Annotated in this window: 63 protein-coding genes; 36 read left to right on the top strand and 27 right to left on the bottom strand. The window is 72.6% G+C overall.

Features of this window, described 5'->3' with window-relative positions:
• From ACFVX6_RS11460 to ACFVX6_RS11505, 10 genes are all read right to left on the bottom strand, one after another.
• A partial coding sequence (locus ACFVX6_RS11460) for an MFS transporter (protein ID WP_389690171.1) occupies window positions 1-857 on the bottom strand: 857 nt, incomplete at its 3' end.
• 90 nt (window positions 858-947) lie between these two features.
• Window positions 948-3,992 carry a type I polyketide synthase gene (locus ACFVX6_RS11465; protein WP_389690173.1) on the bottom strand — a complete coding sequence of 1,015 codons (3,045 nt, stop codon included), beginning with the start codon at window positions 3,990-3,992 and terminating at the stop codon, window positions 948-950.
• A complete protein-coding gene (locus ACFVX6_RS11470) occupies window positions 3,989-8,203 on the bottom strand; it encodes an SDR family NAD(P)-dependent oxidoreductase (protein ID WP_389690175.1) in 4,215 nt (1,404 codons plus the stop codon). Before ACFVX6_RS11470 ends, ACFVX6_RS11465 begins: the two co-directional genes overlap by 4 nt.
• Window positions 8,204-8,217: 14 nt before the next feature.
• On the bottom strand, window positions 8,218-9,837 hold the full coding sequence (locus ACFVX6_RS11475) for a beta-ketoacyl synthase N-terminal-like domain-containing protein (RefSeq protein WP_389690177.1): 1,620 nt from the start codon (window positions 9,835-9,837) through the stop codon (window positions 8,218-8,220).
• A complete protein-coding gene (locus ACFVX6_RS11480; RefSeq protein ID WP_389690179.1) occupies window positions 9,834-11,609 on the bottom strand; it encodes a fatty acyl-AMP ligase in 1,776 nt (591 codons plus the stop codon). The genes ACFVX6_RS11475 and ACFVX6_RS11480 overlap by 4 nt, the downstream gene beginning before the upstream one ends.
• Window positions 11,610-11,620: 11 nt before the next feature.
• Window positions 11,621-12,337: a methyltransferase domain-containing protein gene (locus ACFVX6_RS11485; RefSeq protein ID WP_389690181.1), complete on the bottom strand. Its 717-nt coding sequence runs from the start codon at window positions 12,335-12,337 to the stop codon at window positions 11,621-11,623.
• Window positions 12,334-13,797 carry an amidophosphoribosyltransferase gene (gene purF, locus ACFVX6_RS11490; protein WP_389690183.1) on the bottom strand — a complete coding sequence of 488 codons (1,464 nt, stop codon included), beginning with the start codon at window positions 13,795-13,797 and terminating at the stop codon, window positions 12,334-12,336. Before purF ends, ACFVX6_RS11485 begins: the two co-directional genes overlap by 4 nt.
• Window positions 13,794-14,297 carry a hypothetical protein gene (locus ACFVX6_RS11495; RefSeq protein ID WP_389690185.1) on the bottom strand — a complete coding sequence of 168 codons (504 nt, stop codon included), beginning with the start codon at window positions 14,295-14,297 and terminating at the stop codon, window positions 13,794-13,796. The genes purF and ACFVX6_RS11495 overlap by 4 nt, the downstream gene beginning before the upstream one ends.
• Window positions 14,294-15,178 (bottom strand): hypothetical protein, encoded by an 885-nt coding sequence (locus tag ACFVX6_RS11500; RefSeq protein ID WP_389690187.1) that lies wholly within the window; start codon window positions 15,176-15,178, stop codon window positions 14,294-14,296. Before ACFVX6_RS11500 ends, ACFVX6_RS11495 begins: the two co-directional genes overlap by 4 nt.
• Window positions 15,179-15,276: 98 nt before the next feature.
• Entirely contained in the window at window positions 15,277-16,062 is a 786-nt protein-coding gene (locus tag ACFVX6_RS11505; RefSeq protein ID WP_389690189.1) for a thioesterase II family protein, read from the bottom strand.
• Window positions 16,063-16,432: 370 nt separating this feature from the next.
• Between ACFVX6_RS11505 and ACFVX6_RS11510 the strand changes: the two genes are divergently transcribed.
• The 7 genes from ACFVX6_RS11510 (at window position 16,433) to ACFVX6_RS11540 (ending at window position 25,123) form a co-directional block, all read left to right on the top strand.
• Window positions 16,433-18,142 carry a (2,3-dihydroxybenzoyl)adenylate synthase gene (locus ACFVX6_RS11510; protein WP_389690274.1) on the top strand — a complete coding sequence of 570 codons (1,710 nt, stop codon included), beginning with the start codon at window positions 16,433-16,435 and terminating at the stop codon, window positions 18,140-18,142.
• Between the two features lie 137 nt (window positions 18,143-18,279).
• Window positions 18,280-19,692: a salicylate synthase gene (locus tag ACFVX6_RS11515; protein WP_389690191.1), complete on the top strand. Its 1,413-nt coding sequence runs from the start codon at window positions 18,280-18,282 to the stop codon at window positions 19,690-19,692.
• A gap of 83 nt (window positions 19,693-19,775) precedes the next feature.
• Window positions 19,776-21,407, top strand: a complete 1,632-nt coding sequence (locus tag ACFVX6_RS11520; RefSeq protein WP_389690193.1) for a DHA2 family efflux MFS transporter permease subunit — start codon at window positions 19,776-19,778, stop codon at window positions 21,405-21,407.
• Between the two features lie 114 nt (window positions 21,408-21,521).
• On the top strand, window positions 21,522-22,148 hold the full coding sequence (locus tag ACFVX6_RS11525) for a TetR/AcrR family transcriptional regulator (protein WP_389690195.1): 627 nt from the start codon (window positions 21,522-21,524) through the stop codon (window positions 22,146-22,148).
• Between the two features lie 40 nt (window positions 22,149-22,188).
• Entirely contained in the window at window positions 22,189-22,623 is a 435-nt protein-coding gene (locus tag ACFVX6_RS11530) for an ester cyclase (protein ID WP_389690197.1), read from the top strand.
• Window positions 22,624-22,718: 95 nt separating this feature from the next.
• The gene (locus ACFVX6_RS11535) at window positions 22,719-23,159 is read left to right on the top strand and encodes a hypothetical protein (protein WP_389690199.1); all 441 of its coding nucleotides are present in this window, start codon (window positions 22,719-22,721) and stop codon (window positions 23,157-23,159) included.
• 2 nt (window positions 23,160-23,161) lie between these two features.
• A complete protein-coding gene (locus tag ACFVX6_RS11540) occupies window positions 23,162-25,123 on the top strand; it encodes an FAD-dependent oxidoreductase (RefSeq protein WP_389690276.1) in 1,962 nt (653 codons plus the stop codon).
• Window positions 25,124-25,161: 38 nt separating this feature from the next.
• Here ACFVX6_RS11540 and ACFVX6_RS11545 read toward each other — a convergent pair whose 3' ends face one another.
• The 6 genes from ACFVX6_RS11545 to ACFVX6_RS11570 all read right to left on the bottom strand — a co-directional run bounded on the left by ACFVX6_RS11545 (window position 25,162) and on the right by ACFVX6_RS11570 (window position 35,547).
• The gene (locus ACFVX6_RS11545; protein ID WP_389690201.1) at window positions 25,162-27,156 is read right to left on the bottom strand and encodes an NAD-binding lipoprotein; all 1,995 of its coding nucleotides are present in this window, start codon (window positions 27,154-27,156) and stop codon (window positions 25,162-25,164) included.
• Between the two features lie 216 nt (window positions 27,157-27,372).
• Window positions 27,373-27,819 carry a hypothetical protein gene (locus tag ACFVX6_RS11550; protein ID WP_389690203.1) on the bottom strand — a complete coding sequence of 149 codons (447 nt, stop codon included), beginning with the start codon at window positions 27,817-27,819 and terminating at the stop codon, window positions 27,373-27,375.
• A gap of 424 nt (window positions 27,820-28,243) precedes the next feature.
• A complete protein-coding gene (locus ACFVX6_RS11555) occupies window positions 28,244-30,334 on the bottom strand; it encodes a DUF11 domain-containing protein (protein ID WP_389690205.1) in 2,091 nt (696 codons plus the stop codon).
• A gap of 89 nt (window positions 30,335-30,423) precedes the next feature.
• On the bottom strand, window positions 30,424-32,547 hold the full coding sequence (locus tag ACFVX6_RS11560; protein ID WP_389690207.1) for a hypothetical protein: 2,124 nt from the start codon (window positions 32,545-32,547) through the stop codon (window positions 30,424-30,426).
• Between the two features lie 80 nt (window positions 32,548-32,627).
• The gene (locus tag ACFVX6_RS11565) at window positions 32,628-33,704 is read right to left on the bottom strand and encodes a DUF11 domain-containing protein (protein WP_389690209.1); all 1,077 of its coding nucleotides are present in this window, start codon (window positions 33,702-33,704) and stop codon (window positions 32,628-32,630) included.
• A 481-nt stretch (window positions 33,705-34,185) separates the two neighbouring features.
• Complete coding sequence (locus ACFVX6_RS11570; RefSeq protein WP_389690211.1) at window positions 34,186-35,547, bottom strand: MFS transporter; 1,362 nt, start codon at window positions 35,545-35,547, stop codon at window positions 34,186-34,188.
• Between the two features lie 133 nt (window positions 35,548-35,680).
• On the opposite strand from ACFVX6_RS11570, the gene ACFVX6_RS11575 reads away from it, so the two are divergent.
• The 3 genes from ACFVX6_RS11575 (at window position 35,681) to ACFVX6_RS11585 (ending at window position 39,242) form a co-directional block, all read left to right on the top strand.
• Entirely contained in the window at window positions 35,681-36,040 is a 360-nt protein-coding gene (locus tag ACFVX6_RS11575) for an ArsR/SmtB family transcription factor (RefSeq protein ID WP_389690213.1), read from the top strand.
• Window positions 36,041-36,141: 101 nt separating this feature from the next.
• A complete protein-coding gene (locus tag ACFVX6_RS11580; RefSeq protein ID WP_389690215.1) occupies window positions 36,142-36,648 on the top strand; it encodes an MgtC/SapB family protein in 507 nt (168 codons plus the stop codon).
• A 92-nt stretch (window positions 36,649-36,740) separates the two neighbouring features.
• A complete protein-coding gene (locus ACFVX6_RS11585) occupies window positions 36,741-39,242 on the top strand; it encodes an MFS transporter (RefSeq protein WP_389690217.1) in 2,502 nt (833 codons plus the stop codon).
• A 16-nt stretch (window positions 39,243-39,258) separates the two neighbouring features.
• Here the strand turns inward: ACFVX6_RS11585 and ACFVX6_RS11590 are convergent, their stop codons facing one another.
• Window positions 39,259-40,053 (bottom strand): VOC family protein, encoded by a 795-nt coding sequence (locus tag ACFVX6_RS11590; RefSeq protein WP_389690219.1) that lies wholly within the window; start codon window positions 40,051-40,053, stop codon window positions 39,259-39,261.
• Window positions 40,054-40,247: 194 nt separating this feature from the next.
• Here ACFVX6_RS11590 and ACFVX6_RS11595 point away from each other — a divergent pair, with 194 nt between their 5' ends.
• Window positions 40,248-41,108: a sulfurtransferase gene (locus ACFVX6_RS11595; protein WP_389690221.1), complete on the top strand. Its 861-nt coding sequence runs from the start codon at window positions 40,248-40,250 to the stop codon at window positions 41,106-41,108.
• A gap of 93 nt (window positions 41,109-41,201) precedes the next feature.
• Here the strand turns inward: ACFVX6_RS11595 and sepH are convergent, their stop codons facing one another.
• Complete coding sequence (gene sepH / locus ACFVX6_RS11600; protein ID WP_250742942.1) at window positions 41,202-42,218, bottom strand: septation protein SepH; 1,017 nt, start codon at window positions 42,216-42,218, stop codon at window positions 41,202-41,204.
• A 538-nt stretch (window positions 42,219-42,756) separates the two neighbouring features.
• Between sepH and ACFVX6_RS11605 the strand changes: the two genes are divergently transcribed.
• On the top strand, window positions 42,757-43,608 hold the full coding sequence (locus ACFVX6_RS11605) for a hypothetical protein (RefSeq protein WP_389690223.1): 852 nt from the start codon (window positions 42,757-42,759) through the stop codon (window positions 43,606-43,608).
• 45 nt (window positions 43,609-43,653) lie between these two features.
• On the opposite strand, the gene ACFVX6_RS11610 is transcribed toward ACFVX6_RS11605, so the two are convergent.
• A complete protein-coding gene (locus ACFVX6_RS11610; RefSeq protein WP_389690224.1) occupies window positions 43,654-44,988 on the bottom strand; it encodes a D-arabinono-1,4-lactone oxidase in 1,335 nt (444 codons plus the stop codon).
• Window positions 44,933-46,195: an MFS transporter gene (locus tag ACFVX6_RS11615; RefSeq protein ID WP_389690225.1), complete on the bottom strand. Its 1,263-nt coding sequence runs from the start codon at window positions 46,193-46,195 to the stop codon at window positions 44,933-44,935. The genes ACFVX6_RS11610 and ACFVX6_RS11615 overlap by 56 nt, the downstream gene beginning before the upstream one ends.
• Before the next feature lie 170 nt (window positions 46,196-46,365).
• On the opposite strand from ACFVX6_RS11615, the gene ACFVX6_RS11620 reads away from it, so the two are divergent.
• Both ACFVX6_RS11620 and ACFVX6_RS11625 read left to right on the top strand, forming a co-directional pair.
• Complete coding sequence (locus tag ACFVX6_RS11620; RefSeq protein WP_389690227.1) at window positions 46,366-47,541, top strand: ferrochelatase; 1,176 nt, start codon at window positions 46,366-46,368, stop codon at window positions 47,539-47,541.
• Window positions 47,542-47,592: 51 nt separating this feature from the next.
• Window positions 47,593-48,396 (top strand): inositol monophosphatase family protein, encoded by an 804-nt coding sequence (locus ACFVX6_RS11625; RefSeq protein ID WP_389690229.1) that lies wholly within the window; start codon window positions 47,593-47,595, stop codon window positions 48,394-48,396.
• A 123-nt stretch (window positions 48,397-48,519) separates the two neighbouring features.
• Here ACFVX6_RS11625 and ACFVX6_RS11630 read toward each other — a convergent pair whose 3' ends face one another.
• Window positions 48,520-48,693, bottom strand: coding sequence for a hypothetical protein (locus tag ACFVX6_RS11630; RefSeq protein WP_204357838.1), 174 nt, complete (start codon window positions 48,691-48,693; stop codon window positions 48,520-48,522).
• A 270-nt stretch (window positions 48,694-48,963) separates the two neighbouring features.
• On the opposite strand from ACFVX6_RS11630, the gene ACFVX6_RS11635 reads away from it, so the two are divergent.
• The 4 genes from ACFVX6_RS11635 (at window position 48,964) to ACFVX6_RS11650 (ending at window position 52,523) form a co-directional block, all read left to right on the top strand.
• Window positions 48,964-49,617 (top strand): response regulator transcription factor, encoded by a 654-nt coding sequence (locus ACFVX6_RS11635; protein ID WP_112451148.1) that lies wholly within the window; start codon window positions 48,964-48,966, stop codon window positions 49,615-49,617.
• 5 nt (window positions 49,618-49,622) lie between these two features.
• Window positions 49,623-50,867, top strand: coding sequence for a sensor histidine kinase (locus ACFVX6_RS11640; RefSeq protein ID WP_389690232.1), 1,245 nt, complete (start codon window positions 49,623-49,625; stop codon window positions 50,865-50,867).
• A 384-nt stretch (window positions 50,868-51,251) separates the two neighbouring features.
• Window positions 51,252-51,548: a DUF4193 domain-containing protein gene (locus ACFVX6_RS11645; RefSeq protein WP_112451146.1), complete on the top strand. Its 297-nt coding sequence runs from the start codon at window positions 51,252-51,254 to the stop codon at window positions 51,546-51,548.
• 12 nt (window positions 51,549-51,560) lie between these two features.
• Window positions 51,561-52,523: a hypothetical protein gene (locus ACFVX6_RS11650; RefSeq protein ID WP_389690234.1), complete on the top strand. Its 963-nt coding sequence runs from the start codon at window positions 51,561-51,563 to the stop codon at window positions 52,521-52,523.
• Between the two features lie 39 nt (window positions 52,524-52,562).
• Here the strand turns inward: ACFVX6_RS11650 and ACFVX6_RS11655 are convergent, their stop codons facing one another.
• The gene (locus ACFVX6_RS11655; protein ID WP_389690236.1) at window positions 52,563-53,024 is read right to left on the bottom strand and encodes a DUF3093 domain-containing protein; all 462 of its coding nucleotides are present in this window, start codon (window positions 53,022-53,024) and stop codon (window positions 52,563-52,565) included.
• A gap of 58 nt (window positions 53,025-53,082) precedes the next feature.
• Here ACFVX6_RS11655 and ACFVX6_RS11660 point away from each other — a divergent pair, with 58 nt between their 5' ends.
• The 7 genes from ACFVX6_RS11660 to ACFVX6_RS11690 all read left to right on the top strand — a co-directional run bounded on the left by ACFVX6_RS11660 (window position 53,083) and on the right by ACFVX6_RS11690 (window position 59,679).
• Window positions 53,083-53,667: a PaaI family thioesterase gene (locus ACFVX6_RS11660; protein ID WP_274549941.1), complete on the top strand. Its 585-nt coding sequence runs from the start codon at window positions 53,083-53,085 to the stop codon at window positions 53,665-53,667.
• Window positions 53,667-54,200 carry a dUTP diphosphatase gene (gene dut / locus ACFVX6_RS11665; protein WP_389690238.1) on the top strand — a complete coding sequence of 178 codons (534 nt, stop codon included), beginning with the start codon at window positions 53,667-53,669 and terminating at the stop codon, window positions 54,198-54,200. The genes ACFVX6_RS11660 and dut overlap by 1 nt, the downstream gene beginning before the upstream one ends.
• 1 nt (window position 54,201) lies before the next feature.
• Window positions 54,202-54,993: a DUF3710 domain-containing protein gene (locus ACFVX6_RS11670; protein WP_389690240.1), complete on the top strand. Its 792-nt coding sequence runs from the start codon at window positions 54,202-54,204 to the stop codon at window positions 54,991-54,993.
• Window positions 54,994-55,142: 149 nt separating this feature from the next.
• Window positions 55,143-57,791, top strand: coding sequence for a DUF4118 domain-containing protein (locus tag ACFVX6_RS11675; RefSeq protein WP_389690242.1), 2,649 nt, complete (start codon window positions 55,143-55,145; stop codon window positions 57,789-57,791).
• Window positions 57,788-58,474 carry a response regulator gene (locus tag ACFVX6_RS11680; RefSeq protein WP_389690244.1) on the top strand — a complete coding sequence of 229 codons (687 nt, stop codon included), beginning with the start codon at window positions 57,788-57,790 and terminating at the stop codon, window positions 58,472-58,474. The genes ACFVX6_RS11675 and ACFVX6_RS11680 overlap by 4 nt, the downstream gene beginning before the upstream one ends.
• A 24-nt stretch (window positions 58,475-58,498) precedes the next feature.
• Window positions 58,499-58,927, top strand: a complete 429-nt coding sequence (locus ACFVX6_RS11685) for an OB-fold nucleic acid binding domain-containing protein (protein WP_112451269.1) — start codon at window positions 58,499-58,501, stop codon at window positions 58,925-58,927.
• 2 nt (window positions 58,928-58,929) lie between these two features.
• Window positions 58,930-59,679, top strand: coding sequence for a DUF3159 domain-containing protein (locus ACFVX6_RS11690; protein ID WP_389690246.1), 750 nt, complete (start codon window positions 58,930-58,932; stop codon window positions 59,677-59,679).
• A gap of 220 nt (window positions 59,680-59,899) precedes the next feature.
• Here the strand turns inward: ACFVX6_RS11690 and ACFVX6_RS11695 are convergent, their stop codons facing one another.
• Entirely contained in the window at window positions 59,900-60,562 is a 663-nt protein-coding gene (locus ACFVX6_RS11695) for a TrkA family potassium uptake protein (RefSeq protein WP_214953432.1), read from the bottom strand.
• Window positions 60,559-61,227, bottom strand: coding sequence for a potassium channel family protein (locus tag ACFVX6_RS11700; protein WP_385382573.1), 669 nt, complete (start codon window positions 61,225-61,227; stop codon window positions 60,559-60,561). Before ACFVX6_RS11700 ends, ACFVX6_RS11695 begins: the two co-directional genes overlap by 4 nt.
• Before the next feature lie 241 nt (window positions 61,228-61,468).
• On the opposite strand from ACFVX6_RS11700, the gene ACFVX6_RS11705 reads away from it, so the two are divergent.
• Window positions 61,469-63,523 carry an APC family permease gene (locus ACFVX6_RS11705; RefSeq protein ID WP_389690249.1) on the top strand — a complete coding sequence of 685 codons (2,055 nt, stop codon included), beginning with the start codon at window positions 61,469-61,471 and terminating at the stop codon, window positions 63,521-63,523.
• Between the two features lie 136 nt (window positions 63,524-63,659).
• The gene (locus tag ACFVX6_RS11710; protein ID WP_389690251.1) at window positions 63,660-64,994 is read left to right on the top strand and encodes a class I SAM-dependent RNA methyltransferase; all 1,335 of its coding nucleotides are present in this window, start codon (window positions 63,660-63,662) and stop codon (window positions 64,992-64,994) included.
• A 429-nt stretch (window positions 64,995-65,423) separates the two neighbouring features.
• Here the strand turns inward: ACFVX6_RS11710 and ACFVX6_RS11715 are convergent, their stop codons facing one another.
• Window positions 65,424-67,241, bottom strand: coding sequence for an SWIM zinc finger domain-containing protein (locus ACFVX6_RS11715; RefSeq protein ID WP_389690253.1), 1,818 nt, complete (start codon window positions 67,239-67,241; stop codon window positions 65,424-65,426).
• 290 nt (window positions 67,242-67,531) lie between these two features.
• Window positions 67,532-67,741: a hypothetical protein gene (locus ACFVX6_RS11720; RefSeq protein ID WP_389690255.1), complete on the bottom strand. Its 210-nt coding sequence runs from the start codon at window positions 67,739-67,741 to the stop codon at window positions 67,532-67,534.
• A 213-nt stretch (window positions 67,742-67,954) separates the two neighbouring features.
• Between ACFVX6_RS11720 and ACFVX6_RS11725 the strand changes: the two genes are divergently transcribed.
• A complete protein-coding gene (locus tag ACFVX6_RS11725) occupies window positions 67,955-69,580 on the top strand; it encodes a hypothetical protein (protein WP_389690257.1) in 1,626 nt (541 codons plus the stop codon).
• Between the two features lie 137 nt (window positions 69,581-69,717).
• On the opposite strand, the gene ACFVX6_RS11730 is transcribed toward ACFVX6_RS11725, so the two are convergent.
• The gene (locus ACFVX6_RS11730) at window positions 69,718-70,665 is read right to left on the bottom strand and encodes a methionyl-tRNA formyltransferase (RefSeq protein WP_389690258.1); all 948 of its coding nucleotides are present in this window, start codon (window positions 70,663-70,665) and stop codon (window positions 69,718-69,720) included.
• Window positions 70,666-70,927: 262 nt separating this feature from the next.
• On the opposite strand from ACFVX6_RS11730, the gene ACFVX6_RS11735 reads away from it, so the two are divergent.
• From ACFVX6_RS11735 to ACFVX6_RS11770, 8 genes are all read left to right on the top strand, one after another.
• Window positions 70,928-72,295 carry a lysine N(6)-hydroxylase/L-ornithine N(5)-oxygenase family protein gene (locus ACFVX6_RS11735; RefSeq protein ID WP_389690260.1) on the top strand — a complete coding sequence of 456 codons (1,368 nt, stop codon included), beginning with the start codon at window positions 70,928-70,930 and terminating at the stop codon, window positions 72,293-72,295.
• Window positions 72,296-72,557: 262 nt separating this feature from the next.
• On the top strand, window positions 72,558-73,553 hold the full coding sequence (locus ACFVX6_RS11740; RefSeq protein ID WP_389690278.1) for a FecCD family ABC transporter permease: 996 nt from the start codon (window positions 72,558-72,560) through the stop codon (window positions 73,551-73,553).
• Window positions 73,550-74,623 carry a FecCD family ABC transporter permease gene (locus ACFVX6_RS11745; RefSeq protein ID WP_389690262.1) on the top strand — a complete coding sequence of 358 codons (1,074 nt, stop codon included), beginning with the start codon at window positions 73,550-73,552 and terminating at the stop codon, window positions 74,621-74,623. The genes ACFVX6_RS11740 and ACFVX6_RS11745 overlap by 4 nt, the downstream gene beginning before the upstream one ends.
• A gap of 40 nt (window positions 74,624-74,663) precedes the next feature.
• Window positions 74,664-75,524 (top strand): ABC transporter ATP-binding protein, encoded by an 861-nt coding sequence (locus ACFVX6_RS11750; RefSeq protein ID WP_389690264.1) that lies wholly within the window; start codon window positions 74,664-74,666, stop codon window positions 75,522-75,524.
• Between the two features lie 106 nt (window positions 75,525-75,630).
• A complete protein-coding gene (locus ACFVX6_RS11755; protein ID WP_389690266.1) occupies window positions 75,631-76,689 on the top strand; it encodes an iron-siderophore ABC transporter substrate-binding protein in 1,059 nt (352 codons plus the stop codon).
• Between the two features lie 2 nt (window positions 76,690-76,691).
• Window positions 76,692-78,479 carry an ABC transporter ATP-binding protein gene (locus tag ACFVX6_RS11760; protein WP_389690268.1) on the top strand — a complete coding sequence of 596 codons (1,788 nt, stop codon included), beginning with the start codon at window positions 76,692-76,694 and terminating at the stop codon, window positions 78,477-78,479.
• 57 nt (window positions 78,480-78,536) lie between these two features.
• A complete protein-coding gene (locus ACFVX6_RS11765; protein ID WP_389690270.1) occupies window positions 78,537-89,483 on the top strand; it encodes an amino acid adenylation domain-containing protein in 10,947 nt (3,648 codons plus the stop codon).
• Window positions 89,470-91,173, top strand: a complete 1,704-nt coding sequence (locus ACFVX6_RS11770) for an ABC transporter ATP-binding protein (protein ID WP_389690272.1) — start codon at window positions 89,470-89,472, stop codon at window positions 91,171-91,173. The genes ACFVX6_RS11765 and ACFVX6_RS11770 overlap by 14 nt, the downstream gene beginning before the upstream one ends.
• Window positions 91,174-91,295 lie beyond the last annotated feature (122 nt).

The raw sequence follows: 91,295 nt of genomic DNA on the forward strand, positions 1-91,295 counted from the left end.
TGCGCCGGGGCGTGGTGGCCGTGAGTCGCAGCCTCGTGCGCCGGGGCGTGGTGGCCGTGAGTCGCAGCCTCGTGCGCCGGGGCGTGGTGGCCGTGAGTCGCAGCCTCGTGCGCCGGGGCGTGGTGGCCGTGTCCGGTTCCGTGTCCGGCGCCGTGCTCGGGTCCGTGGGCCGCCGCGTGGCCGGTTCCGTGCCCGGCGGTCGTCGCCTCCTTGACGAGGGCGGGAACCGCCACCAGGACGGCGAGGCCGATCGGCACGTTGACGAAGAAGATCGACTCCCAGCCCGGTCCGGACACCAGCACCCCGCCCAGCAGGACGCCGAAGGCGGCGCCGGTGGCGCCGATCGCGGCCCAGACCCCGAGCGCCCGGTTGCGTTCGGGCCCTTCGAACACCGTCATGATCAGCGCCATGGCCGCGGGCGACATCACGGCCGCGCCGATGCCCTGCACGGCCCTCGCGGTGATCAGCACGCCGCCGCTCTCGGCCAGTCCGGAGGCCAATGAGGCCGCGGTGAAGAGCGCGAGGCCCACCAGGAACATCCGGCGCCGGCCGAGCAGGTCGCCGAGTCGGCCGCCGAGCAGCAGCAGGCTGCCGAAGAACAGCGTGTACGCGGTGACGACCCAGGTCAACGAACCAGCGTTCAGCCCCAGTTCACCGCCGATGGTGGGCAGTGCGACGTTCACCACGGTGACGTCGACGATGAGCATGAACTGTGCCGTGCACAGCAGCGCGAGGATCAGCCACCGGCGCGGGTCCGGCGGTGCTCCGGCCTCCGCGTGCCCGTGGTGCGCGGTCGCGGCGTGGTGGGGATGCCCTGCCCCGGCCGGATCGGCGTGGGTATGACTCTCCAGGTTCACCGCATACTCCTTAACTTGAACAGCACTGTCAGAGTTACTGTAGAGCACCTCGCCCGTATTTTGTACAGTGCTGTTCAAGTTGAGAGCCGGTCAGGAGACCTTGACCGCAAGCCGCGACACGGTGGGATGCTCGAAGACGTCCTTGGGTGTGAAGTCCAGGCCGAAGGCCTGCGCCCGCCCGCAGACCCGCGCGGCCAGCACCGAATCACCCCCCAGGTCGAAGAAGTCCTCGTCCGGCTTGACCGACGCCACGCCCAGTACCTCCGCCCAGATCCCGGCCAGCACCTCGGCGGCGCCGCGGCCCGCCCGACCGGCGGTCGCTTCGGCCCGCTCCGCCGTCCGCGGCCGCTCCCGCTCCCGCACCTCGGCCGCGGCCGGCCGTGCGGGGTCCGCCGGGTCGGTCCAGTGCCGCACCCGCCGGAAGGGGTAGCCCGGCAGCGGCACCCGGCGTTCCCGCCCGTGCCGGGTCCCGGACCAGTCCACCTCCACCCCGGTCTCCCAGAGGGCCCCCAGCGCCCGCGAGAGCGCCTCGCCGTCGTCGATCCGCTCCTCGGGGTGGCGCATGGCACTCACCGCCAGGTGTGCGTCCGACCAGCCCGGGACCCGCCGGGCGGCCGAGGCGAGCGCCCGCCCGGGGCCCGTCTCGACCAGCGCCCGGCCGGGACCGTCCGGGCCGGTCCCGGCCAGCAGGGTTCGTACGCAGTCCGACCAGCGCACCGTGGAGCGCATCTGGCGGGCCCACCGCACCGGGTCGGTGGCCTCGGCGTCCGTCATCCAGCCGCCGGTCACGTTCGACAGCAGCGGAACGGCGGGGGCGGACAGCGGGACCCGGCCGACCAGTTCGGCGAAGCGCTCCGCCGCCTCGTCCATGGCCGCCGTGTGGAACGCGTGCGGGGTGCGCAGCGCCGTGACCGTGACGCCCTCCGCGGTCATCAGTGCCGAGAACGCGGCGGCCTGCGCGGGCGGCCCGGCGACCACGCAGGCTCCGGGCTCGTTCACCGCGGCCAGCTCCAGTCCGCTCCCGTCGAGCCGCGCGAGCAGCAGCTCTCGGGCCGCGCGCACCGAGAGCATCGTGCCCGCGGGGGCCGCGTGCATGAGCCGGCCCCGGGCCGCCACCAGCCGTACCGCGTCGGGGAGTTCCATTACCCCGGCGAGACAGGCCGCGGCGAACTCGCCCACGCTGTGCCCGGCGAGGGCCGCCGGGCGGACCCCGTGGCTCTCCAGGGTCCGCGCCAGTGCGTACTCGACGGCGAACAGTGCGGGCTGGGCCACGTCGGTGCGCAGCAGGTCCGCCGCGTCGCCGCGGAACACCGCGTCCCGCGGGTCCCGGCCGGTCTCGGCGGCGAACAGCTCCGCGCAACGGTCCAGTTCGAGGCGGAAGACCCCGCCGGCCCGGTACAGCCCCTCGCCCATGCGCGGGTACGGAGACCCCTGCCCGGGCAGCAGCAGCACCGGCGCGGGCGGGGCGGCGGCCACCCGGGCCGCGGGGCGGTCGGCGCGCAGCAGTGCGGCGGCCCGCTCGGGAGACCGGGCGGCGACCGCGGCCCGGAAACCGAAGGCCCGGCGCCCGGCCAGGGTGTGGGCCACGTCCATGAGGTCGGTGTCCGGGCCGATGGCCCCGGCCAGCTCCCGTCCCGCGTCCCGCAGCGCCTCGGGCGTACGGGCGCTGACGAGCAGCACCGGAGCGGCGGCCGGGGCCGGGGTCGGGGTCCGGCGGGGCGGGACGGGCGGGGCCTCGGTCAGCACCACGTGGGCGTTGGTGCCGCCGACGCCCAGGGAGCTGACCCCGGCCACCAGTGGCCCCGGTGCGGTCCACTGCCGGGTGTCGGCCACCACCTGGAACGGGCCGTCCCCCAGGCCGAGTTCCGGATTGGGTGCGGTGAAGTGTGCGGTCGCCGGGAGGGTCCGGTGCTCCAGCGCCAGGACCGTCTTGATCAGTCCGACGACACCGGAGGCGGCCTCCAGGTGGCCGATGTTGCCCTTGGCCGACCCGATCAGGCAAGGCGCCGTACGGTCACCCACCGGGTCGAGGGCCTGGCGCAGCGCAGCCGTCTCGACCGGGTCCCCCAGGACGGTGCCGGTGCCGTGCGCCTCGACGTAGCCGACCTGGTGCGGTTCCAGCCCGGCCACCGCCAGCGCCTCGGCGATCACCGCGGCCTGCATTTCGACGCTGGGCGCGGTGAAGCCCATCTTGAGGGAACCGTCGTTGTTGACGGCGGTTCCGCGCACGACCGCGCGGATCCGGTCCCCGTCGGCGAGCGCGTCGGAGAGCCGCTTGAGGGCGACCACCCCGCCGCCGCTGCCGAAGACGGTGCCGTTCGCGGCCGCGTCGAAGGGCCGGCAGAAGCCGTCCGCGGACATCATCGAACCGGGCTCGTGCAGATAGCCCGCGCGGTGCGGGACCTTCACGGTCATCCCGCCCGCGAGGGCGAGGTCCGTCTCCCCGGACAGCAGGCTCTGGCAGGCCAGGTGCACCGCCACCAACGAGCTGGAGCAGGCGGTCTGCACGGTGAGGGCGGGGCCCCTCAGGTCCAGTGCGTGCGCGACCCGGGTGGCGAAGAAGTTCGGGTCGGTCAGGGTCAGGGCGTGGATCAGGGCGGGGGAGGTGCCGGAGCCGAGCAGGACCCGGGGATCGTGGTGCGAGAGCAGGTTGTAGCCGAAGTAGCCGCTGAAGGAAGGGGCCGCGAACACCCCGACCGCGTCGTCCCGCGCGGCCGGGTCGTGCCCCGCGTCCTCCAGGGCGTGCCAGCAGGATTCCAGGAACAGCCGCTGCTGGGGGTCCATGGCGGCGGCCACGGCGGGCGGCAGCCCGAAGAACTCCGCGTCGAATTCCGCGAACCCCTCGAGGGTCGCCGCCCGCCGGACGTAGCCGGGCCCGGCAAGCGCCGAGTCGGGCACCCCGGCGGCCAGCAGCTCCGCGTCGTCGAGTTCCTCCAGGCAGTCCCGCCCGGCGACCAGGTGGTCCCAGAACTCCTCCGTGGTGCGGGCCCCGGGGAACCGGCCCGCGATCCCCACGACCGCCACGGCCTCGGGCCCGGCCTCGATCCCGGACCCGACCCCGGTCTCGTCATCGGTACCAGTACCGGTACCCGTACCGGTCTGTGCCCCGCCGGCATCCGGCCGTGCGTCGCTCATGAACCGCTCCTCCGTGCATCCCGTATGTCCCGTACCTCGCGCACGTCCCGTGCGTCGCGCCGTCTCGCCCGGCCGGCTCCGGCCAGGGCGGTCCGGGCGGCCGCCCGGCGCGTGGCGTCGCGCACGGCGCCGGGCGCCGCCGCCGGGCGTGCGCCACCGGCCTCGCCGACGCTGCCGCCGGCGGTGCCCTCGGCGTCGTCGGCCCCTTCGGAGCCCCCGGCGAGGGCGTCCGTCACCAGCGCCGCCAGATCTGCGGCGCTGGCCCCCTGGAGCAGCCGCGCCACCGGCACGTCCACCGCGAAGTCCTCGAACAGCGCGTTCTTGATCCGTACGGCGGCCAGCGAGTCCAGCCCCAGGTGCACCAGCGGACGGTCCGCGATCCGGCCGGGGTCCGCGAAGCCGAGCACCCGTCCGACGCTCAGGAGCGTCCGGGCCCGTACGGCCACCCGCCGCGCCCCGTCCGGCAGCGCGGCCAGGGCCGCCCGGTCGACACCGGACTGCGTGGCGGACCCCGGACCGTCCGCCCCCGCCAGGGCGGAGAGGAAGGAGGAGGTACGCGTCTGCGGATAGGCCTCGACGAAGGCGGAGCCGGTCAGCCGGGCCACCCCGGCGTGGGCCGCGTCACCGGCCAGCAGGGCCTCCAGCGCTGCGAAGCCCTCGCGCGGGGTCAGCTTGCCCAGCCCGGGGACGGTGCGGTCGCGCACGGCGCCGATTCCCTCCCACGGGCCCCAGTTGACCGCGAGGGCGGTCATGCCCCGGGCCCGCCGGAGCGCCACCACGGAGTCGAGGAAGGCGTTGGCCGCCGCGTATTCGGCCTGGCCGGCCGAGCCGACCAGGGAGGCCAGTGAGGAGAAGCCGATCCACCAGTCGAGCCCGGCCCGCGCGGTGGCCTCGTGCAGGCGCCAGGCACCGGTGGCCTTCGGCGACCACACCCGGTGCAGCCGGCCTCCGTCGGGCTCGGTGACCAGCGCGTCCTCCAGTACGGCCGCGGTGTGCACCACCCCGCGCAGCCGTACGCCCGCCGCCGCCAGTACGTCCGCCATGCGTTCGGCGGTCCCCGGGGCGGCCACGTCCCCCGTGACCAGCTCGACGCGGGTGCCCAGGGCCCGGATCCGCTCCAGTTCGAGGGCGGCTTCCGGTCCGAACACGCCGCGGCCGCCCAGGACCACGGTCCCCGCGCCGCCTTCGGCGAGCCAGCGGGCGGTGGCGAGGCCCAGGCCGCGCGTGCCGCCGGTGACGAGGTAGCCGCCCCCCGGCCGCACGACGACACGGCCCCGGCCGCCGCCGTCGGCGGCCTGCCCGGCTTGCTCCGCCCGCCCGGCCGGCGGCGGTCCGGCGACCAGGCGCGCCACATGGCGCTGCCCGCCCCGCCAGGCGACCTCGTCCGGGCCGTCCCGGTCGAGGATCTCGGCCACGGGCAGGGCCCCCGTCCGGTCCAGGTCGACGATGCGCGCCCGTAGTTCGGGCCGCTCCTGGCGCAGCGTACGGACGACCGCGCGCAGCGCCGCCTGGCCCGGATCGGGCTCCTCGCCCTCCCGCACCGGCTGGGCGCGTACGGTCAGCACGGTCAGCGGGGGCGGCGGCGTGCCGGTGTCCTCGTACCGGCGCAGCAGTCCCGAGACGAGCCTGAGCGCCGAGTCCACCCGCTCCTCGGCGGAGCCGGGCACGTCCGGGGACGCGTCCGGTCCGGCCCAGGCGGTCAACACCACGCCGTCCACCCGGCCGGCGGCGTCCCCGGCGGCAGCCCAGGGCCCGTCCGGGCCGACGCGTGCGCTGGCGACTCCGGCGGCCGACAGGGCGGCGGTCACCGTGCCGTCCGGGTCGCCGCTCACGAGCAGCCGTCGCGGCTCGTCGCCCGGCCCGGAGCCCGGTGTGGAGCCCGGCGCGGCCACGGTCTCCCAGCGCACGTGGCGCAGCAGGGGCGCCACGTCGACGGGCAGCGCGTCCTCGCCGACCGGGCTGAGCCGGACGCCTGTCAGCCGGGCGACCGGCGCACCCCCGGGGTCCGTGATCTCCACGTCGGCGGACAGGGTGCCCGCGGCGCCGGGACGCAGCCGGGCCCGGCAGACGAGCTCGTCCCCCGGGGTCCCGGTGACCCGGAGCCGCTCCACTCCCGTCGGCAGGTACGTGCCCTGCGTGCCCTCCGGCATCAGCGAACCCAGCCCGTGCAGGCAGGCGTCGAGGAGCGCCGGGTGGAAGCGCCACCGGCCGTCCGCGGCCAGCACGGCCGGCCGGGCCACCCGGCTCACGGCGAAGCCCCCGCCCACCCGTACCCCGGTGACCCCGGCGAAGGCGGGCCCGTGCTCCTGGCCCAGCGCGCGCAGGGCCGCGTAGAGCGCCTGCGGGTCGTGCGGTGCGCCGTCCCCGCCGTCCCCGCCGTCCTCCCGGTGGTGGTCCCGGTGGTGGTCCCGGTCCTCCCGGTCCTCCGCGTCGGCCCAGAGCTCCCGGTCCTCCCGTACGAGGCCGGGCGCGCGGGCGGCCACGAGGGCCACCCGCGCACTGGCCAGCACCGCCCCGGTGCTCCCGGCGCCGGTCCCGGCGACCACGGAGACGGTGCCGCCGTGGCCTTCGGGGTCTTCCTCCAAGGTGGTGGTGAGGGTCGCGGGCCGGTCCAGGGGCAGGACCCGGGCCAGGTCGAGCCCGGTGACCTCCACCCGGTCCGGCCCGGCACCGAACGCCTCGCAGGCGCAGGCCAGGGCGAGCTCCGCGTACGCGGTGCCCGGCAGCACCGGCGTGCCCTGGACCCGGTGGTCGTCGAGCCACGGCAGCCGATCGGTGCCGACCCGGCTCTGCCACACATGGCGGACGGGCGTGCCCGGCAGGGTGATCCGGTGGCCGAGCAGCGGATGCGCCGGGGATTCCACGGGGGCGCGGCGGGGCCGCGGGAAGGCCCGGTGCTGCCAGGCGTAGGCGGGAAGTTCGGCCGGCCGACCCGCCGGGACGGCCTGCCGGGGAAGCGTCACCCCCGCGCAGTGCAGGGTCGCGAGGGCGCCCGCGAGCGAGGCACCGGCCGGGGCGCCGCGGCCGAGGGTGCCCAACACCGTGCTCCGGCCGCGGTGCGCGCCGTCGGTCTTCAGTACGGTCTCCAGGACCGACTGGGCGACCACGGGGTGCGGCGACACCTCCATGAAGACGCGCAACCCGTCCTCGGCGGCGGCCCGTACGGCCTCGGTCAGCCGCACGGGCCTGCGCAGGTTCGCCGCCCAGTACCCGGCGTCGAGGGCGGGCCGCTCCCTCGGGTCCTCCGAGGTGCAGCTGTAGTGGGCGAGCCGGGGCGTGGCCGGCTCGATGTCGCCCAGTGCGGCGGTGAGTTCGCCGAGCAGGGGGTCGACGAGCGGGCTGTGCGCGCCGATCCGCACGCCCGGCACCAGGCGGGCCAGCAGCCCCTCCGCGCGGCATTCGGCCACGAAGGCCTCGACGGCGTCCGGAAGCCCCGCCACCACACAGGCGCGCGGCGAGGAGTGCACGGCGACGGACACGCCCGGCCGGCCGGTGAGCCGGCGCCGCGCCTCGGCGGCGTCCAGCTCCACCAGGGCCGTGGCTCCGGTGCCGGCCAGCCGCCGCTCCATCAGCAGGGACCGGCGGCACACGATCCGCGCCCCGTCCTCGGGGGTGAGGGCGCCGGAGACCACGGCGGCGGCGATCTCGCCCATCGAGTGGCCGATCACGGCGGCGGGCAGGATGCCCCGTTCGCGGAACACCGCCGCGAGGCCCACCTGGAGGGCGTACACGGCGGGCTGCACCTGGTCCATCCCGGACCCCGCCAGGCCGTCCCGCGTGATCAGCGTGCGCAGGTCGTGGCCGCTCTCCTCCCGCACGACCCCTTCGAGGGCGTCGATGACGGCGGTGAACGAGGATTCCCGGGACAGGAGTTCGGCGCCCATGCCGTCCCACTGCGAACCGTGGCCCGAGAAGACGAACACCGGAGAGGCGGGCCGGGTGTCCGACAGGCTGCCGCGCACGGCGAGGGGCCCGGGCTCCCCGCCGTCGGCGACGGTCTCCAGCAGCCCGGCGAGCGCCGCGCGGTCGGTGGTCCGGACCACGAGGCGTTCGGCGAGGTGGGCGCGGCGTACCGCGAGGGTGTGGGCCACGTCGGCGAGGGGGACGCGGGCGCCGTCGGCGGTCAGCCAGCGGGCCAGCCGGCCGGCGTTCTCGCGCAGGGCCCCGGGCGAGCGGGCGGAGAGCGCGAAGAGCATCTCGGTCTTTTCCATGGGGGAGTTCACTCTCACTCGGTGATCGACACCGTCTGGGGAACCGGGGCTTCGAGGAGCACCGCGTGGGCGTTGGTGCCGCCGAACCCGAAGGAGCTGACTCCGGCGGTGCGCGGCCGCTCGCCGCGCGCCCACGGGGTCGGCCGGTCCACGACGGACAGGCCCCACTCGTCCAGCGGGATCCGGGGGTTGGGGGCGTCGTGGTGCAGGGTTGCCGGGATCACTCCGTGGTGCAGGGCCAGTACGCACTTGGCCAGTCCGGCGAGTCCGGCCGCGCCCTCGAGGTGGCCGAGGTTGGACTTGACCGAGCCGATCCGCAACGCGGAGCCCGCGGTCCTGGTGCCGCCGAGCGCGGCGCCGAGCGCGGCCGCCTCGATCGGATCGCCCAGCGGGGTTCCGGTGCCGTGGGCCTCCACGTACCCGGCTTCGGCGGGATCGAGTCCGGAGCCGGCCCAGACCTCGCGGATCAGGGCCTCCTGGGCTGCCGGGTTGGGTGCCATCAGCCCGTTCGAGCGGCCGTCCTGGTTGGTGCCGGTGGCGCGGACCACGGCGAGCACCCGGTCGCCGTCGCGCAGGGCGTCGGCGAGCCTGCGCACCACGACGACCAGGCAGCCCTCGCCGCGCACGTAGCCGTCCGCCGCGGCGGAGAACGGGCGACAGCGCCCGCCCGGCGAAAGGACGCCCCCCGCCCCGAAGTTGAGCGTCACGCCGGGGGAGAGCAGCAGGTTCACGCCGCCGACCAGGGCGGTGTCGCACTCGCCCGCGAGCAGCCCGCGCCGGGCCAGGTGCAGGGCCACGAGCGAGGAGGAACAGGCGGTGTCGACCGTCATGCTGGGGCCCCGCAGGTCCAGCGCGTACGAGAGCCGGTTGGCGATGATGCTCATGGCGGACCCGGTGCCGGTGCGTGCGGTGATCGACGGCAGGTCCTCCAGGGCAGTCCGCCCGTGATCGTCGCTGCACGCACCCACGTACACGCCGGTACGGGAGCCCGCCAGCCCGTCGGCCGGCAGCCCCGCGTGCTCCAGGGCCTCCCACGCGACCTCCAGCAGGATCCGCTGCTGCGGATCCATCTCGGCGGCCTCGGCCGGCGCGATGCCGAAGAACTCCGCGTCGAAGCCGTCCACGTCGTCGAGGAAGGAGCCGTGCGGCACGGCCCGGTCGACGGCGGCCGCGTGCGCGGGCGACACCTGGCGGTACGGCTCCCAGCGGCCCTCCGGGACGGTGGTGACGGCGTCGCCGCCGCGGCTCAGCAGCTCCCAGAACCCGGCCGCGGAGGCGATGCCCCCGGGGAGCCGGCAGCCGAGGCCGACCACCGCGAGGTCCGTGTCGCCGTACGGGGAGCCCTCATCGCCCGCTTCCGCGGCGGGCCCGGCATCCGGCTGCTCGGGCCGCTCCCGCTGCTCGGGGCCGCCGGTCAGGAAGGCGGTCAGCCGGTGGATGGTGGGGTGCTGCCACAGCACGGTCGGCGGCAGGTCCCGGTCGAGCAGCTCCTCCAGCTCGCCCGAGAGCGCCACCGCGTCGATGGAGGCGAACCCGTACGTGTCGAACGGCAGATCGGGGTCGATGCGGTGCTCGGGCAGACCGCTGCGCCGGGCCACGCGCGCGACGAGCAGTCGGTACAGTTCCTCGCTCACAGGGCCGGCGCCCCGTCCCGTACCGCGGCGCCCGTTCCCGTGGCGACGGCGAGGTCCCCCGCCAGGTACAGGTCGCGGCACGCGGCACGGCGGACCTTCCCGCTCGTGGTCTTGGGCAGCGCCCCGCGCCGGATCAGCACGACCTCGTGCACGTCCAGGGCGTGCCGGGCCACCACGGAGGCGCGGACCGCCGCGCGGATCGCCTCCAGTTCCCCCGGGTCGCGGCCGCGGTCGAGCTCGGCGACGATCACGGCCCGTTCCCCGGTCTCGTCGAACAACCCGGCGGAGAACGCGGCGACATGACCGCGCCGGATCGCCGTCTGCGCCTCCTGGACGGTCAGTTCGACGTCGGCGGGGTGGTGGTTGCGCCCGCCCGCGACGATCAGGTCCTTGATGCGGCCCGTCAGGAACAGTTCGCCGTCCCGGAGGAAGCCCAGGTCGCCGGTGCGCAGCCAGGCTCCGTCCGGAGCCGACGGGGTCACCGCGCGGAAGACTTCGGCGGAACGCTCCGGCCGCCCCCAGTACCCGGCGCACACGTTGGCCCCGCGCACCCACACCTCGCCCGCGGAGTCCCCGGACACGGCCTCCCCGGTCCGGGGGTCGACGATGCGCACCTCCTGGCCGGCGGGCGTGCCGCAGGACACCACGCGGTATCCGTCCTCTTCGGCATCCGGCAGGACGCGTACCCGGTCCGCCGCCAGCTCGGCACGGTCCAGCCGCAGCACGCGGGGTGCTCCGGGACCGCCGAGGGTGACGGCGAGGGTGGCCTCCGCCAGGCCGTAGCTGGGGCAGTGGGCCTGCGGACGGAACCCGTGGGGCCCGAACTCCGCGGTGAACCGGTCCAGGGTCGAGGCCCGCACCGGCTCGGAGCCGTTGACGAGGGTGCGGAGCGACGAGAGGTCGAGGCCCGTCCGGGCGTTCGCCGGTACCCGGTCGACGCACAGGTCGAGGCCGAAGTTCGGGGACACCGTGTGCGTGACCCGGTGGTCGCTGATCGCGCGCAGCCAGCGGACGGGCCGCTGGATGAAGGAGAACGGCGACATCAGCACGGCGGGCGTGCCGTTGATCAGCGGCACGGCGAGCATCAGCAGGAGGCCCATGTCGTGGAAGAACGGCAGCCAGCCGGCGATGCGCGCGTCGTCGCCGATCGCGAGCCCCGCGCGCAACTGCTCGGCCCCGACGGCCAGATTGCGGTGCGTGACCTCGACACCGGTCGGCTGCCGGGTCGACCCCGAGGTGTACTGGAGGTACGCGACGCCGTTCGGGTGCTGCGTCTCGGGCAGGACCAGGTCCCGGCCCAGCGCCGGATCCAGGGTGTCCACGTACAGCACGGAAGGCTGCCCGAGGCCCGGTGCGTCGGCCAGCAGCTCGCGTACGGGCTGTTCGTGCGCGCTGGTGGTCAGGACCACGCCCGCCGTGCAGTCGGCCATGGCGAGGTGCAGCCGCTCGTCCGTACGGAACGCCTCGGGGGCGTACAGGGGTACGGCGATCACCCCGCTGTAGAGGCAGCCGAGCAGGGCGGCGACGTAGTCCGCCGTGTGCGGGCAGAGGATGGCGGCCCGGTCGCCCGGCACGGCGATGCGGCTCAGGGCGCCCGCCACGGAGCGCGCCCGCGCTTCGAGCATGCCGTAGGTCAGCTCGCGGACGACGCCGGCCCGGTCGGCGGAGTAGTCGACGAAGGTGAGCGCCGTGGCGTCCGGGCGGCGCCGGGCGGCTTCGTGGACGGCCGAGGCCAGGCCGCGCGGCTCGGACGGGGTGTTCACAGACAGCACGATTCTTCCGATCAGTCGCGGTCGGCCGGCTGGGCCGACGGCACGGCGGTGCCGCGCAGGTAGGGCGTGTTGGTGGGGTAGCGGGGCCACGGGCGGACGATCTCGTGGACGCGCACCTGGTACCCGGCCTCGTGCAGCGCGCTCAGGAGGCGCCGGTTGGCGTTGCAGCCGCCGGCCGCGCGGCGCCACAGCGGGGCCAGGACGTCCTGGAGCAGGCCCACCGCTCCGGGGGACCGGACGTGCTCGAAGAAGACGAGCTGTCCGCCGGGCTTGAGCACGCGCCGGATCTCCGAGAGCGCGGCGGGCAGGTCGACGACCGTGCAGAGGACGAGGGTGCACACGACGGTGTCGAAGGTGTCGTCGGGCAGCGGCAGGCTCTCGGCCCAGGCGTCCACGACCTCCACCTCGATGGGCGCCTCGGCGGCCCGCACCCGGAGCTGCCGCAGCATCTCGCTGGCCGGTTCTACGGCGACCAGCGAGTCGGCCTTGGCGAAGTAGGGCACGTTGGCCCCGGAGCCGGCGCCCACCTCGAGGACGGCGCCCGTCAGCTCGCCGAACATGAGGGTGCGCAGCGGGCGGCCCCACTTCTCCTCGGCGCGCGCGGTCATGGCGTCGTAGTAGCGGGCGAAGAACTTGCCGCTGCGGCTCTCCAGCCGGGGGTTCGTGTCGGCGGTGGACGCGCTGTGTGTGCTGTGCGTGCTGTCCGTGGTGCTCGTGCTGCTCGTCATGCGAGGGCTCTCCTGTGGGTGGGTACGGCGGTTCGGCCTGCGGATGCGGGCACGGCGGTGGGGTACCGGCCGTCGAGGCAGGCGGTGCAGAGGTCTGCGGGGTCCTTGCCGACGGCCCGGACGAGCAGGTCGAGCGGGAGGAACTCCGCGCTCTCGCAGCCCAGCCGGTCCGCGAGGGCGGAGTCGGGCAGCCCGGTCGCGAGCAGCGCGTCACCGCGGGCGGTGTCGATGCCGTAGAAGCAGGGCAGGCGGTGAGGCGGGGAGGCGACCCGCAGGTGGATGTCGCGGGCGCCCGCGGCCCGCAGCAGCGCGGTGACCGTCGCCATCGTGGTGCCGCGCACCAGCGAGTCGTCCACCAGGACCACGGACCGGCCGGACACCGCGGCGGGTACGGCCGACAGCTTGGCGCGCACGGCGGCCTCGCGGTCGGCGGCGGTGCCGCCGATGAAGGACCGGCCGACCCCCTCGTTCCGCAACAGGCCCTGAACGGTGGGCAGTCCGGAGCGCCACGCGTACGCGTCCGCGGCGACGCGTGCGGTCTCGGGCACCGCCACCACCACCGGGTCCACGGCTCCGGGCGGCGGCGGGGCGTGCTCGGCGAGGGCGAGGCCGGCCGCGTACCGGGTGCGGTGGACGCTCTGCGCGTCCACGACGGAATCGGCCCGCGCGAAGTACACGTACTCGAACACGCAGGAGGCGCGCCGGGCCCCGGGGGCCGGGAGCCTGCCGGTGCGGATGCCGTCGGGGCCCGCCTCCAGGACCTCGCCGGGCTCGAGGTCCCGTACGAGTTCGGCGCCGACGGCGGTGAGGGCCGCAGACTCCGAGGCGAGCAGCCAGGCGTCGCCCAGCCGCCCGAGGCACAGCGGCCGGAAGGCGTGCGGGTCGCGCACCCCGTAGAGGCGCAGCCCGTCGGTGAGGACGAGGGCGTACGCGCCGTCGACCGAGGGCAGCACCTCGTGCAGGGCCGCCGCGAGCGTCAGCCCGCGCCGGGCCCTCACCTCGTGCAGCACTCGGGTGAGCAGGGCGGTGTCCGCCTCGCCCGGGCGTACGGGCACCCCGTGGGCGGCGGCTGCGGTCTCGGCGCCGATGAGGGTGCCGTTGTGCGCGACGGCGAGGGCGGGGCGGCCCGCAGGGCCGGCGACGGCGGGCTGGGCGAGTGCGGCGTCGGAGCCGAGGCCGGCGCCGCCCGAGGTTCCGTAGCGGACGTGGCCGATCGCGCCCGGCCCGGCGGGCAGGCCGTCCGGACCGGGGAACACCTCGGTGACCCGGCCCGCGCCCGCCCGGCGGGTCAGTACGCCGTCGCGGCAGGCGACGATCCCCGCGCTCTGCCGGCCGCGGTGCTGCAGGGCCGTCAGCATGGTGCGGACCAGGGGTGCGGCGTCCCCTGCCGCGCCCCATACACCGGCGACTCCGCAGGCCTCGCGCGGCTTCCCGGACGGATCGCCGCCGGCGTCGCTCATGCCTGCGCCGCCAGCCAGCGCTCGAAGGAGGCGAGGTCGGGGACGATCACGTCGGAGCAGGACAGCACCGCGAGGTTCTGGCGCATCCGCGTCACGGCCACGACCGTGGCGCCGCCCCGGTGGGCGCTGAGCATCTCCGCCGCGGTGCCCATGCTGGGCTCGTGGCCGGGCAGCCAGGCCACGCACACGTCGCTCTCGGCGGCCAGCTCGGTCAGCCGGTGGAAGGTCGAGGTGAGCAGCTGGACGGCCGGGTCGAGGGTGGCCCGGTACACCTCGGGAGTGTCCGCGAGCGCGGCGTGGCCGGCCCTGATCGGCTGCTCCTGGGCGCCGATCCACTCCCGCATCAGGATGTCGGGATCGTGCACCACGGCATCGGGGCGGTGCTCCAGGATGCTGCGGCGCAGCCGCTCGCGGTAGCCCTGGTCGGCCAGTTCGGCGCCGCCGCGGGCGCCCTGCATGACGCCGGCGAGGAAGTAGGAACGGGGGTGCGGGGTGCTCACGCGTCCTCCAGGGAGTAGTCGTTGACGAGGAGACCGGCCGGGGCGGCCGCGTCGTAGAGCGCGGCGGCGCCGAGGAGGTGGTCCACCACCTCGTCGGGGTCGCAGCGCAACGCCTCGGCCACCCGCTCCAGTTCGCGCCCGAAGGCGGCGCTGCCCCAACGGCTGACCGCGCCCTGGTTGTCGCGTGCGATCAGCGCCGCCGCGTCGGCGAGGGCCCCGCGCGGGCGGCCGGCGAAGGGCAGGACGACCTCGGCGAGGCCGTCGTCGCCGGGGTGCACGACCCGTACGGACAGGTTGTCCTGTTCGGGGTGCAGCAGGAGTTCCCGTACCAGCGGGGCCGGCACCGGAAGTTCGCGGACCGTGTCCCCGGGCCGCATCGTGTAGGCGCGGTGCATGACCCGGTCGCCGAGCCGGGGGCTGTAGCGCAGGTACTGCAGCCGCAGGACCCCGTCAGCCGGCTGCCACAGCGCCCGCAGCAGCGAGGGGGCGGTGGAGCCGTCCGGGCGGTGGCGCAGCGGGTAGGCCTGCGCCTCGGCCCGTACGACGCCGTCGACGGCGTCGGCCCGCGCCAGCCGCAGCGGGGTGCGGTGCATCAGGTAGGGGTCGATGACGGTGAGGGTCTCGCCGTCGTCGTAGAGCGCGCAGACGTGCCGGCCGCCGACGCGGTACTCGGCCTCGGTGCCGGTGTGCAGGGCGATCCGCTCGCCGGCCCGGAAGGTCTGCCAGGCGCAGGCGGTGCCGAAGCGCTCGGGAGAGGAACCGGTCCCGTAGTGGACGTGGTACTGCGCGGCGCTGTTGTACGGGACCTGCGTGAGCACCTCGGTGAGGGTGTCCTGGAGCACCCGGAAGTCGGGGCGGATGGCTGGGGCGGGAGCCGCCATGGGTCTGTCTCCTAGCGGGGGTCGGACGGTCTGCGTGCGGGGCCGGGGACCGGGCGGGACGGGGGATGGAGCCGGGGAGCGCGGGGGCCGTGGCCCGTTCAGGCCCGGGCCCGGCCGCCGCCGGAACTGGTGAGGAGGAAGGCCACCAGGGCCGCCCGGTGCCGCACGAGGTAGAAGGGGCCGCCCCGCATGGCGCGCAGGGTGAACCGGCCGGTCGTGCAGGAGCGCCAGCCCTCGGCCCGGCGGGCCGTGACCCCCGTGTCGTGGATGCCCACGAGCGCCGTGACGGGGCACTCCAGCGGCGGGCCCGGCCGGTAGCGGTAGCGCGCGGCGGTCCGCAGGTCGGCGTACACGGTGGCGGTCGGGACCGGCGGCGGCCCGGGGTTCGGGCCGGCCCCGGGCCCCTCGCTCGTGAGGTGGCGCAGGCGGGCGACGGGGTCGTCGTGGTGGTGGCCCTCGTGGATCCGGATGTCCGTCGGTGCGGGGTGGGAGGAGACGAACAGCGCCTCGGGGCACGGATCGTGGTGCTCCGTCAGGAGCCGGGCGGTCTCGAAGGCGACCGCCGCACCCATCCCGTGCCCGAAGAGCACCAGCCGGGCTCCTCCCCGCCCCGCCAGCGCCTCCGCCACCGGCCGTGCGAGGTCGTCGACCTGGCCGGGCACCGGCTCGTGGGCGCGGTCGCCGCGCCCCGGGTACTGGACGGCGGTCAGCTCGGCGGTGTCCGGCAGGTGGTCCAGCCAGGGGTCGAAGAACTCCGCCGAGCCGCCCTCGTGGGGGAAGCAGAGCAGCCGCAGTCCGGGGCGCTGCCGGGGTGCCGGCGTGCGCAGCCAGGACGGGGCGCGGCCCGTCCCGCGCGGCTGTGGCGTCGGCCCGTACCTGAGCAAGGGAGGTGGCCTTTCGGAGGAAACGAGGAGCAGGGGCCGTGAGCGGGAATCGAGGAACATTCGAGAATTGCTCCGTCGCGATCGTCCCCAGTTTTCCCTGTCAAGGTACGTCAAGAAATAGCCGTTCGAAAGGGAGCTACCCGAAGGGGTAATACCCGCCCCTTGTATGCCCGATCTATCCATGAATATCCAGCTATAGCGGGTGTGTTGCGTTGTCAAAACGCGCCTGATTTTGCCAAAAAGTTATCCGTCTGCGATTGCCCATTGGATTTACTTCAGGGGAGTCTTTACGGCAGCGTTAGTGCTTGAATTATTCCTGCAATGCTTCCGGGTATTCGACCCGGCGTGAGGAGCTGGATTCTTCGTGGACATGGTTCGATGGCCCGATGCCGAGGCGGAGCGGTACCGGGAGGCCGGTTACTGGCAGGGCCGCACGCTGGGCGACTTCCTCGCCGGGCACGCCCGGACGATCGGGACGGCCACGGCCCTGGTGGCGGACGGCGAGCGGGTTTCGTACGCCGAACTGGACCGCCGTGCCGGCCATCTCGCCGCCGGGCTCGCCGCACTGGGCATCGCCCCCGGTGACCGGATCGTCGTCCAACTCCCCAACGGGCCCGAGTTCTTCGTCCTGCTCTTCGCCGCGCTCCGGATCGGCGCGGTCCCGGTCCTCGGACTGCCCGCCTACCGTCGCAGCGAGGCCGTCCACCTCTGCGACCACAGCGGTGCCGTCGCCTACGTGGTCCCCGCCGTCGACCCCGACCCCGCCTCGGACTTCGACTACCCGGCCCTCGCCGAAGAGGTCCGGGAGCAGGTGCCCGGACTGCGCCACGTCCTCGTCGCGGGCGGCGACCCGGGGCCGCACACCGCACTCGCCGACGTCGAGGGGGCCGGCCGCCGCAGCCCGCTCCCGCCCGGCGCCTTCGCGGTCCCCGACCCGCTGGACCCGGCGGTGCTCCTGGTGTCCGGCGGCACCACGGGCCTGCCCAAGCTCATCCCGCGGACCCACGAGGACTACGCCTACAACGTCCGCGCCAGCGCCGAACTGTGCGGTCTGGGCCCCGGTACGGTCTACCTCGCGGCGCTGCCCGTCGCCCACAACTTCGCCCTCGCCTGCCCGGGGGCGCTCGGCACCCTGCTGGCCGGCGGGACCGTGGTGCTCAGCGCGTCACCCGACCCCGAGACGGTCTTCCCGCTGATCGAACGGCACCGGGTCACCGTGACCGCCGTGGTGCCCCCGCTCGCCGCCCTGTGGTCCCAGGCGGCCGAGTGGAGCCCGGAGGACCTCGGCAGCCTGGCCCTGTTGCAGGTGGGTGGTGCGCGGCTCGGTCCGGAAACGGCCCGGCGGGTACGGGCCACCCTCGGGTGCGAGCTCCAGCAGGTCTTCGGCATGGCCGAGGGGCTGCTGTGCATGACCAGGCCCGGCGACGACGCGGAACGCGTCGCCACCACCCAGGGCCGGCCGCTGAGCCCGGACGACGAGATCCGCGTGGTCGACGCCGACGACCGGGACGCCCCGGCCGGCGAGATCGGCGAACTCCTCACCCGCGGCCCGTACACCCTGCGCGGCTACTACCGGGCCGAGGAGTACAACCGGACCGCCTTCACCGCGGACGGCTTCTACCGCACCGGCGACCTCGTACGCGTGCTGCCCGGCGGGGACGTCGTCGTCGAGGGGCGGCGCAAGGACCTCGTCAACCGGGGCGGCGACAAGGTCTCCTCGGACGAGCTCGAAGGCCACCTGCGCGCCCATCCCGCCGTACTCGACGCCGCGGTGGTGCCCGTTCCGGACGACTACCTCGGCGAACGCACCTGCGCCTGGATCGTGTTGCGCGAGCGGAGCACCGGTCCGGGCGGACCGGCCGCGGCTGCCGGCGCCTCCCGTGCGGGCGAACTCCCGTCGGCTGCCGATGCCTTCGGCCCGGGAGGCCTCGACGCCTTCCTCGACGGGCGCGGGCTCGCCCCGTACAAGAAGCCCGACCTGATCCACGTCGTCGACTCCCTGCCCCTCACCGCCGTCGGAAAGCTCGACAAGCGCGTGCTCACCCGGCGCGCGGCCGAAGCCGCCTCCCGCCGGAGCTGACCTCCCGCCGGAGCCGCCTTCTGCTGAAGCCCCCTCCCGCCGGAGCCGACTTCCCGCCCGGCGCCCGCTCATCCCGGCGGCCCGTCCCGCCCCCGTCGCACCACCGAACTCCGCACTCCATGAAGGAGACCCCACGCATGTCCACCACCACCGTGTCGCCCCGGACCGGTCGCATCCCCTTCTCCGGCACCCCGGCCCAGGCCGCGGTGCGCCTGGCCCGCGCCGGCCTGCACGGCGCGGGCGGTGAGTACGTGGTGTACGAGCGGGAGGGCGCCTGGTGGTACGCCGGCGGGGTCCGGGCCCGGCTGGTGGCCGACCGGAGCCACGTGACGCTCGACCACGAGGGCACCCGGATCCGCACCCCCTGGCAGGGCGATCCGCTCGAAACCGTGCACCGCATGCTGTCCTCGCTGCCGTACGCGCAGTGGCGCGCCTACGGCTGGGCCACCTTCGAGCTGTCGTACGCCCTCGCGGGAGAGGCCGCCGAGCTCGGCGAAGAGCCGCTGGTGCACCTGGTCGTCCCCCGGACCGAGATCCGGCTGTCGGCGGACGGCGCCGAGGTCCGATGTTCCGACGAGGCCGAAGAGGTCCTCGTGCACGCCGTGCTGGGAGACGCCGGACCCGAGCCGCTCCAGGGGGAGTTCATCCCCCTCCCGGTCGATCTGGGGGGCGCGGCCGAGGCCTCGTACCGCGAGGGCGTCGCGAGCGCGGTCGCCTCGATCCGGGCCGGCGACCTGCAGAAGGTGATCCTGTCCCGCGCCGTTCGGGTGGAGGGCGAACTGGACCTGCCGGCCACCTACCTGACGGGCCGCGCGGTCAACTCGCCCGCACGTTCCTTCCTCCTGGACCTCGGCGGCATCGAGGCGGCGGGGTTCAGCCCCGAGACGGTCGTGGAGGTCTCGGCCGACGGCCACGTGTCCACCCAGCCGCTGGCGGGCACCCGGGCGCTCAGCGGGGACCGGGCCGAGGACGCGGCCCGCCGCGCGGACCTGCTCACCGACGCCAAGGAGATCTACGAGCACGCGATATCCGTCCAGGTGGCCTGGGACGAGATGCTGGGGGTCTGCCGCGCGGGCTCGGTGCGGGCCGAGGAGTTCATGTCCGTCAAGGAGCGCGGCAGCGTCCAGCACATCGCCTCCCGGGTCAGCGGCCGGCTCGCCCCCGCGGACCGCGGACCCTGGCCCGCGCTGGCCGCCGTGTTCCCCGCGGTCACCGCCTCGGGTGTGCCCAAGCGGGCCGCGTACCGGACCATCCGGCAGCTGGAGCCGGGCCCGCGCGGCCTCTACAGCGGCGCCGTGCTCAGCGTGGGCAGCGACGGGTCCCTCGATGCCGCGCTCGTGCTCCGCACGGTCTTCCGGCAGGGCGGCCGCACCTGGCTGAGGGCGGGCGCGGGGATCGTCGAACAGTCCACACCCGGGCGGGAGTTCGAGGAGACCTGCGAGAAGCTGCGCAGCGTCTCGCGCACCCTCGTCCCGGCGGCCGAGGCGGTCGAGGCGGCTGCGGCCGCGGCTGCCGGCGGGGCCGGCGGCGGGGCTCGCGCCCGTCAGTGAAACTTTACAACGTTGTTCGACATGAGTCCGGCTCGGCGCTACTCTGAACCCGAACGGTAGTGTTCAACTTAAGGAGTTCCGCCGTGCCTTCCGTGCCGTCCCCGTCACCCGTCGCGGCCCCACCCGGCGCGGCAGGCCATCCGCTGCGCTGGCCGATCCTGGCGGTGCTGTGCCTCAGCCTGCTGATCGTGGGGCTCGACGTCACCGTGCTCAACGTCGCCCTGCCCACGCTCGTCGACGAACTCGGCGCGTCCACCAGCGAACTGCAGTGGCTGGTGGACATCTACAGCCTGATGGCGGCCGGCCTGATGCTCTTCGCGGGCAGCCTCGCCGACCGCTTCGGCCGCAAGCCCGTCTTCCTGTCGGGCCTGGTCCTCTTCTCCGGCGCCTCCGCCGTCGCCGCCTTCTCGGACAGCACGGCCCAGCTCATGACCGCCCGCGGGGTGATGGGGGTCGGCGAGGCCCTGATCATGCCCGCGACCCTCTCGATCATCGGCACGGTCTTCACCGACCCCGTCGAGCGGATGAAGGCCATCGGGCTCTGGTCCGCCATGATCGGCGTGGGCCTGGCCATGGGCCCGCTGGTCGGCGGCTGGCTGCTCGGACAGTTCTGGTGGGGCTCGGTCTTCCTGATCAACGTACCCATCGGCGTCATCGCGCTGGCCGCGGCCGTCAAGATGGTGCCGAACTCGCGGGCCGCCGTCGCCCGGAGCCTGGACCTGCCGGGCGCGCTGCTCTCCGTACTCGGGGTCGGCACCCTGCTCTGGGCCATCATCGAGGGCCCGGCCGAGGGCTGGACCAGCACGAAGGTGCTGGCGGGCTTCGCCGTCGCCGTGCTGCTGCTGGCCGGATTCATCGTCCGTGAGCGCACCGCGCGGGAGCCCATGCTCCCGCTCGGGATCTTCGCCCACCGGCGGCTGGCCATCGGCAACATCCTGGTCTTCCTGGGCCTGCTGTCGCTGCTCGGAGCGCTGTTCGTGCTGGTCCAGTACCTCCAGTTCGTACTCGGCTACGACGCCGGGGCCACCGGACTGCGGATCGCACCCACCGCGCTGATCATCCTGCTCGCCGCCCCGCTCGCCTCGTTCCTCGGCCAGTACGTGGGCACCCGCTGGCTGGCCGCCGCGGGCCTGGCCTTCGCGGCGGTCTCCCTGCTGATCCTCGCCACCACCGGGGACGGCGACGGCTACGGCCGGGCCCTGGCGGCCATGCTCTTCCTCGGCTTCGGCGCGGGCTTCATCATCGGCCCGACCAGCGACGCCATCGTGGGCTCCCTGCCCGAGGACGACCTGGGCGTCGGCTCCGCCACCAACAGCGCCGCCGTGCAACTGGGTTCCGCGCTCGGGGTCGCCGTACTCGGCAGCCTGCTCGCCGGGACCTACCGGGACGAACTGGCCGCCAGCCAGGCCGCCGTCGGACTGCCGGAATCCGCGCTGCACGCCGCGGGCGACTCCGTGGGCGCCGCCTTCGCGGTCGCCGGCCAGCTGCCGGCCCAGGCGGGGCAGGCTCTGGCCGAGGCGGCGCGGTCCGCGTACGTCTCGGGCATGGCGCCCGCGATGTTCACCGGTGCGGGCGTCGCCATCGCCGGCATCGCCGTCGCCCTGTTCCTGTTCCCCCGGGGCAAGGCGGGCGACACCGGGGCCCCGGCGAAGGCCGAGCGGCAGCCCGGGCGGACGCCCGCGCAGACACCGGCCCCCCGCCGCGTCGGAGCCTGACCGAGACCCGTCGGGACGCTCCCTGCATGCCGGGCCGCCCACCGCGCCGGCCCGGTACGCAGGGGGAGAAAGCGACCTGGCGCGCCGCGAAGGAGGTGACATACGCTCCCACCCATGTCCACGCCGTCTCAAAAAGCACGCCGCACCCCTGCAGCAGACCGGGAGGAACCCCGCCGCCGCGCGGATGCGGAGCGGAGCATCGCGGCCATCGTGGCCGCCGCGATCGACTGCTTCCGACAGGACCCCAACGTGAGCCTGACCGCCGTTGCCAGTGCGGCCGGGGTCAGCCGGGTCACGCTGTACGCGCACTTCCCGTCCCGCGAGGCCCTGGTCGACGCGGTACTGGACCACTCCGTCGGACTGGCGGACGCCGCCCTCCGGGCCCAGGGGCTCGACGAGGGCCCGGCGGACGAGGCGTTCTCCCGCCTCGTCCGGTCCGGCTGGCGGATCCTGGAGCGCCACGCGTTCCTGCTCGCCGCCTCCGAAGGGGTCATCACGCCGGCCCGCCGCCGTGCGCACCACGAGAAGGTCCTCGCGCGCGTGGAACGGGTCCTGGTCCGCGGTCAGGCGGAGGGGGTGTTCCGTACCGACCTTCCGCTCCCCTGGCTGGTCACCACCTTCTACAGCCTGCTGCACGCGGCGGGCGCCGAGACCGACGCACGTCACCTGAAGGTCAAGGACGTCCCCGACATCCTGGACCGCACCCTCTCGTCCATCCTGCGGACGCCCTCACCCTCCTGACGCTCCGTACGGGGCGTCCCGTACCGAATCAGGAGTACCCATGCACCGCAACGAAGCACTCGTCCGCACCTGTCTGGCCGCGATCACCGAGGCCGACGCGGACGGCTGGCTCGCCTGCTACACCGACGACGCCGTCTCCTGGGACGTCCCCCTCGACTCCTTCTGGCGCGGGCGCGCCGGACTGGAGGCGGGCGTGCACTCCTGGGTGGCCGCGATACCGGACACCCGGATGGAGATCCGGAGCGTCTTCGCGGACGACCGGTCCGGAGCCTGCGAGTGGACCATGTCCGGCACCCTGGAGGGCGCCCTCGACGGGTTGCCCCCGCAGCTCGCCGCGCTCGCGAAGGGCAAGTCCTTCTCCATGCCGGGGTCGACCGTCTACCGGTTCTCCGAGGACGGCCGGATCCGGCAGGAGTCCCTCTACTGGGACCTCGCCGGGGTGCTCGGCCAGTTCGGACTGCTGCCTCCCCTGTAGCCGGACGGCAGGAGGGGTGATACGCGGGTCATCGGATCGTTTTATCCCGGCATGGGTCCACTCGGTGACAAAGCGACCGGAGGCTGGCGCTGGTCATGCGCGTCACGTTCTTCGTGCTGGTCGGCACGTCGATGTTCAGGTTCGTCCAGCGGCACACCCAGGAAGCCCGCGCCCCCTGGGTGATCGCCCTCGCCGTGGTGCTCGCCGTCCTCTACGCGTTCGGCCCCTCCGTGGCGGTCAAGGCGACGCACCCGGCCCACGGCCGCGCACCGTGGCCTGCGGCCCGAGCGCGTGCAGTCCGCGCTGCTCCGCATCGGCGCGGACGAGCACCCGGTGTCGGTGCGGGCCGGACCGGCTCCTGCGCCCTCGCGCCGGGCGTCGTCCCGGCCCACCACGCCGGACGGCCTCAAGGGTGCTCGTACGAAACCCAGTTCGTCAGCACGGGACGACGCGCGACCCACGTCCGGGTGGTCCTTGCCCGCGCGGGCGCGATCTGGCAGATCGGGCCCGGGCGGACGGCGAAGGTTGGTTCATGATCATGGACCCCGATGCCCACTCCGAAACCCCCGAACCGTCCGGCACCCCGGGCGACGGCGCACCGGCGCCCTCCCGCCGGCCCTCCCGCCGGACCGTCATCGCCGGCGCGGCCGCCGTCGCCGCGGCCGGCGGGCTGACGGTCGCCGTCACCTCCGCCGAGACCTCGCAGGCCGTCCCCGGCGCCGCGGTCGCCGACTGGGGCACCTGCCTGACGATCGCGCGGGCCATCCTCGTACGGGACGAGGAGGACCAGCCGCTCGTACCGCGCTACGCCGACATCCTCCTGAAGAACGGCCTGCCCCGCTCGCGCCGACCCGGGAAGAAGGTGCTGATCGTCGGCGCCGGGCCGGCCGGCCTCACCGCCGCACACCTCCTGCACGAAGCCGGCCATCAGGTCACCGTCATCGAGGCGAACGGCAACCGGGTGGGCGGCCGGATCAAGACCTTCCGCACCGGCGGCCACGAGAAGGCCGCCCAGCCCTTCGCCGACCCGAAGCAGTACGCCGAGGCCGGCGCGATGCGCATCCCCGACAGCCACCCGCTGGTCACCGGCCTGATGGACGGCCTCGGCCTCAAGCGCCGGCGCTTCCACCTGGTCGACGTGGACGCGACCGGCCGCCCCGCGTACCGGACGTGGATCTACGTCAACGGCATCCGCGTCCGCCGCGCCGACTACGCGCGCGCCCCGCAGGCGCTCAATCGTTCCTTCGGAGTGCCGCAGGCCTTCGAGTCCGTGCCCGCCTCGCAGATCGTCCGCGAGGCCTTCGCCCCCGTGCGCAAAGAGATCGAGGGCAAGAAGGACAGGGAACTCGTCGAAGGCTGGGCCCGCGTCATCCAGCGCTACGGCCACATGTCGATGTATCGCTTCCTGACGGAGGAGGCCAAGCTCGACGAACGGACCATCGACCTGATCGGAACCGTCGAGAACCTCACCTCCCGCCTGCACCTCGCCTTCGTGCACAGCTTCATCGGCGCGTCGCTGATCAGCCCCGACACCGCCTTCTACGAACTGCCCGACGGCACCGCCACCTTGGCCGACGCCATGTACGCCCGCGTCAAGGACCTCGTACGGCTCGACCGCCGCGCCACCCGCATCACCCATGGCGAGGGCAAGGTCTCCGTCGAGACCGTCTCCGAGGGCCGCGGCGGCAGCCCCGTACGCCGCGAGACCTTCACCGCGGACACCGCCATCATCACGGTCCCCTTCTCCGGGCTGCGCCACATCCCCATCACCCCCGCGCTCTCCTACGGCAAGCGGCGGGCGGTCACCGAGCTGCACTACGACGCCGCCACCAAGGTGCTGCTCGAATTCAGCCGCCGCTGGTGGGAGTTCGACGAGGCCGACTGGAAGCGCGAGCTCGAAGCCGTGCAGCCCGGCCTGTACCGGAAGTACCAGACCGGTCAGACACCGGCGAACGGAACCCTGATGGGCGCCCACTCCTCGGTGCCCGAGGGCCACATCTCCACGAGCCAGCGCTCCCACTACGCCGCCAGCCGCGTGGTCAGCCGCGACCAGCCCGAAGCGGCCGGCGTCATCGGCGGCGGCTCGGCCACCGACAACCCCAACCGCTTCATGTTCCAGCCCTCCTACCCCGTAGAAGGCAGCGCGGGCGGAGTCGTCCTCGCCTCCTACAGCTGGTCGGACGACGCCCTGAAGTGGGACTCCCTGGACGACGAGGAGCGCTACCCGCGCGCCCTCGCCGGCGTCCAAGAGGTGTTCGGACAGCGCATCGAGGTGTTCTACACCGGAGTCGGCCGCACCCAGTCCTGGATGCGCGACCCGTACGCCTACGGAGAGGCCTCGGTCCTCCTGCCCGGCCAGCACACCGAGCTCTTCCCCCACGTCCGAAAGGCCGAGGGCAACCTGCACTTCGCGGGCTGCCACACGTCCATCAAGCCCGCATGGATCGAGGGAGCCCTCGAATCGGCGGTCCGCACCGCCCTGGAGGTCCACACCGCGTAGCGGCCGCCCCGGCTGCACCGGCGCCTCCGGTGCAGCCCTCAGCTTTCGGCGAGCACGATCACCCAGTCCTCCGCGGAGAACCGGATGCGCTGCCGCTTGTCGGGGTTGATCCGCACCCCGTGGTCGGGGGCCGTGGCGCTCCGTGCGCGCAGCCGATAGCCGACCGCGCAGGCGTGGCGGCGGCGCGCCGACTCGACGACCGTCGCGAACGAGACCTCGGAGCCGGTCCGGACGTAGTCCGCGGCCGGCTTGAGGTGGAACTCGTGCCCTTCCGCCTTGAACAGCTCCTCGAAGACCTCGGCGAGATAGGGGCTTTCCGAGATCTGGGTCATCAGCAGGCTGATCAGCCTGCCGCTCACGATGAAGTCCGCGCCGCCCCGGGCGGGCGCGAGGAGCCGGTTGCCGTCGTCGGACATCTCGGTGGTGAGCGCGAGTTCCCGTTGCGCGGCGTCCCCGATGGCCCGCAGGTGCAGCAGGGTCACCAGCGTCCTGTCGTCCGCCCGCGCCTCCGGATCGGGATCCGTCGCCGGAGTGGGGAGGGCGACGGGAGCGTCCGGGGCCGTTCCCCGGGCCGGGCCGGCGTCCGGGGCGGCGTGCTCCGTCTCACCGATCACGATCACGCCGTCGTACGAGGGCACGTCCAGCTTGGCCAGGGTGAGCGGGTCGGTGATGTCGCCGGTGTGGAGGGAGACTTCGAGGCGGGACCGCGCGGCGGTGACGGACCGGGCGGCGTGCGTGGCCGCGTACCCGCCGAGCGCCACGACGTCCAGGGTCGTCCCCGGGCTCACGTACTGGTCGAGCTGCTCGATGACGAGCGGGGCGCGGCGGTTCCAGCCGAGCAGCAGGAGGCGTTCGGCCGGGGCGGGCCTCGGCCCGGCCGACACGATCGCCTCCTCGTCGACCAGGGAGGCGAGGGAGACGAGCGAGGCCGCGTCCGCCCCCACGGCCGTGTCGTCGTCCCGGGAGATGACGATGATCCGGTCCGCCGGGCCGATCACCGCCCCCTGGCCGGGATTGAGGGTGACGCTCCCGTCGGCGTGCAGCAGGCCGACCGCGCAGGACGTGGCGAACGACAGCAGCGCCTCGCCGAAGGTCCGCCCCACGAGGTCCCCGGCGGCGACCGGGTAGAACTCGTCTCCCGCGAAGTCCAGCAACTCCGAGTAGACGAGGGAGAGTCCGGGCTGCCGGGCCGTCTGGACGAGCAGCCGCGCGACGATGTCGTCGACGCACAGGACGTGCCCCGCGGGCCCGGCGGCAAGCCTGGCCGTGACGTGGTTGCGGGAGTCACGGACGGCGGCGACCACCACCGCTTCCCCCTCGCCGGAACCGGGGACGGCCGCGTCGAGGGCGAGGAGCGTCTTCACCACGTGGGCGTCACCGCTGTCCCCGGTGGGAGGCAGCACCAGCACCGCCTTCGCCGTGCGCGGACTCACCCGGCACAGCTCGGTGGGGTCGGTGGTGCTCCCGTTGCGGCAGATGATCCGTGTCCGGCCACCGTCGCCGACGCGGGTGGAGATCTCGGTCTCCATCCACACCTTGTCCTGCGGGGCGAGCACGGCGATGGCGGACCTGCGCTGGTTCGCGTTCGCGGCCACCAGCTCCCCGATCACGGGAAAGACCTGGTCCGACCAGCCCAGTACGACGGTGTGCCGCGTCTCCAGCACGGTGGAGTGACCGAGGCGCAGCGACATGATGCGCCGGTTGATCCCCGTGGTGATCAGACTGACCAGCGTCGACACGAAGAGCAGCGCCACGAGGGCGAGGGACACGGAGGCCAGTACGTAGAGCGGGGAGCCGACGGCGCCCCCGATCTTCAGGGTCTGGCCGACGCTGACCCACACGGCGGTGAGCCGGCCGGAGAGCGTGGTCGGAGCGGACCGGTCGGACCAGACGAGGACCATGCTCGCCGGAACGACGACGGCCAGGCAGGCCAGGGCGAGCCAGCCGATGAGCGCGGTCGTTCCGCCCGAGACCAGATGGTCGAAGCGGTACCGGAGCCGGAGCCGGAGTGACGCCGTGCGCTGTTGCGCCACACAAGCTCCCGTACATGAGTCGACACGCCGATCGGAGCGGCCGCCCGCCCACCAGGAGTCACCCTAGGCAGATGTCCGCTCCAAGCCCCCGTGAACCTCGCCGACCTCACTCAGAGGTATGAACCTGCCGGTGAACGCGCCGACGGGCGTCCTTCCCGTCCGCCGCCCCCGGCCGTCGGCCGGTGCGCGGATCGGGATGGACGCCCGGTACGCCGTTCAGGAGGTGGTGGAGCGGGATGTGCCCCTGTCCGTGCACAGGGCCCAGATGATGAAGACGCCGATGGCGATCGAGATGAGGCCCCAGAGCGGCGTGTAGGGCAGCCACAGGAAGTTGAGGATGATGTCCAGCGCGACGATCACCACGCCCGTGATCCTGGCCCATTCCGCGCCCTTGAGGATGCCCGCGCCGACGACCACGAGCACGATGCCCAGGACGAGGTGGATCCAGCCCCACGCGGTGACGTCGAACTTGAAGGTGTAGTCGCCCACCCTCGCGTAGACGTCGTCGTTCGCGATGCCGACGATTCCCTTCAGGATGCCGAGGACGCCTTCCACGAGCATCAGCACTCCGGCGAACACGGTGCCGCTCGCAGCCCACGGGTTCGGCCCGTCGGTGGCGTACCTGCTGTTGGGGGCCCTGCTGGGGGGCGTTGCCTGTGCCACGAGAGGCTCCTTCGTCGGGCGGGACGCCGAGGGTCCTGCGTTGCGCCCAGCGTCCGTGTCGGGGGAGCGATGGGACATTCGAGCGCCGCCATTCGGGTGAATTTCCCCAGGGCGGCGGCCCCGGGAGCGGCCCCGGAGGGCGTACGGAGAGGGGGCGTACGGGACCGCAGTACGGAGCGGGCAGTACGGGGGAGCGCATGCGCCGGAAGGGGGGGCCGGGGGGGGGGCCCCGGCCGGGGGCGGGTGGGGGGGGGGGGCGGGGGGGTGGGTGGGGGGACCGCGGCGGGCGGGCGGGGCGTGAGCGGTCCGCGCGGGGGGGGCCGGGCGGCGGCCCCCTCGGGCGGGCGTTGGGTCGTGGGGGGCGCCCCGCCCGCGGCAGCCGGGGGGGGGGGGGCCGCCCCCCCCCCTTCCGTAGGGGACGGGGTCAGGGGGTCGTCTTGCCGACCTCCAGGTCGGCCGTCGGGTCCTTGACCGTGCCGCCGGGCGGGCCGGCGGCCGCGCTCGTGTTGTTCGCGGGCTTGGGGTCGCCGGTCAGGGAGTCGACGGTGGCGGTGTTGCGGATGTCGGAGCCGTTCCCCGTGTACTCCGGGTCCAGCTTCACCTTGATCACCCAGGTCATCGACGCTCCGGACGCCAGCCGCGGCAGCGCGCCGCAGGTGACGGTCCGTCCCGAGGTGCAGGTGGCATCGCCGGATACGAAGCTCAGCGCGGTGGGCAGCGTGTCGGAGACCGTGATCTGCTCGGCCTGGGAGGGGCCGTTGTTGGTGACGGTCAGGGCGTAGTCGAAGGTCTCGCCCGGGGCCACGGGGCTGGTCTGGACGGGCTTCTTGGTGATGGCGAGGTCCGCGGCGGGATCCGCGACGTGCCCGCCGGGCACGGTCGCGGTGCTCTTGTCGTTCCCGCTCGCCGGGTCGATGTTGTCGGCCGTCACCTGGGCGGTGTTCTTCAGGTCGCTGCCGTCTCCGGCGTAGGCGGGATCCACCTTCACGGTGAGCAGGTACTCGACCGTGTCACCGACCCTGAGCGGGTTGGTGCGCTTGCACGACACCAGACGTCCGGCGACGGTGCATCCGGCCGGGGAGGACGCCACGTACGAGAGGCCCTCGGGAAGGGCGTCGGTGAGCTTGACGTTGAAGGCGTCGGCCGACGGGCCGTGGTTGGAGATCCGGATCCGGTAGTCGAAGCTCTCGCCCGGCACCGGCGGCTTGGTGCCGACGGCTTCCTTGACCACTTCCAGGTCCGCGGTCGGCTTGTTGACGGTGCTGCCGGGCAGGCCCGCCGGGCTGCTCGTGTTGTTCTCCGGCTTGGGGTCCTTGGTCCGCGAGGTGGCGGTCGCCGTGTTGCGGATGTCGGATCCGTTGCCGGTGTACCCGCTGTCCAGCCGGACGGTGAACCGCCAGGTCCGGGACCCCGAGGGCTCCAGTACGGCCACCGGGCCGCAGCTGACCGTACCGTCGGTGACCGAGCAGCCGTCGGGGGAGGAGACGAAGGCGAGCTGCGCGGGCAACTTGTCGGTGATGGTGGTGCCGAGGGCGCGGGACGGGCCGTCGTTGGTCGCGCTCACCACGTACGCGAAGGTCTGCCCGGGCGCGACCGGGGTGTCGTCGGCCGGCCGCTTGGTCGTCCACACGTCGGCCTGCGGGGCGGTGATCCCGCCCGGCGGCAGCACGGCGCGGGAGGTGTTGTCGGCGGGCTCGGGATCCTTGGACGCGGACGCGGAGGTCGCCGTGTTGCGCAGGTCGCTGCCGTCACCGGAGTAGGCGGCGTCCAGCTTCACCTTGAAGGTCCACACCACCTCGCCGCCGGGGACGAGCCGGGCCAGCGGACCGCAGGTGACGGTCCGTCCGGACACCGTGCACGGGTCGGCGGAGGACACGAAGTCCAGCCCGACGGGCAGGGCGTCGGTCACCACGACGTTGCGCGCGTCGGAGGGGCCCTTGTTGGTCGTACGGACCTCGTACTCGTACTCCTGGCCCGGCACCGTCGGCCCCGCGCCCAGCGGCGTCTTGACGGTGGCCAGGTCCGACACGGGATCGAACGGCCCCGGAGGCAGCACCGGATCCGGCTTGTTGTTGGCCGGGTCGGGATCGGTGGCCTCGGAGCTGCCCGTGGCGCTGTTGCCGAGGTCGGAACCGTCGCCCTGGTACGAGGGACTCAGCCGGGCCTGGAAGCTCCAGCTCTTGGTCTCCCCGGCGGAAAGCTGCGGCTCGGGCCCGCACGTGACGGTCTGGCCGACGGCGGTGCAGCCGTCGGAGGAGCCGACGAAGGAGATCCCGGTGGGGAGCCTGTCCGTCGCGGTGACCTTGCGGGCCACCGACGGGCCCTTGTTCCTCGCGGTCAGCGTGTAGGTGATCAGGTCACCGGGAGCCTTGGCCCGCTGTGCCGTCACCTCGATCCTGGGCCCTCCGCCGGGCAGGGCGGCGGCCCCGGGGACCGGTCCGGCCCACAGGGCCGCGGCGCAGAGCAGCGGAGCCAGGGCCCACACCGCCGGCCGCCGGCCTGGTGTCGTCGTCATCGCGCATCGTTCCGTTTCGTGCGGGAGAGGACCGTACAGAGAGAGCTGTACGGGAGTTCGGGGGAGGGCGGGCAGCGGGAGGTGGCCCGTCAGCCCGCCGTCGCGCGCTTGGCGAGCTCGATGTCGGCGGTCGGCGGGCGGACGCGCCCACCCGGCACACCGGCGGAGCCGCTGTTGTCGAGCGGGTTCGGATCGGCCGTGTCCGCCCGGGCGGTCGCGGTGTTCCGCAGGCCCGTCCCGTCACCGGTGTACGCCGGGTCGAGGCGCACGGTGAAGGTCCACGACCGTTCCCCGCCCGGGTCCAGCGTCGCCGCCGTACCGCAGGTGACGTCCCGGCCGACGGCGGTGCAGCCCCCGGCCGACGCGACGAACGCGAGCGCCGCCGGCAGCGGGTCGACGACCGTGACCTTCCGGGCCACCGACGGGCCGCCGTTGCGTACGGTCACCGTGTACGTGAAGGTCTCCCCGGGGGCCACGGGGGAGCGGGCCTCGACGGCCTTCACCAGCGAGAGATCGGCCCGGGCGGCCGCCACCCCGCCCGGCGGCGCGGCGGCCGCACTGGTGTCGTTCGCAGGCTGCGGGTCGGGGAGGGCGTGCCGCACGGTGGCGACGTTCCCGAGGTCCGAGCCGTCCCCCTGATAGGCCGGGTCCAGCCGTACGCGTACGGTCCACGAGGCGCTCGTCCCGGCGCTCAGCTGCTCGCGGACCGGGCAGGACAGCTGCTGTCCCGAGGCGGTGCACCCGTCGGTGGAGGAGACGAACCGCAGCGGCCCGGGGAGGGTGTCGGAGACCTGGACGGCGCTCGTGTGGGAGGGCCCCAGGTTCCGTGCGGTGATCCGGTACGCGAACTCCTGTCCCGGGACCACCGGTCCGGAGCCGACCCCCTCCTTCTCCGCGGCCACGTCGGCGCGCGCCGTCACCACCGTGGCCGCGGCCGTGGAGCTGTTGTCCGCCGGATTGGTGTCCGTACGGTCCGCCGGGGCGGTCACGGTGGCCGTGTTGGACAGGGTGACGGGCTGGGCCGGGGCCTTACCGGTGACGGTGTAGGTGACGGAGCCGCCCCGCTGGAAGTCGGCCGTGGTGTTCAGGACGTTCCCGCTGCCGGAGGCCTGCCCGCAGGTTCCGCCGGTGCCGGCGCGGCAGGTCCAGGTCACGTCGGTCAGCCCGGGCACGGTGTCGCGCACGACGGCGCCGGTGACCTCGTTGGCCTGGCTGTTGGAGACGGCCAGGGTGTAGGTCACCGGTCCGCCGCCGGCGGGCACGGTCGCGGGGGAGCCCGTCTTCGCGATGGTCAGGTCGGTCGGCACGTTGATCTTGAGGCTGTCGATCTCGTGCACGTTCGTCGCGCCACCGGTGCTCCCGGAGAACCCCACCTTGAGGGTGGCCGGAAGCTTGGGCTGGCCGGTGATCCCCGTGACGTCGAAGTCGGTGATCAGCCGGGTCATGGCGGTGCCGGGGCCGCTGTCGGACGACACGGACAGCAGCATCTTCGTACCGCTGGGCAGGAGGGACACGCGCACCGTGCGCTCCTTGGCACGGCTGCCGGTCTCCACGGTCTTGTCCGGCCCGTCGACGGCCGTGGCGAAGCGGTACCCGGTCCTGCCGCTGCCTCCGCCGCGCACCACGATCTTGTTGGGCTGGGAGCCCGGGCCGCCGTTGCCGACGACGTTGGAGGAGAAGTTGCCGAACTCGTCGAGCCCGATGCCGAGGTACGCGCCCGGTACGCCCGAGGTGGCGCAGGAGTCCGCCGCGCCCGTGCAGGCGTAGCCGAGGGCTCCGCCGGAAGGCCCGACCCCGTCGGCCGCCGCGCCGTCGGCCAGGTAGAACGACAGCCCGTCACCGCGCTTGCCCTCGAAGGCGGTTCCCCCGTACGTGGCGTAGCTGAACTCGGCGAGGATGCCGAGGCTGGACGGGAAGGAGTCCTTCAGCTTCCAGGTGCCGGCCTGGGTGGAGCTCGCGGACGTCAGCCGCAGCCAGCCGCCGCCCTCCGGATAGCCCGCGTTGCCGCTGGTGCCGCCCAGGTTGGTGGAGCTGTCGAAGGCCTCGTTGACGGGAAAGGCGAGCGCACGGGGACCGGGTCCGCCGGCCGGGTCGGCCCCGGCGCTCGGGGCCGCCGTCACGGGCGTGGCGAAGGCTGCCGGCAGGACCAGCGCCGTCGTGCACAGCAAGGCGGCGGCGGCCCTGCGCCACCGGGCACTCCGGGGCATCGTCATACCGGAACGTTCCTCGTCTTCTCGTGCTGCGGCGGGGCGTGCGGAGGCCGTCCGCCGCGGGGGCCGCGGCGAACCGCCGGTCACGGGCGCCGCACCCGGAACGCCGTCCGCAGCGCCGCTCCCGCGGCCACCAGCGCGGTGGAGGTCCACAGCAGCCAGGCCGGGACCGTGGCCCCGGAGTCGGCGAGGTCGCCGCGGCCGCCGTGCTGCTCCCGGCCGTCGTGGTGGTCGTCGCGGCCGTGCTGGCCGTCCCCACGTCCGTCCCCACCGTCCCCACGACCGTCGTGTCCGCCGTGCCCGTCGTGCTGCTCCCCGCGCCCTTCGGACACCAGACACAGCCGGCCGCCGCCCGGCCCGGTGGTCCCCGGCCGGTTGGTGTTGTCCGAGAGGTCGGGGTCGAAGCTCGCCGAGGTGACGCGGGCGACGTTCTCGATGGGCGTGCACCTGCCGGCCGGCGGCCGGCCCGCCCGGTCCTCGGCGGCGGCACGCACCGTGATCCGGTACTCCGCCTTCTCCCCGGCCGCCAGACGGTCCAGCGGCGGACAGACCACCAGCCGTTCCCCGTCCTTCGCGACCGCGCAGTCGTCGGGTGAGGAGAGCAGGGCCAGCGAGGCCGGCAGCCGGTCGGTGACCTGGACCTGTCGCGCCGTCGCCGGGCCCTCGTTGCGCACCGTGATCAGGTACGTGAACTTCTCGCCCGGCCTGACGTGCTCCCGTCCCCTCGCGAGCACGGCCGTCTTGCGGAGCGACAGGTCCGCCGTCCGCGCACTGGGCGGGATCTCCAGGCCGGTCAGGGAGGAGGTGTTGTTCCGGGAGTCCGGGTCCGACGTGGCCGAGTCGACGACCGCTTCGTTGACGATGTCCGTACCGTCTCCGCGGTAGCCGGCAGCGAGCCGTACGGTGATCACCCACGCGTGCGAGGCGCCCACCGCCAGCGTGGCCAGCGGCCCGCACACCGCCGTCCGGCCGCTCGCGGTGCAGCCGTCGCGGGACGAGACGAACTCCAGGGCGATCGGCAACCGGTCGGTGACGCGCACCTGCCGGGCGGTGGACGGTCCCCGGTTGGTCACCGTCACGACGTAGTCGAACGTTTCCCGCCCCACCGAAGGGGCGCTCTCCCGGTCGGCGGCCGCCGTCGGCCGTAGGGTGCCCGACACCGAGAGATCCGCGCTCTCCCGGAGCTGCGAGGCGGCGGCGCCGCTGCCCGTCCCGGGCTCCTGCGAAGGTCCCGTGTCGCCGCCGGGCTCCGTTTCCGAGGACGGCTCAGGCGCTGCGGGTACGGCGGACGCGGACGACGCGGACGGGTCCGGGGGTTCGGGGGATTCGGACGCGGTGGCACCGGGGTCCGCCGGGGCCGATGCCGCGGAAGGCGCCGTCGAGAGGAAGCAGCACGCCGCCACCGCGGAGAGCGCGGCCACCCTGCGTCGGCGCCGGTACGGGCCACCGGCGCGGCTTCTCACGACACGTCGCATCGGCTGCCCTTCGGGTAAGAGGACTCGCCCAGGGAGGACCAGTGCGGTGATCTATTCACACAAATGGGTAGAAAGGGTGCGGTCGGGATGATCGCTTATGACTAACGGGTGATCGAATTCAGTCCGTCGGCCCTATCCCGTCCGCTCGGCCGGCCCCCGGTCCGGCTCAGCCGTGTGCGGCGTGCAGTTCGTCCGTGAAGTGGTGGTGGCTGTGCCGCCACCCCGCACCGGCCGGGCGTGCCCCGCGGAGGTGCGGATGCCCGGGGGTCAGCCCGCGGTGCTCGTGCTCGTGTACGTGGCCCCGGCCCTCCTCCGTCGCCGCCCCGGCCGGCCAGAGGCGGACGGCGAGGGCCGCGGCGGCGAGCGCGATCGCACCCAGGGCCGCCGTCGCCCACCCGAGCCCGGCCTTCGCGCCGACCCAGCCCGCGAGCGGATAGGTCAGCAGCCAGGCGGCGTGCGACAGGGAGAACTGGGCGGCGAACACCGCGGTGCGGTCCCCCTCCGGCGCGGCCCGCCGGAGCACCCGGCCGGCGGGCGTGAGCACCATCGAGGACGCCGCCCCGAACGCCGCCCACGTGCCCAGCAGCGCGGGCCAGCGCCAACCGCCGCCGTGCGCCGAGGTGATGACGCCGAGAGCGCCGAACGCTGCGGGGAGCAGCAGGGCGCCGGCCAGCATCACCCGCCGGTCCGGGCGGTTCTCGAGGATCCGCGGCAGGGCCAGGGCCACGGACATGGACCCGGCTCCGTACGCGCCGAGAGCGAGGGCGACGGACTCGGCGGGCAGTCCCAGGAAATCCCGTACGTAGACGACGGAGTTGACCGTGACCGCGGCTCCGGCGGCCGCGACGGCGAGGTTCATGGCCAGCAGGGACCGCAGCTGCGGGGCGCCGAGGAACAGGCGCGTCCCCGCGGTGGCCTTGGCGTACGCACCCGGCCCGGACCCGGCGGAGGTCCGCGCCCGACGGGGCAGGACGGCGGACATCACGAGCGCGGACGAGCCGAGGAATCCGGCCGCCGTACCGAGGAACAGCCGGTCGTAGGCGACCACCGACAGCAGTGCGGCCGCGAGTGCGGGGCTGAAGAGGCTCTCCAGGTCGTAGGCGAGCCGGGACAGGGACAGGGCCCGCGTGTAGTCGCGCTCCTCCGGCAGGACCTCGGGGATCAGGGCCTGGAAGGTCGGGGTGAAGGCGGCCGAGGCGGTTTGCAGTAGGAAGATCAGGACGTAGACCTGCCACACCTGGTTCACGAACGGCAGGAAGAGCGCGACCCCCGCCCGGATCAGATCGGAGCCGACCAGGAGAGCCCGGCGCGGCAGCCGGTCGGCCACCGCGGCGATCGCCGGGGCGATGACCACGTACGCCACCATTTTGATCGCGAGCGCCGTGCCGAGCACCGAACCCGCGTCGGCGCCCGCGAGGTCGTACGCGAGCAGGCCGAGGGCCACGGTGGCCAGGCCCGTGCCGGTCAGGGCGATGACCTGGGCGCCGAACAGGCGGCGGTAGGTGCGGTCGCGCAGCACGCTCGGCATGCGATTCCTCTCCGGGCCGGGTGGTGGGGCGGGACCTCCAATGTATCCACACATGCGCACTTGCGCACATGTCTGGTGGATTGCGGCTCCGCCCTCGCCCCGACCCTCCCCGGAGCGACCTACTCTGTGGGGTATGCCTGCTCGCGAACCCCAGCCACCTGCACCCGATGCGCACCTACGGGATCCCGACAGGGCGCGCCTCACCGAGGCGACCGAGGTCTTCGCGATGCTTTCGGACGTCACCCGGCTGCACCTCCTGTGGCTGCTCGCCCAGGAGGAGTCGGACGTCGGCTCGCTCGCCGAGCACTGCGCCGCGTCGAGGACCGCGGTGAGCCAGCACCTGGCGAAACTGCGACTCGCGGGCCTCGTGGACACCCGCCGCGAGGGCCGACGCATCCACTACAGCCTGCGCGACGGGCATCTGCGCCGACTCGTCCTGGAAGCCCTCAGCCACGCCGACCACCGGGTCAGCGGAACGGCCCCGCACAACTGACTCCCGCGGCGGCGCGCCCGGCGCCTCCGAGCGGCCCCCGCGCGCTCTACTGACACGGACAGCCGTGCCTCCGCGTGCGGAGGACTCCGGAAGGGCGGCCGATGGACTACCGGCAGGCGGACACCTCCACCCTCGTCACGATCGGCCACCTCGCGGTGGCCTTCGTCCTCACCTACCTCCTCGGCTTCGAACGCACCCTGAGGGGGGCTGCCGCCGGAAACCGGACGTTCTCCATGATCGGCGTCGGCGCCGCGCTCGTGGCGATCCTCGCCCTGGACGGCGCACCCAACGCCCTCGCGGGAGTCGTCACCGGCGTCGGGTTCATCGGAGGCGGCCTGGTCTTCCGTCAGAGCCGCACCGAGGGCGACCTCGTCCACGGGGTGACCACCGCCGGAGCGATCTTCTCCGCGGCCGCGATCGGAGCGGCCGCCGGCCAGGGGCGCCTCGCCCTGGCCGCCGCGGCGACGGCCTTCGTGATCCTGGCGCTGGAGACCCGCCACATCCCCGGCCTGAGCGTCTTCGACGGCCGCCGCTGGGCCCACCGCTTCCGCAGCGACGCCGACGTCCTGCGCCTGCACGGAGAGCGCAGCCCCAGCGCCGAGGACTGACCGTGCTCCTCGCCGAAGGCCGGGCAGCGGAGCAATCCGTCGATTCCGCCGATGCACTCCCGCGTGTTGGATAGCTCCACTATCCTCAGCGCGTGGATCAGCTCATCGTCGAAGACCCGACCCGTATCGGCCCGTACCGTCTGATCGCCCGGCTGGGGGCCGGCGGCATGGGCCTGGTCTACCTGGGACGGTCCGAGGGCGGGCGCACCGTCGCCGTGAAGGTCGTCCAGACCGAATACGCCGGGAACCCGGAGTTCCGCAGGCGCTTCGCCCGGGAAGTGGCCGCCGCGCGGCGGGTGGGCGGGAGTTGGACCGCGGCCGTGCTCGACGCCGACCCCGAGGCCGCCGTGCCCTGGGTGGCGACCCAGTACATCCCGGGGCCCGACCTGCACGCCGTGGTCGCCAAGGACTTCGGGCCGCTGCCCGAGCACTCCGTGCGCACCCTCGCCAACCGGCTCGCCCTCGCCCTGCAGGCCGTGCACGAGGCGGGCCTGATCCACCGTGACCTCAAGCCCTCCAACGTCCTGGTCACCGTCGACGGCCCGCGCGTCATCGACTTCGGCATCGCCCGCGCGATGGACAGCCTCGCCGGGGACAGCCTGCTGACCCATACCGGCATGCTGATCGGATCGGCCGGGTTCATGTCGCCGGAACAGGTCCGCGGCCTCCAACTCACGCCCGCCAGCGACGTCTTCTGCCTCGGAGCGGTCCTCGTCTACGCCGCCACCGGACGGCTCCTCTTCGGCGCTGCGGACACCGGCCTGAACGCCCACCTCTTCCGGGTCGCCGAGGAGGAAGCGGACCTGACCGGCGTGCCGGAGGAGCTCGTCGAGCTCGTACGCGCCTGCCTGCACAAGGACCCGGCCCAGCGGCCCACCCCCGCGCAGGTGGCCGAGCGTACGGCCGCCGACCAGGCCGGGGAATGGCTGCCGGGCCAAGTCCTGGCACAACTCGGCCGTCACGCCGCCCAGTTGCTGGACTTCGCTCCCGCGCGGCTCGACGAGGCCCCGGCCGCGCCGTCGGACCCCCGGGTCCCTTCCCCGCGTCCCCAGCTCCCCCCGCCGCCCGCGTACGCCCCCACGGCCCCGGCGCACTTCGGTGCCGCGCAGGGCTTCGGACCGCCCCCGGCGGCCACACCCGCCGACGGGTGGCCCATGGCCCCGCCCCAGGCGGCCGGGGTCTCCGCCGATCCGCACGCCCGGCGCTGGCGGGGCCTGGTCGTGGCCGCCCTGGTGCAGCTGGTGGTGCTGCTCGAAGGAACGGTCTTCGACATGGCGATGCCGTTGGTCCACGCCGAGTTCGGCCTCGGATACGACGGCATGGACCTGGTGTTCGTCACCTACTGGATGGTCTTCGGCGCGCTGCTCCTGCTCGGCGGCCGCATCGTGGACCGGGTGGGGCGCCGGCAGTCACTGATCATCGGGCTGGTCGGATTCGCGGTGGCCTGCACGCTCGGGGGCGCGGCCCCCAGCTCCACCATGCTGATCTCGGCCCGCGCCCTGCAGGGTGTCTTCGCCGCCCTGCTGACACCGGCCGCACTCTCCCTGGTGTCCACCGGCTTCACCGACCCCAAGGAACGCGGCAGGGCCTTCGGGGTCTACGCCGCGCTCGCCGGCGGCGGTTCGGTGCTCGGGCTGTCCGCGGGAGGCTTCGTCTACAGCCTGGTCTGGAGGTGGAGCTTCTACGTCGCCGTCCCCATCGCCGTGATCGCCCTGATCGTCGCCCTGGCCCTGCCGCGCGACCGCCCGGCCACGGCCGGCGCCCGCCTCGACGTGCCCGGCCTCCTGCTCGGCTCCACCGCCCTCGCCGGCCTCATCTTCGGCCTCTACGCGGGCGGCTCGCACGGTTGGGCCGTGCCCCTGGTGCTGCTCCCGCTCGTGGGCGGCGCCGTCCTGCTCGGCGTCTTCTTCCTGAGGCAGACCAGGACGTCGAGCCCGATGCTCCCGCCCCACGTCCTGGGTGACCGCAACCGGCTCGGCGCGCTCCTCGTCGTGTTCCTGGCCGGCATCGGCACCTTCCTGCTGTTCGCGTTCCTGAGCTTCTGGATCCGGGAGGTCCTCGGCTATTCGGCGACCGGCGCCACCCTCCTCCTCCTTCCCATGGCCGCCGGAATCCTCATCGGGTCCACCCAGGTTTCCGCCCGGCTGACGCACCGGGTCGCCCCCGGAATCCTGATCGCGGTGGGAATGGGGCTCACGGCCGCCGGACTGCTGGTCCTGACCGGCCTCGAATCCGGCGGGCCGTCCGTACCGGTGGTGCTGTCCGGTTCGATCCTCATCGGCCTCGGCATCGGTCTGGCCTACGTGCCGGTCTTCGACACCGCGACCGCCGGAATCGACCCCCGGCAGGCCGGTGTGACGGCCGGGGTCGTCGGCACGGCCCAGCAGCTCGGCGAAGCCATCGGCGTCGTGCTGCTCACCGTCGCCCTCGCCGCCACCTCCACGGAGGATTTCGAGGAACGGCTGAGCGGATACGCGGACAGCCTCTGGTGGGCGTTCGGCGTCGTGCTGCTCGCCGCCGTGCTCGCCGGCCTGATGGTCAAGGCCAGGGCGCCGCGGAGCGCCGTACGGCAGCCGTCCGAGCCGCTCCGCTAGGGCGGTGGGGCCGGGGTCAGGCCCGGCCGCGTACGAGCGTGAACACCGCGCCCTCCGGGTCCGTGACCACGGCCAGCCGGCCGCTCAGGCCCTCGCGCGGTGGCTGGACGATCCCACCGCCGAGCCGCAGGACCCGGGCGGCGGCCGCGTCGGTGTCCTCCACCTCGAAGTACGTCATCCAGTGCGGCCCCCGGTCGTGGGGCAGGGAGCGGCCGACCCCGTGCACGGCGGCCACCGGCTGTCCCTGCAGGAACAGCGTGAGGTAGTCGAATTCGTCGGCGGCATCGCCCGCGCCGGCGTGCGCGCGGGCCTCGTGGCCGAAGACGTGCTGGTAGAACTTGCCGACCGTCGAGGTGTCCTGCGTGACCAGCTCGTGCCACACCGGGGTGCCCGGACCCCCGGCCAGTCGGGTCCCGAGGTGGGACGCCGCCTGCCAGAGCCCGAAGATCGCGCCCAGCGGGTCCGAGCAGATCGCCACCCGTCCCGCGACCCCGGCATCGAGCGGGCCCACCGCGACGGTGCCGCCGCAGGAGCGGATGGATTCCGCCGTCGCGTCGGCGTCGTCCGTGGCGAGGTACGTGGTCCAGGCCACCGGGAGCTGCCGGTCCGGCGGCATCTCGCCGATGCCGGCCACCTCCCGCCCGTCGAGCATGGCCCGGACGTACGGGCCGAGCTGCTCGGGGCCGGGCTCGTACTCCCAGCCGAACAGGTCGGCGTAGAACTCCTCGGTGGTCCCGAGGCCGTGCACCATCAGGCTCGCCCAGCACGGCGTGCCGGGCGTGCGCCGCGTTGCTTCCGATGCCTCGGTCATGTCAGCCGTCTCCTCCGTCGTCACGCTCGTGACCCTTCCCGGAGCTGATGCTTCCACTCCGGCGGGCCCGGCGCGCCCCGACCGGCCGGGTTTCGCGGGACCCGGGAGAGATGACCGGATCAGTGCGGCCCGTCGGGCCCCGTCGATGTACAGCTTGTTACGCGGGGTGTGTGGCGGGGAGCAAAATGGCCCGCATGACTGCGAACCCGCCCCGCTCACCGCTCGTCTCCGCCGCCGACCTGAAGGAGGAGCTGGCCGGCCCGCTGCCCCCGGTGCTCCTCGACGTCCGCTGGCAGCTCGGCGGCCCGAACCTGCGGCCCGAGTACGAGGCCGGACACCTCCCGAACGCCGTCTACGTCGACCTCGACGCGGAACTTGCAGGCCCGGCGGGCTCCGGCGGCCGGCACCCGCTGCCGGATCCCGAGAAGTTCGGGGCGGTGATGCGGCGGGCCGGCGTCTCGGCGGACACGCCCGTGGTCGTGTACGACGGCGGCCTGGGCTGGGCGGCGGCGCGCGCGTGGTGGCTGTTGCGCTGGACGGGTCACCCGCGGGTGCGGGTCCTGGACGGGGGACTGGCCGCATGGCAGGCCGGTGACGGTCCGCTGTCGGACGCGGTCACTCCTGTGAGCGAGGGTGATTTCAAGCCAAATCCGGGTGCCATCGGACTGCTGGACGCGGACGGGGCGGCCGCTCTGGCCCGCACGGGTGTGCTCCTGGACGCACGGGCGGGCGAGCGGTACCGGGGCGAGGTCGAACCGATCGATCCGGTCGGGGGCCACATCCCGGGGGCGCTCTCGGCGCCGACCACCGAGAACACGGGATCCGACGGCCTGTTCCTGGACCGCGACGCGCTGCGGGCCCGCTTCGAAGGCTTGGGCGTGCACGCCGACACCGCCACCCCGGTCGGGGTGTACTGCGGCTCGGGCGTCTCGGGGGCCCACGAGGTCCTGGCACTGGCGGCGGCGGGCATCCCGGCGGCGCTGTACGCGGGCAGCTGGTCGGAATGGTCGGCGGACCCGGCGCGCGAGGTGGCGGTGGGCGAGCTGCCGGGCTAGGCAAGATCCGAAGGAGACGGCCTGGGTCCCTTCAGGACTGCGCCCGGTCTGCGGCGGCGGTGTCCGCCGCCGCAGACCGGGCGGGTCCGGAGGTTACTCCTGCTTCTTGCGGCGGGTGCCGAAGACGATCTCGTCCCAGCTCGGCACCGCCGCGCGGCGGCCGGGGCGCACCCCGTCGGCCTCCGCCTGTCGGTCGGTCGTGCCCGTCAGCCGGTCCCGGTGTCCCGCCACGGTGCGCGGCATCAGGACGTCCGCGTACGCGGAACCCGCACCGGCCGACGCCGAAGCGGCGGGCGGCTCCTCCACCTCCGGCTCCGTCACCGGCTCCGGGACCACCAGGTCGCCGCGGAAGCTCGGTACCGCCTCCAGCAGTGCCGTCAGCGTGTCCCGCTCTTCCTCGGGCTCCGGCTCCGGCGGGGGAGCGGGCGCCGTGGGCCGTTCCATCTGACGGTCGAGCGCCCGGTCCAGCGGCCGGTCGCGGGGCAGCCGCGCGATCCTCGGCACGAACGGGAAGCTCGGCTCCGGGGTCGCCGGCAGGTCGTCGGACTCGCCGATCAGCGAGCGGGCCTCGTCGTCCACGGCCACGACCAGTCGGCGCGGCGGGTCGTACGTCCAGCTCGCCGAGTGCGGTTCGCCCGCGACCCGGTAGACCAGCAGGACCTCCCAGGTGCCGTCGTCGCGGCGCCAGGAGTCCCACTGGACGGACTCCTTCTCGGCCCCGCGCAGCGAGAGCCGTTCCTGCACGGCCTCGCCGAGCTGGGGTCCGGTGTTCTCGCCGGGCCGGCGCACGGGGGTCTTGCGGGCCCGCTCCGCCATGAACGCGCGCTCGGCGAGCACGGGGCCCTCGAAGCGGCGTACGCGGTCGACGGGAATGCCCGCCAGCTGAGCGACCTCCTCAGCGGAGGCACCGGCCCGTATGCGGGCCTGGATGTCGCGGGGGCGGAGGTGGCTCTCCACCTCGATCTCGATCTGGTTCAGGCGCGCACGGTCGTTGCGCACGGCAGCCCGGAGACGCTCGTCGATCGGAAGCGTGTACTCCGTGCTGTCCGCAGCCTTGAGCACCAGTCGTGTGCCGTCATTTGAGACGGCCACGACACGCAGTTCGGGCATGGGGACCTCCCGGGTGGTGCCTGCCGACGTCACGTGCGTCGCTGCTTCCGCTAGTCGAGTGTGGCCTGCCCGGGTGCAGCCTGCCACTACCTTGCCGAGTTAAACCGGCGTGTCGGGCATGCGCCCTTGATCGCTGTTATGGCACGGTTACCTGTTGGGCACGCACAGTGACCGAATGATTACTGTGCGCAGCAGGATCCCGTGCAATACCGCGGCATCGCCGGTCTCGAGTGCCGTTTTTCCATCAGCCGGCCCCCTCTCCCGAGTCCGGACATCCGTAAGGAAGGACGGCCCCAGGGCTCGCCACAGTACTCCATTCGGGCCACCTGGGTGGACCGCCGCGCCGCCGAACTTGTCCCGGACGGCGGGAGTTGGGCTGCCCTGGATCGGGTCCACATCCGGCCGGACCTGCGTGTGCGCCCGTTTTCGGGTGTCTTGCTTCACAGAATCTCCGGAAACGGAACTATCCGTTTCGCTGATGTGTCAGTAACGGGAGAAGGCGTTGGAGCGCGAGGGGCAGGACACGCAGGGGATGGCGATGGGTCAGAAGACGGTGCTGGACGTGGGACCGGAGCAGGAGAAGGAGAAGAAGAAGCTCGATCTGAGTGCGGCTCAGGTCGCGGGCTCCTCCCTCGCCACGGTCGCGGCGGCCCTGCTCGCCTCTCAGATGGGCGTCTACGGGACCATCCTCGGCGCCGGCGTGGTGAGCGTGGTGGCCACCGCGGGCGGACCCGTCATCCAGCACTTCTTCCGCCGCACCGGCGACCAGCTCCGCGAGACGGCCCGGCCGAAGGCCCGTCAGGTCCCGGTGGACGGGCCCGGGTCCGCCCCCGCGGGGCGGGCGCCGGACGGCACGATGCTGCTGGGCACCGTCTGCGCCGGCGGCCCGCCGCCGGACGAGGAGTTCGGCGCGGGCACGGTCCACGGCACCCGGATGCGGGGCTGGAAGCGGACGGCCGTGGCCTCCGGCGCGGCCTTCGCCATAGCGCTCGGCGGCCTCGGGACCTACGAGGCCGTGGCCGGCACCTCGGTCAGTGCCGGCGGAGGCACGATCCTCACCGGCGGCGTCGCCAAGGCCCGCGACTACAAGCCCGACACGTCCAAGGAGCAGCAGGGCACGGGCACCGGCACCGGGGAGAAGGGCGGGAAGACCCCGGACACCGGGAACTCCCCGAGCCCTTCGCACTCGAACGGCGGTCACAGCCCGAAGCCCGACCCGGACACCTCGCCGTCCGCGGACCCGTCGTCCAGCCCCGGCCCGACCCCGCCGAAGCCCGATCCTTCGCCGAGCACCACGCCCTCGAAGTCCCCGACGCCGAGCAGCGGCCGGGCGACGCCGGGTGGCGCCGGTACGGGCGGCACCGGCGCCGCCTCCACGCCGACTCCTTGAAGCGGCCCCGGTTCGGGGGCTCGTCCGCGGGCTCGGTCCGCGGTCTCAGTCCCCCAAGACCCGCCGCAGGTAGTCGTTGCCGAAGACCCGGTCCGGGTCCAGCCGGTCCCGGAGCGCGGTGAACTCCCCGAAGCGCGGGTACACCCCGGCGAAGTACTCCGCGTCCCGCGTGTGCACCTTGCCCCAGTGCGGCCGCCCCCCGTACTCGGTGAAGATCCGCTCGGCGGCCGTGAAGTAGGCCTGGTACGGGGTGCCCTTGTACATGTGCACCGCGATGTACGCGCTCTCGCGGTCCGAGGCCGTCGACAGGGTGATGTCGTCCGCCGGAGCCGTCCGCACCTCCACCGGGAAGCTGATCCGCAGGCCGGAGCGGTCCACCATGGCCTTCAGCTCCCGCAGTGCCTCCACGACGCGCTCGCGCGGGAGGGCGTACTCCATCTCCACGAACCGGACCCGGCGCGGGCTGGTGAACACCTTGTACGGGATGTCCGTGTAGGTGCGCGCCGACAGGGCGCGGCTCGCGATCCGGGCGATGGAGGGGATGGCCGCCGGGACGGCGCGACCGAAGGAGTTGACGGCCTGGAAGAGGCCGTTGGACAGCAGCTCGTCCTCGACCCAGGCGGACACCGCTCCGGGCGGCGCGGCCGGGCCCTGGCTGCGGTTGTTGCGCTTGGTGTTGCAGTTGCCGGTGTGCGGGAACCAGTAGAACTCGAAGTGCTCGTTCTCCGCGTGGAGCTGGTCGAACTCGGCGGTCACCCGGTCGAAGGCCATCGGCTCCTCACGGGCGGTCAGGAAGAAGAGCGGCTCCACGGCGAAGGTGAGGGCGGTGACGACGCCGAGCGCGCCGATGCCCAGCCGGGCCGCCGCGAAGACCTCGGGATTCTCCTTCTCGGAGCAGGCCAGCAGCTGCCCGTCGGCCGTGACCAGTTCCAGGCCGCGGATCTGGGCGGCGATGGAGGCCGAGTCGCGGCCGGTTCCGTGGGTGCCGGTGCTGGTGGCGCCCGAGACCGTCTGCTCCATGATGTCGCCCATGTTGGTGAGCGACAGGCCCTCCTTGGCGAGGGCCAGGTTGAGGTCCTTGAGGACCGTGCCCGCCGCCACGGTGACGGTGCCCGCATCCCGGTCGATCGCCCGGATCCCGGCCAGCGCCTGCGGGCGGATCAGTACGCCGTCGGTCGCGGCGGCCGCGGTGAAGGAGTGGCCGGTGCCGACCGCCTTCACCTTCAGCCCGTCCCCGGCGGCCCGGCGGACCGCCTCCTGAAGCTCCCCGACCGATGCCGGGGTGACCACGCGCGCGGGCGTGGCGCTGATGTTGCCCGCCCAGTTATGCCACGCGGCGGTCCGTGTCCCGCTGCTGCCTGCTGTCCCCGTCGTCGCCATCGTTGGAAGGCTCCTCCCCTTGCGCCGGCCTCGTCAGCCGGCGGTAACCCGCGAACGCAACCGCCGCCGCGGCGGCCCCCGCCGAGATGGAGACGACGTACCCGGTCCTCGCGCCGGCGGCGTCGATGACCCAGCCGGCCACGGAGGACCCGAGCGCGACCCCGACCGCGAGCCCGGTGCCCGTCCAGGTCATCCCCTCGGTCAGCTTCGCGCGTGGTACGTGCGCCTCGATCAGGGCCATCGTGGTGATCATCGTGGGAGCGATGGCGAGGCCCGAGACGAAGAGCGCCACGGCCAGAAACGGAAGGTTCCCGGCCAGTAGGAGGGGGATCATACTCACGGCCATCGCACAAATGCCCAGCACCCACCTGCGTTCGGCCTTGCCCTTGAGGTGCAGCAGGCCGAAGACGATGCCGGCGAGGCAGGATCCGACCGCCCAGACGGCGAGGATGAAGCTGGCCCACGCCTTGTGCCCCTGCTCCTCGGCGAAGGCCAGCGTGACCACGTCGATGGAGCCGAAGATGGCTCCGGTGGCCACGAAGGTGGCCACCAGCACCTGGAGTCCGGGGGAGCGCAGCGCCGAGGTCCGGTCGGAGTCCTCGCCGCGCGGGTGCGGGGCGGGCTCGGTGGCGCGCTGCGCGGTCAGCCACCACACGCCCACGAGCAGGCAGACCCCGGCGACCAGCGGGCCCGCCTCGGGGAACCAGGTGGTGGAGAGCCCGATGGCGAGGATCGGCCCGAAGATGAAGCAGACCTCGTCCAGGACGGATTCCAGGGAGTACGCCGTGTGCAGTTCGCGCGGCGAGTCCCGGTAGATGGCCGTCCACCGGGCGCGGATCATCGCGCCCACGCTGGGTACGCAGCCCGCGAGCGCGGCGAAGACGAACAGGGTCCAGTCGGGCGCGTGGTTGGCCGCGCACAGCAGCAGCCCGGAGATGGCGAGGATCGCGAGCAGGCTCGCCGGGCGCAGGACGCGGCGCTGGCCGTACTGGTCGACCAGGCGGGAGACCTGCGGACCGATCCCGGCGGCGGAGAGCGCGAGGGTGGCGGTGAGGGCGCCGGCCAGCGAGTACCGGCCGGTGAGCTCGGAGATCATCGTCAGGATGCCGATGCCGACCATGGAGAGCGGCAGCCGGCCTATGAGGCCGGCCGCGCTGAAGCCCCGGCTCCCGGGGGCGGCGAAGATCGCGCGGTAGGGACTGGGCAAGGTGCCCTCCGTAAGGGACGTCATTGGCCCATACAGGTTACGGCCGTGCACCGGCCGCCCGCCTGATGAAGCCGCGGGGGGCGGGAAGGGGGCTCCCGACCCGTCGCGGAGCGGTCCCGGAGGACGGGCCTGTTTTCCGCGGGGCGGCGGCGGGTGGCAGGATTCGAAGCATGTCTGACCAGCTCCGCGCCTCCGCCGCCGGCTCGGCCGAAGGCCCCGCCGCCCCCTACGACGCCCTCCTGCTGCTGTCCTTCGGCGGCCCCGAGGGGCCCGACGACGTCGTGCCGTTCCTGGAGAACGTCACGCGCGGCCGCGGCATCCCGCGCGAGCGGCTCAAGGAGGTCGGGCAGCACTACTTCGGCTTCGGCGGCGTCAGCCCGATCAACGGCCAGAACCGCGAGCTGCTGGACGCCCTGCGCAAGGACTTCGCCGGGCACGGGCTGGACCTGCCGGTCTACTGGGGCAACCGCAACTGGGCCCCGTACCTGAACGACGTGATGCGCGAAATGGCCGCCGACGGGCGCCGCCGCATCGCGGTGCTCGCGACCAGCGCGTACGCCTCGTACTCGGGCTGCCGGCAGTACCGCGAGAACCTCGCCGACGCGCTCGCCCTGCTCGTCCGGGAGGGCGTGGCCGAGGCCGACCTGCCCAAGGTCGACAAGCTGCGGCACTACTTCAACCACCCCGGCTTCGTGCAGCCCATGATCGACGGGGTGCTCGCCTCGCTGGCATCGCTGCCCGAGGAGGTCCGCGCCGGGGCGCACCTGGCCTTCACCACGCACTCCATCCCGAACGCGGCCGCGGACACCTCCGGCCCGGTGGAGGAGCACACGGCGGACGGCGAGGGCGGGGCCTACGTCAAGCAGCACCTGGACGTCGCGAAGCTGATCGCCGACGCGGTCCGTGCCGAGACCGGCACCGAGCTGCCCTGGGAGCTCGTCTACCAGTCGCGCAGCGGCGCCCCGCACATTCCGTGGCTGGAGCCGGACATCTGCGACCACCTGGAGGCCCTGCACACGGCGGGCGCCCCGGCGGTGGTCATGGTGCCGATCGGCTTCGTCTCGGACCACATGGAGGTGCTGTACGACCTCGACACGGAGGCGACGGCGAAGGCCGCCGAGCTGGGGCTGCCCATCGCCCGCTCGGCCACGGTCGGCGCCGACCCCCGGTTCGCGGCGGCGGTACGGGACCTCGTGCTGGAGCGGGCCGCGGCGGAACGCGGGGAGGCCGTGGAGCGCTGCGCGCTCGGCCTGCTCGGAGCGAGCCACGACCTGTGCGCCGTGGGCTGTTGCCCGGCGCGCGGGCCCCGGCCGGCGGCGGCGGGCGTGGACAGCCCGTACGCGTAGCCGCCGGTGTGCGCAGTGAAGTCCGTACGAGTCGATGAACGGGAGCCCGGCGTGATCTCCGAAGAGCTGAAGACCGAACTGCTGGACGTGGCCCTGGAGGCGGCCGGCCGGGCGGGCGCGCTGCTGAGGGACGGGCGGCCCGCCGATCTGGCGGTCGCCTCGACCAAGACCAGCCCGATCGACGTGGTGACCGAGATGGACATCGCGGCCGAGAAGCTGATCACCGGCATCCTCGCGGAACGGCGGCCCGAGGACGGGCTGCTGGGCGAGGAGGGCTCGGAGTCGGCCGGCACCAGCGGCGTGCGGTGGGTCATCGACCCGCTGGACGGCACGGTGAACTACCTCTACGGGCTGCCGACCTGGGGCGTGTCCATCGCGGCCGAGTACCGCGGCGAGACGGTGGCCGGGGTCGTGGCGGCGCCGATGCGCGGGGAGACGTACCACGCGGTGCTGGGGCGCGGTGCCTGGCTGGGCGGCGTCCGCCTCGCCTGCCGGCCGGCCGCTCCGCTGGACCAGGCGCTGATCGGCACCGGGTTCGCGTACGTCCAGAGCCGGCGGGCGCACCAGGCGGACGTCGTGCAGCGGATCATCCCGCTGGTACGGGACGTCCGGCGCGGCGGTTCGGCGGCGATCGACCTGTGCGACGTGGCCGCCGGACGGCTGGACGGGTACTGGGAGCGCGGGCTGAACCCCTGGGACCTGGCGGCGGGCGAGCTGATCGCGCGGGAGGCCGGCGCGGTCACGGGCGGCCGCCCGGGAGATCCCGCCTCGGGCGAGCTCGCGCTCGCCGCGACCCCCGCGGTGTTCGCCTCGTTGCTGCCGCTGCTGGAGGAAGCCGGGGCCTGGCACGACTGAGCGGGCGCGCCCGCGGGGCCCGGGGCCGCTCCGGACGTGAAGGAACCCCGGCGGCCGGGTGGCGGCCTCCGGGGTCCGGGGGGTGTGCGACGAATACCGGTGGCTGTCTACCGGCGGCTGGAGTCAGCAGGCGGAGACGGTGACCGGAACGCCGTGATCGGCTGCGATGCGCTGGAGGTCTTCCAGCTCCGCCTGTTCCACTTCCACGAGGAAGTCGTCGCCCGTCTCGCGAGCCTGCCTGAGGTCCGACTGCGTGCTCCTGATGCGCTGCAGGAGACCCGCGGTGAATGCGTCCATGGTGGGTTCGCCCCCTCTTCGTGGGTCGGCGGCGGCACGTGGCAGTGCGCCGTCAGGGAGGTGTTCGGGGTGTGAAGTCGTCCTCCCCGCCGCGTTGGACCCAGAAACCTCGTAAGGCGAGGGAATCCTCACTTCCGTCCCCGGAGCCACGTCCCGAGTCACCCCCGATCCACCGGCGAGCGGCGTCTTACAGCCGGTTTACCGGCGAAAGGGGCAGGATGGAGGCCACATGACACCCCTGCCCTGACGGGCTCTGAGGAAGGAAACGACGTGCGCGTACTCGTCGTCGAGGACGAGCAGCTGCTCGCCGATGCGGTGGCCACCGGACTGCGCCGGGAGGCCATGGCCGTGGACGTCGTGTACGACGGCGCCGCGGCCCTGGAGCGCGTCGGAGTGAACGACTACGACGTGGTCGTGCTCGACCGGGACCTCCCGCTCGTGCACGGCGACGACGTGTGCCGGAAGATCGTCGAGCTCGGCATGCCCACCCGCGTGCTCATGCTGACGGCCTCCGGCGACGTGAGCGACCGGGTCGAGGGCCTGGAGATCGGGGCGGACGACTACCTGCCCAAGCCCTTCGCGTTCACCGAGCTGACCGCCCGGGTACGGGCCCTCGGCCGGCGCACCACGGTCGCGCTGCCCCCCGTACTGGAGCGCGCGGGGATCAAGCTGGACCCGAACCGGCGCGAGGTGTTCCGCGAGGGCAAGGAGGTGCAGCTGGCGCCGAAGGAGTTCGCGGTGCTGGAGGTCCTCATGCGCAGCGAGGGCACGGTCGTGTCCGCCGAGCAGCTCCTGGAGAAGGCGTGGGACGAGAACACGGACCCCTTCACCAACGTGGTGCGCGTGACGGTGATGACGCTGCGCCGCAAGCTCGGGGAGCCGCCGGTCATCGTGACCGTCCCCGGTTCCGGCTACCGGATCTGACGCGGGTGGCAGCGACCCCGGCGCCACCCTCCGCGCCACCGAAACCGACCTGGGACCCCGGCCAGCCCGAGGGTCCTTTCCCTTGGCTGCGGCCGACGATCCGGATACGTCTGACGCTGCTGTACGGCGGAATGTTCCTGATCGCCGGCATCCTGCTGCTGTCGATCATCTACCTGCTGTCGGCCCAGGCGCTGCGGCAGGGCAACGCGCTGCCGTTCACGATCGTGGGCGGCGGGCCGATCCAGGTCACGAGCAGCTGCCCCGGCGTGAGCGGGACGGGCCAGATGCCCGACCAGTTCAACGCCGCGATCAACACCTGCATCCTCGAACAGCGCCGGCACGCGCTGGACGACCTGCTGAGCCGTTCGCTGATGGCGCTGATGGGGCTGAGCATCATCGCCTTCGCGTTCGGCTACGCGATGGCCGGCCGGGTGCTCTCGCCGCTCGGCAAGATCACCCGGACCGCCCGCCGGGTGGTCGGCTCCGACCTCACCCGGCGGATCGAGCTGGACGGTCCGGACGACGAGCTCAAGGAGCTCGCCGACACCTTCGACGAGATGCTCGACCGGCTGGAGCGCGCCTTCACGGCCCAGCAGCGGTTCGTGGCCAACGCCTCGCACGAGCTGAGGACCCCGCTGGCCATCAACCGGACGCTGCTGGAGGTGCACCTCTCCGATCCCGGGGCGCCGGTGGAGCTCCAGCAGCTCGGCAAGACCCTGCTCGCCACCAACGAACGCAGCGAGCAGCTGGTCGAGGGCCTGCTGCTGCTGGCCCGCAGCGACAACCAGATCATCGAGCGCAAGCCCGTGGACCTGGCCGAGGTGGCCTCGCGCGCCCTCGACCAGGCGCGCGGGGAGGCGCAGGCCAAGGGCGTGGAGATCCGCGGAGAGCGCGCGCTGGCCGTCGTCCAGGGCAACGGTGTGCTGCTGGAGCGGATCGCGCTCAACCTGGTGCAGAACGCCGTCCGGTACAACGTGCCCGAGGGCGGTTGGGTGGAGGTCACCACCGAGGCCGTGCACGGGCAGGCGGTCCTGCTGGTATCGAACACGGGTCCCGTGGTTCCCGCGTACGAGGTGGACAACCTCTTCGAGCCCTTCAGACGGCTGCGTACGGAGCGCACGGGCAGCGACAAGGGCGTCGGGCTCGGCCTCTCGATCGCGCGCTCCGTGGCCCGCGCACACGGCGGCAGGATCCAGGCGGTCCCGCGCGAGGGCGGTGGCCTCGTGATGCGTGTCACTCTGCCCTTGTGAGGACGACCACCCCGTGTTCGCTGTTGGCTGAATGCTTGGGTCATGAAGGCAGTGACTTCTGTGCGATCGATCACAGTGTCGAGTGTCCGGCCATATGCGTTCAGTGACCTTGCGGGGGCCGGAAAGCCCGGGAAGTCCGGGTTTCCGGCCCCCCTAGCGGCGGGAAATACATGGGGTGGCGTTTGTGCAAGACGGCCCCCGGACCGTGTACGGTCCCGGTCGTCATCCCAGCCAATCGCTCTTCTGAATGTGCGGCTGGGTGTCGATTGAGTAACAGACCTTGATGTGAGGCAAAATCTCCGCCTCAGGTCGGGCACAAGTCCGGCCTCTCGCGCGTTACGTGCGCTGAGACACCCGCTAAATCCCAGAGGGGGAGAGCGAACCATGGCAACGGACTACGACACTCCGCGCAAGACCGACGACGACGTAGACAACGACAGCATCGAAGAGCTGAAGGCTCGTCGCAACGAGAAGTCGTCCTCGAACGTCGACCTGGACGAAATCGACAACGCCGAGGGCCTCGACCTGCCCGGCGCAGACCTCTCCAACGAGGAACTGGCCGTACGGGTCCTGCCGAAGCAGGCCGACGAGTTCACCTGCACGAGCTGCTTCCTGGTGCACCACCGCAGCCAGCTGGCCCGCGAGAAGAACGGTCAGCCGATCTGCCGCGAATGCGACTGAGAGGCGTCGGCCGTGACTGGCTCGACACCATTTCGGAAGCGGCGCTTCCGAAAAGCTGGTGATCCGGCGGAGACGCGCGAGGGAACCGAGGGCCTGGGAACAGGCCCTGGAGCCCCCGGCGTACCCGCCGTGCACCCCGGCACCGCCGAGGCGGTGCCGTCGGCCTCCGAGGCCGGCGAGGGGCCCCGGAAGCACTCCGGGGTCCGTCGGCTGCAAGCCGTCAAGAACGGTGTGCGCAAGGGCGGCGAAAGTGCCAGGGCCGCCGCCCTTTACCTCACCGACCGAGTCATCGAGAACGCACCGCGCGTTCCGGTTCGGGACCTCGCGACCCTGCGCGCGCAGTTCCCGGGCCTCGGGCCCGATCAGCTGGCCGACAAGCTGATTTCGGGCGCCGCCAACGCCACTTCCACGGTCGGCGCCGGGATCGGCGCGGCCGCCATGCTGCCGGTGCCTCCCGCCATGCCGGCCGAGCTGGCTGCCGAGATCACCGCGGTCGCCGCGATCGAGCTGAAACTCCTCGCCGAACTCCACGAGGTCTACGGCCTGCGACCGCCCGGCGGCCTCAAGGAACGCAGCTTCGCCTACCTCACGTCGTGGACGGAGGAGCGCGGGGTCGACCTGACCAAGCCGACCACGCTGAACGCCGCGCTCGGCGGCCAGATGAAGCGCGAGCTGCGCCAGCAGATCATGAAGCGGATGTTCCGCAACCTGCCCAACCTGATGCCGTTCATGGTCGGCGCAGCGGTCGGAGCGGTCATGAACCGCCGGGACACCCGAAAACTCGCCGAGAAGGTACGTACGGACCTGCGGGCCCGCGCCGTGCCCTGGAACGCGCTGCCGCAGCTCCCGCCCCTGGAGCGGCCCGCCGAGCCCCTTCCCGAGGCTGCCAGGGCCGCCGTCGAGGGCCGGGTGTTCGACCCGCGGGCCATCGACCCGAGCGTCGTCGATCCCCGGGCAGTCGATCCGCGGGACTGAGCCCTCCGTCGCCGAACCGCGGGACCGAGCCCGGCCGGGTCAGGCCCGGCCCTGCGCCGCGCGGATGGCCGCCGCCAGGGCGTGCGGCTCGCGGGTGGAGACGTAGACGTACGGGGTCGGGTCGGCCGGGTCGGTGACCTCGACGCGCACCGCCGTCGGCACGTAGCCGCGCATCAGCATGAAGGCGCGGGTGTCGGCCTTGTACGTGCGCCAGGCGCGGGCCTCCTCGGCGTCCAGCACCTCCGGGTCGCCGAGCGCCGCCACCGGGATCCGGGCCTCTCCGGCAGCCAGCGCGCCGCCCACCACGCGCACGCGCTGGGAACCGTACGAACTCACCAGCAGCCCCGTCAGCGCGGTGCCCCCGACCAGCCCGACCAGCAGCGGCAGCGTGCCCAGCGGGAGCAGCATGAGCGCGCAGGCCAGGCCGGTGAGGACGGCGATGGCCCACCAGGAACGGGGGGCTGTCAGGCGTTCGTCGTGGTGCGCGGGGGAGAGCTGCATGCGGCCAAGCCTGCCACGAGGCGACCGGCGGGTAGCCGCGCGGGTAAGGTCTGCGGCTGTGAGTGGACGAAACACAGCGTTGACGCCCCCCGCCGACGCCACGGCGCCGGTGAGGCACCCCGATGCCCCGGCACCCGGCGAGCTCCTCGGTGCGCACTACGAGCACTGCTTCGGCTGCGGCGACGGCCAACCCCACGGACTCCATCTGGAGGCCCGCGCGGGCGAGGGCGTGCGCGTCACCGCCGAGTTCACCGTCAAGCCCGCCCATCAGGGCGCGCCCGGCCTCGCGCACGGCGGCGTCCTCGCCACCGCGCTCGACGAGACCCTGGGCTCCCTGAACTGGCTGCTGCGCGTCATCGCCGTCACCGGCCGGCTGGAGACGGACTTCGTCCGGCCCGTGCCCGTGGACACCGTGCTGTACCTGGAGGCCGAGGTCACCGCCGTCGCCGGCCGGAAGATCTACTCCAGCGCGGTCGGTCGAATAGGCGGACCGCAGGGCCCGGTCGCGCTGCGCGCCGACGCCCTCTTCATCGAGGTGAAGGTCGACCACTTCATCGACAACGGACGGCCCGAGGAGATCCGGGCGGCGATGGCCGACCCGGACCAGGTCAGGCGCGCACGCGCCTTCGAGGTGAACCCCTGATGTCTGAGAACAACACCGGGTTGGACGTGGCCATCCGGCGCGTCGACCCGGAGGTGCCGATTCCGGCCTACGGGCACCCCGGCGACGCCGGCTGCGATCTGGTCACCACGGTGGCCGCGGAGCTGGAGCCGGGGGAGCGGGCGGTCCTGCCCACCGGGGTCTCCATCGCGCTGCCCGAGGGGTACGCGGCGTTCGTGCACCCGCGCTCGGGCCTGGCCGCTCGCTGCGGGATCGCGCTCGTGAATGCCCCCGGGACGGTGGATGCCGGGTACCGTGGGGAGATCAAGGTGATCGTGGTCAATCTCGACCCGCGCGAGAGCGTCAGGTTCGAGCGTTTCGACCGCATTGCCCAGCTGGTTGTCCAGCGAGTCGAGCAGGTGCGCTTCCGCGAGGTGGCGCAGCTTCCCGACTCGGCGCGGGCCGAGGGGGGTTTCGGCTCCACCGGTGGTCATGCGGCCGTGGCCGGATCCGGCGCTGGTCAGCAGGGTGGGAATGGCTACGCTTCGGTCGTATCCGACCGGGAAGGACAGTGACGTGTTCGGACGTCGCAAGAAGAACGACTCCGTCAAGGACGGCGGCGCGGCCGAGCAGGTCGTCGACGGCGTCGGTGCCGATGAGCAGGACGGCACGGAGGAGACAGACGCGGTCCAGCCGCGCAGGGTGAACCTGCCGCCGGCCCCGCGTCCCGACGGCCCGTGGGACATCTCGGAGGTCCCCGGCAACCCCGAGGACGGCCGGGTCGACCTCGGCGGCATCCTCGTACCGGGTGTCGAGGGCATGGAGCTGCGCGTCGAGGTCGCCGGGGACGCGATCGTCGCCGCGACCGTGGTGCTCGGTGACAGTGCCGTGCAGCTGCAGGCCTTCGCCGCGCCCCGCAAGGAAGGCATCTGGGGCGAGGTCCGCGAGGAGATCGCCGAGGGCATCACCAAGCAGGGCGGCATCATCGACGAGGTCGAGGGTCCGCTGGGCTGGGAGCTGCGCGCGCAGGTCCCCGTACCGCTCCCGGACGGGCAGACCGGCGCCCAGCTGGTCCGCTTCGTCGGGGTGGACGGCCCGCGCTGGTTCCTGCGCGGTGTCATCTCCGGCCAGGGCGCGGTGCGTCCCGAGTCGGCCGGGGTGCTCGAGCGGATCTTCCTGGACACCGTCGTGGTCCGCGGCGAGGGCCCGATGGCCCCGCGCGACCCGATCGTCCTGAAGCTGCCGAACGACGCGCAGATGGTGCCGGACGGCGTGCAGACCGACGACGCCGGAGACCAGGAAGGCTCCCGCTTCGGCGGTGGCATGGGCCAGCTGGAGCGCGGCCCGGAGATCACCGAGGTCCGCTGACCCCGGCGCGAATCCCGTACGGCCGTACCCGACCGCCGTACCCCCGGCCGTAGCGCCCGTGTGCCCGGGGGTGTCAGGGAACCGTCAGGGATCCGTCCGCAGCAGGTCATCGGCGCGTGAACGGGGCGGACGTCCCTGAGAATGAGCCCATGGGACGCGGCAAGCTCAGGATCTATCTCGGCTCGGCCCCCGGTGTGGGCAAGACGTACGCCATGCTCTCGGAGGGCCACCGGCGGGTCGAGCGCGGCACCGACTGCGTCGTGGGTTTCGTCGAGCACCACGGGCGGCCGCGCACCGAGGTCATGCTGCATGGCCTGGAGCAGGTGGAGCGCAAGGAGCTCGTCTACCGGGGCGCAGCCTTCACCGAGATGGACGTGGACTCCCTGCTGGCCCGCAAGCCCGCCATAGCCCTGGTGGACGAACTGGCGCACACCAACGTGCCGGGCTCGCGCAACGCCAAACGCTGGCAGGACGTGGAGGAGCTGCTGCGGGCCGGGATCGACGTGATCTCCACGGTCAACATCCAGCACCTGGAGTCCCTGGGCGACGTCGTGGAGTCGATCACCGGCGTGCGGCAGCGGGAGACCGTCCCCGACGAGGTGGTGCGCCGCGCCGACCAGATCGAGCTGGTCGACATGTCCCCGCAGGCCCTGCGCCGCCGCATGGCGCACGGCAACATCTACAAGTCCGACAAGGTCGACGCGGCCCTGTCCAACTACTTCCGCCCCGGGAACCTGACCGCGCTGCGCGAGCTCGCGCTGCTCTGGGTCGCCGACCGGGCCGACGAGTACCTCCAGCAGTACCGGGGCGAGCACAACATCCGCTCCACCTGGCAGGCGCGCGAGCGGATCGTCGTGGGCCTCACCGGGGGACCCGAGGGGCGCACCCTCATCCGGCGCGCCTCCAGGGTGGCGGCCAAGGGCTCCGGCAGCGAGATCCTGGCCGTCTACATCGCCCGCAGCGACGGGCTGACCGCTGCCTCGCCCAAGGAGCTCGCGGTCCAGCGGACGCTGGTCGAGGACCTCGGTGGAACGTTTCACCATGTGATCGGCGACAACGTCCCCGAGGCGCTCCTCGAATTCGCCCGCGGGGTCAACGCCACCCAGATCGTGCTCGGCTCCAGCCGCCACCGCTCCTGGCGGTACGTGTTCGGCCCCGGGGTCGGCGCCACCGTCGCCCGCGACTCGGGGCCCGACCTCGACGTGCACATCGTCACCCACGAGGAGGTCGCCAAGGGCCGCGGCCTGCGGCCCGTGGCCCGCTCGGCGGCCCGGCTCGGCCGGACCCGGCTGCTGGCCGGCTGGGTGGTCGGGGTGGCCCTGCCACTGGCCCTCGCGACCCTGCTGACGCACATCGACAGCGACCCCGGCCTCGCCAACGAGATGCTGCTGTTCCTGGCCCTGACCGTGGCCGCCGCCCTGCTCGGCGGGCTCTGGCCGGCGCTGGCCTCCGCCGCCGTCGGCTCCCTGCTCCTGAACTACTACTTCGCCCCGCCCCTCCACCGCTTCACCGTCTCGGACCCCAAGAACATCGTCGCCATCGCGGTCTTCTTCGGCGTCGCGGGCTCCGTGGCCTCCGTCGTCGACGCCGCCGCCCGCCGCACCCACCAGGCCGCCCGGCTGCGCGCCGAGTCCGAGATCCTCTCCTTCCTCGCCGGCAGCGTGCTGCGCGGCGAGACCACCCTGGACGCACTGCTGGAACGGGTGCGGGAGACCTTCGCCATGGAGTCGGTGGCCCTGCTGGAGCGCGAGAGCGACGTCGAGCCCTGGCGACCGGCCGGCAGCGTCGGCCCGAATCCGGTCGCCCGCCCCGAGGACGCCGACGTGGACATGCCGATCGGCGACCACATGGCGCTGGCCCTGTCCGGACGGGTGCTGCCCGCCGAGGACCGGCGCGTGCTCGGTGCCTTCGCCGCCCAGGCCGCCGTCGTGCTCGACCGGCAGCGGCTGGTCGGGGAGGCGGAGGAGGCCCGGCGGATGGCGGAGGGCAACCGGATCCGGACCGCGCTGCTGGCTGCCGTCAGCCATGACCTCCGTACGCCCCTGGCCTCCATCAAGGCCTCCGTGAGCTCCCTGCGCTCCGACGACGTGGAATGGTCCGAGGAGGACCGCGCCGAGCTCCTGGAGGGCATCGAGGACGGCGCCGACCGGCTCGACCACCTCGTGGGCAACCTGCTCGACATGTCGCGGCTCCAGACCGGCACCGTCACCCCGCTGATCCGCGAGATCGACCTCGACGAGGTGGTCCCGATGGCGCTGGGCGGCGTACCCGAGGGCAGCGTGCTGCTGGACGTCCCGGAGACCCTGCCCATGGTGGCCGTGGATCCCGGGCTGCTGGAGCGGACCGTGGCCAACGTGGTGGAGAACGCGGTGAAGTACAGCCCGCCGGAGGAACAGGTGCTGGTGGCGGCCAGCTTCCTCGGCGACCGGGTCGAGGTACGGGTCGTGGACCGCGGGCCCGGCGTGCCCGACGAGGCCAAGGACCGGATCTTCGCCCCGTTCCAGCGGCACGGCGACGCGCCGCGCGGCGCCGGGGTCGGGCTCGGACTGGCCGTCGCGCGCGGCTTCGCCGAGGCCATGGACGGCACCCTGGAGGCCGAGGACACCCCCGGGGGCGGGCTCACGATGGTGCTCACGCTCCGGGCGGTGGCCGGCGGGCGGCCGCAGATCCCCGTGAGCGTGGACGGCGAGGGGCGCAGCGCGTCCGGCGGGGCCGGAGGGCCGGAGCCGGGCGGGGCCGGGGGACACCCGGCGGATTTTGATCTCGATTCGATGCGACAGAAGGCAGGACCTCAATGACCCGGGTGCTCGTGGTGGACGACGAACCCCAGATCGTCCGGGCCCTCGTGATCAACCTGAAGGCACGCAAGTACGAGGTCGACGCGGCCGCCGACGGGGCGAGCGCCCTGGAACTGGCGGCCGCCCGCCACCCCGACGTGGTCGTCCTGGACCTCGGCCTGCCCGATATGGACGGGGTCGAGGTGATCAGGGGGCTGCGCGGCTGGACCCGGGTCCCGATCCTGGTCCTCTCCGCCCGGCACAGCTCCGACGAGAAGGTCGAGGCGCTGGACGCGGGCGCCGACGACTACGTCACCAAGCCCTTCGGCATGGACGAGCTGCTCGCCAGGCTGCGCGCCGCCGTCCGGCGGGCGGAACCGGGGGCCGGGGCCGGCGAGGACGAGGTGGTCGTCGAGACCGAGACCTTCACGGTGGACCTCGCGGCGAAGAAGGCGGTGCGCGCCGGACGCGACGTACGCCTCACGCCCACCGAGTGGCACCTGCTGGAGGTGCTGGTGCGCAACGGCGGCAAACTGGTCAGCCAGAAACAGCTCCTCCAGGAGGTCTGGGGGCCCTCGTACGGGACCGAGACCAACTACCTGCGGGTCTACATGGCCCAGCTGCGGCGCAAGCTGGAGGCCGACCCCTCGCACCCGAGGCACTTCATCACCGAACCGGGCATGGGATACCGCTTCGAGAGGTAGTGGGGGCGCCGGTACGCTTCCTGTATGAGTGCTGAACCGCGTCCCGAGAAGCCCGCGAAGCCGGCGAAGCCCGCCAGGCCTGCGGGCAGGTTCCGCCGGATGATAGAGCGGCTGTCCACCTCGCAGGAGGAGCTGCATTCCGCGGAGCTGCAGGAGGACGCAGAAGCCGCGGGGTGCACGCGGATCTGCGACTGCCACGACCGTCAGATAGTGAAGGTGACCGGAACCCTGAGGACCGTCACCCTGCGGCCGCGCGCGGGCGTCCCCGCCCTGGAGGCCGAGCTGTTCGACGGCTCGGCCGCGCTGGACGTCGTCTGGCTCGGACGTCGCTCGATCGTGGGAATCGAACCCGGCCGTCGCATGATCGCCTCCGGGCGGATCTCGATGAGCCACGGCCGTCGGGTGCTCTTCAACCCGAAGTACGAACTCCGACCGCTCGGACAGGAGCACTGACGGTGACGTCACTCGACAAACCGACCACGCCCGGGACGGATCCCGCCGCGGAACCGACCGCGGACCAGAAGGCCGTCACGCAGGCCGCCCTCTTCGACGCCTTCGGCGGCATCCGGGGCACCGTGGAGACGATGCTCCCCGGCCTGCTCTTCGTCATGATCTACACGATCAACAAGGACGTGAAGCTGTCCGCCATCGCGGCGGGCGCGGTCGCCGTCCTGCTGGTGATCGTGCGGCTGCTGCGCAAGGACACCGTCAAGCACGCCTTCAGCGGGGTCTTCGGCGTGGGCGTGGGCGTGGCCTTCGCCCTGTTCACGGGCAGCGCGAAGGGCTTCTACCTGCCCGGCATGATCTACGGCGCCGGTCTCGGCGTGGCCTTCACGCTCTCCGCGCTGGTGGGCTTCCCGCTGCTGGGCGTGATCCTGGGACCGGTCTTCAAAGAGAACCTCTCCTGGCGCACGCGCAACCCCGGGCGCAAGAAGGCGTACGTCAAGGCCAGCCTGGCCTGGGGCCTGATCTTCCTCGCGAAGTACGCGATCCTCTTCCCGCTGTACTGGTGGGGCGACGCGACGCAGCTCGGCTGGGTGCTGATCGCGCTGAAGCTGCCGCCGATGGTGCTCGCCGTGTACTTCACGTGGCTCTTCCTGGCGCAGGCGCCGCCGCCGATCAACGTGATCGAGGAGTGGGAGGCCGAGGAGGCCGCGGAGAAGGCGGCGAAGGCCGCCAAGGCCGCGGAGGGCCGGGGAGCCTGAACCGTACGCCGCTGCGTGCGCGTGCTTGCTGCGCGGGATGGGAGCGGGCTGCGCCCGGGCCCCCGGGGCTCCGCCCCGGACCCCGCGCCTCAAACGCCGGCGGGGCTGGACTTTGCCCGGCGTCGGATTGGACCGGCTGGGCCGCAGGCCCGGGGACGTGCGAAGGGGCGGCTGACCGTGGTGGTCAGCCGCCCCTTTTCGGCGTTCAGCGGGCCGCAGGCTAGTCCGCTGCCTGGAGGAGGTCCTCCAGCTGCTCCTCGCGGGCCTGGGCGGCCACGAAGAGGAGCTCGTCGCCCGGCTCCAGGGTCTCCTCGCCGTGCGGCGTGAGCACCCGGTTGCCGCGGATGATCGTGACCAGCGAGGTGTCCTCGGGCCAGGTGATCTCGCTGATCTGCTTGCCCGCGACCTGGGAGTCGGCGGGCAGGGTCAGCTCGACGAGGTTGGCGTCGCCGTGGCTGAAGCGCAGCAGCCGGACCAGGTCGCCGACGCTGACGGCTTCCTCGACCAGCGCCGACATCAGGCGCGGCGTGGAAACGGCGACGTCGACGCCCCAGGACTCGTTGAAGAGCCACTCGTTCTTCGGGTTGTTCACCCGCGCCACGACCCGGGGCACCCCGTACTCGGTCTTGGCGAGGAGGGAGACGACCAGGTTGACCTTGTCGTCGCCGGTCGCGGCGATGACCACGTTGCAGCGCTGGAGCGCCGCCTCGTCGAGCGAGGTGATCTCGCAGGCGTCGGCCAGCAGCCACTCCGCCTGCGGCACCCGCTCCACCGAGATGGCGGTCGGGGCCTTGTCCACGAGGAGCACCTCGTGGCCGTTCTCGAGGAGCTCGCCCGCGATGGAACGGCCCACCGCACCGGCTCCGGCGATCGCGACCCTCATGCGTGTGCCTCCTCAGGACCCTCGGCGAAGGCGGCCTCCACCTTGTCGATCTCGTCCGTGCGCATCATCACGTGGACGAGGTCGCCCTCCTGGAGGACGGTCGCCGACGTCGGCAGCATGGCCTCGCCCAGCCGGGTGAGGAAGGCGACGCGGACGCCGGTCTCCTCCTGCAGCCGGCTGACCTTCTGGCCGATCCACGCGGTGGAGGTGTGCACCTCCGCGAGCTGGACACCGCCGCTCGGGTCGCGCCACAGCGGCTCGGCGCCCGAAGGCAGCAGCCGACGGAGCATCTGGTCGGCCGTCCAGCGGACGGTGGCGACGGTGGGGATGCCAAGGCGCTGGTAGACCTCGGCGCGCTTGGGGTCGTAGATGCGGGCGGCGACGTTCTCGACGCCGAACATCTCGCGGGCCACCCGGGCGGCGATGATGTTGGAATTGTCACCACTGCTCACCGCGGCGAAGGCGCCCGCCTCCTCGATGCCGGCCTCGCGCAGCGTGTCCTGGTCGAAGCCGACTCCGGTGACGCGACGGCCGCCGAAGGATGCCCCCAGCCGGCGGAATGCGGTGGGGTCCTGGTCGATGACCGCGACCGTATGCCCCTGCTGTTCCAGGGTCTGCGCGAGGGCGGAGCCCACTCTTCCGCAGCCCATAATGACGATGTGCACGGCCGTCCTTCCGGCTGTCAGCGGCTCGCTGGGTTCCAGCCTCATTGCTGCTCTGGCTTAACAGGGTCTCAGACCATGGCCCAAGCTACACACGGGCGGTCACCAGTGTGACCATTTGGACGGGAGGCGGGCCTCCTTTGCCCTGGATGCGGCGCTCCTTTGCCCTGGATGCGGTGGGACTTCCCGCCGTATAGGGGTGGGGGGTTCGTCAGGCCGATTTCGAACGCTTACGATCCTCTGCGTGTCCAAACTGACCGACGTGCCCAAACGGATCCTGATCGGCCGGGCGCTACGCAGCGACCGCCTCGGGGAAACCCTCCTTCCCAAGCGGATCGCCCTCCCCGTGTTCGCGTCCGACCCGCTCTCCTCGGTGGCATATGCCCCCGGCGAGGTCCTGCTGGTCCTGTCGATCGCGGGCGTGTCGGCGTACCACTTCAGCCCCTGGATCGCCGTCGCGGTCGTCGTGCTGATGTTCACCGTGGTCGCCTCCTACCGGCAGAACGTCCACGCCTACCCCAGCGGCGGCGGTGACTACGAGGTCGCCAACACCAACCTCGGACCCCGGGCCGGTCTCACCGTCGCGAGCGCCCTGCTCGTCGACTACGTCCTCACGGTCGCCGTATCGATCTCCTCCGGGGTCGAGAATCTCGGCTCCGCCGTCGATTTCGTCATCGAGCACAAAGTGCTCTCCGCGATGATCATGATTCTGCTGCTCACGCTGATGAATCTGCGCGGTGTGAAGGAATCCGGAAATCTCTTCGCGATCCCGACCTACGTGTTCGTCGGCGCCGTCTTCGTGATGATCGCGTGGGGCGCCTGGCGCGGCCTGGTCATGGGCGACACCATGGAGGCCCCGACGGCCGGCCTGGAGATCAAACCCGAACACCAGGGGCTCGCCGGCTTCGCGCTGGTCTTCCTGCTGCTGCGCGCCTTCTCCTCCGGCTGCGCGGCCCTCACGGGCGTCGAGGCCATCAGCAACGGCGTACCCGCCTTCCGCAAGCCCAAGAGCAAGAACGCGGCCACCACCCTCGCCCTCATGGGCGGCCTGGCCGTCACCATGTTCTGCGGGATCATCGGCCTGGCCATGGCCACCGACGTCAAGATGGCGGAGAAGCCCGCCACCGACCTGCTGGAGAACGGCGTCCCGGTCGGCACCGGCTACGTCCAGCACCCGGTCATCTCCCAGGTCGCCGAGGCCGTCTTCGGCAACGGCAGCTTCCTCTTCATCGTGCTCGCCGCGGCCACCGCGCTGGTCCTCTTCCTCGCCGCGAACACCGCGTACAACGGCTTCCCGCTGCTCGGCTCGATCCTCGCCCAGGACCGCTACCTGCCGCGCCAGCTGCACACCCGCGGAGACCGCCTCGCCTTCTCCAACGGCATCGTGCTGCTCGCGGGCGCCGCGATGCTGCTGGTGTGGATCTACGACGCCGACTCGACGAAGCTGATCCAGCTCTACATCGTCGGCGTCTTCGTCTCCTTCACGCTGAGCCAGATCGGCATGGTCCGGCACTGGAACCGCCACCTGCGCGCCGAGCGCGATCCGGCCGCGCGTCGCCGGATGCACCGGTCCCGGGCGATCAACACCTTCGGCGCCTTCTTCACCGGCATGGTGCTGGTGGTCGTCCTGGCCACCAAGTTCACCCACGGCGCCTGGGTCGCCCTGCTCGGCATGGTCATCTTCTACGGAACGATGTCCGCGATCCGCAAGCACTACGACCGGGTCGCCGACGAGATCGCCGCCGCCGAGGGCCCGAGCGACGACAGCGTGCGCCCCTCCCGGGTCCACTCCATCGTCCTGGTCTCCAAGGTCCACAAGCCCACCCTGCGCGCCCTGGCCTTCGCCAAGCTGACCCGCTCGGACCGGCTGGAGGCGCTCAGCATCAGCGTCGACCCGGTCGAGACCAAGGCCCTGCGCGAGGAGTGGGAGCGGCGGGGCATCAACGTCCCGCTCAAGATCCTCGACTCCCCGTACCGCGAGATCACCCGCCCGGTCGTCGAGTACGTGAAGGGCCTGCGCAGCGAGAACCCGCGCGACGCCGTCAGCGTGTACATCCCCGAGTACGTGGTCGGACGCTGGTACGAGCACCTGCTGCACAACCAGAGCGCGCTGCGCCTCAAGGGCCGGCTGCTCTTCACCCCCGGCGTGATGGTCACCTCGGTGCCCTACCAGCTGGAGTCCTCGGAGCTGGCGAAGAAGCGGGCGAAGAAGCGCGCGGAGTGGAACGCCCCGGGCGCGGTGCGCCGCGGGCCGGTCGACACCCCGCGTCCGCGTCCGAAGGACCCGGCGGGGAAGTAGCCGCAGGGCATCGGCCGCCCCGGGGCCGGGGTGGCGAACGGCCGGACGAGATCCACGTAAACTGGTGGGTCGGTCGTCCGGCCGTTCCTTTTCGATTCTGATCTTCTGATCCACATCTCCTTGGAGTCTCCCCACCATGACGAGCGAGCAGAACGAGAAGCAGTCACTGGTCGGGGAGGAGTACGAGGTCGAGGTCGGCCCCGTCGCGCACGGCGGGCACTGCATCGCCCGGACCGCCGAAGGCCGCGTCCTGTTCGTCCGGCACACCCTGCCCGGCGAGAAGATCATCGCGCGCGTGACGGAGGGCGACACCGACTCCCGCTTCCTGCGCGCCGACGCCATCACCGTCCTCGACCCCTCCAAGGACCGCGTCGAGGCCCCCTGCCCGTACGCCGGCCCCGACAAGTGCGGCGGCTGCGACTGGCAGCACGCCAAGCCGGGCGCCCAGCGCCGGCTCAAGGGCGAGGTCATCGCCGAACAGCTGCTGCGGCTCGCCGGGCTCACCCCGGAGCAGGCCGGCTGGGACGGTACGGTCATGCCGGCCGAGGGCGACAAGGTGCCCGCCGGGCAGGTCCCGCAGTGGCGCACCCGCGTGCAGTACGCGATCGACGAGGACGGCGTCGTGGGCCTGCGCAAGCACCGCTCGCACGACATCCAGCCGGTCGACCACTGCATGATCGCGGCGCCGGGCGTCACCGAGCTCGGCATCGAGCAGCAGGACTGGCCCCAGATGGCCACCGTCGAGGCCATCGCCGCGACCGGCTCGGGCGACCGCCAGGTCGTCCTGACCCCCCGCCCCGGCGGCCGTCTCCCGCTCGTCGAGCTCGACAAGCCGGTCTCGGTCCTGCGCGTCGAGGAGAAGGACGGCGGAGTCCACCGCGTCCACGGCCGCCCCTTCGTGCGCGAGCGCGCGGACGGCCGTACGTACCGCGTGGGCATGGGCGGCTTCTGGCAGGTCCACCCCCAGGCCGCCGACACCCTGATCAAGGCCGTCATGCAGGGCCTGATGCCGCGCAAGGGCGAGATGGCCCTCGACCTCTACTGCGGCGTCGGCATCTTCGCGGGCGCCCTCGCGGAACGCCTCGGCGAGACCGGCGCGGTGCTGGGCATCGAGTCCACGAAGCGCGCGGTCGAGGACGCCCGCCACAACCTCACGGACTTCCCCCGCGTCCGCATCGAGCAGGGCAAGGTCGAGCAGATCCTCCCGAAGACCGGCATCACCGAATGCGACCTGGTCGTCCTGGACCCGCCCCGCGCGGGCGCAGGCAAGCAGACGGTCCGCCAGGTGGCCGGCCTCACCCCGCGCCGCATCGCCTACGTGGCCTGCGACCCGGCGGCCCTGGCCCGCGACTTGGGCTACTTCCAGGAGGCGGGCTACAAGGTCCGCACCCTGCGCGCTTTCGACCTCTTCCCGATGACGCACCACGTCGAGTGCGTGGCCATCCTGGAGCGGGTGGCGAAGGACGCCTGACCTGCGGTTATTGGAGGTCTTCAGCTGTTCGAGCTGTTTCCGTACACGCAACGAGTGAAGGCGTGCCGGAACTTGCGGAAGCTGCCTGACCTGCAGTTTTAGCAGTAGTGTCGCGGCCCTCCTAAGCGCTGTTGCGCCGCTACGTGAAGCCCTGACGCTCAAATGACGCAGGTTCTGAAGATCCATCACATCGTCCCGGTCGCGCCCACAGGCGCGGCCGGATCGATGGCTTGGGTGCCGATGCGCGCGCCGCGAGACCCGCGGATTCCGAGTGACATGGGGCGGGAGCAACCCTGATCATGGTAACTCAGCGTGATTGACCGACCCCTCCGCAAGCCGTCTGAGAGCGGGTGATTGCGGGTCACGCGCCTGGGACAACTCGCCTACAGGGGCCTGTGATGCGTTAGGCGGAGCGGCGCGGTCGCAAGATCAGCAGGATCCGGTCAGGCCGGTGTGATCCCGACACGCCCCGCCGGGTACCCGCTCCGGTCCGGAAGCCGGAGAGACGGGCTGGGTCGTCTCTCGCATGTCTTTTCGGCGTAACCGAGCGGAACTGCTCGGGTGATACAGGCCGTGCTGGTCGAGTATCGCCATCAGCTTTCGTTTGCGTTTCTGCTCGGCGCGCAGGGTGGCCATGTAAGCCGTGAACGCGTCCTCCGTGCCGAGGGCTCGGTGGCAGACGCGGGCGCTGAGCAGGAGTTCGGTCAGGTGCTCGTACGTGGCGTCGCCGGTCTGGGTGAGCAGCGGGCCGATCAGGCGGAGGTAGACAGCCAGGGCGTCGGCAGGACGGTCGTCCCGGGTGAGGTCGGCGAGGGCGAGCCACTGGCGGCTGTCGGCGTAGCCCGCCGTGGCTGCTTCCCAGGCCGCGTCGTGGTCGCCGTCGTCGAGCAAGGCGTCGAGCAGGGCCGAGCCTGTGGGGCCGAGGCTCTTGCGGGGACGGGCGTCCGCGCGGAGCAGCTCCAGCGCCCGTGTCCGCTCGGTCTCGTCCCAGCAGCCGGCCGCACGGGCTGCCGTGCGCAGGTCCCGGTATGCCGCCAGGGAGCGACGCTGAAGCAGTACGTCGCGGCGGATTGAGAGCACGTCGGCGCTGCGGCCGGCCCGGGTGTAGCGCTCGCAGACGAAGCCCGAGAGGCGGCTGTCGGGGCCGTGCTCGGGGTCGGCCTCGCGGAGACCGCGTTCGGCCCACTCCAGGGCTTCGGCCGGTCGGCCGGCCCGCTCCAGTTCCTGAGCGATCAGCAGGTGCGTGGCGCCCGATGGGGCCAAGTCCGCCGCGTGGAGCGCGATCAGCGCGTCCACACTTCCTTCGGCGCGCATCAGCTGTTCCATGAGGTACTTCTCTGCCCAGCCCTTCGGGCAGTCGCGCAGGGCCGCGGCGGCCCGTTCGTGAGCCCGTGCCAGGCCCGCCGCGCCCAAGGCGTCCGCGTAGTCGGGCAGCAGGATGTCGGTGGCGTCGCTCAGGTCGCCAAGGAGATGGTCCACCAGCCAGTCGGCGGTCCGGACCGGGTCGGGGCGAGCTGTCCGGCAGGCTTCCAGGTGCGCTTCGGCCAGCTCGTTCGCCACGTTGCCGATGACCCCGTCCGAGTCGTCGATCTCTCCGTACGTTCGGGCAAGGGCCTCGATCGCGTCCCGTGCCACCTCCACTGCTTCCGTTGCCCGGCCGGTCTCCGTAAGCGTGCGCAGTGCGGACACCGCCTCTGCGGCCTGCAGCCCGTAGGCGTGGGCGTCTGCGTGCTCGACGTAGCCGTACCGGGCGAAGGGCCGGGTGTCGAGCAGACCAAGGACGCGCTCGCGAACGGCGCTGAGGTCGTTTCCGGCGGCGGCCGCGCGAAGTTCCAGTCGGTGGCGCAGGCTACGGTTGCCCGCGATGTGCTCTTTCACCAGAGAGAGAAGTTCGTCCCGGCTGCGGGATTCCAGCCAGGTGGTGAGCTGCCGGCCGGGAGACGCAGCGGCGGCCCGGTGACGGGGAACCGACCCTGCCTGTCGCAGGACTGTCAGTCCCACCGCCACGCAGTGCTTGCAGAAGTTGCCCTCCTGCCCATATGGGCAGTCACATCGGCCGGTGAGTCCGTTCGCCTGTTCCGTCAGGTCGACCTCGTAGGCGTCGGTGCCCTCCACGGCCGCGGTGATCGACCTCTCGCCGATCTCCAGCGCGGACACCGAGGACACATAGCCGAGACCACGCTCGAAGGACCGGGGCCCCGCCAGTCGACGTAGCTCGTCTTCGTCGAACCCCAGCACGTTGTTCATGGCTCTCATTGAACGGGATCGGGCACGTGCGCGGCCGCGGTCGGGGAACTTTCGTCGCCGCGCCTGCGTCGACTTCGGCTTCCTTGCCCGTGACATCGGAGTGGCACGTGACGCTCGTTTGACGCACGGCTCCACGTCGAGCGGTCGGGGCAGGAGGTCCAGCAGCTCTTCGGCCCGGAGAGCAGGGCGATGTGCCCCTGCGAGCGGGCCGTGGCAGCGGCGAGTTCGTCCTCAGAGGGCTCTGTCGCGCCTCGGTGCCGAGGGTCCGGACGAGCGGGAGCAGATCGGGGTCAGCCGGGCTCGGCCCGGCGGACCTTGATGGTGTCCGTGACCTCCCCGAAGTGCGTGCAGTCGGCGGCGTTGCCGCCGGTGAGGGCATCGGCGTGGCCCTGTCCGGCCACCCGGCGCGGAAGGAGCCCGCGGACGAGCGGCCACAGGCCGGGGCGGGCCTTGACCTGGTCTACGGCGTCTCCTTCGGCACGGCGTAGGTCGAGACCCACGAGGTGGATGGCGTACGGCGATGCCCGTGCGTGCAGCGCAAAGGAGCCACCCGTGCTCTGTCGCTCGGGCAGGTCCGGTGGGCAGCCCCGGTGACTTTTCGGGGGCGGGGCAACCATCCCCCGGTGTCGTGAGTCGAACGGGTGGCAGTGGCTCACTCGTAGGACGGTACTGCCGGCGCTTCCCGCTCCTGCATGCTTCGGAAGGCATCATCCGTGTCAACTCAACGATTCATCACGGCGCTTGGCGCCACCCTCGGTATCACCGCGTCCACGTTCCTCGCCGCCCCGGCAGCGCAGGCCGCGGGCGGGGGCTTGGACGCCGTGTTCTACGTGACCGCCTCGGTCGGGTCCGACGGGGCGTTTCGCGCCGAGTTCCGGAGCGACTACGGCTGGCAGGTCGGCGACGCCCTCGCCGTCCGGGTGCGGGAGAGGGGCACAAGTGCGGTCATCGCGCGGGTCGGCGGCTTCGACAACGGCGTGTGTGGGGGCGAGGACTGCAGCTACAGCATCTTCACGTCCGCGCCCGCCAAGCTGGACAAGATGGCCGCCTACGACCTAGAGGTGGTCCGCAACGAGGGCCAGAGCAACGAGCAGGTCGCCGCCACCAAGGGGGTGCTGAACTACGCCCTCAACCCGAAGATCGAGGGCTTCACCTCCTCGGTGCCCTCGGTGTCCTATGACAGCCGTTCGGGGCAGGCCTCGGGCAGGGTGGTCGCGGAGGATCCGAAGACGCGTGAAGTCAGGCCGTTCGCGGGCGCCGGGGTCCAGGTCGACGGCTACTACCGCGGAGAGACTGCGCAGCTGACCACCGACGGGGAGGGACGGTTCGCCGGCCCCTTCGCCTTCCGCGGCGACGAGCGGGAGGTCTATCTGCTGGCTTCGCTCGTGGGCAGCGAGTCCGTGTGGAAGAAGCTGTCCCTGCCGATCCGCAAGCAGGCCACGAAGCTGAACGTGAGTTCGCCCGGCCCCACGCTGACCGCGCGGTTCGGCACCAAGATCCCCGTTCGCGGCACCCTCACGCGCACGGCCGACGACGGCACGGAGAAGCCCCTGAACGAGGGCCTTGCGGTGACCAAGGACGGCTGCGTCGCCGTATACCGGGAGGACTGCGGCAACGGAGTGGACGGCTTCGTCGTTACGGGCGATGCGAAGATGACGGTCGGGTTCTCCAGCGCCTGGTTCCAGCCCGCGTCCTCTTCCATCGCCGTGCACGCCACCCACATGAGCGCCTTCGAGGGCCTCGTGGGAAGCGTGGACAAGTATCGGACGATCACCTTCACCGGCAAGCTGATCGTCAAGGACGGCACCGTCCCGGCCGGCGCTTCCGCCCGGGTCCACTTCGACTTCTCGACCGACAACGGCAAGACCTGGACCTATGTCGGCTCCACCACCACCACCTACAACACGGCCTTCAGCCTGAAGAACCCGTATCCCGCCGGCAAGACCGGTCTGTGGCGCCTGCGCCACGGCACCGCGAACGTGGGCCCGACCACCAGCCAGTCCTTCCAGTTCGCCCGCCGGTGGACGCAGATCACGGCTGACGACGTCACGCCCGAGGGCGTGAGCCGTGGTACGACGATCACCGCCAAGGGCCTGCTGACGCAGAAGTACGGCACCACCTGGAAGCCGTTCGCCGGTCAGACGGTCCGGATCTTCTTCAAGCCGGCGACGCCGGGTGGCGCTTGGAAGCAGCTGGGTACCGCCAAGACGCTGGCCAACGGCACCTTCAGCAGGAAGTTCACCGCGCAGCAGGACGGCACCTGGCAGATGCGCTACGAGGACGCCCCCTCGACGCACTACGCCTCCAAGGGCCGTGAGGACTACGTGGACGTGCGCTGAGCCTGCCGGAGGGGCCATGGAACCCGACACGAGTCCGTTGCCCTGGGCTTGCGCCCAGGGCAACGGGATGTCTGCGGTGAGGGCCGGCCCGCCCGGGGACCGTCCGGGGCGGGCCGGGGTTCAGGGGGTTTGCCCGGTTACGGGCGGGTCGTGAGGTAGCCGCCCATGGACTTGAAGTACTCCGACGCCGGGAGTTCGCGGCCGTCTTCCGTGCGGACGCCGGTGATGGACAGGCCGTGGTTGCGGCCCGTGCGGGCGTCCGCGCCGGCGACGATGACGACGCCTTCGCCCTCGCGGTAGAAGATGCGGCCCGGGGTGCCGCCGTAGCGGCCCTCCGAGACGACGGCCGTGAGGATCTCCAGGCGCTTGCCCTTGTGGAAGGTGAAGGCGGCCGGGTACGGGGCGGACTGGGCGCGGATCAGGCGTTCCAGGGTTTCCGCGGGCCAGGCCCAGTCGATCCGAATGTCCTCCTCGGCCCTCTTGTGGAAGAAGGTGGCCTGGGAGCGGTCCTGCTTCGTGAACTCCGTCTGGCCGGAGGCGATGAGGTCGAGGGCGCCGATCGTCACCGGGGCGATCAGGTCGACCGTCTTGTGGAACAGGTCAGTGGTCGTATCCGTCGGACCGACGGGGATCGAGCGCTGCATGACGATGTCTCCGGCGTCGAGCACCTCGTCCATCATGTGCGCCGTGACGCCCACTTCGGGCTCGCCGTTGATGAGCGCCCAGATGAGGGGGGAGAAGCCCGCGTACTTCGGGAGGAGGGAGTCGTGCACGTTGAGGGTGCCGTACCGCGGGAGGGTGTAGATGCGCGGCGGGATCCAGGTGCGCCAGTTGTTCGCGACGAGGATGTCCGCGTCGGCTTCCTTGAGCTGCTGGAAGAGCTCTTCGTCGTCGGGGCGGTTGCGGATGACGACCGGGACGCCGTGCTCCTCGGCGAGGTCGGCGACCGAGTCGCTCCAGATCTTCTCGTAGGCGTGCTCGCTCTTGGGGTGGGTCACGACCATCACGACGTCGTGCTCGGAGTCCAGGAGCGCCTTCAGGGTGCGATGGCCCCAGGTCTGATAGCCGAACATGACGACCCGCATCGGGGTTCCTCCTCGGAAGAGCGAAATAAGCAAACGTAAGTAAAGCAAGCCTTACCTAACGGCGCAACAGCCCCGATTCTGGGCTCGATTGACCCGAGTGCGGGTCTGTTGTCCGGTTTGTCTGGTCGACAGGCCGTCTGGATCAGGTTAGCTTTACCTAAGTTCCACTCGGCTGCCGGTCACCGGTGCGCCTGGACACCCCCTTTCCCCCACCCCTGACACGACGCCTGGCAGGCGGCTGTCCCGCACCAATGGGAGTGACATGTCACAGGCTCTTCCTGGCGACGCACCACTGATCCACGACCTGATCGGTATCGGCTTCGGGCCGTCGAACGTCGCCATGGCGATCGCGCTCAGCGAGCACAACGTGCGCGTCGGAAGGCAAGAGGCGGTCACCGCCCACTTCTTCGAGCAGCAGCCCCGCTTCGGGTGGCACCGCGGCATGCTCATCGACGACGCGACGATGCAAGTGTCCTTCATGAAGGACCTGGTGACGCTCCGGAACCCGACCAGCGAATACAGCTTCCTCTGCTACCTGCAGGAGAAGGGCCGGCTGATCGATTTCGTCAACCACAAGAACCTGTTCCCGCTGCGGGTCGAGTTCCACGACTACCTCGAGTGGGCCGCCGCCAAGGTCGACGACATGGTCTCGTACGGCCACCAGGTCGTCTCCGTCGAGCCCGTGGTGCGCGACGGCGTCGTGGAGTACCTCGACGTGACGGCGCGATCCGGCGACGAGGTCGTCGTCCACCGTGCCCGCAACCTCGTCATCTCCACCGGGCTGCGCCCGGTCATGCCGGAGGGCGTCGAGCGGACCGACCACGTCTGGCACAACACCGACCTGCTGACCAAGGTCGACGCGCTCGAAGGCAGCGAGCCCACCCGCTTCATCGTGGTCGGCGCCGGCCAGAGCGCCGCCGAGAACGTGGCCTACCTGCACCGCCGTTTCCCGCAGGCCGAGGTCTGCGCGGTCTTCTCCCGCTACGGCTACAGCCCGGCGGACGACAGCAGCTTCGCCAACCGCATCTTCGACCCCCAGGCGGTGGACGAGTACTTCACCGCCCCGGAGGACGTGAAGCAGCGGCTGATGGGTTACCACGGCAACACCAACTACTCCGTGGTCGACATCGACCTCATCGACGACCTGTACCGGCAGTCGTACCAGGAGAAGGTCCTCGGCACCGAGCGGCTCCGCTTCCTGAACGTCTCGCGCCTGACGGGCGTGGAGGAGACGGCCGACGGGGTCCGCGCCAGCATCAAGTCCCTGGTCACCGGCGAGGAGAGCGTGCTCGACGCCGACGTCGTGGTGTGCGCCACCGGGTACCAGCAGGCCGACGGCCTGGGGCTGCTCGGCGAGGTCGCGGACCGCTGCCACCGCGACGACCAGGGCCGCGTCCGGGTCGAGCGCGACTACCGGGTGGCGACCGACCTCGAACTGAGCTGCGGCATCTACCTCCAGGGCGGAACCGAGCACACGCACGGCATCACCTCCTCCCTGCTGTCCAACACCGCGGTACGGGTAGGGGAGATACTCGACTCGATACTCGACCGGAACCTCAAGTCCGTGCCCGACCAGGCCCGCCCGGTCGCCGGGGGAGCGGGCGGCGGAGCCCGCCAGCCGGCCGTCTGACCGGCCCCGTTCAACCGGCCCCGTTCAACCGGCTCCGATCGACCGGGCTCCGTTCGACCGGCCCCCGTTCAGCCGGCCCCGTTCAGCCACTGCCGTGCCTCCCGGGCGTTCTCGCCCCCGGGGCACGGCAGTAGTGTGCAACCAGTTGCCCCATACATAAGGAACGTCCGTGTCCACTGGTACTCGCCTCCCTGCCGGCGGCCCGCCCGCGGTCGGGTGCCCGGCGCCTTCCCGGGTCGTCGCGCAGGCCCGGCGGCGGCGGATCGTGGGTCTGGTCGCCCTCTTCGCGGTCCTCGTGGCCGCGGCGCTGGTGTCCCTCGCCGTCGGCGCGCGGGCGCTGAGCCCCGCCGAGGCGTGGCACGGGCTCTTCGCGGATCCGGACCCCGACCAGAAGCTCTCCGAAGCCCGGCTCATCATGAGGACCGTACGGGTGCCCCGTACGGTCCTCGCGATCGTGGCGGGCATCGCCCTGGGCGTCGGCGGAGCACTGATCCAGGGGTACACGCGCAACCCCATCGCGGACACCGGCCTTCTCGGGGTGAACACCGGCGCCTCGTTCGCCGTGGTGTCGGCGATCGCCCTGCTCGGGCTCACGAACCCGTTCGAGTACGTCTGGTTCGCCTTCCTGGGAGCCGCGCTCGCCGGTGTCGTCGTCTTCGGGCTGTCGAGCATCGGCCGGGGCGCGGGCAATCCGCTGACGCTCGCTCTGGCCGGTCAGGGGGTCACGGTGTTCCTGATGGCGATGACGACGGCGGTCGCGCTGTCGGACAAGGCGGCGCTGAACGCCCTGCGGTTCTGGAACGCCGGGTCGGTGGCGGGCGTCGGGTTCGACGTCATCTGGCCGGTGACGGCCTTCATCGTGGTCGGACTGGTGCTGGCGCTGACCACCCTGCCCTCCGTCAACCTGCTGAACCTGGGCGACGACGTGGCGCGCGGACTGGGCGTGAACATCGCGCTGATCCGGACCGTCGGCATCATCGCCATCACGCTGCTGGCGGGTGCGGCCACGGCGGCGTGCGGCCCCATCGCCTTCCTCGGGCTCATGGTGGCGCACGTGGCCCGCTATCTGGCCGGGCCCGACTACCGCTGGCTGGTGCCGTACGCGGGTCTTCTCGGCGCGGTCGTCCTTCTGGTCTGCGACATCGTGGGACGCGTCGTGGTGCGGCCGGGAGAGCTGGACGCGGGCGTCCTCGTCGCTCTCCTCGGCGCCCCGTTCTTCGCGGTCCTGGTGTGGCGGGGAAAGTTCAAGAGCGCATGAACGTGACAGTGGTGAAGCCCGCAAAGAAGCCGTCGGTGGCGCCCGGTGTGCGGCTCGGCGGCATGTCGTTCGTCTGGCGGCCCAGGATCGTGCTGGTCACGCTGCTGCTGATGGCGGCGGCCTTCCTGGTGTTCTGCCTGTCCATCGCCGTGGGGGACTTCCCCCTCGGCCTGCCGCAGGTGGTCGCCACCCTCTTCGGCGGCGGCGAGCAGGTCGACCAGTTCGTGATCATGGACCTGCGCATGCCGCGGGCCCTGGCCGGGCTCGTCGTGGGCATCGCGCTGGGCATGTCCGGGGCGATCACCCAGTCCATCGCCCGCAATCCGCTGGCCAGTCCGGACATCCTGGGGATCACCGGAGGCGCCAGCGCGGTCGCGGTCTGCCTGGTGACCGTGTCGGGCGGGGCCACGGCCGCGGTCGTCAGCTCCGTGGGGCTGTCCGGGGCGGCGCTGGCGGGAGGTCTCGGCACGGGACTGCTGGTGTACTTCATGGCGTGGCGGCGCGGGGTCGACGGCTTCCGGCTCATCCTCATCGGCCTCTCCGTGAGCGCCGTGATGGAGGCGATCACGACCTGGCTGCTGGTCACCGCCGACATCAGGGACGTGGCGCGGGCCCAGGCCTGGCTGGTCGGCTCCCTGGACAACCGGTCGTGGGACGAGGTGGGGGTGGCCCTCTGGGGCACGCTCGCCCTCGCGGTGGTCGTGTCGTGCGTGGCGTTCCAGTTCAAGCCGCTGCACTTCGGCGACGACGTGGCCGCGGGCCTCGGCGTCCGGTACGCGCTGGTACGGGCCGTCCTGCTGCTGTGCGCGGTGCTCCTGGCGGGCTTCGCGGTGAGCGCGGCGGGACCGGTCCCCTTCGTCGCCATGGTGGCGCCGCAGGTGGCGATCCGTCTGACGAAGTCCCCCACCCCGCCGTTGGTGGCGTCCGCCGTGGTGGGATCGCTGCTGCTGATCGGCTCGGACCTGGTCGCCCGTACGGCGCTGCCGGTCACCCTGCCGGTCGGTGTGGTCACCGCCGCGATCGGCGGCCCCTTCCTCATCTACCTCCTGGTGCGGGCGAACCGCCGCTAGGTGATAGAAAGGTTAGGCAAGCCTAAATAGAGGGGGAGCCGTGGTCGCTCAGTACATCACCGAGAGCCGGTCCGGGGTCGATGGAGTTCCGCGGCTGGCGGCCAAGGGCGTCACGGTCGGGTACGGCGACCGGACCGTCATCGACGCGCTCGACGTGTCGATCCCGCCGGGGGTGGTGACCACGATCATCGGCCCCAACGGGTGCGGCAAGTCGACCCTGTTGCGGACCCTGTCGCGGCTGCTCAAGCCGACCAGCGGGTCCGTCGTCCTGGACGGCGAGGACATCGCCCGGCTGCGGACCCGGGACGTGGCGAAGAAGCTCGGCCTGCTGCCCCAGGCGCCGGTCGCGCCGGAAGGCCTCACCGTGGCCGACCTGGTCGCCAGGGGCCGGCATCCGCACCAGAGCTGGCTGCGGCAGTGGTCCTCGGACGACGCCTCCGTGGTGGAGCGGGCGCTGGCCATGACGGGGGTGGCCGACCTGGCCGACCGTCCCGTCGACGCCCTCTCCGGGGGCCAGCGTCAACGCGTGTGGATATCGATGACCCTCGCTCAGGGCACCGACCTGCTGCTGCTCGACGAGCCCACCACCTATTTGGACCTGGCGCACGCCATCGACGTGCTCGACCTGGTCGACGACCTGCACGAGTCGGGATGCACCGTGGTCATGGTGCTGCACGACCTCAATCTGGCCGCGCGCTACAGCGACAACCTGATCGTGATGAAGGCCGGTTCGGTCCTGGCGCAGGGTCACCCGCGCGAGGTGCTGACCGCCGAGCTGTTGCTCGAGGCATTCGGCCTGCGTGCCATGGTGATTGACGACCCGGTGGGCGACCGGCCGCTCGTCGTGCCGATCGGGCGGACCCACGTCCAGAGTGAGGGCGTCCAGAGTGCGGGCAGCTGAAACGAGAGCCTCGTAACTTAGGCTAGGCTTACCTCACTTCCCCGGGGTACGGTTTGCCTGCCCTAAGTGGGGCCGCAGTGGACAGCACGAAAGCAAGGGATCCCGCATGCTCCTCGACCGAACGACACGTATGAAGCCCTGGCGGCAGCTGGCGGCAACCGTGTCCGCCGCGGCCCTCGGTGTAGGCCTCCTTGCCGGGTGCGGTTCCGACTCGGCCGACAAGGACAAGAAGGACGACAGCGCCAACGCCCCGGCCGCCACCGGTGCGTTCCCGGTCACCGTCGAGCACTTCTTCGGCTCCACCGAGGTCAAGAAGGCCCCCCAGCGCGTCGTCACCGTCGGCTACACCGACGACCAGAACGTCCTCGCGTTCGGCATCAAGCCGGTCGGCATGGTCGACCAGTACCCGAACCCGGCCGGTCAGAGCCCCGACATCAACACCCAGTGGCCCTGGGTGAAGGACAAGTGGGGCGAGACCAAGCCCGAGGTCATCATGAACAACGGTGACGCCGGCCCCAACTTCGAGAAGATCGCGGCCCTGCGCCCCGACCTGATCATCGCGGTCTACTCCGAGGTCGACCAGGCCGCCTACGACAAGCTGTCGAAGATCGCCCCGACGGTCGGCCGCACCAAGACCGAGAAGGAGCCCTTCAGCGCTCCGTGGCAGGACAACGCCCTCCAGATCGCCAAGGCGGTCGGCAAGGAGACCGAGGGCAAGGCGATGGTCCAGGGCATCCAGGACAAGCTCGCCGCGGTCAAGACGGCGCACCCCGAGTTCGCCACCCAGACGGCCGTTGCGGTGTCCTGGTACAAGGACGCGGTCAACCCCTTCACCACCACCGACGTGCGCGGCCAGCTCCTGACCGGCATGGGCTTCAAGGGTCAGACCGAGCTCGACAAGATCTCGGACGGCAAGTTCTCCTTCGCGCTCTCCCCGGAGCGCATGGACCTCATCGACGTCGACCGCGTCTTCGTCATCAACGACAAGGCCGACACGGACGCGCTGAAGAAGTCCGACCTGTTCGCCAACCTGAAGGTCACCAAGGCCAACAAGGTGTCCTACCTGCTGGACAGCGAGGGCCCGGCCGCCGGCGCCGCCATGTCCCAGGCCACCCTGCCGGCCCTGCCGTTCGCCATCGACGAGCTCGTCAAGTCGGTCGGCTAGGTGTGAGCACCACGGACATTCGGGTCGCCCCGGCAACCCTGCGTACGACGACCGGACGTGAAGCAGCCCGATGGGTCGCGGCGAACTGCCGCACGATGCCCTGGCTGACGTCCGGCGCCGTACTCAGCACGGTCGCCGGGGCGGCTCTCCAGATGCTCCCCGTACTACTGCTCGGCCAGGTGGTCGACGCAGTGACCGAGGGGGAACCGCGCTCGGTCCTGATCACGATCGGGGCGTGGATGGTGGCCGCCGCGCTGCTCGGCGCGGCGGCCACCGCCCTGTCCGCCTACCTGATCGGGCGGCTCGGCGCCGACCTGCTCGCGCACCTGCGCGAAGGTGCCGTACGGGCCGTGCTGGGCATGCCCAGCGCCCGGGTCGAGCAAGTGGGCCGCGGAGACGTGCTCTCCAGGGTCGGCGACGACGTCGCCGTCCTGTCCAAGGGCATCCGCTCGGCCATCCCCACGGTGTTCTCCGCGGGGATCCTGGTGGCCATCGCCACGGTCGGCATGTTCGGCCTCGACTGGCGGCTCGGGCTGGCCGGCGCGTGCGCGCTGCCGGCCTACGCGCTGGCCCTGCGCTGGTACCTGCCCCGGTCCGCCCCGCTCTACCGCAAGCGCGCGGTGGCCCAGGCCGAGCGCGCGCAGGCGCTGATCAGCGGTCTGAACGGCATCGAGACGGTACGGGCACACCGCCTGGAGGAGGCCTTCCGCGAGAAGGTCTCCGACGATTCGCGGCGGGTGCGGGACCTCGGCATCGAGGTGTTCCACTTCTTCGGCCGGTTCGTCGGCCGGGAGAACCGCGCGGAGTTCATCGGCCTGGTCCTGATCCTCGTGGTGGGCTACGCCCTGCTGGAGACCGGCTCCGCCACCCTCGGCGAAGTGGCGGCGGCGCCGCTGGTGTTCCACCGCCTGTTCACCCCGCTGGGCGCGATCATGTTCACCTTCGACGAGGCCCAGAAGTCGGGCGCGAGCCTGACCCGGCTCGTCGGGGTGCTGGCGGAGTCCACGGAGGACCGGCTGGTGGGCGATGCGACCGCCGCGCCGGCGGGCGAGGAGCCGTACCCGGTGACGGTGAAGGGGCTGACGTTCCGTTACCCCGGAGCCGAGGAGCCGGTCCTGAGCGATGTCAGCCTGACGATCCCGGCGGGCGGCTCGCTGGCCCTGGTGGGCGCGACGGGCGCCGGCAAGACGACCCTGGCCGCGCTCATCGCCGGCATCGGGACCCCGGAGGCCGGGTCGGTGCGGATCGGGTCGACCGACCTCGCCGATCTGGACGAGGCCGCGGCGAGGGCGCTGGTGAGCATCCTGACCCAGGAGACGCACGTGTTCTCCGGGCCGCTCGCCGATGACCTGCGACTGGCCGCGCCGGAGGCGACCGACGCCGAACTGCTGGCCGCGCTGGGCACCGTAGGGGCGGCCGAGTGGGTCGATGCGCTGCCCGAGGGTCTGAACTCCGCGGTCGGCGAGGGCGGTGCCCGGCTGGACGGTACGAAGGTCGCCCAGGTCGCCCTGGCCCGGCTGGTGTTGGGCCGGGCGCCCGTGGTGGTGCTCGACGAGTCGACCGCGGAAGCGGGCAGCGAGGGCGCCGCCGAGCTGGAACGGGCCGTACTGGCCGCCTGCGCCGGGCGGACCACCCTGTTCGTGGCCCACCGGCTGACCCAGGCGGTGGCCGCCGACAGGATCGCGGTGCTGGATGCGGGACGCGTCGTGGAGCAGGGTACGCACGAGGAGTTGGTGGCCCTGGGCGGCCGCTACGCGCGACTCTGGCGGGCCTGGAGAGACGCTAGTTAGGCCACCCTAATTTAGGTTAGGCTAGCCTTCGTACCTTGGAAGGGTGTTGAGTCTTCAATGATGGAACCGAGCGCTCGTCTCGTGCTGATCTCTCCTACGCGCCTGGCAGACGTGCGCCGGCGTACCGGCGGATACTCCGACCGGACCATCGCCGAGGCCTGTGCCATCGGACTGTCGTACTGGGCGACGGGCGTCAGCCCCGACGGAATCGACCTGACCCCCGGCACGCTCTTCGCGGACGTCCTCGGATGGGTCGACAACGGCGGTACGGCACCAACTGGTTGGGAGGCCGGCGAAGCCGCCCCTGACGGCTGGGCCATCGCGGTCCCCGGGAGCGTCCTGCAGTCCGACGCCCAGCTCGCGCTGGACGACCTGGCGGACTTCCCCGACCGGCCCCTCGGCACCATCAGCCCGACCGGCGTGGCGGAGCGGCTCAAGACCCTGGCCGAGTGGAACGACAACGCTGCGGACCGGGTCCGGCCGACCATCGTGGAGATGTTCCGCGAGCAGGCGCGCCTGCGGCCGGACGCGGTCGCCATCATCGACGAACACCGCTCGCTGACCTACCGCCAGGCGGCGGAGCTGTCCGCGCAGCTGGCCCACCACCTGATCGGACGCGGACTCGGCTCCGAGCAGGTCGTGGGCATCTCGCTGGGCCGCTCCGCCGACATGGTGATCGGCCTCCTCGGCGTGCTCCAGGCCGGCTGCGCGTTCGTCCCGCTCGACCCGCAGTGGCCCGCCGCGCGCCGCGCCGTCGTCATCGACGACGCGCGGGTCGTGGTGCAGCTCAACGACTCCGGCGAGCACGACCCCGCGGAACCGGCCGCCGTCGCCGTCGACCTCGACGACTGGCGGTACGCCGACCAGCCCGCCGGAGACACCGGAATCACCGCGCACGGCAACGCCCTGGCCTACGTGATCTTCACGTCCGGTTCGACCGGCCGCCCCAAGGGCGCGATGATCCGCCACGAGGCGATCAGCGAACGCCTGCTGTGGCAGGTCAACGAGATCCTGGGCTTCGGCCACGACGACGCCTCGCTGTTCAAGGCACCGCTGTCCTTCGACATATCCATCAACGAGATCTTCCTCCCGCTGGTGTGCGGCGGCCGCCTCGTCGTCCTGCGCCCCGGCGGCGAACGCGACCCGCACCACCTGCTCGGCGTCATCGCCGAGCACCGCGTCACCTTCACCTACCTCGTCTCCTCGATGCTGGACGTCCTGCTGGAGATCGCCGGCGACTCCGACCGCCTCGACAGCATGCGCCACGTGTGGTGCGGCGGCGAGGTGCTCACCCCGGAGCTGTACGAGCGGTTCCGCACCCGGCTCGACATCCCCATGTACCACGGCTACGGCCCGGCCGAGACGACCATCGGCGTCTCCCACGTCATCTACCGCGGCGAAGCGGAACGCCTGTCCACCTCGATCGGCAAGGCCAACCCCAACACCCAGCTGTACGTCCTCGACGACGAACTGCGGCCCGTCCCGGTCGGCGTCGGCGGCGAGCTCTACGTCGGCGGCTTCCTCCTGGGCCGCGGCTACGTGGGCGCACCCGGACTGACCGCGTCCCGGTTCGTGGCGAACCCCTTCGCCGACGACGGCTCCCGCCTCTACCGCACCGGCGACCTCGCCCGGTTCGCCCCCGACGGCTCGCTGGACTTCCTCGGCCGCGCCGACAACCAGATCAAGATCCGCGGCATGCGCCTCGAGCTGGAGGACGTCGAGGTCGGCCTCGCGGAGCACCCCGCGGTACGGCACACCTGCGTCATCGCGAAGAAGAACAGCGCGGGCGGCACCTACCTCGTGGGGTACGTGATCCCCGCCGCCGGCAGCGAACAGCTGCGGGCCGACGAGGTCAAGGCCTGGGCCACCGAGCACATGGTCGAGTACATGGTGCCCGCCCACATCGTCGTGATGACCGAGTTCCCGCTCACCGCGAACGGCAAGCTCGACCGGCGCGCCCTGCCCGAACCCGAGATCGTGACCGGGACGTTTCTCCGGCCCTCCACCGACGAGGAGCGCGCCGTGTGCGCGGCCGTCGCCTCCGTGCTGCGGCTGGAGGAAGTCGGCGTCGACCAGGACTTCTTCCAGCTCGGCGGAGACAGCATCCTCGCCATCTCGCTGCTGAGCGCCCTGCGCGAGGCGGGCCTCTACGTCACCGCGGGGCAGATCTTCGCCAACAGCGTCCTGGGCGCACTGGCGGCGGTGGCCGGCCGCGAGGACGTGGCCCGGGTGGACCACGCCGACGTCGCGACCGGTCCCGTACCGGGCTCGCCCATCGTCCAGTGGCTGGGCCGGACCACGGACGCGATCGACGGATTCGTCCAGGCGGTCGTACTGAACACCCCGGCTGACCTCACCGCCGACGCCCTCGGCCCGATCCTCGACTCCGTCGTCGCCCGGCACGACATGCTGCGCGCCCGGCTCGTACGCGGAGACCGCTGGAGCTTCGACATCCCGGAGGCCGACGGAGCCGCGGCCGACTGGCAGGAGAGCGACGGGCCGCTCGACGCGTGCGTGGCCCTCGCCACCGAAGGACTGGACCCGGACGGCGGCGTGATGCTGCGGGCCGTCTGGCGCCGCGAGGCCCGCCAGCTGGTCCTGGTCGCCCACCACGTGGTGGTCGACGGCGTGTCCTGGCGGGTGCTGATGGAGGACCTGGCCACGGCATGGCGCCAGTTCTCCGCGGGCACGGAGATCGAACTGCCCCCGGTGGGCACCTCGTTCCGGCGCTGGACCCAGCTCCTGGGCAGCGCGGACTTCGACGCCGACCGCGCCCACTTCGAGCGCCCCCTGCCGGGCCCCGACGCGCCCCTGGGCCGGCGGGCCCCGTCGGAAGCCGACACCGTCGAGCGGGAGCGGCACCGGATCTTCACCGTGGGCTCCGAGGCCACGGCCGCGCTGCTGGGCGAGATCCCCGCGAAGTTCCACGCGGGCGTCAACGACGTCCTGCTGACCGCGCTCGCCGTCACCCTCGCCCGGTGGCGCCGCGGCCGCGGCCAGGAGCAGACCTTCGCGCACATCGAGCTGGAGGGCCACGGCCGCGAAGGCCGCCACGTGGCCGGCGCCGCGGGCATCGAGCCGGAACTGTCGCGGACCGTCGGCTGGTTCACGACGCTGTTCCCCGTGACCGTGGACCCCGGCACGACCGGTGACTTCACCGACCCCAGCTACCTCGCCGCCGCACTCAAGGCGGTCAAGGAAGACCTCGCCCGCGTACCGAGCAACGGCGTCTCCTACGGCGCCCTGCGCTACCTGGCCGACACACCCTTCACGGCCCCGGCGCCCCAGGTCCTCTTCAACTACCTGGGCCGCTTCGACGCGGGCGCGTCGGGGGACTGGCAGCTCTCCGGCACCACCGGTCAGCTCGGCGAGAAGCGCGACCCGAGGATGCGCCTGCCGCGCGCCCTGGAGTTCAACGCGATCGCCGAACCCTCCGCCACCGGCGCGTACGAACTCGTCACCACCCTCTCCTGGCCCGACGGGATGTTCACCGACGAGGACATCGAGGCGATCGGCGGGTACTTCCAGGCGGCCCTCACCGCCCTGGCCGCACTCGACGAGGGCGGCCACTCGCCCAGCGACTTCCCGCTGGTGCGGCTGACCCAGGCCGACGTCGACGCGCTGGACGGACCCGCGCTGCGCGCCGTCCTCCCCCTGACCCCGCTCCAGGAAGGCCTGTACTTCCACTCGGTCTTCGACGACGACTCCGCGGGCAGCTACGTCGAACAGCAGCTGCTGACGCTGGAGGGCGCGCTCGACCCCGCCCGCCTCGCGACCGCGGCCACCCGGCTGCTCACCCTGTACCCGAACCTGGCCGCACGGTTCACGGCCCTCGCCGACGGCCGCGTCGTCTCCGTACTGGAAAGCGGCGCCGAGGCGCCCTTCACCACCCTCGACCGGCCCGGCATCACCGAGGCGGAACTCCACGAACTCGCCGAGCGGGACCGCCGCGCCGGATTCGACCTGGCCACCGGCCCGCTGATGCGGTTCACGCTGGTCCGCGACCCGGAATCCGGCCGCAACGTCCTCGTGCAGACCGTCCACCACATCATCGCCGACGGCTGGTCGGTGCCCCCGATGCTCCGCGCGCTGCTCGCCGAGTACCACGCGCCGGGAAGCACCTACCCGCTGAGCGGCTTCCCCGACTACGTCGGCTGGCTCGCGGAGCGCGACGCCGACGAGAGCGACCGCGTGTGGGGCGCCGAACTCGCCGAGCTGCCCGGCCCCTCGCTGGTGGCCAGGGAGCACACCCCGTCCGACCGGTTCGCCGACACCTCGGTGGAACCGGCGGACGACATCGACGCGGCCGCCCGGACGGTCGGCGTACCCCTGAGCGTGGCCGTGCACAGTGCCTGGGCGGTGACCCTGGGCGGGATCCTGCACTCCGCCGACGTGGTCTTCGGATCCACGGTCTCCGGCCGCGACGCGGACGTCCCCGGCATCGAGGACATGGTCGGCCTGTTCATCAACACCGTCCCGCTGCGTGCGCGGTGGACCGCCGACACCACGGCGCGCGAACTGCTCACCTCGGTGCGCGAGCACCAGGGCGCGGTCCTGCCGCACCAGCACGTCTCGCTGGCACGGATCGGCCGGCTGGCCGGCGTCGGCTCCCTCTTCGACACCCTCGTGGTGTTCGACGTGGCCACCGACGTGGCCGCCCTGCGCCGCACCGGCGACACCCTCGCCGTCACCGGCCTCGTCAACGAGGGAGCCCCGCACTACCCGCTGACCCTGGTCGTGGAACGGGCACTCGACGGGCGCCCGCGCTTCAACCTGATCTACGACGGCGAACTGCTCCGCGAAAGCAGCGCCCGCGACATCCTGAACCGGTTCACGCACACCCTCACCGGCCTGCTCACCCGGCCGGACGCCCCGGTCGGCGACCTGGCGCCCGAGGGCGGCAGGAGCCCCGCACGGATCACCCCGACCACCCTCGGCGCGCTCTTCGACGCCGCGGCGGACCGGGACCCGGCGGCCACCGCCGTCACCCAGTGCGCGCTCGACGGCACCACCCGCTCCCTGACCTACGGCGAACTCGCCGACGCGAAGAACGAACTGGCCGCCGCCCTGCGCGCGGCCGGGGTCCGGCCGGGCCGGCGCGTGGCCGTGGCCGTCCCGCGCACCATCGAGCAGGTCGTCGCCCTGGTCGCGATCGTCAGCGCGGGCGGCGCGTACGTCCCGCTCGACATGGCCTACCCCGACGACCGGCTGGAGTACGTCCTCGGCGACGCCGCCCCGCAGGCCGTCCTCGTGGACCCCGCTCAGCGCGAACGCTTCACCGCCCTGCTGGAGCGGGCGGGAGTCGCCGCCCGGGTCCTCGTACAGGGCGACGAACTACCGCAGGAGGCCGCCGAGACGGTCGGGGCCCCGGCGGACGAGGTCGCCTGGCACGACCCCGCGTACGTGATCTACACGTCCGGGTCGACCGGCAAGCCCAAGGGCGTCGTCGTCCCGCACTCCAGCGTGGTCGCGCTGCTCGCCAACACCCAGCCGGACATGGAGTTCGGCCCGGACGACGTCTGGGTCCAGTTCCACTCCTACTCCTTCGACTTCGCCGTCTGGGAGCTGTGGGGCGCCCTGGCGCACGGCGGCGAACTGCTCGTCCCCGACTACGGCCTGACCCGCTCCCCGGTCGACTTCCACCGGCTGGTCCGCGAGCGCGGAGTGACCGTGCTCAACCAGACGCCCTCGGCCTTCTACCAGTTCGTCGAGGCCGACCGGCACGCCGGTGAGCCCCTCCCCGCCCTGCGCCGCGTCATCTTCGGCGGCGAGGCGCTGGACCTCGGACGGCTGCGCGGCTGGGTCGAGCGGCACGGCGCCGCCTCGCCCGAGCTCGTCAACATGTACGGGATCACCGAGACCACCGTCCACGTGACCCACCGGGTGCTGACCGAAGGGGACTTCGCCTTCGGCGACGACGTGAGCCCCATCGGCGGACCCATCCCGGGCCTGGTCACCCACCTGCTCGACGACCGGCTCCGGCCGGTTCCGCCGGGGCAGGTCGGCGCCATCTACGTGGCCGGCGACCAGGTGTCCCTCGGCTACCTCGGGCGGCCGGGCCTCACCGCGGGCCGGTTCGTGGCGAACCCGTTCGCGAGCGACGGCTCCCGGATGTACCACACGGGCGACCTGGCCGTCCGTACCCTCGACGGCGAACTGGAGTTCACCGGTCGCGCCGACGACCAGGTCCAGCTCAAGGGCTTCCGCATCGAGCTCGGCGAGGTCGAGTCCGCGCTGCGGGACCTCGACGGCGTGGTCGACGTGGCCGTCACCGTCGCCGACAGCGGCGACCACCTGGTCGCGCACGTCGTGGGCCGGGTGCCCGGCGACCTCTCCGCCCTCCTCGCGGAGAAGCTGCCCGTGCACATGGTGCCGGGCCGGGTCCTGCCGGTGGACTCCCTGCCGCTGACCGTCAACGGCAAGCTGGACCGCAAGGCCCTGATCGCGGCGGCCGCACAGGACGACACCCCGGTGGCCGGCGATGCGGGCGGCGGTTCGCAGCTCGCCTCGCTGATCGGCATCTTCGCCGACACCCTGTCCCACCCGGCCGCCGACGCGGACACCGACTTCTTCGGCGCGGGCGGCGACAGCATCATCGCCATCACCGTGGTCAACCGCGCCAGGGCGCTCGGCCTGCCGATCGCACCCCGCGACGTGTTCCTCCTGAAGACGCCGCGCGCGCTCGCCGAGCTCCTGGGCACGCGTGCACCGCAGACCACGGCCTCCGCACCGGCGCCCGCGCGCCGCGAGGACGGCCCGCTGCCGCCCACGCCCATCATCCTGCGCCAGCGCGAACTGGGCGGCTCCCTCGCCCGGTTCGCCCAGGCCCGAACCGTCGAGGTGGCCGAAGGCACCGCGTTCGCCGACGTCGAGCGCGCCGCCAACGCCGTACTGGCCGCCCACCCGGCCCTGCGGATGCGCCTGCACACCGAGCACGGCGTGTGGACCCTGCGCACCGAGCCCGCCCGCGAGGCCACCGTCGTCCGCGCGGACACGGCCGACGCCACGGCCGCCGCCAACGAGGCCGCCGGACGGCTCGACCCCGAGACCGGGGAGGTCACCGCCTTCACCTGGCTCGCGAAGACCGGCACCCTGGTGGTCACCGTGCACCACATCGCGGTCGACTCGGTGTCCTGGCTGATCCTGCTGGACGACCTGGCCGCCGCCCTGCGCGGGGAGACCCTCGCACCGGCGACCACCTCCTACGCCGAGTACGCCGACGCGCTGACCCTGCGGTCCGCCGCCGGAGCCGACGACCTCGGGCACTGGGTCGACACCCTCCGGGCGCCCGCACTGCTGCCCGCGTCCGGCGTCCTGCGCGACACCACCGTGGTCCTCGGTCCCGAGGCCGGCGACCTGGTGACGCGCACCGCCCCCGCGGCGCTCGGCGTCGCGCTCACCGAGCTGCTGTGCGGCGCCCTGCGCACCGCCCTGACGCGGATCCAGCCGACGCCCACCGATCTCGCGATCGAGCTGGAGCGGCACGGCCGGGTGTCCGTACTGGAGCACCACGACTACACCCGTACCGTCGGTTGGTTCACCGCCATCGCGCCCGTCCGGCTCACCGCGCACACCGACCCCGTCGCGGCGGCCCGCGAGCTCGCGGCGCGCCAGCCGGACGAGTCCGGGCACCTCGCCTACGGCCGGCTCCGCTACCTCAACCCGCAGACGGCCCCGCTGCTGACCGCCCGCCCGCAGGTGCTCTTCAACTACCTCGGCCGGGGCAGCGAGTCCCGGGCCCTGCACATCACCGGCGGCGACCAGGGCAGCCCGTACGCCGTCGAGGTCAACGCCTGGACCGACGCGGCCACCGGCAGCCTGCACGCGACCTTCACCCTCGCCGAGGAGATCCCCGACGAGATCACCGCGCACTGGCTGCACGCCCTGGAAACCCTCGCGGAAGCCGCCGTGACGGCCGAGCGCACGGCGCCGGTCACCGCACTGCAGCGCGGCCTGTTCTTCCAGGCCCAGCTGGCGGGCACGGCCGGACACTACGTCGCACAGAGCTACTTCGCCCTCGACCACCGCCTCGACACCGACGCCCTGACCGAGGCCATGGCCGTGGTCATGGCCCGGCACCCCGTCGTCGGAGCCGGCTTCACCACCGACGACGACGGGAACCCCGTCCAGATCCTCAAGGCGGGCCGCCGGGTCGGCGTCCACACGGTCGAGCTGTCGACCGACGAGGAAGTCGAAGCCCTGCGCGTCCGGGACCGCAACACCGGCTTCGACCCGGCCGAGCCGCCGCTGATCCGGCTGACCGTGATCCGGCTGCCCGACGGCCGCGACGGCCTGCTCCTCAGCTACCACCTGCTGCTGTGGGACGGCTGGTCCCGCGCGATCGTGCTCCGCGACCTCTTCGAGGCCTACCGGGCCGTACTCGCCGGCGAGCAGCCGTCCACGACCCCGGCCGTACCGGGCTTCGAGGACCACGCCCGGGAGCTCGCCGCCAAGGATCCGGCCGTCTCGGAGCGGTTCTGGGCCGAGCACCTGACCGGACTCTCCGGCCCGACACTGCTCGCCGGACCGGCGCCGTCCCTCTCGGACGACCTGCCGCCCGCGCTCCTGCACACCCTGACCGCCGAGCAGTCGCAGCTGCTGCGGGAGACGGCCAGGGCGCACGGAGTCACGTTGAACTCGGTCCTCACCGGCGCCTTCGGCCTGCTGCTCGGCGCCCACACCGGCCGCAGCGACGCCGTGTTCGGCGTGACCGTCTCCGGCCGTGAGGGCGAGGGCCTGTCCGACATCGTCGGCGTGCTCCTCAACACCGTGCCCATGTGGACGCGGGCCAGGCCGCAGGACACGGTCGGGGAGTACCTGGCCTCCGTACAGGCGGCTCGGGTCGACGCGATGGAGCACGAGCACCTGGGGCTCGGCGAGATCCAGCGGGCCAGCGGACACGACACCCTCTTCGACAACCTGTTCGTGCTCCAGAACTTCCTGGACCTGGACGGGCTCGCCGAGATGAACGCCCGCCACGGCATCACCGAGGTGAAGTCGGACGACTCCACCCACTACCCCTTCACCTGGGTCGTCACCCCCGGAGACCGGCTCACGGTCAAGCTGGAGCACCGCCACGGCGACTCCGACAGCGCCCGCCGCCTCCTCGACGACTACGTCGGCCTGCTCCAGGACCTGGCCCGCTCCACCGGACCGGTGGGCGCGCTGCCCGGCCTCGGGCCGGTGCCCGGGCCGGCCGACCGCACCGACATCGGCACCGACACGGTGGTCGACCGCTTCGACCGGGCGGCGGACCGCGCACCCGAGCGGGTCGCGCTCGTCGCGCACGGCCGGAGCATGACCTTCGCCGAACTCCAGGACCGCAGCCGCCTGCTGGCGGGCGTGCTCGCCGGACGCGGCATCGGCCCGGAGAAGACGGTGGGCCTGGCGATCCCGCGCACGCTGGACTGGATCGTCGCGCTGTTCGCCGTACTGCGCACCGGAGCCGCGTACGTACCGCTGGAGCTGGACCACCCGGACGAGCGGATCGCCACGATCGTCGCGGACGCCCGGCCCGAGGTGATCCTCACCGTCAGCGCCGTCTCGCCCCGCCTGATCGGCGACCTGATCGAAACCGGCGACCTGATCGAGCTGGACCGGCCCCTTCCGGAGGCCGAGCCGCTCGTGACGTTCGCTACCGACGACCCCAACCGGCTGCGGTACCCGGCGTACACGATCTACACCTCCGGTTCGACGGGCAAGCCCAAGGGCGTCGTGACCGAGTACGCCGGACTCACCAACATGCTGATCAACCACCAGCGCCGCATCTTCGAACCGGTGCTGGCGGAGCACGGAAACCGGATCTTCAAGATCGCGCACACCGTGTCCTTCGCCTTCGACATGTCGTGGGAGGAGCTCCTGTGGCTCGCCGACGGCCACGAGGTGCACATCTGCGACGAGGAACTGCGCCGCGACGCACCCGGACTGGTCGACTACTGCCGCGAGCACGGGATCGACGTCATCAACGTGACCCCGACCTACGCGCAGCAGCTGGCGGCCGAAGGCCTGCTCGACAACCCGGACCGGCGCCCCGCGCTGGTGCTCCTGGGCGGCGAGGCGGTCACCCCGACCCTGTGGCAGCGGCTCGCCGAGACCGAGGGGACGGTCGGCTACAACCTGTACGGACCCACGGAATACACCATCAACACCCTGGGCGTGGGCACCTTCGAGTGCCAGGACCCGGTGGTGGGCGTGGCCATCGACAACACCGAGGTGTTCGTCCTGGACCCGTGGCTGCGGCCGCTGCCGGACGGGGTTCCCGGTGAGCTCTACGTCTCCGGCATCGGCATCGCCCGCGGGTACCTCGGCCAGCCGGCCCAGACCGCGCACCGGTTCGTCGCCTCGCCGTTCGGTGCGCCCGGCGAGCGCATGTACCGCACCGGCGACCTGGTGATCCGCCGGCCGGACGGGAACCTGATGTACCTCGGCCGCACCGACCAGCAGGTCAAGATCCGGGGCCACCGCGTCGAACTGGGGGAGGTGGAGGCCGCGTTCGCCGCGCACCCGGCGGTACGGTTCACCGCCGCGGTCGCCCAGCCCGACCCGCAGGTCGACGGCGCCTACCGGCTGGCCGCGTACCTCGTGCTGGGGACCGGCTCCGACCTGGCGGCGGTCGCCGCCGAGGTGGGCGCCGGACTGCCCGACTACCTGCGCCCGACGCACTACGCTCAGGTCGACGCCATCCCGCTCACGGTGAACGGGAAGGCCGACACCAAGGCCCTGCCGGAGCCCAAGCCGCTGGGCGCGCTGACCACTTCGGGCGAGCGCGGCCCGGAGACCGAGACCGAGGTCCTGGTCTGCGAGTTCTTCGCCGAAGCCCTGGACCTGGACGACGACGAGGTGAGCGCTGTGAGCGATTTCGCGTCACTCGGCGGACACTCCATGCTGGCCGTACGCCTGGTCGGACTCCTGCGCCGGGAATTCGGCCCCACGATCACCATCCGAGACCTGCTCACCCTGCGAACCCCCGAAGCGATTGCCCGGCACCTTGATGACAACTCCTGACGTCCAGAGATCCCGCCGCGCGGGATCCGACATCCTCCGGACCGCCATACGGCGCAACGTCGGCGCCATGGTCTGGGGCACCGTCCTCATGGGCCTGTACCAGGCGGGCGAGACGGCCTTCCCGATCGCGCTCGGCCTGATCGTCGACCACACGATGCGCGGGCGGAGCCTCGGGGCGCTCGCCCTCTCGATCGCAGCGCTGGCCGTGATCATCACGACGGTGTCGCTGTCGTGGCGGTTCGGCATGCGCATCCTGCAGAAGGCCAACACGACCGAGGCCCACCACTGGAGGGTGCGGGTCGCGTCCTGCGGCCTCCAGCCGGTGGCCCGGGACGTGGACCTCAAGTCCGGCGAGGTGCTCACCATCGCCACCGAGGACGCCGACCAGACCGCCGACATCGTCGAGGTCGTGCCGATGCTGATCAGCTCCTCGGTCGCGGTGCTGGTCGCGGCGGTCGCGCTGAGCCTGGCGGACCTGCGGCTCGGCCTGCTCGTCATGGTCGGAACGGTTGCGATCCTGTCGACCCTCAGCGTGATGTCGAAGCGGATCGGCAGCAGCACCCAGGAGCAGCAGGCCCGGGTGGCGAGGGCGGGTGCGAAGGTCGCCGACCTGATCACCGGCCTGCGCCCGCTGCACGGCTTCGGCGGCAACCACGCGGCCTTCCGGTCCTACCGGAAGGTCAGCACGGAGGCCAAGGAGCAGGCGATCACGGTCGCCAAGGTGAACGGCGCCTACACGGGCACCGCACTGGCCCTGAACTCGACCCTCGCCGCCGCGGTGACCCTGACCGCCGGCTGGCTGGCCTTCGACGGGCAGATCAGCATCGGTGAGCTCGTCATGGCCGTGGGCCTGGCGCAGTTCATCATGGAGCCGCTCCGGCTGTTCTCGGACATGCCCAAGTACGTGATGATGGCGCGCGCTTCGGCGGAGCGGATGGCCCTGGTGCTGTCCGCCCCGCCGGTGGCGGCCCCGGGGACGGCCCGTCCGGCACCCGGCGGGGACCTGGAGATCGACTGCGTCCGGTACGAGTCCCTCCAGGGCCTGAAGTTCCACGTCCCGGCGGGCCAGTTCACGGCGATCGCGGTCTACCAGCCGCGGGCGGCGGCCGAACTCGCCTCGATCCTGGCGGTGAACGTGCCGCCGACCGCGTACGGCGGCACCGTGCGGCTCGGCGGGCAGGACCTCGCGGACCTGTCGGTCGAGGCGGTCCGCGAACTGATGCTGGTGAACCCGTACGACGGGGAGATCTTCGCGGGAACCCTCCGTACGAACATCGACCCGTCGGGCACCAGCCGGACGGTGCCCGAGGCCGTCGAGGCGTCCATGCTGACCGATGTCGTCGCCCTGCACCGCCAGGGACTCGACTACGAGGTCCGCGACCGCGGTTCGAACCTCTCCGGCGGGCAGCGCCAGCGGCTCTCGCTGGCCCGGGCGCTGGCCGCGGACTCCGACGTACTGGTGCTGCGGGACCCGACCACCGCCGTGGACGCGGTCACCGAGCAGCTCGTCGCCCGCAAGATCGCGGAGCTGCGCCGGGGCCGCACCACCGTGGTCATCACCAGCAGCCCGGCCCTGCTGGACGCGGCCGACCGGGTCCTCGTCCTGGATGACGGGGTGGTCACGGCCGAAGGGACGCACCGTCACTTGCTGGCCAACGACCCGGCGTACTGCGCGGCGGTCACGCGGTGACCTTGTGAGCCGGTGAACAGACGGGGGCCAGGGTGGCCGGCGCTTGCGCCCGGGCACCACGCCCCCCGCGGTTGCACGGCCGCAGGGGGGTTGGGCCGTGGGCCCGTGGGGGGGGGGGCCCG

The sequence above is a fragment of the Streptomyces sp. NPDC058289 genome, from assembly GCF_042880975.1.
GTDB classification, from domain to species: domain Bacteria; phylum Actinomycetota; class Actinomycetes; order Streptomycetales; family Streptomycetaceae; genus Streptomyces; species Streptomyces stoeckheimensis.

Coding starts and splice junctions, on each gene's coding strand:
- ACFVX6_RS11735 (WP_389690260.1), top strand. CDS start 70,928: ATGTCACAGGCTCTTCCTGGCGACGCACCACTGATCCACGACCTGATC.
- ACFVX6_RS11530 (WP_389690197.1), top strand. CDS start 22,189: ATGCACCGCAACGAAGCACTCGTCCGCACCTGTCTGGCCGCGATCACC.
- ACFVX6_RS11575 (WP_389690213.1), top strand. CDS start 35,681: ATGCCTGCTCGCGAACCCCAGCCACCTGCACCCGATGCGCACCTACGG.
- sepH (WP_250742942.1), bottom strand. CDS start 42,218: ATGCCCGAACTGCGTGTCGTGGCCGTCTCAAATGACGGCACACGACTG.
- ACFVX6_RS11465 (WP_389690173.1), bottom strand. CDS start 3,992: ATGAGCGACGCACGGCCGGATGCCGGCGGGGCACAGACCGGTACGGGT.
- ACFVX6_RS11470 (WP_389690175.1), bottom strand. CDS start 8,203: ATGGAAAAGACCGAGATGCTCTTCGCGCTCTCCGCCCGCTCGCCCGGG.
- ACFVX6_RS11710 (WP_389690251.1), top strand. CDS start 63,660: ATGACGAGCGAGCAGAACGAGAAGCAGTCACTGGTCGGGGAGGAGTAC.
- ACFVX6_RS11770 (WP_389690272.1), top strand. CDS start 89,470: ATGACAACTCCTGACGTCCAGAGATCCCGCCGCGCGGGATCCGACATC.
- ACFVX6_RS11755 (WP_389690266.1), top strand. CDS start 75,631: ATGCTCCTCGACCGAACGACACGTATGAAGCCCTGGCGGCAGCTGGCG.
- ACFVX6_RS11560 (WP_389690207.1), bottom strand. CDS start 32,547: ATGACGATGCCCCGGAGTGCCCGGTGGCGCAGGGCCGCCGCCGCCTTG.
- ACFVX6_RS11510 (WP_389690274.1), top strand. CDS start 16,433: ATGGTTCGATGGCCCGATGCCGAGGCGGAGCGGTACCGGGAGGCCGGT.
- ACFVX6_RS11580 (WP_389690215.1), top strand. CDS start 36,142: ATGGACTACCGGCAGGCGGACACCTCCACCCTCGTCACGATCGGCCAC.
- purF (WP_389690183.1), bottom strand. CDS start 13,797: ATGAGCGACGCCGGCGGCGATCCGTCCGGGAAGCCGCGCGAGGCCTGC.
- ACFVX6_RS11610 (WP_389690224.1), bottom strand. CDS start 44,988: ATGGCGACGACGGGGACAGCAGGCAGCAGCGGGACACGGACCGCCGCG.
- ACFVX6_RS11535 (WP_389690199.1), top strand. CDS start 22,719: ATGCGCGTCACGTTCTTCGTGCTGGTCGGCACGTCGATGTTCAGGTTC.
- ACFVX6_RS11645 (WP_112451146.1), top strand. CDS start 51,252: ATGGCAACGGACTACGACACTCCGCGCAAGACCGACGACGACGTAGAC.
- ACFVX6_RS11555 (WP_389690205.1), bottom strand. CDS start 30,334: ATGACGACGACACCAGGCCGGCGGCCGGCGGTGTGGGCCCTGGCTCCG.
- ACFVX6_RS11695 (WP_214953432.1), bottom strand. CDS start 60,562: ATGAGGGTCGCGATCGCCGGAGCCGGTGCGGTGGGCCGTTCCATCGCG.
- ACFVX6_RS11765 (WP_389690270.1), top strand. CDS start 78,537: ATGATGGAACCGAGCGCTCGTCTCGTGCTGATCTCTCCTACGCGCCTG.
- ACFVX6_RS11605 (WP_389690223.1), top strand. CDS start 42,757: ATGGGTCAGAAGACGGTGCTGGACGTGGGACCGGAGCAGGAGAAGGAG.
- ACFVX6_RS11485 (WP_389690181.1), bottom strand. CDS start 12,337: ATGACGAGCAGCACGAGCACCACGGACAGCACGCACAGCACACACAGC.
- ACFVX6_RS11680 (WP_389690244.1), top strand. CDS start 57,788: ATGACCCGGGTGCTCGTGGTGGACGACGAACCCCAGATCGTCCGGGCC.
- ACFVX6_RS11540 (WP_389690276.1), top strand. CDS start 23,162: ATGGACCCCGATGCCCACTCCGAAACCCCCGAACCGTCCGGCACCCCG.
- ACFVX6_RS11595 (WP_389690221.1), top strand. CDS start 40,248: ATGACTGCGAACCCGCCCCGCTCACCGCTCGTCTCCGCCGCCGACCTG.
- ACFVX6_RS11685 (WP_112451269.1), top strand. CDS start 58,499: ATGAGTGCTGAACCGCGTCCCGAGAAGCCCGCGAAGCCGGCGAAGCCC.
- ACFVX6_RS11515 (WP_389690191.1), top strand. CDS start 18,280: ATGTCCACCACCACCGTGTCGCCCCGGACCGGTCGCATCCCCTTCTCC.
- ACFVX6_RS11630 (WP_204357838.1), bottom strand. CDS start 48,693: ATGGACGCATTCACCGCGGGTCTCCTGCAGCGCATCAGGAGCACGCAG.
- ACFVX6_RS11620 (WP_389690227.1), top strand. CDS start 46,366: ATGTCTGACCAGCTCCGCGCCTCCGCCGCCGGCTCGGCCGAAGGCCCC.
- dut (WP_389690238.1), top strand. CDS start 53,667: ATGTCTGAGAACAACACCGGGTTGGACGTGGCCATCCGGCGCGTCGAC.
- ACFVX6_RS11730 (WP_389690258.1), bottom strand. CDS start 70,665: ATGCGGGTCGTCATGTTCGGCTATCAGACCTGGGGCCATCGCACCCTG.
- ACFVX6_RS11715 (WP_389690253.1), bottom strand. CDS start 67,241: ATGAACAACGTGCTGGGGTTCGACGAAGACGAGCTACGTCGACTGGCG.
- ACFVX6_RS11590 (WP_389690219.1), bottom strand. CDS start 40,053: ATGACCGAGGCATCGGAAGCAACGCGGCGCACGCCCGGCACGCCGTGC.
- ACFVX6_RS11500 (WP_389690187.1), bottom strand. CDS start 15,178: ATGGCGGCTCCCGCCCCAGCCATCCGCCCCGACTTCCGGGTGCTCCAG.
- ACFVX6_RS11745 (WP_389690262.1), top strand. CDS start 73,550: ATGAACGTGACAGTGGTGAAGCCCGCAAAGAAGCCGTCGGTGGCGCCC.
- ACFVX6_RS11570 (WP_389690211.1), bottom strand. CDS start 35,547: ATGCCGAGCGTGCTGCGCGACCGCACCTACCGCCGCCTGTTCGGCGCC.
- ACFVX6_RS11675 (WP_389690242.1), top strand. CDS start 55,143: ATGGGACGCGGCAAGCTCAGGATCTATCTCGGCTCGGCCCCCGGTGTG.
- ACFVX6_RS11655 (WP_389690236.1), bottom strand. CDS start 53,024: ATGCAGCTCTCCCCCGCGCACCACGACGAACGCCTGACAGCCCCCCGT.
- ACFVX6_RS11525 (WP_389690195.1), top strand. CDS start 21,522: ATGTCCACGCCGTCTCAAAAAGCACGCCGCACCCCTGCAGCAGACCGG.